At 40.2% G+C, this 115343-nt stretch carries 92 protein-coding genes, 7 tRNA genes and 1 pseudogene (1 of these 100 cut by a window edge); 66 read left to right on the forward strand and 34 right to left on the reverse strand.

The window, feature by feature from the left end:
- Window positions 1–73 precede the first annotated feature (73 nt).
- Together ftsH and folP are read left to right on the forward strand one after the other, a co-directional pair.
- Window positions 74–1981: an ATP-dependent zinc metalloprotease FtsH gene (gene ftsH, locus MOMA_RS04710; protein ID WP_009767466.1), complete on the forward strand. Its 1908-nt coding sequence runs from the start codon at window positions 74–76 to the stop codon at window positions 1979–1981.
- A 157-nt stretch (window positions 1982–2138) separates the two neighbouring features.
- A complete protein-coding gene (gene folP, locus MOMA_RS04715; protein WP_009767467.1) occupies window positions 2139–3005 on the forward strand; it encodes a dihydropteroate synthase in 867 nt (288 codons plus the stop codon).
- A gap of 29 nt (window positions 3006–3034) precedes the next feature.
- On the opposite strand, the gene MOMA_RS04720 is transcribed toward folP, so the two are convergent.
- Window positions 3035–4762, reverse strand: coding sequence for a potassium/proton antiporter (locus MOMA_RS04720; protein ID WP_009767468.1), 1728 nt, complete (start codon window positions 4760–4762; stop codon window positions 3035–3037).
- Window positions 4763–5074: 312 nt separating this feature from the next.
- Between MOMA_RS04720 and MOMA_RS04725 the strand changes: the two genes are divergently transcribed.
- The 13 genes from MOMA_RS04725 (at window position 5075) to MOMA_RS04785 (ending at window position 19316) form a co-directional block, all read left to right on the forward strand.
- Entirely contained in the window at window positions 5075–5383 is a 309-nt protein-coding gene (locus MOMA_RS04725) for a hypothetical protein (RefSeq protein ID WP_009767469.1), read from the forward strand.
- Window positions 5384–5410: 27 nt separating this feature from the next.
- Window positions 5411–5878, forward strand: coding sequence for a DUF441 domain-containing protein (locus MOMA_RS04730; protein ID WP_009767470.1), 468 nt, complete (start codon window positions 5411–5413; stop codon window positions 5876–5878).
- 65 nt (window positions 5879–5943) lie between these two features.
- Window positions 5944–6156, forward strand: a complete 213-nt coding sequence (locus MOMA_RS04735; protein WP_009767471.1) for a heavy-metal-associated domain-containing protein — start codon at window positions 5944–5946, stop codon at window positions 6154–6156.
- 188 nt (window positions 6157–6344) lie between these two features.
- A complete protein-coding gene (locus MOMA_RS04740) occupies window positions 6345–8621 on the forward strand; it encodes a heavy metal translocating P-type ATPase (protein ID WP_009767472.1) in 2277 nt (758 codons plus the stop codon).
- Between the two features lie 223 nt (window positions 8622–8844).
- Entirely contained in the window at window positions 8845–9666 is an 822-nt protein-coding gene (locus tag MOMA_RS04745) for an Lcl C-terminal domain-containing protein (RefSeq protein ID WP_009767473.1), read from the forward strand.
- A gap of 39 nt (window positions 9667–9705) precedes the next feature.
- Window positions 9706–10224: an Lcl C-terminal domain-containing protein gene (locus MOMA_RS04750; protein ID WP_009767474.1), complete on the forward strand. Its 519-nt coding sequence runs from the start codon at window positions 9706–9708 to the stop codon at window positions 10222–10224.
- Between the two features lie 129 nt (window positions 10225–10353).
- Complete coding sequence (locus MOMA_RS04755) at window positions 10354–11268, forward strand: ChaN family lipoprotein (RefSeq protein ID WP_009767475.1); 915 nt, start codon at window positions 10354–10356, stop codon at window positions 11266–11268.
- Window positions 11269–11284: 16 nt separating this feature from the next.
- Window positions 11285–13396, forward strand: coding sequence for a prolyl oligopeptidase family serine peptidase (locus MOMA_RS04760; protein ID WP_009767476.1), 2112 nt, complete (start codon window positions 11285–11287; stop codon window positions 13394–13396).
- An 8-nt stretch (window positions 13397–13404) separates the two neighbouring features.
- Window positions 13405–15663, forward strand: coding sequence for a TonB-dependent receptor domain-containing protein (locus MOMA_RS04765; protein ID WP_009767477.1), 2259 nt, complete (start codon window positions 13405–13407; stop codon window positions 15661–15663).
- Window positions 15664–15684: 21 nt separating this feature from the next.
- Entirely contained in the window at window positions 15685–16791 is a 1107-nt protein-coding gene (locus MOMA_RS04770) for a hemin-degrading factor (protein WP_009767478.1), read from the forward strand.
- Between the two features lie 2 nt (window positions 16792–16793).
- Window positions 16794–17591: a heme/hemin ABC transporter substrate-binding protein gene (locus MOMA_RS04775; RefSeq protein ID WP_009767479.1), complete on the forward strand. Its 798-nt coding sequence runs from the start codon at window positions 16794–16796 to the stop codon at window positions 17589–17591.
- Window positions 17588–18562 carry a FecCD family ABC transporter permease gene (locus MOMA_RS04780; RefSeq protein WP_009767480.1) on the forward strand — a complete coding sequence of 325 codons (975 nt, stop codon included), beginning with the start codon at window positions 17588–17590 and terminating at the stop codon, window positions 18560–18562. Before MOMA_RS04775 ends, MOMA_RS04780 begins: the two co-directional genes overlap by 4 nt.
- On the forward strand, window positions 18555–19316 hold the full coding sequence (locus MOMA_RS04785) for an ABC transporter ATP-binding protein (protein WP_009767481.1): 762 nt from the start codon (window positions 18555–18557) through the stop codon (window positions 19314–19316). Before MOMA_RS04780 ends, MOMA_RS04785 begins: the two co-directional genes overlap by 8 nt.
- Window positions 19317–19340: 24 nt before the next feature.
- Here MOMA_RS04785 and ubiA read toward each other — a convergent pair whose 3' ends face one another.
- Window positions 19341–20258, reverse strand: coding sequence for a 4-hydroxybenzoate octaprenyltransferase (ubiA, locus tag MOMA_RS04790; RefSeq protein ID WP_009767482.1), 918 nt, complete (start codon window positions 20256–20258; stop codon window positions 19341–19343).
- Complete coding sequence (locus tag MOMA_RS04795; protein WP_009767483.1) at window positions 20258–21070, reverse strand: oxygen-binding di-iron domain-containing protein; 813 nt, start codon at window positions 21068–21070, stop codon at window positions 20258–20260. Before MOMA_RS04795 ends, ubiA begins: the two co-directional genes overlap by 1 nt.
- A gap of 335 nt (window positions 21071–21405) precedes the next feature.
- Between MOMA_RS04795 and tsaB the strand changes: the two genes are divergently transcribed.
- From tsaB to MOMA_RS04810, 3 genes are read left to right on the forward strand one after another with little or no spacing between them, the layout of a single operon-like run.
- Window positions 21406–22065: a tRNA (adenosine(37)-N6)-threonylcarbamoyltransferase complex dimerization subunit type 1 TsaB gene (tsaB, locus tag MOMA_RS04800; protein ID WP_009767484.1), complete on the forward strand. Its 660-nt coding sequence runs from the start codon at window positions 21406–21408 to the stop codon at window positions 22063–22065.
- A 1-nt stretch (window position 22066) separates the two neighbouring features.
- Entirely contained in the window at window positions 22067–22906 is an 840-nt protein-coding gene (locus MOMA_RS04805) for an undecaprenyl-diphosphate phosphatase (protein ID WP_009767485.1), read from the forward strand.
- A 2-nt stretch (window positions 22907–22908) separates the two neighbouring features.
- Window positions 22909–23700, forward strand: a complete 792-nt coding sequence (locus MOMA_RS04810; protein WP_009767486.1) for a class I SAM-dependent methyltransferase — start codon at window positions 22909–22911, stop codon at window positions 23698–23700.
- 75 nt (window positions 23701–23775) lie between these two features.
- Here MOMA_RS04810 and dtd read toward each other — a convergent pair whose 3' ends face one another.
- From dtd to ygfZ, 11 genes are all read right to left on the reverse strand, one after another.
- The gene (gene dtd, locus MOMA_RS04815) at window positions 23776–24216 is read right to left on the reverse strand and encodes a D-aminoacyl-tRNA deacylase (protein WP_009767487.1); all 441 of its coding nucleotides are present in this window, start codon (window positions 24214–24216) and stop codon (window positions 23776–23778) included.
- 41 nt (window positions 24217–24257) lie between these two features.
- Window positions 24258–24737, reverse strand: coding sequence for a hypothetical protein (locus MOMA_RS04820; protein WP_009767488.1), 480 nt, complete (start codon window positions 24735–24737; stop codon window positions 24258–24260).
- Window positions 24738–24747: 10 nt separating this feature from the next.
- The gene (locus tag MOMA_RS04825; protein WP_009767489.1) at window positions 24748–25002 is read right to left on the reverse strand and encodes an FAD assembly factor SdhE; all 255 of its coding nucleotides are present in this window, start codon (window positions 25000–25002) and stop codon (window positions 24748–24750) included.
- A gap of 103 nt (window positions 25003–25105) precedes the next feature.
- On the reverse strand, window positions 25106–25810 hold the full coding sequence (gene nth, locus MOMA_RS04830) for an endonuclease III (RefSeq protein WP_040624824.1): 705 nt from the start codon (window positions 25808–25810) through the stop codon (window positions 25106–25108).
- A 3-nt stretch (window positions 25811–25813) separates the two neighbouring features.
- A complete protein-coding gene (locus MOMA_RS04835) occupies window positions 25814–26620 on the reverse strand; it encodes an RnfABCDGE type electron transport complex subunit B (RefSeq protein WP_009767491.1) in 807 nt (268 codons plus the stop codon).
- Window positions 26621–26723: 103 nt separating this feature from the next.
- The gene (locus MOMA_RS04840; RefSeq protein ID WP_227498085.1) at window positions 26724–27356 is read right to left on the reverse strand and encodes a hypothetical protein; all 633 of its coding nucleotides are present in this window, start codon (window positions 27354–27356) and stop codon (window positions 26724–26726) included.
- 137 nt (window positions 27357–27493) lie between these two features.
- Window positions 27494–27805 (reverse strand): hypothetical protein, encoded by a 312-nt coding sequence (locus MOMA_RS04845; RefSeq protein ID WP_009767493.1) that lies wholly within the window; start codon window positions 27803–27805, stop codon window positions 27494–27496.
- A 1-nt stretch (window position 27806) separates the two neighbouring features.
- Entirely contained in the window at window positions 27807–28145 is a 339-nt protein-coding gene (locus MOMA_RS04850; protein ID WP_009767494.1) for a hypothetical protein, read from the reverse strand.
- Window positions 28138–28869 (reverse strand): ribulose-phosphate 3-epimerase, encoded by a 732-nt coding sequence (gene rpe / locus MOMA_RS04855; protein WP_009767495.1) that lies wholly within the window; start codon window positions 28867–28869, stop codon window positions 28138–28140. The genes MOMA_RS04850 and rpe overlap by 8 nt, the downstream gene beginning before the upstream one ends.
- 162 nt (window positions 28870–29031) lie before the next feature.
- On the reverse strand, window positions 29032–30675 hold the full coding sequence (locus MOMA_RS04860) for a CTP synthase (RefSeq protein ID WP_009767496.1): 1644 nt from the start codon (window positions 30673–30675) through the stop codon (window positions 29032–29034).
- A 68-nt stretch (window positions 30676–30743) separates the two neighbouring features.
- Window positions 30744–31484 carry a CAF17-like 4Fe-4S cluster assembly/insertion protein YgfZ gene (ygfZ, locus tag MOMA_RS04865; protein ID WP_009767497.1) on the reverse strand — a complete coding sequence of 247 codons (741 nt, stop codon included), beginning with the start codon at window positions 31482–31484 and terminating at the stop codon, window positions 30744–30746.
- A 160-nt stretch (window positions 31485–31644) separates the two neighbouring features.
- Here ygfZ and MOMA_RS04870 point away from each other — a divergent pair, with 160 nt between their 5' ends.
- From MOMA_RS04870 to MOMA_RS04935, 13 genes are all read left to right on the forward strand, one after another.
- Window positions 31645–31980, forward strand: a complete 336-nt coding sequence (locus tag MOMA_RS04870; RefSeq protein WP_009767498.1) for a zinc ribbon domain-containing protein YjdM — start codon at window positions 31645–31647, stop codon at window positions 31978–31980.
- Between the two features lie 68 nt (window positions 31981–32048).
- Window positions 32049–32846, forward strand: coding sequence for a rhomboid family intramembrane serine protease (locus MOMA_RS04875; RefSeq protein ID WP_009767499.1), 798 nt, complete (start codon window positions 32049–32051; stop codon window positions 32844–32846).
- 195 nt (window positions 32847–33041) lie between these two features.
- The gene (locus MOMA_RS04880) at window positions 33042–34571 is read left to right on the forward strand and encodes a fumarate hydratase (protein ID WP_009767500.1); all 1530 of its coding nucleotides are present in this window, start codon (window positions 33042–33044) and stop codon (window positions 34569–34571) included.
- A gap of 219 nt (window positions 34572–34790) precedes the next feature.
- On the forward strand, window positions 34791–35648 hold the full coding sequence (gene queF, locus MOMA_RS04885; RefSeq protein WP_009767501.1) for an NADPH-dependent 7-cyano-7-deazaguanine reductase QueF: 858 nt from the start codon (window positions 34791–34793) through the stop codon (window positions 35646–35648).
- A 176-nt stretch (window positions 35649–35824) separates the two neighbouring features.
- Entirely contained in the window at window positions 35825–36877 is a 1053-nt protein-coding gene (gene nagZ, locus MOMA_RS04890; RefSeq protein WP_009767502.1) for a beta-N-acetylhexosaminidase, read from the forward strand.
- A gap of 73 nt (window positions 36878–36950) precedes the next feature.
- Window positions 36951–37027: transfer RNA gene (locus tag MOMA_RS04895), tRNA-Met, on the forward strand.
- Between the two features lie 271 nt (window positions 37028–37298).
- Window positions 37299–37799 (forward strand): ribosome maturation factor, encoded by a 501-nt coding sequence (locus tag MOMA_RS04900; RefSeq protein ID WP_009767503.1) that lies wholly within the window; start codon window positions 37299–37301, stop codon window positions 37797–37799.
- A gap of 143 nt (window positions 37800–37942) precedes the next feature.
- Window positions 37943–39427, forward strand: coding sequence for a transcription termination factor NusA (gene nusA, locus MOMA_RS04905; protein ID WP_009767504.1), 1485 nt, complete (start codon window positions 37943–37945; stop codon window positions 39425–39427).
- A gap of 12 nt (window positions 39428–39439) precedes the next feature.
- Window positions 39440–42256, forward strand: a complete 2817-nt coding sequence (gene infB, locus MOMA_RS04910; protein WP_009767505.1) for a translation initiation factor IF-2 — start codon at window positions 39440–39442, stop codon at window positions 42254–42256.
- Between the two features lie 200 nt (window positions 42257–42456).
- Window positions 42457–42843, forward strand: coding sequence for a ribosome-binding factor A (locus MOMA_RS04915; protein WP_009767506.1), 387 nt, complete (start codon window positions 42457–42459; stop codon window positions 42841–42843).
- Window positions 42840–43769, forward strand: a complete 930-nt coding sequence (truB, locus tag MOMA_RS04920) for a tRNA pseudouridine(55) synthase TruB (protein ID WP_009767507.1) — start codon at window positions 42840–42842, stop codon at window positions 43767–43769. The genes MOMA_RS04915 and truB overlap by 4 nt, the downstream gene beginning before the upstream one ends.
- Before the next feature lie 464 nt (window positions 43770–44233).
- On the forward strand, window positions 44234–45151 hold the full coding sequence (locus MOMA_RS04930; RefSeq protein WP_152411767.1) for a hypothetical protein: 918 nt from the start codon (window positions 44234–44236) through the stop codon (window positions 45149–45151).
- A gap of 10 nt (window positions 45152–45161) precedes the next feature.
- Complete coding sequence (locus tag MOMA_RS04935; protein ID WP_009767508.1) at window positions 45162–46487, forward strand: ATP-grasp domain-containing protein; 1326 nt, start codon at window positions 45162–45164, stop codon at window positions 46485–46487.
- 51 nt (window positions 46488–46538) lie between these two features.
- Here MOMA_RS04935 and MOMA_RS04940 read toward each other — a convergent pair whose 3' ends face one another.
- Window positions 46539–48086 (reverse strand): aminotransferase class I/II-fold pyridoxal phosphate-dependent enzyme, encoded by a 1548-nt coding sequence (locus tag MOMA_RS04940; RefSeq protein ID WP_040624831.1) that lies wholly within the window; start codon window positions 48084–48086, stop codon window positions 46539–46541.
- Window positions 48087–48337: 251 nt separating this feature from the next.
- Here MOMA_RS04940 and MOMA_RS04945 point away from each other — a divergent pair, with 251 nt between their 5' ends.
- The 3 genes from MOMA_RS04945 to MOMA_RS04955 all read left to right on the forward strand — a co-directional run bounded on the left by MOMA_RS04945 (window position 48338) and on the right by MOMA_RS04955 (window position 49136).
- Entirely contained in the window at window positions 48338–48820 is a 483-nt protein-coding gene (locus MOMA_RS04945; protein WP_009767510.1) for a glutathione peroxidase, read from the forward strand.
- A 126-nt stretch (window positions 48821–48946) separates the two neighbouring features.
- Window positions 48947–49022, forward strand: a tRNA-Val gene (locus MOMA_RS04950).
- 37 nt (window positions 49023–49059) lie between these two features.
- Window positions 49060–49136 (forward strand) — tRNA-Asp (locus MOMA_RS04955).
- A gap of 202 nt (window positions 49137–49338) precedes the next feature.
- On the opposite strand, the gene fic is transcribed toward MOMA_RS04955, so the two are convergent.
- From fic to MOMA_RS04970, 3 genes are all read right to left on the reverse strand, one after another.
- The gene (fic, locus tag MOMA_RS04960; RefSeq protein ID WP_009767511.1) at window positions 49339–50427 is read right to left on the reverse strand and encodes a protein adenylyltransferase Fic; all 1089 of its coding nucleotides are present in this window, start codon (window positions 50425–50427) and stop codon (window positions 49339–49341) included.
- A 212-nt stretch (window positions 50428–50639) separates the two neighbouring features.
- Window positions 50640–50716, reverse strand: a tRNA-Pro gene (locus MOMA_RS04965).
- Window positions 50717–50839: 123 nt separating this feature from the next.
- Window positions 50840–51964 carry an extracellular solute-binding protein gene (locus MOMA_RS04970; protein ID WP_009767512.1) on the reverse strand — a complete coding sequence of 375 codons (1125 nt, stop codon included), beginning with the start codon at window positions 51962–51964 and terminating at the stop codon, window positions 50840–50842.
- 216 nt (window positions 51965–52180) lie between these two features.
- Here MOMA_RS04970 and MOMA_RS04975 point away from each other — a divergent pair, with 216 nt between their 5' ends.
- From MOMA_RS04975 to MOMA_RS05015, 9 genes and pseudogenes are all read left to right on the forward strand, one after another.
- Window positions 52181–53470, forward strand: a complete 1290-nt coding sequence (locus MOMA_RS04975) for a molybdopterin molybdotransferase MoeA (RefSeq protein WP_040625102.1) — start codon at window positions 52181–52183, stop codon at window positions 53468–53470.
- A gap of 48 nt (window positions 53471–53518) precedes the next feature.
- Window positions 53519–55807: a capsular polysaccharide biosynthesis protein gene (locus MOMA_RS04980; RefSeq protein WP_040625103.1), complete on the forward strand. Its 2289-nt coding sequence runs from the start codon at window positions 53519–53521 to the stop codon at window positions 55805–55807.
- Window positions 55808–55891: 84 nt separating this feature from the next.
- Complete coding sequence (locus MOMA_RS04985; protein WP_009767515.1) at window positions 55892–57112, forward strand: capsule biosynthesis protein; 1221 nt, start codon at window positions 55892–55894, stop codon at window positions 57110–57112.
- Between the two features lie 271 nt (window positions 57113–57383).
- Window positions 57384–58355, forward strand: a complete 972-nt coding sequence (locus MOMA_RS09870; protein WP_009767516.1) for an energy transducer TonB — start codon at window positions 57384–57386, stop codon at window positions 58353–58355.
- A gap of 72 nt (window positions 58356–58427) precedes the next feature.
- Window positions 58428–58997, forward strand: a complete 570-nt coding sequence (locus MOMA_RS04995) for a MotA/TolQ/ExbB proton channel family protein (protein WP_009767517.1) — start codon at window positions 58428–58430, stop codon at window positions 58995–58997.
- 13 nt (window positions 58998–59010) lie between these two features.
- A complete protein-coding gene (locus MOMA_RS05000; protein WP_009767518.1) occupies window positions 59011–59421 on the forward strand; it encodes an ExbD/TolR family protein in 411 nt (136 codons plus the stop codon).
- A 237-nt stretch (window positions 59422–59658) separates the two neighbouring features.
- A pseudogene (locus MOMA_RS05005) lies at window positions 59659–61163 on the forward strand (surface lipoprotein assembly modifier).
- A 153-nt stretch (window positions 61164–61316) separates the two neighbouring features.
- Window positions 61317–63407 (forward strand): transferrin-binding protein-like solute binding protein, encoded by a 2091-nt coding sequence (locus tag MOMA_RS05010; RefSeq protein WP_009767519.1) that lies wholly within the window; start codon window positions 61317–61319, stop codon window positions 63405–63407.
- A gap of 122 nt (window positions 63408–63529) precedes the next feature.
- Window positions 63530–66625, forward strand: a complete 3096-nt coding sequence (locus tag MOMA_RS05015; RefSeq protein WP_009767520.1) for a lactoferrin/transferrin family TonB-dependent receptor — start codon at window positions 63530–63532, stop codon at window positions 66623–66625.
- A 100-nt stretch (window positions 66626–66725) separates the two neighbouring features.
- On the opposite strand, the gene MOMA_RS05020 is transcribed toward MOMA_RS05015, so the two are convergent.
- A complete protein-coding gene (locus tag MOMA_RS05020) occupies window positions 66726–69590 on the reverse strand; it encodes a TonB-dependent receptor domain-containing protein (RefSeq protein ID WP_009767521.1) in 2865 nt (954 codons plus the stop codon).
- Between the two features lie 606 nt (window positions 69591–70196).
- Here MOMA_RS05020 and lepA point away from each other — a divergent pair.
- The 13 genes from lepA (at window position 70197) to MOMA_RS05085 (ending at window position 85995) form a co-directional block, all read left to right on the forward strand.
- Complete coding sequence (lepA, locus tag MOMA_RS05025) at window positions 70197–72002, forward strand: translation elongation factor 4 (RefSeq protein WP_009767522.1); 1806 nt, start codon at window positions 70197–70199, stop codon at window positions 72000–72002.
- Window positions 72003–72044: 42 nt separating this feature from the next.
- Window positions 72045–72929 carry a signal peptidase I gene (gene lepB / locus MOMA_RS05030; protein WP_009767523.1) on the forward strand — a complete coding sequence of 295 codons (885 nt, stop codon included), beginning with the start codon at window positions 72045–72047 and terminating at the stop codon, window positions 72927–72929.
- A gap of 77 nt (window positions 72930–73006) precedes the next feature.
- Window positions 73007–73399, forward strand: a complete 393-nt coding sequence (locus MOMA_RS05035; protein WP_009767524.1) for a DUF4845 domain-containing protein — start codon at window positions 73007–73009, stop codon at window positions 73397–73399.
- A 104-nt stretch (window positions 73400–73503) separates the two neighbouring features.
- The gene (gene rnc / locus MOMA_RS05040) at window positions 73504–74271 is read left to right on the forward strand and encodes a ribonuclease III (protein WP_009767525.1); all 768 of its coding nucleotides are present in this window, start codon (window positions 73504–73506) and stop codon (window positions 74269–74271) included.
- Window positions 74272–74491: 220 nt separating this feature from the next.
- Complete coding sequence (gene ptsP, locus MOMA_RS05045) at window positions 74492–77389, forward strand: phosphoenolpyruvate--protein phosphotransferase (protein WP_009767526.1); 2898 nt, start codon at window positions 74492–74494, stop codon at window positions 77387–77389.
- Window positions 77379–78329 (forward strand): 1-phosphofructokinase, encoded by a 951-nt coding sequence (gene pfkB / locus MOMA_RS05050; protein WP_009767527.1) that lies wholly within the window; start codon window positions 77379–77381, stop codon window positions 78327–78329. The genes ptsP and pfkB overlap by 11 nt, the downstream gene beginning before the upstream one ends.
- 10 nt (window positions 78330–78339) lie before the next feature.
- A complete protein-coding gene (locus MOMA_RS05055; RefSeq protein ID WP_040625104.1) occupies window positions 78340–80079 on the forward strand; it encodes a fructose-specific PTS transporter subunit EIIC in 1740 nt (579 codons plus the stop codon).
- A gap of 57 nt (window positions 80080–80136) precedes the next feature.
- Window positions 80137–80640 (forward strand): 2-C-methyl-D-erythritol 2,4-cyclodiphosphate synthase, encoded by a 504-nt coding sequence (gene ispF / locus MOMA_RS05060; RefSeq protein WP_009767529.1) that lies wholly within the window; start codon window positions 80137–80139, stop codon window positions 80638–80640.
- 34 nt (window positions 80641–80674) lie between these two features.
- Window positions 80675–81004, forward strand: coding sequence for a Grx4 family monothiol glutaredoxin (gene grxD / locus MOMA_RS05065; RefSeq protein ID WP_009767530.1), 330 nt, complete (start codon window positions 80675–80677; stop codon window positions 81002–81004).
- A 131-nt stretch (window positions 81005–81135) separates the two neighbouring features.
- Window positions 81136–83121 carry a DNA polymerase III subunit gamma/tau gene (gene dnaX / locus MOMA_RS05070; protein ID WP_009767531.1) on the forward strand — a complete coding sequence of 662 codons (1986 nt, stop codon included), beginning with the start codon at window positions 81136–81138 and terminating at the stop codon, window positions 83119–83121.
- Window positions 83122–83339: 218 nt separating this feature from the next.
- A complete protein-coding gene (locus MOMA_RS05075; RefSeq protein WP_009767532.1) occupies window positions 83340–84239 on the forward strand; it encodes a LysR family transcriptional regulator in 900 nt (299 codons plus the stop codon).
- A gap of 242 nt (window positions 84240–84481) precedes the next feature.
- Entirely contained in the window at window positions 84482–85363 is an 882-nt protein-coding gene (proC, locus tag MOMA_RS05080) for a pyrroline-5-carboxylate reductase (RefSeq protein WP_009767533.1), read from the forward strand.
- Window positions 85363–85995 (forward strand): YggT family protein, encoded by a 633-nt coding sequence (locus tag MOMA_RS05085; protein ID WP_009767534.1) that lies wholly within the window; start codon window positions 85363–85365, stop codon window positions 85993–85995. Before proC ends, MOMA_RS05085 begins: the two co-directional genes overlap by 1 nt.
- Window positions 85996–86088: 93 nt before the next feature.
- Here MOMA_RS05085 and MOMA_RS05090 read toward each other — a convergent pair whose 3' ends face one another.
- Window positions 86089–86895, reverse strand: coding sequence for a hydroxymethylpyrimidine/phosphomethylpyrimidine kinase (locus tag MOMA_RS05090; RefSeq protein WP_009767535.1), 807 nt, complete (start codon window positions 86893–86895; stop codon window positions 86089–86091).
- Between the two features lie 202 nt (window positions 86896–87097).
- Here MOMA_RS05090 and MOMA_RS05095 point away from each other — a divergent pair.
- The 3 genes from MOMA_RS05095 (at window position 87098) to MOMA_RS05105 (ending at window position 88226) form a co-directional block, all read left to right on the forward strand.
- Window positions 87098–87187: transfer RNA gene (locus MOMA_RS05095), tRNA-Ser, on the forward strand.
- 152 nt (window positions 87188–87339) lie between these two features.
- Window positions 87340–87416, forward strand: a tRNA-Arg gene (locus MOMA_RS05100).
- Window positions 87417–87602: 186 nt separating this feature from the next.
- Window positions 87603–88226 (forward strand): RDD family protein, encoded by a 624-nt coding sequence (locus tag MOMA_RS05105; protein WP_009767536.1) that lies wholly within the window; start codon window positions 87603–87605, stop codon window positions 88224–88226.
- A gap of 50 nt (window positions 88227–88276) precedes the next feature.
- Here MOMA_RS05105 and ruvA read toward each other — a convergent pair whose 3' ends face one another.
- The 4 genes from ruvA to MOMA_RS05125 form a co-directional block, all read right to left on the reverse strand.
- A complete protein-coding gene (ruvA, locus tag MOMA_RS05110; RefSeq protein WP_040624835.1) occupies window positions 88277–88891 on the reverse strand; it encodes a Holliday junction branch migration protein RuvA in 615 nt (204 codons plus the stop codon).
- A 233-nt stretch (window positions 88892–89124) separates the two neighbouring features.
- Window positions 89125–90162: a class II fructose-bisphosphate aldolase gene (gene fba, locus MOMA_RS05115; protein ID WP_009767538.1), complete on the reverse strand. Its 1038-nt coding sequence runs from the start codon at window positions 90160–90162 to the stop codon at window positions 89125–89127.
- Window positions 90163–90561: 399 nt separating this feature from the next.
- Entirely contained in the window at window positions 90562–90921 is a 360-nt protein-coding gene (locus tag MOMA_RS05120) for a hypothetical protein (RefSeq protein WP_009767539.1), read from the reverse strand.
- A 250-nt stretch (window positions 90922–91171) separates the two neighbouring features.
- Window positions 91172–92371, reverse strand: coding sequence for a phosphoglycerate kinase (locus tag MOMA_RS05125; protein ID WP_009767540.1), 1200 nt, complete (start codon window positions 92369–92371; stop codon window positions 91172–91174).
- A gap of 344 nt (window positions 92372–92715) precedes the next feature.
- Between MOMA_RS05125 and MOMA_RS05130 the strand changes: the two genes are divergently transcribed.
- From MOMA_RS05130 to MOMA_RS05140, 3 genes are all read left to right on the forward strand, one after another.
- Window positions 92716–93042 carry a TraR/DksA family transcriptional regulator gene (locus MOMA_RS05130; protein ID WP_009767541.1) on the forward strand — a complete coding sequence of 109 codons (327 nt, stop codon included), beginning with the start codon at window positions 92716–92718 and terminating at the stop codon, window positions 93040–93042.
- 134 nt (window positions 93043–93176) lie between these two features.
- Window positions 93177–93365, forward strand: a complete 189-nt coding sequence (locus tag MOMA_RS05135; RefSeq protein WP_009767542.1) for a hypothetical protein — start codon at window positions 93177–93179, stop codon at window positions 93363–93365.
- A gap of 256 nt (window positions 93366–93621) precedes the next feature.
- A complete protein-coding gene (locus MOMA_RS05140) occupies window positions 93622–95655 on the forward strand; it encodes a UvrD-helicase domain-containing protein (protein ID WP_009767544.1) in 2034 nt (677 codons plus the stop codon).
- A gap of 229 nt (window positions 95656–95884) precedes the next feature.
- On the opposite strand, the gene MOMA_RS05145 is transcribed toward MOMA_RS05140, so the two are convergent.
- Window positions 95885–95969, reverse strand: a tRNA-Leu gene (locus tag MOMA_RS05145).
- Between the two features lie 378 nt (window positions 95970–96347).
- Between MOMA_RS05145 and MOMA_RS05150 the strand changes: the two genes are divergently transcribed.
- Complete coding sequence (locus MOMA_RS05150) at window positions 96348–98051, forward strand: alpha/beta hydrolase family protein (protein ID WP_009767545.1); 1704 nt, start codon at window positions 96348–96350, stop codon at window positions 98049–98051.
- 171 nt (window positions 98052–98222) lie between these two features.
- Here MOMA_RS05150 and clpB read toward each other — a convergent pair whose 3' ends face one another.
- Window positions 98223–100805: an ATP-dependent chaperone ClpB gene (gene clpB / locus MOMA_RS05155; RefSeq protein WP_009767546.1), complete on the reverse strand. Its 2583-nt coding sequence runs from the start codon at window positions 100803–100805 to the stop codon at window positions 98223–98225.
- Between the two features lie 386 nt (window positions 100806–101191).
- Here clpB and dapD point away from each other — a divergent pair, with 386 nt between their 5' ends.
- Complete coding sequence (dapD, locus tag MOMA_RS05165) at window positions 101192–102031, forward strand: 2,3,4,5-tetrahydropyridine-2,6-dicarboxylate N-succinyltransferase (RefSeq protein WP_009767548.1); 840 nt, start codon at window positions 101192–101194, stop codon at window positions 102029–102031.
- A gap of 51 nt (window positions 102032–102082) precedes the next feature.
- Here the strand turns inward: dapD and dcm are convergent, their stop codons facing one another.
- The gene (gene dcm, locus MOMA_RS05170; protein WP_009767549.1) at window positions 102083–103039 is read right to left on the reverse strand and encodes a DNA cytosine methyltransferase; all 957 of its coding nucleotides are present in this window, start codon (window positions 103037–103039) and stop codon (window positions 102083–102085) included.
- A 256-nt stretch (window positions 103040–103295) separates the two neighbouring features.
- Here dcm and pheT point away from each other — a divergent pair, with 256 nt between their 5' ends.
- On the forward strand, window positions 103296–105707 hold the full coding sequence (pheT, locus tag MOMA_RS05175) for a phenylalanine--tRNA ligase subunit beta (RefSeq protein ID WP_009767550.1): 2412 nt from the start codon (window positions 103296–103298) through the stop codon (window positions 105705–105707).
- Between the two features lie 206 nt (window positions 105708–105913).
- Window positions 105914–106216 (forward strand): integration host factor subunit alpha, encoded by a 303-nt coding sequence (locus MOMA_RS05180; RefSeq protein ID WP_009767551.1) that lies wholly within the window; start codon window positions 105914–105916, stop codon window positions 106214–106216.
- A 94-nt stretch (window positions 106217–106310) separates the two neighbouring features.
- On the opposite strand, the gene MOMA_RS05185 is transcribed toward MOMA_RS05180, so the two are convergent.
- The 7 genes from MOMA_RS05185 to MOMA_RS05215 all read right to left on the reverse strand — a co-directional run.
- A complete protein-coding gene (locus MOMA_RS05185) occupies window positions 106311–107312 on the reverse strand; it encodes a MetQ/NlpA family ABC transporter substrate-binding protein (protein ID WP_009767552.1) in 1002 nt (333 codons plus the stop codon).
- Window positions 107313–107535: 223 nt separating this feature from the next.
- Window positions 107536–108225, reverse strand: coding sequence for a methionine ABC transporter permease (locus MOMA_RS05190; protein WP_009767553.1), 690 nt, complete (start codon window positions 108223–108225; stop codon window positions 107536–107538).
- A 9-nt stretch (window positions 108226–108234) separates the two neighbouring features.
- Complete coding sequence (locus MOMA_RS05195; RefSeq protein WP_009767554.1) at window positions 108235–108972, reverse strand: methionine ABC transporter ATP-binding protein; 738 nt, start codon at window positions 108970–108972, stop codon at window positions 108235–108237.
- A gap of 113 nt (window positions 108973–109085) precedes the next feature.
- Window positions 109086–110768, reverse strand: coding sequence for a HAMP domain-containing sensor histidine kinase (locus MOMA_RS05200; RefSeq protein WP_009767555.1), 1683 nt, complete (start codon window positions 110766–110768; stop codon window positions 109086–109088).
- A 63-nt stretch (window positions 110769–110831) separates the two neighbouring features.
- Window positions 110832–111566, reverse strand: a complete 735-nt coding sequence (locus MOMA_RS05205; protein WP_009767556.1) for a response regulator transcription factor — start codon at window positions 111564–111566, stop codon at window positions 110832–110834.
- A gap of 309 nt (window positions 111567–111875) precedes the next feature.
- A complete protein-coding gene (locus MOMA_RS05210; RefSeq protein ID WP_161600315.1) occupies window positions 111876–112469 on the reverse strand; it encodes a Spy/CpxP family protein refolding chaperone in 594 nt (197 codons plus the stop codon).
- A gap of 226 nt (window positions 112470–112695) precedes the next feature.
- Window positions 112696–115343: the 3' portion of an efflux RND transporter permease subunit gene (locus tag MOMA_RS05215; protein ID WP_009767558.1), read on the reverse strand. Its footprint extends 502 nt past the window's final position; only the last 2648 of its 3150 coding nucleotides appear in the window; its start codon lies beyond the right edge, outside the window; the stop codon is at window positions 112696–112698.

Below are 115343 nucleotides of genomic sequence, written 5' to 3' on the forward strand. Positions count from 1 at the left end.
AAACCAAATTTACAAACAAGCATTTATAATTTTAAAGTATTTATAATTTTACAAAATCAATAGGACAAACAACGTGAGCGACATGGTAAAAAATACCTTATTATGGTTGGTGGTGATTTTTGTGTTGGTTGCTGTTTTTAGCAATTTTGACACTAAAAACGAACCTGATAAGCTCCATTATTCCCAATTTGTTACCCAAGTGAGTGGTGATAACATAAAAAGTGTCAAAATTGACGGCGAATACATCACGGGTAAAACCAAAAGCGGAGCAGATTTTGAAACGGTACGCCCTGCGGTTACGGATACCGAGCTTATGCCAAATTTGATTAAGCATAAAGTAGAAGTACAAGGAACCAGTCCTGAACGTCAAGGCGTGATAATGCAATTATTGATTGCCAGTTTTCCTGTGTTGTTAATTATTGGACTGTTTTTGTTTATCATGCGCAACATGGGCGGTAGTGGTTCTGGTGGCGGAGGGCGTGGTTTTGGTCCAATGGGTTTTGGTAAATCTAAAGCCAAAATGTTAACCGAAGATCAAGTGAAAGTTACTTTTGCTGATGTGGCGGGGGTTGAAGAGTCCAAGCAAGAAGTTGCCGAAATTGTAGATTTTTTGCGCGATCCAGAAAAATTTACCAAACTCGGTGCCAGTATTCCTCGCGGTGTGTTGATGGTAGGGCCACCTGGTACAGGTAAAACTTTGCTTGCCAAAGCGATCGCAGGCGAGGCAAAAGTACCGTTTTTTAGCATTTCTGGTTCGGATTTTGTTGAGATGTTTGTTGGTGTTGGTGCAAGCCGTGTGCGTGATATGTTTGAACAAGCCAAAAAAAATTCTCCTTGTATTATTTTTATTGATGAGATTGATGCTGTTGGGCGTCATCGTGGTAGCGGTATGGGCGGTGGCCATGATGAACGTGAACAAACTTTAAACCAGTTGTTGGTCGAGATGGACGGTTTTGAAGGCAACGAAGGGGTGATTGTGATTGCTGCAACCAACCGTGCTGATGTGTTGGATAAGGCGTTATTAAGACCTGGGCGTTTTGATCGTCAAGTATCGGTAGGTTTGCCTGATATTAAAGGGCGTGAGCAAATTTTGCGTGTGCATTTGAAAAAATTGCCATCGACCACCAGTGTGGACATTCGTACTTTGGCAAGAGGTACGCCGGGTTTTAGTGGGGCACAACTTGCCAATTTGGTGAATGAAGCGGCGTTGTTTGCTGCTCGTCATAATAAAGCCAGTGTGGATATGAATGATTTTGAAGAGGCTAAAGACAAACTTTACATGGGGCCTGAACGTAAATCTATGGTGCTTAGAGAAGAGGAACGTCGTGCCACTGCTTATCATGAAGCAGGCCATGCTTTGGTTGCTGAAATGTTGCCAAATACCGATCCTGTGCATAAAGTTACGATTATGCCTCGTGGGTGGGCATTGGGCGTAACTTGGCAGTTGCCTGAACAAGATGCAATTAGCAAATATAAAGATGGCATGTTGAATGAAATTTCGATTTTATTTGGTGGGCGTATTGCCGAAGAAGTGTTTATTAATCAACAGTCAACAGGGGCATCGAACGATTTTGAACGTGCTACCAAAATGGCTCGTGCTATGGTAACAAAATACGGTATGTCGGATAAAATGGGGGTCATGGTTTATGAAGATGACGATCAATCAGGCTATATGCCAATGCGTACCATTTCCGAGGCAACCCAACAAAAAGTAGACGAAGAAGTTCGCAACATTTTGGAGACACAGTATAAAATTGCTCGTGAATTGATTGAGGCTAATCACGATAAAATGCACGCTATGGTAGATGCACTTATGAAATGGGAAACCATTGATCGCGATCAACTCCAAGACATTATGGCGGGTTTACCACCACGAGAACCAAAAAATTACCAAGATGTCGTTACTGTTGATTTTAGCAAACCACAAGAGCAAGCCGATCAAAAAAATCCAAACTTGCCACCGCCAATACCAACGGCGTAACTTTTGGTATAACTTTGACACAATTTTTGACACAATTGTCAAACATAAAAAATTGTCAAACATAAAAACTACAATCCCTTAATGCAAAAAGTTAAGGGATTTTTTTGGTAAAATTGTTATAATGAAATTTTGCTGTACAATAATTTTTGGAACAATCATGCAACTTGTTAAAATTCCTAATTTTTTAATTACTTATCACAATCAAACTTTGGATCTGTCAAAACCGCATATTATGGGAATTTTAAACGTAACGCCCGATTCATTTTCTGACGGCGGTAAGCATAATACTTTGGACGCTGCTTTATATCATGCTGAACGCATGATAGCTGAGGGTGCAAGGATTATTGATGTGGGAGGTGAGAGTACGCGTCCCAATGCAAGTGTGGTGAGTGAAAATGAAGAGCTGGATAGAGTGGTTGCTGTAGTAGAAAAAATCCGCCAAAATAGTGATGACGATGTTTGGATTTCGGTGGATACCAGTTCGCCTAAGGTTATCAAGGCTTGTTGTGATGTTGGAGCTGGGATTTGGAATGATGTGCGCGCCTTGGTGCGTCCACAGGCTCTTAAAATGGCAAGTGAGTTACAAATTCCGGTTATACTTATGCACAATCGCGGTGAACCTACTACCATGAATGATTTGGCAAATTATGAAGATGTACTTAACGATGTTTGTCAAGAATTACAAAAACGCATTGATAGCGTGGTAGCAGGTGGGGTAAAGCGTGAAAATCTTATCCTTGATGTTGGTTTTGGTTTTGCTAAAAATTATCAGCAAAATATTGCTTGGCTTCATAAGTTTTATCGGTTGCATAAATTTGGCTTGCCTGTTATGGTGGCATTATCGCGCAAGCGTTTTATCGGTGAAATGCTCAAAAATGCAAACCTTGAACATGATATCAATCATCGTGATATGGCAAGTGCTGTTGCAGGGTTGGTTGCGGTGCAACAAGGCGCGTGTATTGTGCGTACGCATGATGTAAAAATGATGAAACAGGCATTGGCGGTATGGCAAACGGTTAATTAACTGTTTTAAGCTTATTTTTTAGCCTATTTTTAAGTTTTTTTCACGCCAACGGCGGTGATCTGCCCCCAATTATCCACATGACGCACCACCAATTTGATGTTTTTTGTCAAATCAATGCTATCACCTATGACAAGGTTGCTTGTGTTTTGGTGTTCAATGTATTCCAGTACGGTTTTTTGATGATTGTCAGCTTCAATTTCATCTAATTCTAACAGTGGCAAATTGCACAAACGAATGTGAGGGGAAACAATCCAACTGCCAAAAAACTCACTGTCTTGGCGTTCTTTTATCATATTATCACCAAAAATATGCGACAAGGCATCGGCATGATCGCCACGCACAGCAAACCATACGCTATCACCGATTTGTAGGCGAATGTTGGCGTTAAGTGTTGTCAGTTTGCCACGTCGCACAAAAGCAAACAAACGCACTTCATTGGCATCAATTGCATGGGCAATGGTTTCAGGGTGTTGGTTAATGGCAAAGGAGTGTTTTACCACTTCAAACTCAAAAATCCGAATACTGGCATGATCGTTTAACCAAATCCGATATTCTCCTTTAGGCTTGGCTTCATCGGGCAATAGTACTTTTAAGCGTTTGGCAAAAAAGGGCAAACTGGATCCTTGCACCAATAGCGACAATACCACCACCGCAAAAGTAATATCAAACAACAAAATAGACTGTTCAACGCCCATCATGACAGGAATAATTGCAAGGGTAACAGGCACAGCCCCACGCAGACCGACCCACGAAATAAACATCAATTCATTTTTCTTAAATCCAAACGGCAAAAGCCCAGTTACCACCGCAATTGGACGCGCCACCAACACCAAAAATACCGTTACCGCAAGACCATAATGCCACACTTTTAGCACATCTGTTGGCGTAACGAGCATGCCAAGCATGACAAATAAAGTGGCTTGGCTAAGCCATGCAATGCCGTCCATGACATTTAGCACATGATTTGTTGCACGGCTTTGATAATTGCCAACCAACACTCCTGCCAAATACACAGTCAAAAATCCGCTACCGCCCATGATATTGGTAAACGCAAACAACCCCAAACCGCCAGACATGATTAATAATGCATACATAGCATCAGCAAGCTGAACCTTACTAAGCATTTTTGTCAATAAAAAACCGCCCAAATAACCCAAAATTAACCCCAAGCCGAGTTGTTTTACCAATAACCAAACAAATGAAACCAAAGTTTGGTTGTTAGGATCGAGATTTAGTGCAATAAACGCGGTTACCAATAAAATTGCCATCGGGTCATTTGCCCCGGACTCAATTTCTAAAGTGGATTGCACTCGTTCATTTAGGCTGACACCGCCGTTGCGTAACAGCGAAAACACCGCCCCTGCATCGGTTGATCCGACGATAGCGGCCATTAACATAGCTAAACGCCAATCAAGGTTTAACAACCAACTAACAAACAAACCTAAGCAAAATACAGTTACCAACACGCCCCATGTTGCCATAACGCTTGCAGGTTTTAATGCCACGCGAAACGTAGCAATGGAGGTGCGTAATCCGCCATCAAGCAAAATCAAGGCCAATGCCAATTGAGCGATAATATTTGCAAGGCCAAACGATGAAAATTCTAAGCCCAAAATACCATCTTCACCGACCAAAATACCAATTGCCAAAAACCCCAACAACAAAGGCATGCCAATCCGAGCGGAAATGGAACTTGCCAAAACGCTAAAAAACAACAACAAAGCACAAAATAAGAAAAAAACGTTAATCAATTCCATAAAATTTATCTTAAAAAATCTTCTTAAAAAAACTAATCATAATATCAAATATAATATCAATAAAGAAACATAAGTAATAAAAAACATAGGTAATAAACATAAGTGTAAAGCACATTGATGAAAAAGGCAAAGATAAATTAAAAAGATAAATTAAGAATTTGATTAAAATTTAAGTGGCCTTGGTATTTGAAAAACGATACAATAAAACTACACAATATCAGCAAAATTTTGTTATGATTTATTTTACTATTTTATATTGTTGTTTATTTTGCAATACAATAAACTTGTAATACAATAAAAAAGGAGATGAATATGACAAATCAAGCCAAAACCAATCAACCGACCAAAGCCGTTGTGGTAGAAGATAGTGTTACGCACCAAGCAGGCGACGGCGTTACTGCTCACCGTCCAAGTGCACTAGAAACGCCTGATATTTTTGATAACGAAGCCCAAGCGGTGGTGAAAGAACAAACCGTTAATGATGAAGAGCTGATTGATGAAACCGCTGTTCGGATCAGTGATAATACCGCAGAACGCTTGACCGAGGACGTGCGTGGCGATGTCAAAGTTGTGCAAGATGTGGAAACGTTAAGCGATGGTTCGGTGGATATTGCACGTTAATTGCACAGGTTAAATTGACAGTATGCTATGTTAACTGGTTTAAATATTAATCCCAGCTTAATGATGTTATTAATTTTGTTAAGTTGTGGGATAATTAGCCAAAATAACACAATTATCATTGCTACGGCGGTGCTGATTATTTTAAGCGTATTGCCAATGAGTAAGCCACTCTTGCTCAATTTGGAAAAATACGGCTTAAATTTTGGGATTTTGATCTTAACCATTGGTGTACTTGCTCCAATTGCAACAGGAAAAATCAGTTCAGATGGTTTGTTAAAATCTTTTGCCAATTGGCGGTTGTTGTTGGCGGTGTTGGTTGGTGTGTTTGTTGCATGGCTTGGTGGGCGTGGCGTTAAACTGATGAGTGCCGATCCTGGCGTGGTGGCAGGTTTATTGATTGGTACGGTGCTTGGTGTAACGTTTTTGCGTGGCGTGCCTGTTGGGCCATTGATAGCGGCGGGGATTTTATCCTTGTTGTATAGTGGCTATAAATAGTGGCTATAAGTAAGTTATAAAAAATTAACATAAGTTATAAAAAATTAACAAAAGTAGAGACAATTATGAGCGTGAAGACTTTGGTTTTTGGTATTGATGGTATGACTTGTAACGCTTGTGTAAATGGTGTTACCAAGGCAATTATGGCGGTTGATGGCGTGGTAAGCTGTGAGGTAAGCCTTGATGATGCTTTGGCAACGGTTGGATTTGATGATGAATTAACCAATGAACTTGCGTTAAAACAAGCAGTGGCAGATGCAGGTTATGAGGTTGATTAATTTGTCGTTTTGTTTGATATTTTGAATGCTTTGGCTAAATACTCACCAAATTTTGGTGGGTATTTTTTTGCGTTTTTTGTTATAATTTACAAGATTTGCTTAATAAAAACCAATTGATAAACACGAATTGACAAATACAAGTCGATAAAAACCAGTTGATAAAAACAAATTGATAAAAACCAATCATCATGAACCAAACCACCATAACACCAAATATGCAGCCAAATATTCAGTCGGTAACCCTAAACATCGATGGTATGAGTTGTCAAGCCTGTGCTGTTCGTATTGAAAAAGTATTGGGCAAAAAACCCGCCATTATTCAAGCACAGGTGAATTTTGCCAATGAAACCGCCCTGATAAAATACGACGAAAATCAGACCAATCCGCAACAAATCAGCGATTGGGTAGAAAAAACTGGCTATCATGCAACGTTTGGGGCAACCAAAGAAGTTTATCATGAAAACCCACTAAAACAGTGGCAACTGCTTGGAGTGTGGCTGTGTTTTATACCGTTTTTGGTGGGTATGGGTGGCATGCTTGTTGGACGGCATGATTTGATGCCACCGGTGCTGGTTCAATTTGTGCTGGCGACCTTGGTGCAGTTTGGGTTTGCATTGCCATTTTATAAAAGTGCGTGGGCGAGTATCCGTGGCGGTTTGGCAAATATGGACGTGCTTGTGGTGCTTGGTACATTTACTGTTTGGCTTTATTCAACTTATGTTTGGTATTATTTGGGTTTTGTGCAAAATGTGTATTTTGAGGCGGGCGTGTCGGTGATTGCACTGGTAAAACTTGGCAAATATTTGGAGCATCGCACCAAAAAACACAGTTTAAACAGTTTAAATTTGTTGTTAACATTAACTCCAAACACGGTAAAGGCCAAAAACAACAAGGGTGTTTGGCAAGATAAAACCTTAACCGATGTGCAGATTAACGATGTGTTACTGGCAACTTCAGGGGTGCGAATTGCAACCGACGGCGTGGTGGTAAGTGGTTCAGGTTGGTGCGATGAAAGTCATTTAACCGGTGAAAGCATACCAATTACCAAGCGTAACCATAGCCGAGTGTTGGCAGGGGCGATGGTGCAAGATGGCAGTTTTGAATACCGCGTTACAGCAACAGGTGAGCAAACACGGCTTGGTGATATGATTCAAGCGTTAAATGACGCTCAAGGCAGTAAGGCGGATATTGCACGGATAGCGGATAAAGTGGCGGGCGTGTTTGTGCCTGTGGTGATAGGGCTTGCTATTGCAACTTTTGTTGGCAATTTTTGGTATTTTGGCGGTTTTGAGTTGGTGCAGCAATTTGGACTTTATTCAACTTATGTTTATGGTGAAACGTTTCACACAGCGCTTATGCGTGCAGTTTCGGTATTGGTCATTGCTTGCCCTTGTGCACTAGGGCTTGCTACGCCCTCGGCGATTATGGCGGGTATGGGTGTGGCGGCACGACATGGCGTTTGGTTTAAAGATGCCAAAGCTCTTGAAAATGCAGGCATTATTGATACTGTGGTGCTTGATAAAACAGGCACGCTCACCGAGGGCAGGCCTAAAATCGTTGCACATTATATGGTGGATAATGGTTTAAAATTTGAAGATGTGCTGACTTTAGTGGCAAGTGTGGAACGCCACGCCAATCACCCATTGGCAACAACTTTGGTTGACGTTGCTGAAAAATTGGCTCAAACCAAAGGCAAGGCTTTGCAGTTTTTGCCAGTAAAATCGGTAAAAAGCATTGCAGGGCAGGGCATTCAAGCGGTTGTGAGTTTCGATGGTGAAACTGACAGCGTGGTAAAAATTGGTTCATTTGAATTTACCGACATGTGTTTGCCAAAAGAACTGTTGGTAGATACGCACAGTGTTTGGCATATTGCCAGTCAAGTAGGCGTAAGTATTGATGGGGTGTCATTGTCTGCATTTGCCTTGGCTGATAGTCTAAAAATTGACAGTGGTGAAACCTTGTATAAATTGCAACAAGACGGTTTAAAAGTCATCATTATGAGTGGTGATAAGCAATCGGTGGTGGATTATGTTGCACATGCTATCCACGCCGATGAAGCTTATGGGGAACTTTCACCGCGTGATAAAGCCAGTAATATCATGGATTTACAAAAAAAAGGAGCAAATGTGGCCATGGTGGGTGATGGGATAAATGACGCTCCTGCGATGGCAACAGCAATTGCAAGTTTTGCAGTGGAGCAAGGATCGGACATTGCCAAGCACAATGCTTCCGCAAGGCTTGTTGGTTCATCGTTAATTCATGTAAATTATGCAATAAAAATTGCCAAAGCCACGTTACGCAATATCAAACAAAACCTGTTTTTTGCGTTTGTTTATAATTGTTTGGGTATTCCGCTTGCGATGCTTGGGGTGTTAAATCCGATGATTGCAGCTGCGATGATGGCATTGAGTTCTATTTCGGTGTTGCTGAATGCGTTGCGTTTGACACGGTTTAATTTAATGTAAAACACAATGTAAAACACAAATCATAGCCATACAAACCTTAATATCATACAAACCACAATGACAAGGATCAACTAAAATTTTTGACTGGTAAGTTCTTAAATATTAATGAGAATAATTATTATTAACATTGACTTTATGATTTATATTCAGATATAATTTTGCTAAGTTATTTTAATATGTGATTTTAAATTTAATTTTAGTCTACAAAATAGGAAACTTCACCATGCGTAAATTGACCTTTGTGAGCAAAATTTCTGCGATAACGGTTGGGGTTTTGCTCCTCTCAGCCTGTGGTGGCTCATCTGATTCAACCAGTTCTGGCGACTCTCATAATCCAGGCACTGTACAACCAAAACCGCAACCACAACCAACACCTCCAAAACCTACGCCACCAGCAATTGTACAGCCTGCCAAAGCCACAACATTGGCGGCAACAGGCATAACAACTTGTGGCAATGATTTATTAAATGGCTTACCTTGCGATAAGTTGTCAGCAGATTTTAAAGGATTGCAGCAAGACGGCGAAGTCAAAGCAGGGACAGCCATGAGTTACAAAGTGTTAAATCAAAACGGCCATGAGTGCGTGCAGGATTTGGCAACGGGATTGATTTGGGAACAAAAAACTCACGACAACGGCATGCATGATTTTAAACACACTTATACTTGGTATAGCGATGACAAAAAAATCAACGGTGGCGTTGTGGGAACAAAAAACGGTGGCACCTGTAGTGATAAAGGCAAATGCGATACCAAGGCGTTTATTGATACGCTAAACGAACAAAAATACTGTGGTTACAGCGATTGGCGATTGCCTGATATTGGCGAGTTACAAAGCCTTGCTGATTATAGCAAAACTCCTGGATTAAACAGCGTATTTACCCACAGCACTGATAAAATTGACGCAGCATATTGGAGCTCAACGTTACAAAGCGATGAAGAAGATACAGAAAATAAATATGTATACGCCTTTGATTTTGCAAAATTAAGTTATTCAGATCGGAGCAAACAATCAAAGCAAGCTGTCCGTGCGGTTCGCTCTAATTAATTTTATCTAACTAATTTTAAAGGGTAAGCAGTTATGAACATGAAAAAATTATTACTATTAAGCATCGCAGGCCTTATGTCGTTTAGCAGTTTTGCTGATGAACAAGTCTGTCATCCAACCGTACAAGCCACAACGCCTGACAGCCGATTTGAGATTTTGGGTGATGGCAGCGAAGTTAAAGACACAAAAACCAACTTAATCTGGCAACGCTGTAGCATTGGGCAAACATGGGATAAAACCGCCAAAACTTGCCAAGGCTCGCCAAAAACGTTTGCTTCTTGGAAAGAGGCCTTGACCGAGACGCACAAGCTTGGCAATGGGTATCGTTTGCCGAATGTCAAAGAGCTACAAAGCATTGTGGAATATAAATGCCGGCCGTTTATCAACAAAAAAATCTTTGTTGGCTATGACGGCGATGTTACCGATTGGTATTTTAGCTCAACCCCTGATGTGCGTGATAACAACGTATTTAGTGTTAATTTTGACAAATCAACCACGCGTTCGGTTGGTAAGCTTGACATAACCAACACAGCACGAGCGGTGCGTTCTGCCAAATAAACAGTGAATTTAGTAGATTTAAATAAATAAACAAAATGCAAGTGCCAGGATTTATCCTGGCCTTGAGATTTTGGTTTTGTCAAAAATTTAGCCAATTTTGACAAGACAACAGCCTGATTGAGAAAAAATATGTCGTTGTTTCGCCCAAAAGCCCTAATTGTTGCCTTATTGTTAAGCCTAACCCCCGCCTTTGCTGCCGATTTGGCAAGCATTGCACCGATAAACCAAACCGCTAGCCAAATTAACTCCCAAAACCAAATCATCAATTTAAACACCAAGCAGCCGCTTAGCTTTAGCGAGTTTGCCAAGCAACTTTCAAAATTTGACGCGGTGATTTTGGGCGAATATCACGACAAGCCTAATCAGCATAGTTTGGCAGCTGGGTTGCTAGATGCCTTGCAACAACAGCGACCGCAGGGCAGTTTACTGTTAGAAATGCTTACTGTAGAGCAGCAAGATTTGGTGGACAAAGCTCGGCAAAAGCCTAATCTTAATGATTTGCAGGCGGCATTAAACTGGCAAAAATCATGGGATTGGCAGCTTTATGGCGAGATTGTCAAACGCCCATTTGTGTACAATTATTCACTCATTGCCACCAATTTAACCAAACCTGAAGTTAATATTTTATTGCAGGGAGCTGAAGAGTTAAAGGGCTATCAATCCACAACCACCGCAATCAAACAAGATATTTTGCAAACCATTATTAAAAATCACGACTTAAATCCTGATGAATTGCATGCCGATGATAAGCGGTTTTTGCACAATATGGTGGCGGTGCAGCAGTTTCGTGATAGACGCATGGCGGAAAAACTGTTATCCGCCCCAAAACCTGCCCTGCTTTTGGCGGGCAATTATCACGCCCAAAAGGATATTGGCGTGCCGATTCATTTGCAAGATTTAAAACAAGATTTAATTGCTAGAAAACAACTAAATAAAACACAATTTAGCACCGCGGTGGTAATGATGGTATCAAATGTTGATGAATTAAGTGAAATTGATAATACTAAAGCCGATTTTATTTGGCTAATTAATGAAAATTTTTAAATAAAAGGGAATAATTATGCAACTTTTAACTAAAAAAACAACGAAAAAAACCGCACTTGTTGCTGCTATTTTATTAATTAGTGTAATGAGTTATGCTCATTCTAATAATAATGCCGAACATTCACAAACTCACAGCGAACAACCAGAGCAAACAGAAACGCCGCCCGATTTAATCCCCTTTTTGCCTAAATATCCCAGTTTAAGAGCTGACGGCGTGTTGGATAATTATGCTTATTTAACGGATAAAGACAATGAAGAATTGTTTTTAACGGCGATTAATGATGAAAACCGTTATGCCAATTCGCAATTAGATGAAACTTTGCAAACGCAATTAACTAATGAAATGTTAGAGCGGGTGCAATATAATACCGAGCCGTATTTTTGGTATGAAAATGGTTTGTTTTTAAAAAAAGAATACGATAAAACCAGCCACGGTTATCAATATTTTTATAAAGTTAATAACAATTGGCAACAATTAAATACCCCGCCCAATGCCACAAAGCCGCAATTTAATACAACCAACACTTTATTTGCTACCGCTTTTGATAATAACGGCGATGAAAATTTTACCATTACAATAAAAGAATTATCCACCCAAACAACAACGGATAAAATTGCAAACAGCAATGGCAATTTTGTGTGGTTAAATAACAGCGATTTATTGTATGTAAATGACAATAAAGTTTATTTGTATGATGAAAAAAATAAACAAAGCACGCTGTTTTTTAATCAAGTGCCAAATGGGTTTTATGTTAGTTTGGATAATAGTACATCAAACAAATATGCGATTATCACGGTGAATAATTTGGACAGCAGTGCGGTGTATTTGGTGGATAAAGCTGCTCACAATTTGCAGCCAATTTTGGTTAAACCACTCATTGCCAAAAAAGAGTATTATTTAGACCATCATAATAATGAATTTATTATTAGAAGCAATCATGAAAATAAAAACTTTGCTTTATATTCTGCCAATAGTTTAAATACGTTGCAAAAAAATAGTTGGCAAAAAGTATTTACGCCAAACAAAAATGAAACTTTGGAGAGTTTTTTCTTACAAGGCGATTGGCAAATTTTTAAAGTGCGTAAAGACGGTTTAAGCCAAATTTATTATCAAAAACCAAACGGTAAATTACAAAAGATGGCATTTTTTGATGATGCGTATATGACATGGCTTGAACCCAGTGGTTTTTCTGATGATTTAAAAGCCAATAACAATATTTTAAATATTGGTTATACATCGCCAACCACGCCCAAAACTACATTAAGTTATGATTTGGCTAATAACAATTGGCTTAAAAAACCGAATAAAAATAGTGATTATACTGTTAAACGCTTAACAATTAGTGCAAAAGACGGCACAAAAATTCCCGTTAGCCTTATTTATAAACAAAGTCTTTATCAAAAAAATAACAATCCGCTACTTGTTTATGGTTATGGTGCTTATGGACAAAGTATGGATATGACTTATGGCAGCAGTTATTTTAGTTTATTGGATAGAGGGTTTATTTATGCGATTGCTCATGTGCGTGGCGGCGGTGAATTGGGCGAAGCGTGGCATAATGGCGGTAAAAAGTTAAATAAACTTAATAGTATTAATGATTTTATTAGCGTAACCAAGGGTTTACAAAAGGCAGGATTTGGCGATAAACAGCAAACTTTTGCCATGGGTGAAAGTGCAGGCGGCTGGCTAATTGCCAATGCGTGTATTCGTGAGCCAAATTTATACCAAAAATGCGTGTTGCAAGTGCCATTTGTAGATGTGGTTGCTGAATTATTTGATAATAAACAAACGGCGGAATTTAATGAATGGGGCAATCCTAATAATGCCAAAGAATTGGCGAATTTACAACAAATTAGCCCGTATGAAATTATTACGCCAAAAAATTATCCCAAATTTTTAATGATAGCCAATATCAATGATGTGCGAACCACGCCACAACAAGCATTAAAATTTACCGCCAAATTGCGTGATAATCAATTAAATAATGCTAATGAAATTATTTTATTTACGCATTTAGACGGCGGACACGGCGGGGCATTTGGGCGATTAAGCCGCGTCAAAAATAATGCCTTAGCGTATAGTTTTTTATTAAACAATAACAATTTATTAAACAATAATAACAACTAGGATAATTTATGAAACCACAATCAAAAAAATTGCAAAAAACATTATTAGCATTAATGGTTTTAGCCAGTATGCATGCTTTTGCCGACGATGTTAAAAGCAATAAAAAACCCACCAAATTGCCCGAAGTGCAATTGGCGGAATTAAAATTCGTTGCCGATAAAACTTTCACCACCGCAGGGGCGGTTTCTGAAGCCGACGAGGACAAAATTGCCCGCACCGCAGGCGGCCTTGACAGCGTGGTGCGCGCGTTGCCCGGCTCGTTCACTTTTATGGACGACCGCCAAGGCACGCTCAAAGTCAACGTGCGTGGCATGACGGGCTTTGGACGGGTGAACACCATGATTGACGGCGTGCCACAAACCAATTTTGGCGTAACCGCGACCAGTGAAGAAGGGGGCAATTTTCACCAAAATCAAGCCAACGAGCCGACAACGAGCAGTTTTGGAGCGAGCATAGACAGCAATTTTTTAGTCGGCGTGGACGTTAATCGTGGCGGACAGGGCGGAAGTAGCGGCGTAAATGCCCTAATGGGCAGCGCCAATTTTCGCACCATTGGCGTGAATGATGTGTTGCTTGATGGCAAAAACGTTGGCGTACGCGGCAAATACACTTACGGCAACAACAAATTAGGGCATAACGGCATGTTGGCGGTGGCAGGGCGTGAAACGGTGGGCGGCAATAAATTGGGGGCGATGCTGGCAATTAGCGGCGCAAATAAAAACAGCGATTATAAACGCGGCGATGGCAAATTAGCCAGTAGCAATGCGTATAACCCTGCACGCATTCAAAAACCGCGTTCGTATTTGGCAAAAATGGAATATGATGGCGATGACCAACAAGTATTAATTTCAAACCGTGCGTATAATACCAATGTTGGCGGACGTGAATTAACCAGCAATTCTTATGGCGTGGAATATTATTATCAGCCCAATTCTAATTTAATCAATGCCAAAGTATTAGCCAATACCACTAAAAATGTGCAAAAGTTAAATAAAAACGCCAAATATTTTTTATTGGAAAATGCCCGTACGCAAAACCGCTCTAATTATATTGACGTAAGTAATACCAGTTTGTTTAACTTTAATCAAGCCCAATTAAAAACGCAATATGGTATTTCTGTGCAAAGCAATGATTATAAACGCCAAGCGACTGCCGTGGATAAAGACAATTATGAATATACCACTTTTGCACCCAGTGGCAAACAAAAAATTAGCAGCGTGTATATTAATAATACGCTAAGCAAAAATATTTTTGATGTGGATTTAAGTTTGTCTAGAGTGAAAACTAATTTTTCAGGCTATAAACCAGCATGCGATACTGGCGTGCCGTGTTTTCCTAAAGGCGAGGCCATTGTACAAAAAACCGATTATACCACCAATGGCAAAGTACAATTGTCCGCCAAAATTAACGATGGTTTTATGCCGTTTGTCAGTTATGCCAAAACCAGTCGCATGCCCAATATTCAAGAAGTGTTTTTTAATAACGAAGGCGGCGGTTCTATGAATCCATTTTTACGCCCAGAAGCAGCCAAAACTTATGAATTGGGCTTTAATAGTTTTAAACAAGGCGTGTTCAATCACAATGATACGCTAGGCTTTAAAGCCTTGTATTTTAACAGTAAAATAAAGGATTATATTCATGTGCAATCGTTTTATTTAAAAGAAGATGGCAGTGGTTTAACCGATGACATTAATGACGACGTTAAAGGCGGATTTAACGCCCAAATTGCTGTTAATGCAAAACAGCCTGTAACATCAAAAGGCATTGAATTACAAGCGAATTACGATGCAGGCAACTATTTTGCCAATTTATCTTATACCAAACAAACTTCTGACCAACCTGTGAACATTAATTCTGGACATCACGATTTTGGTTTTACGGGCGGGGCAATGGATAAATTACCCGAAAAATATTGGACGTTGGAATTAGGTTCACGCTTTTTGGATAATAAATTACAAGCAGGGGCGATATTACGCTCGTATGGTAAAAATATTCGCATTCGCCCTGATTATTTGGATTTTGAAAAGCAAGAGCGTTTGCAACAAATGCCAAATAATCCAACCATTACCGATTTATTTGCTCGTTATGAAATAAATAAAAACGCAACGTTGCGTTTTGGGGTGGAAAATGCCTTTGATAAATTGTATATTCACCCATCTAATTCCAAAAATAACAATTACGCCCAATATGACGACGACGGTAATACCATTTTTACCAATTATGCCCGTGGGCGTACCTTTACCGTTGGGGCAGATTTTAAATTTTAATTAATCAATTAAGAGGTTTTTATGCAAACAACTGCAAAAATTGTACTAAACACAGTGCAAAAAAATAGCCAACTTTGGCAAACTTATCAAGCCAAAAAAGCGGAAACACCGATGTTATTTCCCACTGAAGGGGCGATGGTTTTGGGCGTGAGCGAATTGGAATTACTGCTCGCTTCACCAAATAGCCGTTATTTGGGCGACAATTGCCGCGATATGCTGCTTGAATTGCACACGCTTGGCGTGGTGGAAAGCATTGTGCGTAATGAATTTTGCGTACATGAGCAGCAGGGCGTGTATCGCAATTTGGAGCTGGGCAAAATGATGGGGCTAGCGTTGGGCGATGGCAGCGACGGCTTGGATTTGCGTTTATTTTTGCACAAGTTTAAACATATGTTAGCAATTGTTAACAATGACAAGGCCAAGCCGAGTTACAGCATTGCGTTTTTTGATGAGCGTGGCAATGCAATCAATAAGGCGTTTTTAACCCAATTTGACGATGACAGTGTGCAAACTTGGCAACAGTTAACCGATAAATTTGCCGAAAATGCAGCGAGTGAAATTGAATTGTTGCCAATTGCACCGCAAAATCAGTGGCAATTGCATACATTAAACGTCGACGACAAGCAGCAATTTGGCGACGATTGGCAAGCGATGACCGACATTCACCAATTTCACAGCATTTTGAAAAAATACGAACTTGACCGAGCCAGCGGTTATCACAATGCCCCAGACGGTATGGCGGTGGCTGTCAAGCCAGAAATTGTTGAAGTTTTGTTAAACAAATTGGCGAGCGAACAAGTGAACACGATGATTTTTGTGGGCAATATGGGCATGGTGCAGATTTTTGCAGGCGGCTTGCACCACATTAAACGCATGGGCAATTGGCTCAATGTCATGGATAAAAAGGCGACGGGTTTTACGCTGCATTTAAATGATAAAGCCCTAACGCAAGTGTGGTTTATCAAACGCCCCAATAGCGACGGCTTTACTTCGGCATTTGAGGGCTTTGATGCCAAGGGCAACAGCATTGTAACTTGGTTTGGTGTGCGTACCGAAGGGCAGCAGCAAGACCCCAAGTGGCAAGAATTGGCGCAAAATTTGGCTGATGAGTTTAAGTTGGAGCAATGATTATGAATGGATTAACAAAACTGGCGGTTTTGGCAACAGCGTGTTTATTTTCGGCATCCGCTTTGGCATACGACCGCATCGTGGTGCTAAGCGGCGATATTGGCGACATCGTGGTGGCACTGGGCGACAGCAACAAAGTCATCGGCAAAGAAACCGCCTACAAGCACCCCAAATTGGCAAAAGTGAGCAACATTGGCATTCACCGCAATTTGACCGCCGAGCCAATTGTGGCGTTAAAGCCCGATTTGGTGCTGGGCAGTTACATGGTGCAGCCCGCCAGTTTGTATCAGCGACTTAACAGTTTAAACGTCAAAACCGTGAACGTCATGCCTGATGAAAAAGTCGCCAGTTATGCCAGTGCGATTCAAACTGTGGGTAAATTGTTAGATAAAGAAACCCAAGCGAACAAATTAGCAACAAATTGGCAACAAGGCATGAACGCCAAACCTGCGACCAAAAAACGCTATTTGTTAAGCTACGATGGGCGGTTTGTGGCAGGGCGTGGCACGGTGGGCGATGAGCTGATTCGGCGGGCGGGCGGTATTAATGCGGCGACGGTTGACGGCTTAAAACCGTTATCACGCGAAGGCTGGCTTGCCAGTAAGCCCGATGTGATTATTGTGGCAGCTCACAATCAAGCGATTCTTGGCACAATTGAGCAATTTAAAAAACGCCCCGAAGTGGCTACCAGTCCTGCTGCCAAAACGGGCAAAGTGTACTATTGGCAAGCGAATGATTTTTTACGCTTTGGGCTAGACAGTCCGCAAATTGTCAATAAATTGCATGCTTTAGCAAAATGAGTGCAACATTAAGTAACAAAATAAGCACAAAAACCCTGCTATATGTAATCATTGCGGTGCTTGTAACCGCGTTTAGCATTTACGCAGGCTTAAGCGTGGGCTTTGGCGAGTGGCAAAATCCGTTTGCCCTTGATGACATCACGTGGCAAATCCGCTACCCTAGGGTGCTAACGGCTCTTTTGGTGGGGCTTGCGTTGTCGGTGAGCGGTTCGGCATTGCAGGCGTTGTTTGAAAATCCGCTTGCCGACCCAAGTTTGATTGGCACATCGGGCGGGGCGTCGCTTGGCGTGGTGGCGGTTTTGGCGTTTGGCATTACGGGGCTTGGCGTGCCACTGGCGGCGTTTTTGGGTGCTTTGGGGGTGTGTTTGCTGATTTTGGCGTGTCATCGCTTTTTGGGTGGCGGGCAAATGGGGCTTTTGATTTTAGGCTTTATCATCAGTGCGTTTTGTGGGGCATTGGTGGGCTTAATTTTGTTTATGTCTGATGACATGATTTTGAGGAGTGCCACCAATTGGCTGTCTGGCAGCATGGCGGAGGCGGGGTTTGTGCCGTATCGTTATGTGCTGTTTTGCATTGGGTTGGGGCTTTTGATTTTGCTACCACTTGGGCGGCGGCTTGATATTTTAATGCTTGGCGAAACCACGGCGGTGTCTATGGGCGTATCAGTGGGCAAAACGCGTACTTGGGTGGTGATAGCTTCGGCGCTTTTGACTGGGGCGGCGGTGAGTTTGGCAGGCGTGATTGGTTTTATTGGCATGATGGTGCCTAATATTTTGGCGGTAACTTTGGGCGGCGGCCGCGGACGGCTGATGTTTTTGTCAGGTTGGCTTGGGGCGGTGGCGATGCTTGGCATTGACACGGCGGCGCGCTTCTTGGCGTATCCTGTGGATTTGCCTGTGGGCCTGGTGTTGGCGCTTCTTGGCGGGCCGTTTTTTATGTGGCTGTTTATCAAGGCGGGCAATCGTGGCTAGTTTGTTTGATGTGAAGCATTTAAATGTAAGCGTTGGTAAAAAAACCTTGCTGGATATTGACAATTTAAGCCTGCCAAGCGGACAATTTGTGGCGTTAATCGGGGCAAATGGGGCGGGCAAAAGCACGCTGTTGCACAGTTTTTTGGGTAATGTGCAAAATTGTCAAGTCAATGGCACAATTTTTTGCCAAAATCAAGCGGTTGGCGATGTCATCAAACAAGGCAAAATTGCGTGGGTGGGGCAACATGAACAGTTTAATTTGCCGCTGACGGTGCTAGATTATGCCTTGCTTGGCACAACGCCAAAGCTGCTTTGGTATCAAACTGCCAATTCAAAAGACAAACAAAAAGCCCTTGATTATTTGGCACAATTTGAGCTGCAAGATTTGGCACAAAAACGCATTCAAAGCCTATCAGGTGGCGAAAAACAACGCCTTGCCATTGTGCGTGCGCTTATGCAAAACACCGAGATTTTGCTGTTTGATGAGCCGAGCAATCATTTGGACATTAAGCACGAGCGGCTATTGTTTGCTTATTTGCAAAATTTGGTGCAAAACGAGCAAAAAAGCGTGGTGGTGGTGCTGCACAGTTTAAGCCACGCCTATCAATACGCAAGCCATGTTGTGGCGTTGCATAAGGGCAAGGTTTTGGCGGCCGGCCACCCCAGTGCGGTGATGAATGATGAGATTTTAAGCCAGATGTATCAAACCAAAATTCACCGCGTGGCAACTGAAAGTGGGTTTTTGTTTTATTGAGTGAAAGTTCTAACAGTATAAGTTTTAACAACATTGTGTTTTTAGTAGGGCTAATATAACAATGATGACAAACACATATCGCCCAACCCAAACATTATGTAAAAATGCTTCAAAACAACGCACAGGTTGATAGGTTAGGCATTTTTTATTTTGATAAACAAACATTGCAATGACTGGCAATAAGGTCAATAACGCCATTGCCCCAAAATAATGCCAAAAAACCCCTGCCAAACACAGCAAAAAAAACCCTTGCAACAGGCTGATGATAAACACATCATATTTGCCAAATAAAATTGCGGTAGACTTTATCCCAATTTTGACATCATCATGACGATCGGCCATTGCATACTGTGTGTCATACGCCACCGTCCACGCCATATAACCTGCAAACAACAGCCAACACCAAACATTGGTTGATCCAGTAAAAAGTTCCGCGGACACCGCCACATATGCCATCGGAATCGCCCAACCAAACGCCATTGCCAATACAAATTGTGGTAAATGGGTGATGCGTTTCATAAATGGATAAACAAACGCCAATGCCACAGCTCCAAAAGACCAATAAAACACATCAATTGGCAAAAAAATCAGCAACGCAGCACTGATCCATGACAAAACCAAAAACGCCCAAACCGCTTCTTTTGCACGCAAACGCCCATCTGCCAACGGCCGGTTTTTGGTGCGCCAAACTTGCCCATCTACTTTACGATCGGCAAAGTCATTAATCGCACAGCCCGCCCCACGCATAAGGGTTGCTCCAAGCGAAAAAATAACCACAACATGCCAAGGTGGCAATTGATTAAAATCCAGTGCTGCCAAAAACACCGCCCACAGCGTTGACCACAGCACAAGTTCAATGCCAACAGGGCGATCAAATCGGGTTAAATGCACGTAGGCTAGGCATTTTTCTTTGTTAAAAGGGGCAAATAACGTGGTTGACATTATTTCACACTGTCAATTAAGCCTTTATAATTGTAATTGGCTTGAGTAAACAAATCCACGCCACATGGTAACGCTTCGATCCAGTCTAAAAACTTGTTTACCATTTCTTTGCCAACAAAAGCCTTGCCATGTTGTGGCACAATCATATGAACGTCCAATTCACGCACCGCTTTTGCCCAAAATGCGGTTACTTTATTAGACACCATATAGCGTTGGTGAAAGCCTTTCATTGTTGGAATGTGTGCATCAAAATCGGTAACTTGTTGATCAGGATCGCCAACAATAGATGCACCCATATCCCCTGAAAACAAAATTTTGCTGATCGGATCGTAAAACTGAAAATTGCCCTCTGAATGTAAAAAATGTGCAGGCAAAGCGTACAAATAACTGCTGCCCAATTGCAATACTGCTCCTTCATCAGGTACAGATATCATGCGTTGCATATAGTTAGATTGTAAACGCCCTGTGGTAAATGCTGAATTTAAATGCGGTAAAAAACGCTCCCATAATTTAGAGATCACCATGGTCGCTTCGGTGTGCAATAACCAACGTGGCAACGATGCAATAATATCCGGATCTTGATGCGATCCGATGACATAACGAATATGTCGTATGTCGGTATGTTTTAGCAGGGCAAGCGTTAAGGGTGTATAGGTTAAATCACCGCCCGGATCAATCACCGCCCCATTGGTTTCGCCGTTATCGGTATTTAACAGCAAAAATTGATTGGACTGAATGCCATCACCTTGCACCAAATCACTAAACACGATAACTTTATGCACGCCATCGTCAAAAATTGTTTTACCAGCCATAAAATCCTCCTCTAAAAAACCATCTAAAAAATCATCGGCAATATTGCCAAACTGACTGTGTCATTATATCACACAAAAAAGCGATAAAAATGTAAAAATAGCCAATGTTACATAAATCCTTAGTTTTTTTATGGGATTGATTGGTTAAAACCAATAAAGTAAAATAAAACAACACTTTAATTCATATTTTACTTAACAATCAGCATGTTTTGCCATACAAAGTTTTGCCAGAAAAATTTTTCAAAAGCACTAACCTTGCATTAAAATTGGTGGTATGATATGCGTTTTGATTTGTCAGTTATAATGACTTGTTTTCGCTTTTTTGAGAAATTTGCATGATTTTAGCCCTTGATACTGTTTTTGACCAATGTTCCATTGCACTTATGAACCAAGGTTTGCTCTTAGACGAAATGACCGCAACAGGCAGCCGTCTACAAACCCAACAAATTTTACCTATGCTAAATAGTATGTTAACCAAACATAATAAAATAGTCAGTGATATCACCGCAATTGCTTTTAATCGTGGCCCCGGGGCATTTAGTGGCATACGTATCAATACGGCGGTGGCTCAAGCCTTGGCTTTTGCTCATGATTTGCCGTGTTTGCCAGTTTCTAGTTTACAAGCTGTCGCTCAATGTGCTTATTTGCAGCATGACTTAGAGCATGTTTATGCAGTGCTTGATGCGCGCATGAATCAGGTTTATTTTGCTGAATTTATACTAAACAACCATGTCATGAGTTTGGTTGGTGATGAGATTTTGCTGGATTATGCCAAAATCACCGCCAAAAATTTACCTCTGGTGGGTAATGGTGCGATGCTATTAACCCCTTTAGATGGTCAAATTTGCCAAAATGTGCAGCCGACGGCCAAAATTATTGCCATGCTTGGTAGATCTGTACAACAACAAGGCCGGGCGGTAACTGCTGAACATGCTTTGCCTGTGTATTTGCGTCATAATGCGTGGAAAACCTTGGCTGAACAAGGAAAGCTGTAAGATGGATTTATTATTAATTCTTAAAAGTGTTATTATGGGAATTGTTGAGGGCATTAGTGAATTTTTGCCAATTTCCAGTACGGGGTATCTGATTTTATCCGCCGATGTTATGAACTTTTGGACGGCTGCAAAACGCGAATTGTTTGTGGTTTTTATTCAACTTGGGGCAATTTTGGCGGTGATTTATGATTATTTTGGACGGCTGTGGCAGGCTTTTTTGGGGTTGGTAACCGGTAAAGCTGTGGGCTTGAAAAATCCGCGCAGGCTTGGTATTTCACTAATGATCGCAACTTTACCCGTGATGGTGTTGGGTTTTACACTGGCAGATGTAATTAAGCAGGCGTTTCACCCATTGATTGTTGCGTTTATGCTGATTGTTGGAGCTTTGTTGATTTTTTATGTGGAAAAACGCCCACAACCCATTATCGCAGATGAAGCAGAAAATATAGATTTTAAAACCGCGTTAAAAATCGGCCTATGCCAATGCTTGGCTTTAATTCCCGGTACATCGCGTTCTGGGGCAACCATTGTTGGAGCGTTATGGCTGGGTGTGTCGCGTCGTGCTTCTACTGAGTTTTCTTTTTTTCTTGGGATTCCTGTTATCGTTGGAGCAGGATTGCTTGATCTTAGCAAACATTATACCATTTTACAGACGGCTGAAGATTGGACGGTTTTGGGCGTAGGAACACTGGTGTCTTTTATCGTGGCACTTTTGTGCATTCGCATGATGGTAGCGTGGGTGTCAAAAAAAGACTTTACTGTTTTTGCGTGGTTACGCATTGTTACAGGTGTGGTGGTGTTGCTTGCTTATTTTGGTTTTGGTTATCACATTGAAAGTTAATTATGCTAACGATTTATGTTGTCAGTTGTGATGTCGATAATATTGGCTCACAGAATATGGTTTTGGCGGAGATTGGTGAATTTTTTATCGATCAGGGCATCGATTTTCAAACGCTTCAAATGTCTGATAAAATTTCCCAAAAATGGCTAAAATCGGTAAATTCAGGCAGTTTATTGCTTGATAAACACAATATGTATCTGATCGCAAACGCTATGAAAGTCAGTCCAAATTGGCAAGCACTTGGCTCTAGAATTGTCAAAGCAGGCAAAAAGTCTGAACTGTTGTTAAAATCCGCCAAATTATCCGCCGATAAAACGGTGATTGACTGCACGGCAGGTTTTGGACACGATGCACTGATTTTGGCAAGCACAGGGGCACAGGTTACCATGATTGAACAAAATCCGCTGCTGTATACATTGCTAAAATATGAAATGAAAAAAATGAGTGGCAATCCAAATTGGCAAAAACTATTGGGGCGAATTTGCCTAAAATTTGGCAATGCGATGACGGTTTTGCCAAATTTAACCGCAGATTTGATTTATCTTGATCCCATGTTTCCATCAGACAGCTACAAATCACAAGTGGGTAAAACCATGCAAATTTTACATAATTTGGTAACTAAGCCTACCTTTGATGATGAAATAGCCCTACTCAATTTGGCAAAAAACCAAGTAAATCGTAGCGGTTGTGTGCTTGTCAAACGTCCAAAATCCGCTCCGTTTTTGGCAAATGTGAAGCCTACACAAAACTTTAGCAATGAAGTGGTGCGTTTTGATGTTTATGCTGATTCATAAGTAAAAATTAATTAATAAGCAACATTGATTAACAAGTAAGTGTAATTAATAAGCAATGTTAATTAATAAGCAATGTTAATTAAGTTCAAAGATAAAATTAATCGGCCCATCGTTACAGCTGGTTACTTGCATATTTGCCCCAAATTCACCTGTTGCAACAGTGTGGTATTGTTGTTTTGCATAATTAACCATTTCACCAAACAAAGGTTTGGCAAAATCAGGGTGCATAGCAGCACCAAAATCTGGACGCCGACCATTGTTGGTATTGGCAAGCAAGGTAAACTGTGGCACGAGCAACAAGCCACCGCCAACATCCGCGATATTTTTATCCATTTTGTGGTGTGCGTTTTCAAAAATGCGATAGGCCAAAATCTTATCAATCATCTTTTTGCCAATTGTCAAATCATCGTTATGACCCAAGCCTAAATACACCAAAATTCCTTGGAAAATTTCGCCGATGATGGTATGATTTACCATCACATTGGCAGAGGTTACTCTTTGTATCACCGCTTTCATACTTTATCCTTAATGGGTTTTGGTTTATTTTTTGGTTTAATTTATAGTTCGTGGTTTGCCAATATTTTAAGTTGTCGCCATGTGTTGGCATCTACTTGATCTTGCCAAATTTGTACCGATAATGATTTCACAAATGGTTCAAACACCCCAAATTTTAACCATAAAACCCGATCCATGTCATAAATTTTTTGTAATTTGGCTTGGTAAATATCACTTTTATGTCCGTATGGCGTAAAAAAATAGCCTTGAAACAATTGCAAATGCCACACCAAAAAGTCATATTTTTCAATGTATTGTGAATTTTTGCGTAAACTGCTGATATTAACCAAATGATGTTGGCGAATTTGATACAACCACAAACAACCAAACAGCAACACCGACAACGCACCACGATACATAACCGCCAAAGGCAACAGCCAAATCAGCATTAACAGAGCAACCAAGCAACTTGTTAATAAGATTTTTCGGTAAAAACTTGGCAAAAGTTCATTGTCAATCTGAATAAAACTTTGATTTTTCATAAAAATTTGGCTAAGTGGCGTTTTTGAGTTGTTTTAATTTGGCGATAAGTTTGGCGTACTCGGTTTTTGGTGGTTTGTCAAACAAAAACCAATCCAACAAATCAGGATCTTCTTCGTCCATTAAACTGGCAAAAACCGCTTGTTCTTGTTCGCTTGCACTTAGATAATGTTCGCGTATATAAAAATCAAAATAATAATCCAGCTCTTTTAGACCGCGTCTGGCACGGTAGATGGTTTTGCGTTGCTGTAATGTAGGTTCTGGCATATGCTTCTCGTTTTTAAGGATAGTAAACATTGATTGGCATAATGTATTATACCAAATTTATGCGCTGTTTTTCAAAAAGCGTGTTTTTCAAAAAGCGTGTTTTTCAAAAAGCGTGTTTTTGTAAGAAACTTGCTTTGTCTTTAAACATACACTCATCAAATACAGGGCATTTGCCACAGATGGGCGATCTGGCCTTACAAGTATAACGCCCATGCAAAATTAAATAATGATGGGCATCTAATAAATACGCTTTTGGAATGCGTTGTAGCAAGGCTTGTTCCACTGCAAGCACGGTTTTGCCTGTGGCAAGTCCTGTGCGGTTACTAATCCGAAAAATATGCGTATCCACAGCCATGGTTGGTTGACCAAAAGCGGTATTGAGTACAACATTAGCAGTTTTGCGACCAACTCCTGCTAGGCTTTCTAAATCAGCACGGTTGTTTGGTACTTCACCGTTAAATTTTTCTAATAAGTCTTGGCAAGTTTTTATGACATTTTTGGCTTTGGTGTTAAACAATCCGATGGTTTTGATGTAATGTTTTAGGCCGTCTTCACCGAGATCTAAAATTGTTTTGGGTGTGTTGGCAACAGGAAAAAGTTTGCGTGTGGCAAGATTAACACTGATGTCAGTGGCTTGGGCGGAGAGTATGACGGCGATGAGCAGTTCAAAGTTGCTATTGTATTCCAATTCGGTGGTTGGACGATCCATACTGTTGGCAAGTTTTTCAAAAAAAAGCTGAACGTTTTGCTTGGACATGCGTCGCGATGCTGGGGTTTTAGCGGTTTTGGTTTTGACGGTTAAGGCCATGTTTTATCCTAATTTTGCCAATTTTTGCAACAATTCATCGTATTGTTGTTGCTTGGTTGTATCAAATTTTACGCTTAATTGTTTTTCTAGTTTTTTAAGTTGCGTGCGTAATTTTGCACTTTCAATTGTGTTTTTTGCTTGATTTTCATCAATATTAACTGAAATATCATTTAATTTTGCCTGAACCATGCTAATGACAGGTTTGGCATTGGTTTTGTCATTAACTTGTTGTTCGATCCGCTCAAGATGCTTATAATAGCGTTTTTGTAGATCGGCTTGTTCTGCATAGCGTTCGGTGTCGCTTATTGCTCTTGGGTGTGGTATCAGTTCAATGCAATCCATCGGACACGGCGGTAAACACAGTTCGCAGCCTGTACATAAGTCGGTAAAAATCGTGTGCATTTGTTTGCCACTACCGACAATTGCATCTACAGGGCAAGCCGGAATGCATTTGGTGCAACCGATGCAGTCATCTTCTCGGATAACAGCGCGCACCTCCATAGGGCGTGATGTATTGGGATCGGTTTGCCATCTTGATGGTACAGCGGCCAGTATTTCACGATCAAGCAAGGTGGCGATTTTATTAGCAACGATTTGTCCACTGGGCACACATTTGTTGTGAGGCTCATTGTCTTTGATAATGGCGGTGGCATAAGGAAGACAGCCGTCAGCATGACCGCACAATCCGCATTGGGTTTGAGGCAATAATTGGTTAATCTGATAAATCAGTGATTGATCGTGATCGCTTAAGTCTTTGATATTTAAATAATTAAATAAACTGGGCAAATCAGAAAATTGGCGAGTTGACATAAATTTTCAATGACTAAAAAGCATTATTTTAGCATAATTTACAATTTTAGCATAATTTACATGCTGTTGCTAAAAATTGCTGTTGCTAAAAATTTAGGCTTGGTTATTTGGTTCTGGATTTTACATAATGATAAGTGGTGGCTAATTGATCGCTAACTTGTTGGTTTAATTCATTTAATAATTCATCGGCTTGTTTATCCACGCTAAGCAACACTTCAAGTAACATATCGTTTGCTGTCATATTGGCATGGATTTTTTTTGACAGTTGATGTGGGTTAAAGCGGGCAAGTTGATCGTATTGGTTGAGTGTTTCAGGAATGGTTTGGTTGATTAACTTATCCAGCACAAAACGGTTTTCTGTTAACGGTAGGGTATTGGGCGGGCTTGATTGCAGCCTGTCTTGTAGCAGTGTCTGTTGCCAGTTTAGATACCGCTGTAATTTATGGTGAATGCGATCAAGTACCACCACAGCTTCAGTTGGCATGCGATCGATTTGTTCAATGCTTAAGCCTTGAAATAATGGCATGGGCGACATTTTACCGTGCTTGGTTTTTAGCAGATTGTCGCGGTTGTTTTGGGTAGGGTTGGTTAAAATTGCTTGCTGATTGGCACAATCTTGCTGATTAGAACGCTTGCTGATTTTAAAGAGCTTGCCGATTGAGTTTGGTGTATGATCGATTTGCACAGGCAAACTGTGGCGAGATTTGCCAACTTCGATACCCACAATATCGTGCATTTTTTGCCAACAAAAGCCGATAATTTTTTTGACAAACCACAGGCTTAATAAACAAACCACCAAAAAAATTAACAATAACTTAACCAATGTTTCTCCTTTTGAAAATGACAAATCAATGACAAGTTTTACAAGGTTTATTAACGCAAATAACGCAATTTATTGATAATAAAGATAAAAGCGACAAACATGCCTAAATAATAAGCCAGTTTTAGCTCAAAACTGTCATCACGCAGTTTAAACGGTATTGCACAAATCGTTATTGCAGTTGGTATCCATAACAGCATAAACGCCCAATATTCCAATACCGCAACAACGCCTTGCCAGTTGCGTCCTGTGCGAAGCCCTGCCAAACCAAGTACCAAACAAGCAATAATTAAAGCATTGATCAAACCTTTTGGCAAGTCTTTTGGATAAATATTTAAATCATCTTTAGTGAATTTTAACCGCATCTTATGAATTTCCTGCCATCAGCCAAAGCATTGCCACACAGCTAAATAATAACCCCAATGTCAAGGCATTGCGTGGTTGAATGGGTTGTTTTTGTTCTTGCATTGGCAAAAATCGGTTAATTATTTTTGCACCAAGTATAAAACCGCAAGGGATTAATAACCAAAAAATTGCAACCACCCGCATAAAACTTGGCAAAATTTGGTTAAAGCTCTCACCAAACAACAGTATTTTTACCACAAAACCTGCGATGCCAAGCAAAAACGCAAACGCACCAAGCCCAATGGTAAAACTTTTTGGAACAAGCGAAATGGCAGGTGTTGAGCGAGATAAATCAGGCATTGGCATTCTCATTTAACATACCGACTTTGGCAAGTTCAGCACGCATTTCATCAATTGCAGTTTTGTAATCTGGTTGGTTAAAAATTGCCGATCCTGCCACAAACATATCCGCTCCTGCTTCGGCAACGGCTCGGATATTGCCAGCTTTGATACCGCCATCTACTTCTAGGCGAATGTGGCGCCCTGATGCAACGATGCGTTGGCGTACTTCTTGAATTTTGCCAAGTGTATTGTCAATAAAGGCTTGTCCACCAAACCCCGGATTGACACTCATAAGCAGAATTTGATCCACTTTATCCATGACATAATCTAAATAATAAAACGGCGTGGCAGGGTTAAACACAAGCCCACATTGTGCGCCACCGTCTTTAATCAGTTGCAAGGATCGATCGATATGCTGACTGGCTTCTGGGTGAAACGTAATCACATTTGCCCCTGCTTGCAAAAACTGTTCAATCATGCTATCTACAGGAGACACCATCAAATGCACATCAATTTTGGCCTTGATGCCATAGTCGCGCAGTGCTTGACAAATCATACTACCAAACGTTAAATTTGGCACATAGTGATTGTCCATAACATCAAAATGAATAACATCTGCTCCGGCTTGTAAAACTTTTTCTACATCTTCACCAAGGCGAGCAAAATCGGCTGACAAAATCGAAGGGGCGATCAAATAAGGCGTTTGGTTATCGGGGTGGGTAAAATCGGCGTTGTGATTCATAAGCGTACTTTTTGCCAAAATGGGTTGGTTAAAATTTGTTTGCCAAAAAAATTTGGTTTGCTAAAAATTTGAAGATGACAGGGCGATCAAACTCACCCTACATAATCACCCTACATAAAAATTAAAAACGGTATTAAACAATGATTAACATTGGTTTTTTGATTATCGTTTTTGTTTTTTGTCTTTATAGGCTTTACTTGCTTGAATAAAGCTGTTAAACAGTGGGTGTCCGCCTCTTGGTGAACTGGTAAATTCTGGGTGATATTGTACTGCAATGAACCAATCCAAACTTGGAATTTCTACTGATTCTACCAAATGTTGTTTGGTGGAATATCCTGAAATTTTCATGCCTGCTTGTTCTAAGTCTTGGATATAACGCCCATTCATTTCATAGCGATGCCGATGCCGTTCGGTAATCATAGGCGATCCGTATATTTCACGCAGTTTGCTGTCTTCTACCAATTCGGCTTTTTGAGCACCAAGACGCATGGTTCCACCCAAATCTGAATTGTCATGACGCACTTGCAATTCACCTTTTTCATCAAACCATTCGGTAATCAGACCAATTAATGGGGCTTTGGTTTTTTTGTCAAATTCGGTAGAATTGGCATTTAGACCAAGCACATTGCAAGCAAATTCAATCACCGCCAATTGCATGCCTAAACAAATGCCTAAAAATGGTATGTTGTTTTCACGGACATAAGTAATGGCTTTTATTTTGCCAGATGTACCACGCTCACCAAATCCGCCGGGGACAAGCACTGCATCGGCATTTTTTACACGTTCTAATAACTGCTCATCACTTTCTAGTTTTTCGGCATCTACATAGTCGATTTTGACTTTGACATCGTTTTGAATGCCTGATGCCAACAAGGCTTCGTTGATCGATTTATAGGCATCGGGCAATTCTACATATTTGCCTACCACAGCCACGGTAACATTGTCTTGATTGCTTAATAATGACTGGGTAACTTTATCCCAATCTGCCAAATCCGCCTCAGGAGCATTAATGCCAAAACGCTCGCAGATCAAATCATCAAGATCTTGTTCGTGTAAAATCCGTGGAATTTGGTAAATACTTTGAGCGTCAGGGCATAAAATAACCGCACGTTCTGCGACATTGGTAAATAAGGCAATTTTTCGGCGGTTGTCTGCTGAAATTGCTTGTTCACTGCGACAAATTAACACATCAGGTTGTAAACCAATCGAGCGCAATTCTTTTACTGAGTGTTGAGTAGGTTTGGTTTTACTTTCGCCTGCACTTGAAATATAAGGCACAAGGGTTAAATGCATAAGCAGGGCATGATTAGAGCCAAGTTCTGCTTGTAATTGGCGTACCGCTTCCATAAAGGGCAAGCTTTCAATATCCCCCACGGTGCCACCAATTTCAATCATAGCGACATCATAACCTTCGCCACTTTGTAAAATGCGATGTTTAATTTCGTCAGTAATGTGTGGAATGACTTGCACTGTACCGCCAAGATAATCACCACGGCGTTCTTTTTCAAGCACGGTTTGATAAATTCTACCACTGGTAAAATTGTTGCGTTGGCTCATTTTGCTGTGGCGTAAAAACCGTTCATAATAGCCCAAATCAAGATCGGTTTCTGCACCATCTTCGGTAACGAACACCTCGCCATGTTGAAAAGGACTCATCGTGCCTGGATCTACATTGATATATGGATCTAATTTGGTCATGGTTACTTTTAAACCACGCGACTCTAAAATGGTAGCAACCGATGCAGCGGTAATGCCCTTGCCAAGCGATGAAACCACACCGCCGGTAATAAAGATAAATTTTGTCATGATGAAATTCGCCTACAGGTAAAAAGGAATTTTACTAAAAAAACGCTTTAAAAGCAATAAAAGCTGCGTTAACTTTTTCTGGCAACCGATTGTTGTAATGCTTCAGGCAGGGTTAAAATTTTCACTTCTGGGATATTTTGTGTGATATTGTGTAATTCATCAGGACGAGCCACCACCAAGGCTTCAAACCCATGATTAATTTGTATGTGATTTACCACGCCGATTTTTTCGGACAATTGGTTTAAATCTTGACAGAAAATACGGTGCAACCACGCTTTTGGACTGGCTTTAAACCACAAGCGTGCGATAATTTCTTGACCCAAATAACAACCCTTGTCAAAATCCACGCCACCGCGTTGATGTAAGCGTAATTCTTGTGGTTGATACAGTTCAGATGTGGCTTTTGTAATCCAGTAATTGCCTGTTGCGATGCTTAAGTTTTGCCAATCAGATACATTTTGTAGGTTTTTATCGTTAGAAAATGTTGGTAAATTGTCAATAATTGTTGGAAAAATTTCGGTTTTTTCGCTCAATTCAATTTTAGAAAAAGCCCCATATTTTTTGACATGCTTGATAAAATCATCTGCCAAATCCTCACTTAACACAATGTAAAAACCATTGTTAGCACGTTTTAACCAAATGCCAAACAAAATCCGACCTTTTAAATTACAAATGGCAGTTGGCAAAAAATCCTTGTCAATTTTATGGATATTGGCGGTAATTTGTCCTTGCAAAAACTTATTGCTATCAGCAAGCGGATCGGCGGATTTGGCATTGCCTGTGAGTAAAAACTGAACAAAAGTTGGCATGGTTGTTCCTATTTTTTGAAAAAAGTTTAAAAAAATTTTATCAACATTGAAATATTTTGGGGTTTTTGCGAAAAAATTACAAGTTTTTGCTAAAATCGGTTACAATATTACTTTTAGTCAAACCAACCAATCATCAAAACCAACCAATTTAGGAAAATCTATGTGTTTATCTGCTTGTCCAAAATGCAGCGAAGAATATACTTATCGAGACGGCGAATTATTGATTTGTCCGATGTGTGGCCACGAATGGATAGACGGCGAAACCGTACAGACTGAAGTGATTAAAGATGCCGTTGGCAATGTATTGGCAGACGGCGACAGTGTTACTGTGATTAAAGATTTAAAGGTGAAAGGCTCAAGCACACCGATAAAAGTTGGCACAAAAGTTAAATCCATTCGCTTGATTTATGATGCAACAGATGGGCATGACATTGATTGTAAAATTGATGGTTTTGGGGCAATGAAATTAAAATCTGGCGTGGTAAAAAAAGCCTAACAGTTAAGTTTTGGTATTCAGTATCTGGTATTAAGTATGCCTGCACTCTATGTTTAATAATTATTTCTATGTTTAATAATTCTTTGTTTAATAATTTTTTGTCAAAAGACTCGCCGCTTGTCCTTGGATTGCGTCATTATCCTTATACTTTGGGATTGTTGGGCATCTGCGTTGTTTTGTTTGTGTTACAAGTTTTGACTGGGGTAGATGCCAGTTCGCCGACTGTGCAGGACTTACTAAAGTGGGGTGCGAATTTTTTGCCATTAACCATGGGTAATGAACCGTTTCGTCTTATCACCAGCCTTGTGTTGCACATTGGTTTGTTGCATTTGATGTTTAATATGTATGCGTTGTATTATTTTGGACAAGTGGCAGAGCAGATGATAGGATCTATTAACCTATTGATTTTATTTGTATTATCTGGTATTGGCGGTAATTTACTCAACAATTTTTTAGCATTGCAAACACTATTAAACAATGAATCAATCAACCGTGGACAAATTGGCGTAAGTGCAGGGGCGTCAGGTGGTATTATGGGTATTGGTGCGGCATTATTAATGACTGCTTTATTGCGTACGCCGATTAATCAGATTGGCTTAAATTTTCGTTCTTTATTATTGGTTATGGCAATAAACTTAAGCTATGGTTTTTTGGTGTCAGGGATTGATAATGCAGGGCATATTGGCGGAGCATTGACAGGTGCAATGCTTGGTTTTGTGTATGTGTTCAATGTAAAATTGAATAAAAATTCGCTAATTTTTGTCAAATTTTCACCTTTTATGCTGGTTGCATTCATGCTGATTGTCATGCTATTTGGCATGATGTATTGGCAATTGCATCAAAATACAATGACATTGATTGAATAATGACACTGGTTCATGAATAAAACTTAACAAAATAAGGCAACAAAAACAAGGTAACAAAAAAATGTAACAAAAACAATCAAAGTTTTGATTTTATAAAATCAATAGCGAAACATTGATTTTTGCGGTAAAATTAAACCATGATTTTAACCACTTTTTTATTTTAAACCACTTTTTATTTTTAAAAGGACTAGCCAAATGACGGTCATCAAAAAAGAAGACTTTATCAGTTCAATCGCCAATGCCTTTCAATTTATCAGCTATTACCACCCTAAAGATTTTGTGGACTCGGTATACGAAGCATGGCAAAAAGAAACCAACGCATCCGCCAAAAACGCCATGGGACAAATTCTTGTCAATAGCCGTATGTCAGCATTGGGACACCGCCCTGTTTGTCAGGATACAGGCAGTGCGGTGATTTTTTTGGATATCGGTATGAATGTACAATGGGAAAGTGATATGTCGGTTGAGGATATGGTGAATGAAGGCGTGCGCCGTGCGTATACCAATCCTGACAATCCATTGCGTGCATCAATTTTGCTTGATCCAATTGGCAAACGCCAAAATACCAAAGACAACACGCCTGCGGTTGTGCATATGAATGTGGTGGCAGGTGATAAAGTCGATGTGATTTGTGCGGCCAAAGGCGGTGGTTCGGAAAATAAAGCCAAATTTGCCATGTTAAACCCATCTGATTCGATAGAAGAGTGGATTTTAAAAACCGTGCCACAAATGGGGGCGGGTTGGTGTCCACCTGGGATTTTGGGTATTGGCGTGGGTGGTACACCTGAAAAAGCCATGTTGCTTGCCAAACGATCGCTTATGGAGCATATTGACATTCATAAATTACAAGCCAAAGCCGATAGCGGTGCAGAATTAACGAGCGTTGAACGTTTGCGTTTAAATATGTATGAAAAAGTGAACGAGCTTGGTGTTGGTGCTCAAGGTTTGGGTGGTTTGACCACGGTGCTTGATGTAAAAGTGCTTGATTTTCCAACCCACGCTGCCAGTAAAGCGGTGGCTATGATACCTAACTGTGCTGCTACACGTCATGTGCATTTTGTGCTCGATGGTTCGGGTGAAGCTCAAATGCCTGTACCAGCGTTGTCAGATTGGCCGGAGGTGTCGTTTGGTTCGGACGATGTTATCCGTGTCAATGTCAATGAGTTGACTAAAGAAAAATTAAGCCAATTTAAAATTGGTGATACCTTGCTGTTAAGCGGTAAAATCCTAACAGGTCGTGATGCTGCTCACAAACGCATGGTGGATATGCTGGCAAAAGGCGAACAATTGCCCGTTGATTTAAAAAACCGTTTTATTTATTATGTAGGCCCTGTAGATGCAGTTGGTGATGAGGTTGTAGGGCCTGCCGGTCCAACTACCGCCACGCGTATGGATAAATTTACCGATACCATTCTTGATCAAGGGCTAATTGGTATGATTGGCAAATCCGAGCGCAGTGCTGCAACTTGCGAGGTGATTGCCAAACATGGCGCAATTTATCTGATCGCAGTTGGTGGGGCGGCTTATTTGGTGTCAAAAGCGATTAAAGCGTCTAAAACCTTGGCATTTCCAGAACTTGGCATGGAGGCGATTTATGAATTTGATGTGGAGGATATGCCTGTTACCGTCGCGGTTGACAATCAAGGAAACAGCATTCATCGTTTTGATTTGGTTGCCGAAAAAGCCAAAGCGGTGATTGAAAAACCTGTGCGTTTTGTGCCTTAATTTTTGATATCTTTTTGATGGAGCAAAAACTGTCAATTTTGTTGGCAGTTTTTTCTTGCATTTTTCTTGTTTGTATTTTTCTTGTAAAAATGACTTTAGCAAAACAATCTTATAAAATTAAAATAGCTGTACTTTAATAGCAACGCGTTTTAATTAGCAACGCTTTTCAATTTTAATACAATGGTTTTAATACAATAGTTTTAATACAATGGTAAAAAAATGACAACAAACCAACACCACAGTATAAAGCAAAAACACGGTATTTTGGGGCAAATAATTGAGTATCCAAAAACTTACAGTCCGCAGATTTTACACCCAATTCCGAGGCGTTTTGGGCGTGAAAATTTGGCATTGCCAGACGAAAAATTATCACAAGGTTTTGATTATTGGCATATTTTTGAATTGTCTTGGCTAAAACCTAACGGCGTGTCAAGTGTTGCAACCGCTCGCATGACCATACCTGCAACTTCTGAATTTATTGTTGAATCAAAATCATTAAAACTGTATTTAAACAGTCTAAATTTTATCCAATTTGACAATGTAGCACAAGTTAAGCAAACTTTACAGCACGATTTATCTGAATGTTTAAAAACCGAGGTTGGATTTGAGATTTTTGCCCTGCATGATGAAGCATTGACAATCGACCAAGTTCAAGGTGATTGTTTGGATAATTTGGCAATTGATAAAGTTGTCTTAACAGATAATGTAGATAACAGTTTATTAAGTTTTGCTAAAACGGTGGATAACAAGCCAAAACAGCAGCGTTTTTATTCGCATTTATTGCGATCCAATTGTCCAGTTACCAATCAGCCTGATTGGGGAACGGTAGAGATTTTGCTTGAATCGTTGCCGATTGATAAATTAGCTTTGTTAAAATATCTGTTAAGTTACCGTCAACATAACGGTTTTCATGAACAATGCGTAGAGCAGATTTTTAGCGATTTAATGCAAAAATTTTATCCAGTAAGCCTTATGGTAAGGGCATGGTATACACGCCGTGGCGGAATTGATATCAATCCTGTGCGAGCAAGCGATGTGTCGTTATTGCCAAACAAAAGTCGGTTAATTCGTCAATAGCTTTAATACAGTCATTTAAAAATACAGTCATTTAAAATACAATCACTTTAACAATAAACCTAAATTAAACAGCAAATTTAAGCTAAACAGTAAAATTAAGCTAAACAGTAAAATTAAGCTAAACAGTAAAATTAAGATAAATAGTAACTTAAGTTAATTTAAATTATGAGACGATTATGACAAGCAATAATTTAAAACCCATTGGCAGTCTTATGCTGGACGTGGCAGGCACTGAATTGACTTATGAAGATGAGCAATTGTTGGCACAACCTGAAGTTGGCGGTGTGATTTTGTTTGCACGTAACGTGGCAACCCCAGAGCAAGTGCGTAAGCTTACCGACAGCATGCGTGCACTCAATCCAAATTTACTGATTGCTGTTGACCAAGAAGGCGGCCGCGTGGCACGGTTGCGTCAAGGTTTTTCGCCCATTCCTGCTATGGGAAAATTGGGTGAATTGTTTGAGCAAAATCCAGTTTTGGCATTGGCATTGGCTTACGATTGTGGTGTGTTGATGGCAACTGAAGTGTTGGCGGTGGGCGTGGATTTTAGTTTTGCTCCAGTATTAGATGTGCATGGTGTCAGTCAGGTGATAGGTGATCGTGCGTTTCACCAAAATCCGTTGGCAATTACTGCGTTATCCGCCCAATTTATGCGCGGTATGAAATCGGTTGGCATGGCAACCACAGGCAAGCATTTTCCGGGGCATGGTTCGGTTGCCCCTGATTCACACATTGCCAGTGCGATAGATGAACGTGATTTTGCTACTATTTTGGCATGCGACATGCAACCGTTTATCAACAATTTTTCGTTGTTGAACGCTCTGATGCCAGCTCATGTAATTTTTAGCAAGGTTGATAACAAACCTGCAGGTTTTTCTAAAATTTGGTTGCAACATATTATTCGACAAAAATTTGCTTTTGATGGGGTATTGTTTTCTGACGATTTATCCATGAAAGCCGCTCACATTGTAGGAGATGCAGGCGAGCGCATAAAATCTGCATTGACGGCAGGTTGTGATATGGGGCTTGTGTGTAATGATAGGAAAGCGGCACTCATAGCGTTAAATTGTTTGCAAAAAAATCCAAAACTTATCCAAGCAAAAAGCACCGAGCGTTTGGCAAAAATGCAAGCCGATGTCAAAACTTGGCAAGGTTCATTGGAAAAAACTGCTAAGTTGTGGCAAGGTTGGGAGATGAGTGCCAAGCGAGTTCAAGCCCAATTTTTTTAAGTTTTTATAAATTTTTTGCAAATAATGGTTGACAATGTTGCCTGTCTTTTATACAATAGCAAGCCTAAGTTGATGCGGGGTGGAGCAGTCTGGTAGCTCGTCGGGCTCATAACCCGAAGGTCGTTGGTTCAAATCCAGCCCCCGCTACCATTATTTTACTAATTTTGTATTGCTAATTTTGTTGATATGACTTTTTAGGAAGTTGGCAAAATTATTTAAATCATCATTATTTTGATTTAAACCCACCAATTTAGTTCGTGGGTTTTTTTGTATCTGTTGGTTTTTGATTGGTGGTTAATTTTGCAAGCGTTTAAACGGTCAAGGTTTTGAATTTACCGATAAATTTTAAATTTTTTGCACAATTAATAAATCTTATTAAAAACTGTTGTTAAAATTATTAGCAAAACTTATCAAGGAAACTATGAAACTATCAACCAAAGTTGCTGAGCTGACACAGATTATTGAACCTGCTGTGATAGCGTGTGATGTGAGTTTGTGGGGGATTGAGTTTGTACCACAAGGGCGTAAGTCGTTGCTTCGCATTTATATCGAAACTTTGCCAGAAGATCGTCATACAGGCAGACAAGTTACCATTGAGGACTGTGCCAGTGTAACCCATCAAGTCAGTGGGGTTTTAGATGTGCATGATCCGATTGCAGGTGAATATATGCTTGAGGTGTCATCACCGGGGCTTGATCGTTCCTTGTTTAGCCCAGAACAGCTTGCGATGTATGTGGGTGAAGTGGTAAATTTGCGTTTAATTCACCCAATTGGCGAGGGTAATGCCAAACGTCGCAAAGTAGAAGGTGTGCTTGTGTCGTTGATTGACCATGGTATTCATATCAAAACCGCGGATAACCTTGAGTTTGATGTATTGTTTGACAACATTGACAAAGCAAATTTGGTTTATCAATTTAACTAAGTTTTTGTTAATTTAACTAAGTTTTTATTAACCAATTTTTAACTTATTAACCAATTTTTAACTTATTAACCAATTTAACCAGTTTGTTTTAAATTTTAAATTTATGCTTGCCTATTAGGTGATAATTTAGGTGTTTAAGTGTTATGAATAAAGAAATTTTAACCGTTGTAGAAACTGTAAGCAATGAAAAAGGTTTGAACGCTGAAGATATTTTTCAAGCGATTGAACAAGCCTTGGTGGTTTCTACCAAGAAAAAAGTGTACTCTGAACAACCAGAAGTTGCCATTCGTGTGCATATTGATCGCAAAACAGGCGATTATGATACTTATCGTTATTGGACTGTGGTGGCTGATGAAGATCATGAAATGCCAGCTTGTCAACTTGCGATCAGTGATTTAGATGAAACGGTTTGGCAAATTGGTGATGTAAAAGAAGAGCAAATTGAGTCTATTGAGTTTGGGCGTATTGCAGCAACACAGGCCAAACAAGTGATTATCCAAAAAATCCGTGAAGCGGAGCGTTCCTTGGTGGCCGATGCGTTTGAACATCGTATTGGTGAGATGATCACAGGCGAGGTAAAAAAATCCACGCGTGATGGCTATATCATTGATTTGGGTGATAATGTAGAAGCCCATTTGCCTCGTGATAAAATGTTGCCAAGAGAGCAGTTGCGTGCAAAAGGCCGTGTGAATGCGATTTTGGAACAAGTTAATCGTGATAATCGCAATGCCCAGTTGGTATTGTCTCGCACATCACCACAGATGTTGACGGCTTTAATGCAAAAAGAAATTCCAGAAATAGCGGAGCAAATTATTGAAATTCGTGATGTTGCCCGTCAACCGGGCGTGCGTGCCAAAATTTCGGTAAAAACCAACGATCATCGCATTGATCCTGTTGGTGCGTGTATTGGCATGCGTGGTACGCGAATTCAAGCGGTACAACAGGAGCTTGAGGGTGAACGCATTGACGTGGTGGTATGGTCAGATGATCCTGTGCAGTATATCATCAGTGCGTTAGAGCCTGCCGATGTTGACAGAATTATCCTTGATGAAGATACCAAAACCGCTGATATTATCTTTATTGCCAATGATCAGTTAGCAAGAGCAATTGGATCGGCAGGGCAAAACGTGCGTTTGGCATCGGATTTAACGGGTTATCGCTTAAATATGATGTTAGAAGATGAATACAATGCTCGTCAAGAATCTGAAACCAAAGTGTATAAAGATTTGTTTTACAACCGTTTGGAAGTGGACGAAGATTTGGCACAAGCCTTGGTTGATGTTGGTTTTACCAGTTTAGAAGAAGTGGCGTATGTGCCCGCTGAAACTTTCTATGACATTGATGGGCTAGACGACGATGCGATCGATGCAATACAAGAACGTGCCAAAGAAGCGGTGATCGCTGATGAATTGCTGAAACAACAAAACATTAAAGAACCAAGCCCTGAATTATTGGCACTTGAGGGTATGACTCAAGTGTGGGCGTATAAGCTGGCTGAACGTGATATTATCACGCTTGATGACTTGGCTGAACAAGCCATTTTTGACATTAAAGACATCGAAGGCTTGAATGAACAAACCGCAGGTCAACTCATTATGAAGGCCCGTGAATCATGGTTTAACGAATAAAAAGGTGAACGAATGGCAGATAAAACCGTCAAACAACTTGCACAGATGACCCAAACAACCGTTGATACGATTAAAAAACAACTGGTTGATGCAGGGCTAAATGCACGTGGCGACAATGACATCGTCACCGAGATTGAACAGCAACAACTGGTTGGTTTTTTAAAACAAAGCCACGGAGAGGTGCAAAAATCTCGTATTAGCCTAAAAAGCAAAACCACTCAAACCGCAAAAGTAACTGGTACATCGGGTAAAGCCAAAAATATTAACGTGGAAGTGCGTAAAAAAAAGGTATTTGAAAAACCAAATGCCAATAAAATTGCCGAAGAACTTGCTCAACGCGAACAAGCATTAAAACAAGAGCAAGAAAAGGCAGAGCTTGCCAAACAACAAGCTGATAAACAGCAAGATGAAAAACAAAAGGCAAGACAAGAAGCCGAAGCTCGCCAACAAGCAACTTTAGCGGCAATGTATGCCAACCTTAATAGTGGCAAAAAACACAGCGATGGCAATACCACAAGTGTTGTGGTAAAAAAAATAACCAAGCCTGATGCCAAAACCACAAATACTGAAATTGCACCAACAAAAACTGCAAAAACCCAAACGGTAAAAGCGGATAACAAAACGGCTAAAGCCGACAAAAAAGCCCCAACAAAGGCGGTTAAACCTGTTAAAAAAGAAAACAGCGAACAACGTAAAATTCGCGAAGCCGAAGAAGAGCGTTTGCGTCAAATTGAAGCCCAAAACCGCCGTAAATCTGCTGAAGAAGCCCAGCAGCGTACTTTGGAAAAAATGCGTCAAATGGCAAGTAAATACTCAGATGACAAAGACGGTGAGTCAACCACCGTTGTGCGTCGCGATGCGGGCGAACCATTGGCAGAGGGCTTGGTAGGTCAAGCGTTAGAAGATTCGTTTGAAAAAGAACGCCGCGAAATAAAACGCGGATCAACCAGCAATGCCAATAAAAACCGCCGTCGCCGTCGCGATGATGACAACGAACAAGAGGTTAAAAATCGTGCTCGCGGTTTAAAATCTTCACATGCCAACAAACACAAGTTTGAAAAGCCTGTGGAAAAAATCGTGCATAATGTTGAAATTGGTGAAACCATTGTCATTGCCGATTTGGCTCAAAAAATGGCAGTCAAAGCACGTGAAGTGGTTAAAATGCTGATGAAAATGGGCGAGTTGGTACGCGAAACTGAAAGCATTGATCAAGAAACTGCCGCGTTATTGGTAGAAGAAATGGGGCATCACCCTGTATTGGTTAGCTCTACTCAAGTGGAGGATTCATTGCGTGAATCGGTTGGTGAAAAAAGCAGCAATGTACAAGCACGTCCGCCTGTGGTTACCATTATGGGGCATGTTGACCATGGTAAAACATCATTATTAGATAAAATCCGTTCAACCAAAGTGGCATCAGGTGAAGCAGGGGGTATTACGCAACATATTGGTGCTTATCATGTAGAAACCGAGCAAGGCGTCATCACCTTTCTTGACACACCGGGGCATGCAGCTTTTACGGCCATGCGTTCGCGTGGGGCAAAAGCGACCGATATTGTGGTTTTGGTTGTTGCAGCCGATGATGGTATGATGCCACAAACCGCCGAAGCGATCGATCATGCTCGTGCAGCAGGCACGCCGATCATCGTTGCAATTAATAAGATTGACAAAGATACCGCCGATCCTGATCGCGTGTTAAATGATTTGACAACCAAAGAAGTGGTTCCTGAAGAGTGGGGCGGTGATACGCCAATTGTGAAAGTGTCAGCGTTAACAGGCCAAGGCATTGATGATTTGTTGGACGTGATTCATTTGCAAGCCCAAGTTATGGAGCTTGAGGTTGCAACAGATGGTGCCGCCCAAGGCGTTGTGATCGAATCGCGTTTGGAAAAAGGGCGTGGGGCGGTTACCAGTCTTTTGGTGAAACAAGGTACGCTAAAACAAGGCGACTTGGTATTGGCAGGTGAATATTATGGCCGTGTGCGTGCTATGATGAATGAAAATGGCAAAAAAATCACAGCAGCTGGTCCATCAATTCCTGTTGAAATTTTAGGGTTGCCTGATACGCCAATGGCAGGCAGTGAGTTTATGGTGGTTGATGATGAAAAACGTGCCCGTGAAGTTGCAGAATATCGCATGGTGCGTGAACGTGAGCGTGTGCTTGAACGTCAAGCCAAATCTCGCCTTGAAAATCTGTTTGACCAAATGAACGATGCCAAATTGCCAACGGTGAATTTGATTTTAAAAACCGATGTTCGTGGCTCTTTGGAGGCCTTGTTATCCGCTTTAGATGAATTGTCAACCGATGAGGTTAAAGTCAAAGTCATTTCATCAGGGGTTGGACCAATTTCAGAATCGGACGTGGTATTAGCCGAATCAAGTGAAGCGGTATTGCTTGGTTTTAACGTGCGTGCGGACGGTGCTGCTCGCCGTAAAGCGGACGAAGCAGGCTTGGATATCCGTTATTACAGTGTGATTTATGGCTTGATTGATGATGTCAAAGCAGCAATGAGTGGCCTATTATCACCAGAACACCGCGAAAAAATCTTAGGCATTGCCGAGGTGCGCGAGGTATTCCACTCAAGTCGTTTTGGTTATGCTGCAGGTTGTATGGTATTGGAGGGTACGATTATCCGTAACAAGCCAATCCGTGTTTTGCGTGATGACAAAGTGATTTTCACCGGCCAATTGCAATCTTTGCGCCGTTTTAAAGATGACGTTACCGAAGTGCGTGCAGGCATGGAGTGCGGTCTTGCAGTTAAAGGTTACGAAGTTCAAGCAGGCGATAAGATCGAAGTGTTTGAAATTCACGAAGTCAAACGCACGTTATAACCATGTTATAACCATGTTGTAATTAAGCTATGAGCTATGAGCTATTAATAGTAAACAATTATAATAGCAACAGTGATTAATGGTAAATAGCTAAAATTGACACGAAAAAAAGTCTAATTGTTTGATAATTAGGCTTTTTTTATCAAAACTATTTTTATCAAAACTATGATAGTTTTATCAAAATACGATAGGAAAAAATCATGAATCAACGTTTACAACGCTTAGCCGATCAAATTCAACGAGAACTGGCGGTGCTTATCCGTGATGAAATTAACGATCCGCGTTTAACTGGGCTTGTAACAATTTCAAGCGTAAAAATTAGCCCAGATTTGGGTTATGCGGATATTTATGTTACCATTTTGGAGATGCACAAAGATGACAGCATGGACAAAGAGTTGCACAGCGAAAGTCTACAGATATTGAATAAAGCAGCTGGCTTTTTACGCACTGAACTTAGCCATATTTTACGCACACGCACCACGCCACGCTTGCGTTTTCATTATGATGAAATCACCGCCAACAGCAATTATATGATGAATTTAATCTCAAAAGCCGTACAAAAAAGCGAACAAGACAACCAATTATGACCAAAACCATCGTTTCAGGGGTGATTTTGATTGACAAACCACAAGGTTTAACCTCGCAACAAGTGGTATCAAAAGTTAAGTTTTTGCTAAAATCACCCATTTTTAACAGCAAAAAAGCAGGGCATACAGGCACGCTTGATCCTATGGCAACAGGGCTTTTGCCAATTTGTTTGGGCGAGGCGACCAAATTTAGTCATTATCAACTGGATGCCAACAAAACCTATGAAGCGATTGTCAAACTTGGAGCAAAAACCGACACAGGCGATGCTGATGGCCAAATTATTGCAACCAAAGAGGTTTTGCCAATCCACCCTGATACGTTGCAAAAAGTTACCAACCAATTTTTAGGCATAATACCGCAAATTCCACCCATGTATTCTGCCCTCAAAAAAGATGGCAAAAAACTTTACGAATTGGCACGTCAAGGCATACAAATAGAACGCAAAGCTCGTGAAATTGAGATTTTTAGCTTAAAATTGGCATTGATTGATAAAGATTTACTAAAATTAGTGGTTACTTGTTCTAAAGGGACTTATGTGCGTGTACTGGGTGAGGATATTGCTAGATCGCTTGGCACGCTTGGGCATTTGGTTGCTTTACGGCGTATCAAAACAGGCAATTTTGATATTGTAAATGCAATCACGCTCGATGCACTGGAGCGGCTGGATTTTGCACAGCGATTTGAGTGGTTAAAGCCCATTGATGCATGTGTCAAATTTTTGCCAAAACTTGTGTTAAACGATGAACAAAGCGTAAGAACTTTACAAGGACAGCGTTTAAATGTAAAAAATCACGCCCTTGCACAAAATGTTTTGGCTGATACCACTCAAGAAATTCGTCTGTTTACTGCCAATGGTAAATTTTTGGGTGTGGCAAGTTTGGAGCCTAATGGGCGTTTGCAGCCGTTAAAGTTGGTAAATGTTTAATTTTGCTAAGCAGATTATATACAAAAATTAACCATTATATAAAATAATTTTACAAAAGACTTGTACTTGTTACAATATTTGATATAATGCTAAAATATTTTTGGCAATTTTTGTATTTAGAATGCTTTATGCAAGGTTAATTTGTTCAGGTTAATTTGTACAAGGTTAAAAAGTTACTATGCTACCTATCCTATCACAAAAAATAAATAAGGACTAAAGACTATGGATTTAAAAAAATTCTACGGTGCCTTGATTGTCTTTTATTTTAGTGATATGGCATTACTTATTATGGTGATTTGGCTGTCTTATCAGATAACCAAAAATCCATTAATCCTAGGTTTGATATTATGTGTGAGTACCATCATTCCATTCATACTAAAAAAAATTTCCAAAATCAATTTATTATCTCTTTCTACTCATAATTTAATGCTTTCACGCATTTTTTTTACGCCATTGTTTTTGTTTTGTCGGCACTGAATCCGTCTATTTATAGTTTTATCGGTCTTGCATTAATCTCTGGAATATTGGGCGTTAGTATATTAAGCAATTATGAGACTTATAACAATCATCTTGTGGTAAACAAGGTTATTTTGGCAAATAAAGCCTCAAGATATATGCAAACTGTGATACAAATCGGTGCATTTGGCGGAGCGATGATAGGAGGGGTGCTGTTAAACCATCTGTCCTTTTTTTACGCTATGACAAGCATTGTTGTTATAGACATTTTCTTTGCAGGTATTTTTATCACTTGGATAAAAAATTCAGATTTTCTGCAAATCAACAATAAAATTGCCAATAAAAACCCAATACTCACAAATCAAATTCAGATGTTAAATAAAAAATACCTTTATTTATTGTGCTTTATCTTAGGTTTTATTGGCATTCACATCACCAGTTTTAATTTAACCACGCCTATTATATTTCAAGAGATTAAACACTGGAGCGCTCAAGATTTTGGTCTGTCCAGTGCTTTTGCTGGAGCAGGGGCATTTTGTGCAGTTTTTTTAAAAAGCAACACCAAACATTGTTTGTTTATGGCAATTTGTTTAATTTTTGCTGATCTGATATTTGTGATGTCTGGCGTTAAAATTGTATCGTTGGCCGTGTGTTTTTGTATTGGCATTTTTATCAATAGCATTAGAATTTTGGTGCGAGAAAAACTGTCATTGTTGGCAAAAACCACCGAACAAGCCGCCTTTATCGGTCAAAGCAGTGCTGTTTTTTATACGATGTTTCAAGCAGTTGCAAGTTTGATATTTGGTTACATATTAGCCAGTACGTCTAACGTAACTGTTGCACAACTATTCTTACCATTGACGGCATTTATCGTTGCTGTATTTTATGTTGCCATGCTTTTTATAAGCAAAAAATCCCCAAATTAGGAGTGCATTTATGGTTAAAGACAAAATTTTGATTGTGGATCCTTTTTCTACTGGTGCTTTGTATGCAAAAAAATTCTATGAACTGGGCTACCAATGCTATGCAGTGCTTGCCAATGCTGATATCGATGCGGGTTATTTTGGTTTTGACAACACGTATTTTGTCAATAAAAGCATGTATTTGCCACAAGAATGCCAAGAAAAATTTCATAAAGATGAAATTTTGGCAGTGGTGATTGGTGCAGAAACAGGGGTTATCGTTGGTGAGCAACTGGCTAAGTATTTTGGTGTAGCCGGAAATTCTGTACACAGCAGCCAAAAACGCCGCGATAAATTTGTGATGCAAAATGCTTTAAAACAGCAAGGCTTAAAACACATTAAAAGTCAGCTTATTAATCATGACACAGATTGTGTGTTTGAAAGTCAAAGTGGCTATATTCTAAAACCGGTAAATTCAGCAGGCAGTGATGGCGTTATGTTTTTTGCCAATAAAAACACGCTTTTTGATCATATCAAAACCCTTGATTGGGAAATGAAAAACGCACTTGGGATTAAAAATGACCATTATATTTTACAGTCATTTGAAATCGGCGATGAATTTGTTGTAGATATGGTTGTACAAAATGATAGCATTTTTGTGTGTAGCTTGTGTGTTTATAAAAAAGGTTATCACAATGGCAGTCGTTTTGTTTATGAAAATATGCAAATGTTGGATATCACAGATAAACAATATCAAGCTATTATTCAATATGCACAACAATGTACTCAAGCACTGGAGGTGAAATTTGGAGCGGTGCATATGGAATTGTTGGCACAGCCCAGTGCTGATGGCTATATTGATCCGGTGATGATTGAAATGGGAGCAAGGCTTCACGGCGGAGTTGCACCGATTATTTTTGAGCAATGTTACCAACCAAATTTGCTTGAATTAAGCGTTGCAAATTATTTAATGCAAGATTTGACGAAAGTTTATCACAGCACACAAGTTTATCACAATGCACAAGTTTATTACAACACGCAAGTTTGCAACAATGCACAAGTTTGCAACAATGCACAAAATGACTCTTATGCCAAACTTTTCAATAAAGCCAAAGTGGTGTTTTTGGTGAATTATCAACAACAAAACAAACTGGACAAGTCATTATTTTTATCAAAAATTCAACAGTTACCCAGTTTTTATACAGTCAAAATTCTTGCTGATGAACCCATGCCTGTAACGGTAGATCTGTTAACTTGCCCTGTTTTGGTATGTTTGGTGGGAGAAACCTCTGATACTGATGAAAATAAATTAAGAACAATGTTTAACGAAAGTATCAAAAGCATCAAAAGTATCAATTGACTGTATGTTGTCAATAAGTTTTGTTGATGTTTAGGTTTTTTAATTTGTGATTTAATCGGTGTTAAATTCTCGCCGTTTTTTGGCAAAAAAGCGCTCAAGCCTATCCATGGCTTCGTTTAAATCCACTTCGTTGGGTAAAAATACCACGCGAAAATGATCAGGTTTATGCCAGTTAAAGCCTGTGCCTTGTACCATGAGTACTTTTTCTTCTTCTAGCAATTGCATTAAAAACTGCATGTCATCTTCAATTGGGTATACGGTGCGGTCTATTTTTGGAAAACAGTAAAACGCTCCTTGGGGCATGGTGCAACTGATGCCTTTAATGGCGTTGAGACGGTTAACTGCAATTTCGCGTTGCTTGTATAGTCGTCCTGTTGGTGCGGTTAGAGCTTGCATGCTTTGATAGCCGCCCACGGCTGTTTGAATCGCGTGTTGTGCAGGTACGTTGGCACACAGGCGCATAGATGATAGCATGGTTAAACCCTCAATAAAGTCTGTAGCGTGGTCTTTTTTGCCAGAAATCATCAGCCAACCTGATCGAAAGCCAGCAATTCGGTGTGATTTTGACAAACCATTGTAGCTTAATACCAAACAGTTTTTGGCTAAAGTACAAAGAGGCGTATGTACCACATCGTCATACAACACGCGGTCATAAATTTCATCGGCCATCAGCACAAGGTTGTATTTTTCAGCCAAAGTTGCGATTTTTTGCAAATTTTCAGTAGAATATAACGCCCCTGTTGGGTTGTTTGGATTGATTACCACGATGCCTTTGGTGCGTTCACTGATTTTACTTTCAATGTCATCAATGTCAGGTTGCCAATTGTTCTCTTCATCGCACAAATAATGCACTGCCCGTCCGCCTGCCAAATTTGCCGATGCCGTCCATAGCGGATAGTCAGGCATCGGAATGAGTACCTCATCGCCGTCATTGAGTAACGCCTGCATGGTCATCATAATCAGTTCTGAAACGCCGTTGCCCACATACACATCATTGATATCTACCGCCTCATACAAGCCTTTGCCTTGATAATACTGCAAAATTGCTTTGCGAGCGGAAAAAATCCCCTTAGAATCCGAATAGCCTGTTGCACTGGTTAAATTAATGGCAACATCTGACAGAATTTCTTGCGGAGCGTCAAGGTTAAATGGTGCAGGATTGCCAATATTTAGTTTGATGATTTTATGCCCTTGCACTTCCATTGCTTGTGCTTTTTGTAATAAAGGCCCACGAATGTCGTAACAAACGTTTTGTAATTTTGATGATTTTTTTAAGGGCTGCATAAGATCACCTTTAGGGTTTTGGTTAAAATTGGTTAAATTGTGTTTAAAGTTTGGTTTCATCATGGATTTATCAAGGTCGGTTGGGGTGTTTGTGCCTGATAATAAATAGCTTTCACTGCAACCAAGGATCTTTGCCAACACAGGAAGTTTGCTTGATACGATGCCGTTTTTGCCATTTTCCCAGTTAGAAATTCCTGCACGGCTGATTTTTGCCCCTGCTTGGGTCATAAGTTTTGCAAGCTCGGCGGTGGTTAGTCCTTTGGCTTTGCGTAATTTGCTTAAGCGTTCGGCTTGAGAAAGTATTGTCGTTGCCATAATTTTGTATTACAATAAACAGATGGTTACAATAAACAGATAAATGGGTAATTGTCAGAAAAACTTTCTTTTATAAAAATTTTCTGTAATTATTCTATCTTATTTTTGGCTAAAAGCAAGAAAAATTAATTTTGGTTACAATTTTTGGTTACAACATTGGTTGGCTGTATGCCAATTGTCAGAATTTCTAGCGGTTCTATTTTCTAGTTGTTCTGTGTTGTTGAATGCTTTTTAATCACCAAGGAAGCGAAATGTCAGATTTTTATCAATTGTCGGCGATCGATATAACAGGGCAAAATTTTGAATTTTCTCAATTAATGGATCGCGTGGTTTTGATTGTCAATACCGCCAGCAAATGCGGATTTACCTCACAATATCAAGGCTTACAGGCCTTGTTTGAACAATACCAACAGCAAGGTTTGGTGGTTATTGGTTTTCCGTGCAATCAATTTGGACAACAAGAACCTGATACAAATGTCAAAATTGGTGAGTTTTGTAAACTTAATTATGGCGTAAGTTTTCCGATGATGGCAAAAATCAATGTAAAGGGCGATCAAACGCACCCTGTGTATCGGTTTTTAAAATCACAAAAACGTGGTAAGGGGATTTTGACAGATGAGATTAAGTGGAATTTTACCAAGTTTTTAATCAATCGTGATGGTGAAGTGGTGAATCGTTATGCTCCAACGACAAAACCTGAAGAAATTGGTGCTGATATTGTAAAAATTTTATAACTGTTTTTTTGTAACCAATTGATTTATATGGTTTTTTAAATTATTTTGAAAATAAATGAAAATTTTTAAATATAATGCTTGATCTTTTTATAAAAACCTTTATAATACGCACCACACAAAGACATTGGGTCGTTAGCTCAGTTGGTAGAGCGTCTGCCTTACACGCAGAATGTCGGCGGTTCGAATCCGTCACGACCCACCATTTAGATGTTAAATGAATTGGATTTTAAAAACTACTTGCAGTGGTAGTTCAGTTGGTTAGAATACCGGCCTGTCACGCCGGGGGTCGCGGGTTCGAGTCCCGTCCGCTGCGCCATTTTACCGTTTTAAAATTTTATGCCTCAAATCTCCCCTGATTTGAGGTTTTTTTCGTGGGTGATTTTTTCGTGGGTTTGAGTATTAAAACGTTTTTATGGTTTTACAAATACCATCACACAACAAAAAAGCTATCAGATGATAGCCTTTAATTCTTGTGTATTGGTTAAGGTTTTTAAAAAAATTTTGTGAATAACAATACCTTACCAAACATTATCAGCACTGTGCAATAATGCCATTAATTTTGGGTTAATAAACAATTTTTCTTTGCCTGCCTGTAATTCTTTCAATACGTCAATCTCTACCAACTTACTTAGATAGTTACTGGCGGTTTGACGTTTGGCAATGCCTTTATCTACTAAGTTATTGATACGACAATAAGGCATTTCAAAAATTACATCTACCAATTCACGGCTATAAATTTTACTCGTTTTGCTTTTGATAATATCAGCGGTGTTTTGGTGCAGTTGTTTAATTGCCAAAATTTTAGCAGTTGTCCAATCGCTTGTTTCTTTGATGGCGTTTAGCATGTACTCAAGCCATGTTTGCCAGTCATTGTCTTTGGTAACGCCCAAAAGCCCATTGTAATAACCTGCCTTGTTATTGATGATATAACGACTTAAATACAAAATAGGTAAATCCAGCAAGCCTTTATCAATCAAATATAAAATATTAATAATTCGCCCTGTTCTGCCGTTGCCATCAAAATAAGGGTGTATGGCTTCAAATTGATAATGAGCGATTGCCATTTTTACCAATGGATCTAAATCATCATCTGCGTGCAAAAACTGCTCCCAATTAGCCAATAATGCTTTGATAGCGTTTGGATCATCAGGTGGGGTGTAAATGGTTTGCTTTAAATTGTTTTGTAAGATTGTGCCTTTGTTGTGGCGTATGTCAAGGGTTGCACCTTTGATGGTTTGGCATATATGTAAAGCCGTTTGAGCACTCAAAGGGCGTTGTTTAATGGCGGTAATGCCGTTATAAAGGGCGGTGCGATAGCGTAAGGCTTCTTTGGTGGCATGGTCTGCTACATTGTCATTGTAGGCATATCGAAAAAGTTTATCGGTGGTGGTAACAATGTTTTCAATTTCGCTACTGCCTTGTGCTTCTAAAAGGGGAATGATATTAATTAGCATGGCTTGATTGGGAATTAGATCGCCTGCCTGCTTTAGCCCTGCCAAACTTGCCCTGGCTGCCACACATAACTTTAAAATTGCTTTGGTTTCTACATCAGTCAACGGCGGTAATGGGGGTAATGTATTGTACGGTGTGTTTGGGTTAAAACTCATGGGGCTTCTCATGTTTATAAAATCAAAAAATATAAACATGATAGCATGAATATGTTGATGGCGTAAACATATACCACTCATCATGTTTAAAAAACCCAAAAACATAAACATAAGGCTTCAGTTTTGGTATAAAAAAACTCTGTTGTAGCCCCTAACATAAAAAACATAAATAAAAGGGTGTTCGTAAACAATAACGAACACCCTTAGTAGTTTGGTCGGAACGGCGGGATTTGAACTCGCGACCCCTTGCACCCCATGCAAGTGCGCTACCAGACTGCGCTACGCCCCGAAAGAGTTGCTTTTTTAACAACATTATTTTAACAACATTTATAAAATTTGCAAGTTTTTTATCAAATTAATTTGGGTTTGGTTTTAAAGCAGGTTAATTGACAACAGATTAAGGATAAACAGCTTAGGGATAATTTGCCAACTTCATTAACAAAAAGGCTTGTTCTTGCTTATTGGCATACTCACTAACAGCAATGTCGCTGGGTTTAAATTCACCCCAAGAAGTTAGCAATGCTGGTATTTCTGCTTGCGGATTTATGGGAAAAGTGTGGCTGATGTCGGCAAACAAGCCTTGCTGTTTTTTATCTGTCAGCCAATTGGCAAGTTGTAATGCCAGTTTTGGATTGGGAGCGGTTTTTGGTAGGGCAATTGCCATAATGTTGGTGTGTACGCCCTCATGATCAGAATTTATCCATGCCAATTGTAGTGATGTGGTTGGGTGAGATTTTTGGTAGTCGGCGTAATGATGACTGCTAACCAACCCTGCTTGGCATTTGCCACTTTCAATTGCTCTTAATACCGCGTTGTCATTGAGCCACACAGATGCAGTCAAGTTTTTTTGATAGCCTGATAGCGTTTTTTTGGCGTTGTTATCACCCAATTGAGTGATTAAATCCACAACAAAACTGCTGTTTGATGGATAAGAAGCTTGCGTGAGGCATAGTTTTTGATACCATTTTGCTTCTGCCAAATCCGCGTAACTGCTAAAATCTTGTTTTGTCAATAATTTGTTGTTAAAAACAACCACTTTGGCAAAATACGACAACGCAAGCCAATGGTTGCTTGGATCTTGAAAACGATCTGGCATGACTGTGTTGGTATTTTTGATCTTAAACGGCTGTAGCAGATCGTGCTTAATCCCATTTTGTAACACGCCGACATCTTCGGTTAATACCATATCTGCAGAGCTGTGATCGCCTTCTGCTTGTAACCTTGCCATGATAGACATGGGTTGATCGTGGATAATTTTGGTTTGAATGCCTGTTTGTTGTGAAAATTCTTTTAACAATATTGTAAGATTTTTTTTATTCACCGATGTGTATAATGTGATGGTGTTTGCTGTTTTTTGGTTGGTAGTTGTGTTTGTAGTGGCGGAATGATTTGGTTTATTGCTGGGTTGACAAGCGGTTAAGTCAAACAGTAAAACCCATGCACCAAGCACAACAGCGTTTTGGTACAATAAACGCCAAAACATTTGCAAGGTTACAAAAAAATCAGTTACAAAACGATCTATAAAAAAACGCAACATACCAGACACACCTTGTTTAACAAATTTTAATCCATGCTTTTAATAAAACTAAAAATTGATTAAAAACCACCCTAAAGAAGTATGGATTTTTTAGCAAACATCGATTATTTTAGCAATGATTTTACAATACACGAGTTTACAATACACGAGTTTACAATACACGAGTTTACAACAAGCGATTTTACAACAACTAAGTTTACAACAAAAGGTCAAAAGATGATAACTGTATCTGAACTAAAAGCGGCTATTTTTCACCGCTGTGAGATTTATAACCAAAATTTTCCCATTGCCAAGCGTGAGTGGATTAAATTGCCAACCTTGCAAGCTGTCAATCATATTGTGGCAAATGATGTTGCATCAAGTTTGGATTTGCCTCGCCAAAACCTATCGGCAATGGACGGTTTTGCTTTATGCAAAGGTGCGGATTTGGCTGAAAATAGCGTGTTTGATGTGATCGGTGAATCTTGTGCAGGATCGCCGTTTTTGGGGGAGTGTGTTGCCAATCAAGCGGTTCGTATTTTTACAGGGGCGGTTGTGCCAACTGACTGTGATACAGTGGTTATGCAAGAAGATACCGATTTTGCACCGATGAATCATAAGATTGACAAAACAAAACCCTATACAATCACCTTAACCAAACCTGCCAATTTGGGTGCAAACATTCGCAAACAAGGCGAGGAAATTGTGCAAAATGAGACTGTATTGGAGGCTGGCAAACGTCTAAATCCCAGTGATATTTCATTGCTTGCCAACTTAGGTATTTCAAGCGTAACGGTTGTTAAGCCGTTGACAGTTGGGATTTTGGCAACCGGTGATGAGCTTGTGAATATTGGCGAACCCTTAAAACATTTGGCCCAGATTTATAATTCTAACACACCCACGTTAAAAACACTGCTTAGTTATTTGCCAATAAAAATCCATGATTATGACATTATTCCTGATGATTTAGAAAAAACCACTCAAGCGGTTAAACTTGCCATTCATGAATGCGATGTGATTATCAGTAGTGCTGGCGTGTCAGTTGGTGATTATGATTTTTTGACGACGGTTGTGGATAATTTAGGCAAAATTAACCATTATAAGGTATTGATGAAACCTGGAAAACCGTTTGTGTTTGGTGAGTTTAACACAGATAGTAAACAAGTGTTGTATTTTGGGTTGCCTGGCAATCCTTTGTCTACGGTTGTTGGTTGTTTACAATTTGTTCGTCCTGCACTTTGGCAATTGACAGGCTGTAAAGATGACGATTTGCCAAAAACGCTACAATTGAGTGCCGTTTGTCAAAAACAAATTATCAAAAAAGGGCGTCGCCAAGAATTTCAGCGAGCATATTTTAGCCAAAATGCTCATGCAGAATTTGTTGTTACGCCGTTTGATCCTCAAGACTCTCACCGCGTGAAACAATTAACCAAAGCCAATTGCTTGTTGATATTGCCTGCTGAGTGTACTGGTGTTAATGTGGGTGATAAGGTTATGATTGAGGTGTTTGATTGGAATTTTGGCTAAAAAGTTGGTATAATGCCAATCTTTACAATCAAAAAATATGGGTCAAAAATGGCAATCAAATATGCCGTGTTGGGTCAAGGTATTGTCAAAAACAACCATTTGCTTGCTCAATATCTGACAAGTTTTCAACAAACAGATGCAAAAAAAACAGATACAAAAAAAACAGATGTAAAAATTCAGCAGGTAAGTGCAAAAACGTTGTTAAAACAGGCGTTAAATTTAACGGATAAGCCTGATTATTTGCTTGGTTGGGGGCGTAAAAAAAGCCACCGAAAAGCAAGCGTGCTTGCCAAAGTGCTAAACATACCCGTCCTGACTTTAGAAGATGGTTTTTTGCGTTCGCTTGACACAGGGCAGGGCAGTCGTTATGCGTGTAGCCTTGTGATTGATCCGCTTGGTATTTATTTTGACAGTCAAAAGCCGTCTTTATTAGAAACGTTAATTATTAATAATAACTTAACACAAAATAAAGAAAAATATGCACATTTTTTAATCAATAAAATCGTTAAAGAGCGGTTATCTAAATACAATACCGCACCAAAATCAGGCACATTAAGTGCATTAAACCTTAATAAAACCCAAGCAAATATCTTACTAATTGACCAAGTAGCAGGCGATCAATCTATCCGTGGTGCAGGTGCAAATGCTGCTGCCTTTTTGAAAATGCTACAAACAGCACAAAACCAACACCCGAAGGCTGTGATTTGGATCAAAGCCCACCCTGCAGGTATTGGCTATTTGACCAAACTTATTGCCGATAGTGAAAAAAACAACAACAGTGAAACAAACAACAATTTAGCAACCAATGTTAAATTTATTCACAGCAATGTCAATCCGATTGAATTGCTTGAGCATATAGATGAGGTTTATACCGTCAGTTCGCACATGGGTTTTGAGGCCTTGATGCTTGGCAAAACGGTGCATTGTTTTGGTTTGGCGTGGTATAGTGGCTGGGGGCTTACCGATGACAGTAACCTTGACAAGATCAGTTACCAGGCAGTTTGGCAACGGCGTGGGGCAAAAAAACAGCCGACACTTGCTGAATTGTTTGATGCCTGTTATTGTCAATACAGTCATTATGCCAACCCTGCGACAGGACAGGCATGCCAAATTGAACAAGTGTTGGATTGGCTAATCACCAATCGCAATTGGCAACAAAAATTACCCAAGCAAATGACAGCGTATCACATTAGTTTTTGGAAAAAAAACTTTGTAAGCCAGTTTGTACAATTGTCTGATGTGAATTTGTTTTATAAACCGCGCCTAGAACCACGCACGATTTTTGACAAAAATCATTTAAAATTTCCAAAAACCTATCCTTTTTTGGTTTGGGGTTTTGGCAAAAAACGCCAGTTGATGCACAAACTAAGCACACAAAAACCAAGCACACAAAAACCAAACGCATTGACACAAATTTGGTGCATGGAAGATGGTTTTATTCGCTCTAATGGTTTGGGGGCGGATTTGATTGAACCTTTGTCAGTGGTGCTTGATAAAACAGGCATTTATTATAACGCCACCAAGCCCAGTGATTTGGAGATTTTGTTAAAAAATATTGCTCGGTTAACCGATGAACAAAACTTGCGCATTGAGCGGTTGAAACATACGCTGTTAACTTATCAGGTAAGCAAATACAATGTTGGCAAAACCGAAAAATTATCCTTGCATACCGCTAAAACTAAAATTTTAGTCGTCGGTCAAGTAGAAGATGACATGTCGGTTAAGCTGTGTGCAGGGGATATTAAAACCAATTTGGCTTTGTTAAAAGCGGTGCGAGAGAGCAATCCTTGTGCTTATATCGTGTATAAACCGCACCCAGATGTGCAGGCGGGCTTGCGTTTTGGCAAAATTAGCGATGATGATATGTATCAATTTGCCGATAAAGTAGTAACAGATGCCAAAATTGCCGATTGTTTGGACGTGATAGATGAGGTGCATACCATCAGTTCATTGACGGGGTTTGAGGCGTTGTTGCGCGGTATTTTGGTAACTTGTTATGGGTTTCCGTTTTATGCCGGTTGGGGCTTAACCGTTGATAAAGCCCAAAATTCAGTTACAAATATGACAAAAAACCGTCGCCACCGATCCAAACCGTTAACTTTAAATCAATTAATTTATGCCACATTGATTGATTATCCGCTGTATCGTATTCCAAATGGTTATGGGTTGGCACAAGTAGAAGATGTGATCGCATTTTTATACACCAAAGCTGGCAATAACCGCCAAAAATCCAAACGCAGCCGCTTGTCTCAATATCGCCAAGCCCTAAAAAACACCACCTTGCATAAATTTATGCAATCCAGACAGTTAATTTTACAAAAATTACAAACAAAATAGACGGTTGATAACGTATAATGACGCAAAACCGCCACCACCTATTTTTTTTAACTACCTATTTTTTAACTGTAGACCGATCGGGCAATGGCAAAATCTTTACAAAACTTGCTTAAACATCAACACGTTTTGCTTATTCAGGGCAAAATGGGTAATTTTTTTAGCCGATTTGCCAGTTTTTTGCAAAAAAAAGGCATTAAGGTAAGCAAAATCAACCTAAATGCTGGCGATGCGTTTTTTTATCGCAATATTGGTGATATTTATAATTACAAAGACAGTTTAGAATATTTTGATATATTTTTAAGTCAATTAATCCAAAGCAAGCAAATTGATGCGATCGTGTGTTTTGGTGATTGCCGTCCGCATCATGCCATTGCATCTATGATTTGTAAACAATTGGAGGTGGGTTTTTTTGTGTTTGAAGAGGGCTATTTGCGCCCAGATTACATTACTTTGCAACAAGATGGCATTAATGGCAATTCGCAGTTAAACGTAGATGAAATTTGTCATTTGCAAAAAGCCAATGACAAACCGTTGTTTACGGACAATCGTTTTTACCGCTTGTGTTTTGCAGCCATTGCTTATTATATCATGGTATGGTGGCGACAAAAAGAATTTCCCAATTATCACCATTATCGTGGCATGGATAATTGGCAAGAGGCAATGACCTGGTTAAGAGCGCCTTTTATTAAAGCCAAAGGTTATCTTAAGGACAAAGATTTAGAAAAAAAATGCAAAACCGCGTTGTCAAATCGGTATTTTTTGGTAAGTTTGCAAGTGTATAACGATTCGCAAATCACCTTTCACAGTGATTATCGTGATATTATTGATTTTATTGATGAAGTGTTAACAAGTTTTGCCAAATTTGCCAACAAAGACCATCATTTGGTGTTAAAGCACCATCCGCTTGATAGAGCCCATCGTCAGTATGGTGCGTTGATTGAGCAGTTGGCAAGCAACCTAGGCATTGCAAATCGGGTGCATTATGGTTGTGATATGCACTTGCCAAGTTTGATTAGGCATAGTTTGGGTATGATAACGGTTAATAGTACCACAGGGCTACAATCCGTTTATCACGATAAACCGACCAAAGTCATGGGGCGGGCAATTTATGATTTACCAAAACTTACCCATCAGCCATCACTTGCGACTTTTTGGCAATTTCCGCAAAAACCCAAAAACGAGTTTTATTGCCAATTTCGCGAATATTTGATTGAACAAACTCAATTAAACGGCTCATTTTATGGCAAATCACCGTGGAGAGATGAACCAAGGTTTATAAAACGGGGGGGGGTAGCCGTTGTTTAAAATTTGTCTAAATGTATTTTTTTAATAAAATCAATCGGTTATTAATTAATAAAAAATACTTACGATAAGCATTGAAACAAACGTAAAGTTATATTATACTATGATAATAATTATCATTCTTATTAGCAAAATCAATTTAAAACAACAGTCTAGAAAAAATAATCTAGAAAACAATTTATAAAAACAATTTTATAAAAACAGTTAGACAGCTTAACTTAAAATAGCACAAAAATAAACCTGATAACTTGGCTGTAATGCCTTTTGATTACTTATGACTGATATTGATAACACCATTCCGAAACTCAAAAACCAAACCAAAACCGCCATTATTGTTGGTGTTATCGCATTGCACATTGGCGTGGCGATAGGGCTTTGGCAAGTGCCATCTGTACCTTTGAAAAAAATAGGATCGCCTGAGCCAATAGAAGTGCAATTTATTCAAGAAGTGGTAGAGTTGCCTGCTGAACCTGAACCTGTTGTTGAGCCAGAGCCTGAACCTGAACCTGAGCCACCAAAACCTACGCCCAAACCAAAACCGAAACCTGAGCCTCCAAAGCCAAAACCAAAACCTGAACCAAAACCTGAACCACCAAAACCCAAGCCCGAGCCTAAGCCAGAACCAAAACCTGAGCCTAAGCCTGAAGTGATTGTCAATAAAGACAACAGCCCCAGTGCGTGGGAAATTGCCCAAGAGCAACAGCGTATTGAACAACAGCGACTTGAAAAAGAGCGCGAAAAAGCACGCCTTGAACAAGAACGCCTTGAACGTGAACGTGTGGAGCGTGAAAGACTTGAGAACGAACGCATCGAGCAAGCACGCCAACAACGCGAAGCCGACGAACGTGTGCACGCCCAGCGTGAAGCCGCTGAAAAAGCCGCCCGCGATGCCGCAGCTCGTGCCGCTGCAGAAGCAAAAGCCAAAGCTGCTGCTGAACGTGCATCACAAGAGCCTGTTACATTCTCACAAAACGATGCCAGTTGGCGTAGAAAACCCAAACTCACTGTGGCGGCCAACATTACGCGTGGTCTAAACGCAGGCGAGCAACTGACGGTTATGCTTAAACTTACCGTTGACAAACAAGGTGCAATCACCCAAGTGAGTATTGCTCAAAGTTCTGGCAACAGTGCGTTTGATGCCGCCGCTCAAAAACAAATTCGCACCGGCCGCTTCCGCCCCTTTACCCAAAATGGCACACCTGTGGTTGGTATTGTCATTATTCCGATGACTTATGAACACCGCTAACATGAACACCACTAACATGAACAAAAGTAACCTTATCGCCACGCGACCAAACTATTTATTTTAGGAGTTTTTATGGATTTTATGCAATATTGGCAATACACCGACATCATCACCAAACTGCTGTTTTTTGCGTTGTTTGGCTTGTCGCTTGTGTCGTGGATTGTTGGCATTACGCGCATTATGCAAAGCAAAAAACTAGCCAGCGTGGTCAAAGACGGCTTATCGGCGCAGCTTGCCGCCATGCAGCCAAAACTTGCCAATTTGCCCTCGGGCGACAAAAAAGCGGTGATTGAACAAACACTGCTGCAACAAATCAGCCGCTACCGTTTTGCCAGTGAAAAGGGCTTGGCGGTTTTGGGAACAACCGCGTCCATCGCGCCGTTTATTGGCTTGTTTGGTACGGTGTGGGGGATTTTTCACGCGTTGCACAGTATTGGTGAGTCAGGGCAAGCAGGGCTTGGGCAAGTGGCAGGTCCTGTGGGTGAAGCCTTGATTATGACGGGTTTGGGTTTGGCAGTCGCCATTCCTGCGGTGATTTTTTACAACATCGTCATTCGCATTAATCGCAAAGCGCTGCACGAAGCCAACGACATTTCGCACGAACTGCTCGCTAAAAGTTTGATGCACTCTCCACAACAATAATAAGGAGCTAATTATGGCCTTTCAAATGGATGGCGATGATTCGCAAGGCATGAGTGAGATGAATCTCATTCCTTTAATTGACATTATGCTGGTGCTGATGATTATTTTTTTGGTAACCGCGACGGTGCTAAACCCCACCGTGCCGCTGGATTTGCCCAAAACCAGCGCCAGTGTAAACGAGCAGCCGCCACAAGTGATTCAAATTAGCATTGACAAAGACGCGGGCATTTTTTGGGACAGCGAGGCGATTTCGCTTGAAACCTTGCAAAAACGCCTAAGCGACGAAGCCAAAGCAGGCAAAGACCCACAAATTCAGCTGCGCGCCGACAAAGAAAGCCAATACGACACCATTGCGCAAGTGATGGCAAGTGCCAGCGCCGCAGGCATTGGCAAAATTGCGTTTGTCAGTCAGGCGAACCAGTAGACTGATTAATGGGCTGATTATGACGTTAAACAACTATCACCGCCTAGGCATTAACATGACCAGTCCCGGCAACGAAATGTTGTTTAAAGGCTGTAATGTAGTGGGCGTAAAGAAGTTTTAATTTTTAACCACAGCGGTTAATTGTTAAAACTTGCTAAACAATGCTAACATCTTGGTGCGACTTTTTAGCTTGCATCAAGGTGTTGTTTTTATTTTTAACCAACCGCGTATAGAACAATGAACCCAAAAACCAACCGCCCCACTTGTAGTAAAGTTAACAGCAAACTTTTTGTTATCAGTCTTGCCGGTATTATAACAAGCGTTATAACCAGTAACGTTTACGCCGCTAGCCCAACCAACCCACAAGCCGCGCCGCCCACAGTGCAACCAGTGCCAGAGCCAGAACTGATTATTAATTCCGCCAAACCGCCCTCGCCGCTTTTAGAAGAACAGCAAAACGACAAGCCGCAGCCAGAAACCCAAAATGACACCATCATCGCCGATGAACAATTATTATTAAACAATCCCAAATTGCTCAATCACGCGCTCAATTCCGCCACCGCCACCAACAACCTTGCAGGCATTCGCGCGCTGTTGCCAATTTATCGGCAATTGCCTAAAAGCGAGCAAGACCAAACGCTCGTTAACTACTCGCAAGCGCTCATTGCCCTAGACGACGGCGACAACAAAACCGCCATTAAACACTTGCGCGCGTTAATTGCTGAATTTCCAGAATTTACCGTGGTGCGTTTTCATTTGGCGCGCGCGTTGTTTTTTGACAAACAAAACGAGGCCGCCAAAGACCAATTTGACAAATTGCAAAGCGAAAATTTGCCTAATAATATTGCCGATATTGTCAAACAATATCAAACGGCGTTATTAAAACGCGACACTTGGCAATGGCAAGCGGGCTTTAATGTCAATAAAGAACGCAACATTAACAACGCCCCCAAACAGCAAAAAATTGGCAATTGGGAATTTGAACCACCGATTGACGCCACCGCGCTCACGTATCAACTTGGCGGCGATAAAAAATGGTCGTTGCCGCGCGGCTTTTATATTGGTGCTGGCGGTGCAATCAATGGCAAAAATTATTTAAACCACAAAAATTATAACGACCACTGGGGACGCGCCAATGTAACACTGGGCTTTGCCGATGCCAAAACCGATGTGAATATCGCCCCCTTTGCCGAGCGGCGTTTTTTTGGCAATGATTTGTACAGTACCAGCCGCGGCGTGCGTTTAAGCGCTGATTATTGGCTTTCACCCAAAACACAAACCCTAAACGCCATTGAAACCACCGCGCTAAAAATCACCAGCGGCCGCGCTCCGACAGCAACAGCGTGCTTTATAGCACCGCGCTTTTGCACCAACCCAACGCCACGCGCTATTTTGTACTGGGGCTTGATGTGTATAACAACAAAGTGCCAGAGGACAACAGCGATAATTTTCGGCGTACCAGCGTGCGCGCCACGTGGGGGCAAGAATGGGGCAATGGGCTGTCTACGCGTGCTAATTTAAGCGTTGCGCGCAAAAGTTACCAAACGCCAAGTTTTTTTAGCCAAGGGCAAATTCGCCGCGATAGAGAATACACAGGTTCTGTGTCATTTTGGCATCGAGGTTTGCATATCAAAGGCATTACGCCACGCTTAACTGTGGCAAAAACGATCAACAAGAGCAATGATTTGCGTTCTGGTTATGACAAAATGCGTGCTTTTGTTGAATTTGATTACAGATTTTAATATTTTCTTATTTTTCTTACTATTTTGTAAAAAAATGCTTTAATAACCTTGCTTATTTATAAAAGTAGGGTTATACTATTATATAACGATAATAGTTATCATTTTTACTAGCGTTTTATTAACCATAATCATTTTGTTGCTTAGGAGTAAGTTATGTCCAAAGGTTTATCCGCACCTACCAAACGTCTTGGCTACAGTGCGTTGTTTGTCGCTGTTTCATCTATTTTATTGACCGCTTGTGGCGGAGGCGGTGGTAGTGGCGTAGCAAGTACAACACCACCATCTACTGCAATTCCAAAACCTCCAGCGACACCAAACCCAATTCCAAATCCAACCCCTCCAGCACCATCAAAACCTACCGAACCTACCTATCAAGACGTAACCACCGAAAAACGCACAGAAGAGAATTTGTCAGATTTACAAAAGCCAGCTTTGGGCATGGGAATGGATTTAAAAGTACGTAATTGGCATCCAAGCAATAAAGAAGAAAAAGTTGACTTAAAAGAAACCGATTTGGCAAAATTAGATGGTAATTTAACCACTCAGCCTTATGACAAACAAATTTTGGACAACCTAAAAAACAGCAAAAGCATTCAAGATCAAGCCAATAGAGAACGCACCGCTATTACTGATAACACCAAACGTGATAATAAAAACAAAACTGAAGCAGAGATCAAAGCACTGGTAGATAAAATCATTGATGATAAAGCCTTAGAACTTGCCAAAGCTGAATACAATAAAGTAAAAATTGTTAACAATACTAAAACAGGCACGGGCAGCGATTTTGAACACGTGCGTTTTGGACATCATTATCTACCCACTTACCGTGTGCTTGATATACAGAATAAAATTGCCAAAAATGGTTATGATGGTGGACTGTATTATGAGGGTAAAGATCCATCTAAAGAGTTGCCTGAAAGCGGTTCTGTAACCTATAAAGGCAGTTGGGATTTTATGACCAATGCCAAAAATGGTGGCAAATATTCTGATTTTGACACATTGGATAGAGGTGGCGACAGACGTAGCTTAATCTCACCTGATGAAAATTCTGTCAAAAAACACAGCAGTGAGTTTAATGTTGACTTTGGTAACAAAAAACTAACAGGTACGTTAAAAAGTGAAAAAGCCAATAGTACAGATACTAAAACCCGCTATAACATCACCGCTCAATTATACGGCAACCGCTTCCGTGGCAGTGCTACCGTTCCTGAAAGTGAAAAATCCAAAACTACAGAACACCCATTTACTACTGATGCTAAAGACAGACTAGAGGGTGGTTTTTATGGGCCAAAAGCCGAGGAATTGGCAGGTAAATTCTTAACCGATGACAGTTCAGTGTTTGGCGTGTTTGGTGCAAAACAAGAACAAAAAAATAACAATACCAAATACAAAACCATTTTGGACGCACGCATAATTGGTGCTTACCAAACAGGCAACGGCGGTGCCAATAAAGATTTGGTTGCTTCATTTGAGTCCAAAGAGCTAAATAACTTTGGCGATGCACGCAAATTGGTGCTTGGTAGCACGGTGATTGATTTGGTAGCGACTGGCGACAAAGTAACCAGCAAAGACGGCAAAAAAACCATCACGGTTGAAAAACCCGTTGCTACCAACAAAGCAGGCGAAAGCACGGTGCTAAAAGACAAACTTACCGTACATGTGTGTTGTGATAATTTGCAATACATGAAATTTGGTTGGTTGACGTTTGGCAGCGAAACACAAAACGAAAACAATGCGGTATTCTTGCAAGGCGAACGCACTGACAAAAACATGCCAACCACTGGTACAGCCAAATATAAAGGATCATGGACAGGTTACCTACTTGGTGCAAAAGGCACAGGTGGCACGGCAACAGGTCAAGCCTCTTCTGCAGCTTTTGATGTAGATCCGGCCAATCGTTTTGCTGATTTTGATGTAGATTTTGGCAAAAAATCCTTGACAGGTAAATTGTCATACAAAGATGACAAACAAACCACCAAAGATGTCTTTAGCATTACCGATGGTAAAATTGACGGCACTGGCTTTACCGCCAAAGCCAATACGCCTGATTTAAATAAAGGTGGCTTTAAACCTGATTCGGCCAATACTTTTGGCAATCCTATCCATATTAAAGATGCGGAAGTTAAAGGCGGATTTTATGGACCAGATGCCAATGAAATGGGCGGATCTTTTGCCTACAAAAACAATAATGGCAACAACGCCGCTGTTGTCTTTGGCACAAAAAAACAAGAAGTTAAAAAATAATCGTTAACAAAAATACCGTTAAGTAAGAACACCCCAAAACTCCAACCATCTAGCAATAAAAGGGGGTTGGGGTGTTTTTTTATGCTATAATAAAGATATCATTTAAAACGAGCAATGAATATATGAATACCAAACAGCCTTTGTTTAAATTAAACGCCTTATGTTTTGCCTTAATGACCGTTATGCCAGTGCTTGCTATTGCTGCTCCTAATGCTGACAATACGCAAACTGGTGCTACAGATACCAAAACAACCGACAAACAAAGTAAAAAACTGCCAAAATCCAAGCAAACCAATCTACCAACAGTACAACTAGAAGCACTCAAACTCACTCAAACTCAAGAACTCACGCGCACCAGCAAAGACGTAACAGGGCTTGGTAAAATCGTTAAAAATGCCGAAACCTTAAGCAAAGAGCAAGTATTAAACATTCGCGATTTAACCCGCTATGACCCCGGCATCGCCGTTGTTGAACAAGGGCAAGGGGCAAGTTCGGGCTATTCTATCCGTGGCATGGATAAAAACCGCGTGGCGGTATTGGTGGACGGCCTGGCACAAGCACAAAGTTACCACATTCAGCGCCCTGTAGCAGGTGGTAATTATGCCAACGGCGGTGCGATTAATGAAATTGAATACGAAAACGTCAAGGCGATAGAAATCAGCAAAGGGGCAAACTCGGCAGAATACGGCAGCGGTGCGTTGTCGGGTTCGGTGGCATTTGTGAGTAAAAACGCCGATGACTTGATTAAAGACGGCAAAGATTGGGGCGTGCAAACCAAAACCGCCTATGCCAGTAAAAACAACGCTTGGGTGAATTCGGTGGCGGCCGCGGGCAAAGCAGGCGGTTTTGAAACGGCGATTATTTACACCGACCGCCGCGGCACAGAATACAAGGCTCATGATGATGCCTATAAAACCACGCAACAAATCACGCGTGCCAATGCCATTGTGGACGAAAGCAAAAGAAAAGAATGGTTTAAAATAGAGGGCGAAGATAAGCCAAAATTACAATCGTATATTACCGACATCACCGAAACCGTCAGCGCCAAAGACTATACAGGCAAAGACCGCTTATTGCCCAATCCATTGAAATACAGCAGCAAATCGCTGTTTATTCGCCCAGGTTATCGCATTAATAACGAACATTATATCGGTGCAGTGTATGAAAAAACCAAACAAATGTTTGATATGCAGGATATGACCACGCCGAAATATTTTACTAAAGACGATATTACAGGCAAAAGTGCTAACAATGCTGATGGCGGAGTAATCAGTAGAGGTATTTATCGCGGTGATAATTTGGGCGAAACTTGGCATAAAGGGCGCGGACAAAATACAGCACAACAGTTCACAGGCTACGGCATTAATTTTGCCCGCGGTGAATTTCACGACGAACACCACACCAAAAACCGCCTTGGATTAGAATACGTTTATCAAAATGATGGCAACAACAAATGGCTGGATAAAGCGCGCCTTTCTTACGACAAACAAGACATTCATTTAGACAGTCATCGCCTTAGTACCCACTGCTCCACTTATCCAAATGTTGACCGCAATTGTCAGCCTGATAAGCCGTTTACCGCCCGTGAATCCGACAAACACCGCTATAACGAACAGCGCAATTTGTTTAAAATCTCATTGGATAAACAGCTTGAAATTGCCAATACCACGCACAATGTTAATGTACAGGCAGGTTATGAGCGCTTTAATTCGGATTTAAAGCATGATTTGTTACATCAATATGGCAAACAAGAATATGCAGCGGTTGAAACAAGAAAAATTCCAGATGAACTAAAACCAATTTTAATTGGCAATAGCGACCAAGCCATTTGTCTTGCCAATGTGCCTTTTGGCAGCCAAGGTTGTAATTCAAGCAATCCTAATTGGAATAAATACCAAGAGTTTGTTAAAAACAACGGTGGCGGACAAGTGGGCGAGAAAAAGTATAAAGAATTATACGACAAGTTCTACCAATTTAACATTAACAATAAAAAACCAGACGGCCGAACCCCGCAAACTGCCAAAACCTACAAACCCACAAACTTTAGCGTTCAAACCGAAAATCTATGTCAATCCAAAACCAACGGCTATGCTGATTGTGATGGACGCTACATCAAAGGGCAAAATTATCACCTCGTGCTGCGCGACAACATGGCACTCGGCAAATATGTAGATTTGGGGCTTGGCTTGCGTTATGACAACACCAAACACCAATCCAACGTGGCACATGTAGACAAAGTGGTTGCCAAAAATTTAAGCTATCAAGCAGGCATTGTGGTCAAACCCACCGAGTGGCTAGACATTGCGTATCGCTATTCGCAAGGCTTTCGTATGCCCAGTTTTTCGGAAATGTACGGTTGGCGTAATGGCGCACAAAAAGGTTTGGATTGTGATGGCAATGTTTTACCGGGTGGTTCAGGTTGGTATATCGGTCAAAAAACCATTCATTGCAGCAATTTAAAACCTGAAAAATCCATCAACCAAGAAATTGGTGCAACCTTTAAACACAACAGCGGCCGCCTAGAAGTGAGCTATTTTAAAAACCGCTATAACAATTTAATCAGTCATACCAGTGGCGAGATTAAAAACTACAAAGGGCAAAAACCTTATACCGTGCTAAGTGGTTATTATAACGCCCAAAACGCCGAATTATCAGGCGTTAACGTACTGGGTAAACTGGATTTAAATGCCGTGAATTCACGCCTGCCAGAAGGTTTGCATTCTACGCTTGCGTACAACCACGTCAAAGTAAAAAGCAAATCCATTAATCCCAATTTGGTGGCGACGGATATCTTTTTTGACTCAATTCAGCCATCGCGCTATGTACTTGGCCTGGGTTATGATCACCCCAGCCAGCAATGGGGCGTAAACGCGATGTTTACCCATTCTGCTGCCAAAAATAACGATGAATTGCTTGCCAATGAACACAAAATAGACGGTACAACCAAAGAAAAATCCACCACCAAAGCACGCACCGAGCCGTGGCAAACGCTGGATTTATCCGCTTATGTTACGCTAAAAGACAATTTTACCTTGCGTGCAGGGGTAAACAATGTCTTTAATAAATATTACCAAACGTGGGAAGCGGTGCGTCAAACCGCCGAAAACAATGCCCTTGCTCCAAATGGCACAAACGCCTTGCACAAAACCAGTGGCAGTTATAGCCGCTATGCAGCACCTGGGCGTAATTATGCGTTGGCACTTGAGATGAAGTTTTAAGCCAAAAGCTTAAACCTAAAAAAGCTTAAACCTAAAAAAGCTTAAGCTCAAAAAAAAGCACCATTTTGTTGGTGCTTTTTTTACATCAGATTAAGCTAAGTTACCATTTATAACTCATTGACACAAGCAACGAACGCCCTTTGGCAAAGTTGGTTAACACGGATTGAGTGGTGTTTTTGTCTTTGTCAGCTTCTGGTTTACCGCACGATGCACTTGGTGCACCCGGTGGACAGGGCTTGCCTTCTTTGATGTCGTTAAAGTAAGAGTTATAATAACGCTGCGTGGCGGCATCATTGCCTGCATCTAATGGGTCAATGTAGCGTCTATCAAAGGCATTTTGTACATCAAAGCGGATAACAAAATCTTTTTTCGGCTCATAAGCAATATAAAAATCATGCACCAGTGGCTGTTTTGGTAAGGTTTCAGTTTGCTTGATGGTGCGTGTACCTTTAGTGCGCGGATCTGAAGTATTGTCATTATTTGTACCATCAATATAGCGTGGATCAATGGTGGCGCGAATGCTTTCACCATAATAACGCACTGCACTGCCTAAAGTGAGTTTTTTGTCAAAACCGCGCACGCCAAATTCCAAACGCCCATAATCTTTTGGCAACACAGACACTTTGCTTAAGCCGTAGCCTTGTTTTAATTGATCTTCTTTAGAACTGTTAAGCGGTGATTCACTGGCATCGCTATAATTGGTCGGTTGATCGGTTGTTTGTTTGGCATATGACAGATTGGCAAAAAAGTAATCGGTGTCATAATTTAACTCAAGTTCCAGGCCTTTTTTATGTACAGGGGCTTGCCAATTGCGATGTTGAATGGTGTAGCCTTTTAATGCACCGGCTTCCACCCAACTTGGCGGATTTTTGGTGTCATACCATTTGCCATAGACATTGTGAATATAATTGTCAATGCGACTTCTGTAACCTACCAATTTTAGCCCAAGCGTGTCATTATCGTCCAACAAACTTTGCTTAAAGATGTTAAAGCCCAATTGATAAGTGCGCGCACGCTCGGGTTTTAGTTCGGTATTGACCCCCACATCACCAATTTGCGAAAAATACATTTCTTGAATATTAGGCATTCTGTGCGTACGGGCAAAACTTACAAACGGCATAAAACCATTGTCATATTCGGCACTGAATGTTACCGAGTGATTGACCGCACGTTTTTTGCCTGATTTGGTAAGCAGTGGTTCGTATTGATCGCAACCATTTTCTTTGCAATATTTTTTATAAGTGGCTGAATCTTTACCAAACTTATCGGCAAACTCTTTTTTGCTGCCAAAATAACCTGCATACTCACCGCTAAACCGATAATTGGTATTGTTTACACTATAATCTAAGCGGTATTTGTCTTTTTTAAGCGAGGCATCTAAATATACCGAGTCAAAACGCTGTTTGCCCGACGGCTGCACAATCACCGATTTTTTTGGCAATACGCCACTTGAACCTTGATAACGTCCACCACAAGCATCATAGCCACCACCACACAATAGCTCATTGGTATAAAACAAACTTAACTCTTCTGGAAAGCGGCTGTTGGCGTATTCATTGCGCAACGTGTTAAAGCCTACGGTTGTGGTTAAATCGGTTTCTTTGGGCAAATAAAAAGTGTGCGTATTGTTAATGTCAAAAATCTTAGCCCTGTTGGTGGCGGAAAAATCTTTATCCAAGCGCCAACCGGTAAACGTTGAACCTTTGGGGTATTTTTGCACGCCTGTGGTTTGGGCGGCCAGTACTTTGACATCAAGCAAGTCATTGGGTTTAAAGCCTGCGTTTAGTTGATAATTGTTGTTGGTAATGTTGCGCGTACCGATTTTGGTGTCCATTTTACGCACTTGTAGTCCAAGATCGCTGGTATCATTGTTATAATTGATTTTTACCATATGACTGTCTTGTTTTTGTTGCAATGAAGTCGGATCGATGGGGGTGATGTCAAATTTTTTGGCATCGTTTTTCTCCCATTGTTCTTCGGCATCTTTAACATATTTTGCAAACTTTTCTGGGGTGTCATGACAACCAAGACCGTAACATTTGCCTCCAAATTTACGTTTTCTTTTCCATAAAACATCGCCTTCGTCTTCATCTATTTGAGAAAAATCCTTTTCCCAGGCTTTGGTGGTTTCGTTGTATTTTAAGACATGTCCTTTTAAAAACTCTTCTTTTTTTCTGGCAAACAGCAGATCTTTACCCACATCGCTGATCTTTTCTTTACCGCCGCCCACTTTATAATTTTGGCTGACATCTTTATGACTGTAGCCATAGAGCACACTGATACTGCCATTGTCAAGCCATTTGCGTGCTGCGGTAGAAAGCATATAGTTTTTATCGGTGGCGTTTTTACCAGTTATGCCTTTGCTGATAAAGCCAAAATCTTTATCGTCGCTAATCACATCATCGGCATTCAGCGTGCGAAAATTAGCCGCCCCTGAAAGTGAATTTAGCCCACTTTTGCCACTAAAACTGCCCTTGTTTAATTCAATGCCCGCGATAAAATTTTGGTCAATGGCTGCACCAAATTGCGACGTGCCGCCGCCGCGCCCTGCATCGGTTGAGGTGCTGTAAAAGGTTTGGGTTACGCCGTCAACCAACACGTTGGCACGTCCAAGGCCGCTGTCGCCGCGCACGTTTAATGACACAAGCCCTGATGATTTATCCTGCTGGGTAAATGCCCCTGGCATGCTGCGCACAATGGCATCTACGTTTTCGGTGGCTTTAAAGACGTCTTCTTTCACGCTGGTGGCAGCGGCTTTGGTAAACGGTTTAAAGGTTTCAGGTTCAGATTCTGTGGTTAAAAACAATTCATCTAGCACCACAGATGGTGTGGTGGGTGATTTGGCGGTTTTGTTTTTATCGTCTTCTGCAGCCATCGCGTAAGTGATGTTGAGTAAGCATAATGACAATAGGCTAAGTTTAAAGATGTGTTTAGATGGGTGGTTGGATTGGTGTGTTTGCGGCATTGGTTTTCCCCTTGTATTGCATTCACGGTTTTGTTGGGTTGAATGGATATTGTGTTAATAAATTCTGTATTAATAAATACTGTGTTATAACTACTGTATTATAAATACTGTGTTTGACTGATTTTGGTAGGTTATTTAGGCATCGTCTTTTGTATACAAAAAATATACAAATGATAATATAAATCATTATCATTTAGATTTCAAGCGATTTATCCAATCTCACCGAAAAACCGCTTAATTTTAAAAAAGACTTTAAGGGAAAGTGTCAGATAATCCAAGCAAAGAGCTTGGTTGCGTTTAACTAAAGGTGTGCTTAAATTGTTTGATCCAGTATCAGACCAACTGTAAAATACAGACATACTAAAAAACATATTAACAACATATTAAAAACATAACGATACAAATGCAATTATACTTAAAATCGTAAAAACTCTCAAGCTGTAGCGAAAAAACAAATGCCTGTTTGAATTTATCATGAAACGGTTTTGGCGTTTTTGTTGGATTTGATTGCCAATTTTTATCAAAAAAAGTTAGGTGATTTGTTAAAAATACGGTACAATAATTGCCATTTTTCAGTACTAATTTAAACAAACAGCATAGGTAGCCATGACCGCTTTAGCACAAATTCGTAATTTTTCCATTATTGCTCACATTGATCACGGAAAATCCACGCTTGCAGATCGCTTAATTCAGATGTGTGGTGGGCTTGATGAACGTGAAATGCAAGCCCAAGTTCTTGATTCTATGGATATTGAGCGAGAACGTGGCATTACGATTAAAGCCCAGTCGGTAACGCTTTACTACACACACCCAAATGGCAAAAAATATCAATTTAACTTTATTGATACGCCGGGGCATGTGGATTTTTCTTATGAAGTTTCACGTTCTTTGGCTGCGTGCGAGGGGGCGTTGTTGGTTGTGGACGCCGCCCAAGGTGTTGAAGCCCAGTCGGTTGCCAATTGTTATACGGCGATCGAGCAAGGTCTTGAGGTATTGCCTGTACTAAATAAAATTGATTTGCCACAAGTTGAACCTGAACGCGTCATTCAAGAAATTGAAGATATTATTGGCATCGAGGCAACCGAAGCACCACGCGTATCAGCAAAAACTGGTGTGGGTGTAGAAGAGTTGCTACAAGCGATTGTAGAAAAAATTCCAGCACCAGACGGCGATCGTGATGCCCCATTACAAGCCTTGATTATTGATTCTTGGTTTGACAATTATTTGGGCGTGGTGTCGCTTGTGCGTGTGCGTCAAGGCACGCTAAAAAAAGATGACAAAATTTTTATCAAATCTACAAAATCAAGTCATATCGTAACCTCGATCGGCGTATTTACTCCAAAAACGTTAGAAACCAATGTGCTACAAGCAGGCGAGGTAGGTTTTGTCATTGCAGGGATTAAGGACATCGGTGGTGCTCCTGTTGGTGATACCATAACACTTGCAAAAACGCCTGAAACAGACAGCATTCCGGGTTTTCAAAAGGTAAAACCGCAAGTGTATGCAGGCTTGTTTCCTGTGGATTCTGGTGATTTTGAAGCGTTTCGAGAAGCCTTGCAAAAATTGCAAATCAACGATGCTGCGTTATTTTTTGAACCCGATACCTCCGATGCGTTAGGATTTGGTTTTCGTTGTGGTTTTTTGGGCATGCTCCATATGGAAATTATCCAAGAACGCTTAGAGCGTGAGTACGATCTGGATTTGATTACCACAGCTCCAACGGTGATTTATGAAATTAAAAAGAAAAACGGCGAGGTTATCCAAATTGACAACCCATCAAAATTGCCTGATGTGGGTGTGATAGATGAATTTCGTGAGCCAATTGCTCGTTGTAATATCTTAGTTCCGCAGGATTATTTGGGCAATGTGATCACCTTGTGCATTGAGCGTCGCGGTGTGCAAGTAGACATGAAATTTATGGCAAATCAAGTGCAACTCACTTTTGACATACCGATGGGTGAGGTGGTGATGGATTTTTTTGATCGTTTAAAATCGGTTTCGCGCGGTTTTGCATCGCTTGATTATGGGTTTGAGCGTTTTTTGGCGGATAAATTGGTGCGTGTTGATGTATTGATTAACGGCGAAAAAGTCGATGCCTTGGCTATGATTTGTCATGCCAATCAAGCTCGTTATCGTGGCAATCAACTGGTAGAAAAAATGAAAGAACTCATTCCGCGCCAAATGTTTGATGTTGCCATTCAAGCGGCGATAGGCAGTCAAATTATTGCACGCAGCACGGTAAAAGCCTTGCGTAAAGACGTATTGGCAAAATGTTACGGCGGTGATGTGTCGCGCAAGAAAAAATTATTGTCAAAACAAAAAGAAGGCAAAAAACGCATGAAACAAGTTGGACGTGTGGAAATTCCACAAGAGGCGTTTTTGGCAGTGTTAAAAGTGGACAATCAATCATAAGCAACCCAATTATAAGGTAATTAATTATAAGGTAATTATTGCATGGATTTTGATTTTAATTTAATTCTTGTGCCTGCGACGTTGATTTTAGGGGCAATTTGGCTGTTGGATACCTTGGTTTTAAAGCAAAAAAAAACCAAAGGCTTAGAAAAATCATATGCTCCTGTGCGTTGGGCGTATGATTTTTTTCCGATTTTGGCCGTGGTGTTGGCGGTGCGATCGTTTTTGATTGAACCGTTTAATATACCATCGTCATCTATGGTGCCAACCCTTTATACAGGCGATTTTATTGCAGTTAATAAATATACTTATGGTATCCGCTTGCCTTTGCTTAACAAAAAAATCATGGATATCAATAACCCACAACACGGTGATGTGGTGGTATTTCGTTATCCACAAAATCCAAAAATTTATTATATTAAACGCGTTATCGGTGTTGGTGGTGATACTGTAAGTTTTGATAACGGTGTGTTAAGTGTCAATGGACAAGCGATCGCAACTCAAGCGGTTGAATTTAACGCCAATCCAACACTCACAGAACAATTATACCCTGTAGAGCAAAATGCCGAACAAGCCAAACTACAAGGTGTCAGTGAAGAACAAGTTGCCAGCTACACTCAAGAAACCCCCAGTGCAGGAGGGCAACATTTGGTGCGTCATTTGGGTGATAATGTATGGTATCAATATGCCAGCTTTTTACAACAAGTCAGTCCAACCTTACTCACAAGCGAGGGCAAAAAATGGCAAGTAACCGTACCACAAGGACAGTATTTTGTGATGGGAGATAACCGCGATCGCAGTGCAGACAGTCGTTTTTGGGGTTTTGTTCCTGATGAAAACATTGCAGGCAAAGCGGTGTATATATGGATGCACAAACCAAGCGGTTTTAATTTGCCAAGTTTTAGTCGAAATGGTGCAATTCATTAATTTTACTTGACGTTTTTGTTAGGTTCGGTTAAATTAGCGGTTATTTTTGGACTGATTTTAAATTTTTAGAGGTCGTTATGAATTTACCAAATAATCAACGCGGTATGAGTATATCAGGCATTGTTATTTTGATTTGCATGTTGGTCGTCTGTTTTAAAGTTGGTTTGGGTATCTTACCTGCACATATTGGCAATTATCAATTAAAAAAATCAGTGGCGTGGGAGCTAAAAAAAGCCAATGAAAACAGAATTTCTACAAAAGAGTTGATGAGTAATTTGGCATCACAGTGGTCGATTAATGGTTTTTCGAAGAAACCTGATGAGGTTGTCAAAATTGTTAAAGGTACACCGGGTGATATCTCTTTAAAGCTCGTTTATGCAGAAGAAAACAACTTTTTTGGTAATGTGTTTATTGTCAATCGTTTTGAAGATAGCATCACAGCAGAAGATGCCAAATCTGCCACCCAATAACTTACGATAATTTTTAACTTACGATAATTTTTGATCTTAATTCAAACAATTTGAATAAAAACCATTTTGCTTTTATTATTTGCTTAGCTTAGTTCTACTTATCCATGATTGCGACAATTCCAACCTTTGATGTTAAAAAATTACCGTCTCAAGTACGCAAGCTAAGTGCTTTGTCCTATGAGATGGGATATCATTTTAGTAATCCAAATTTGCCCATATTGGCATTAATGCACCGCTCTTTTGATCCTTTGGTTAACTACGAACGCCTTGAGTTTTTGGGTGATGCCTTGTTGGGCGTGGTCATTGCTGAAGCCTTATATGAGCGTTATCCTAACCACAACGAAGGGCGGCTAACTCGCATGCGTGCCACTTTGGTAAGAGAATCCAGTCTTGCTATGATTGCCAATGAGTTAAAACTGTTTGATTATTTGATTTTGGGCGTGGGCGAGCGTAAAGGCGGCGGCCGTCATCGCATTTCTATTTTGGCTGATGCAGTGGAGGCCTTGATTGGGGCAATTTATTTGGACAGTGGTGATTTTATCACGGTAAAACAATGTATTTTAACGTGGTATGAAAAATATGCGTTATTTGGACTGATTCAAGAGCAACAAATCCTAAAAGATGCCAAATCTCGCTTGCAAGAATTGCTACAAGCCCACCAATTGCCCTTGCCAAAATATGAATTGTTAGAAACCATTGGCAATGCTCCCAATCAAATTTTTCGTGTTCAATGTTCGGTTGTGGGTTTTATCCATGCCAATCAAACCGAGCAAATCACTACTGCCACAGGCGAGAGCCGACGCATTGCGGAGCAACGCTGTGCTGAGACGATGATACAGATCATAACGGATAAGTTGGCAGTGTTAAAATAACCAAGATTTTGTAAAATTAATCTTAATAAAACCTAACCATTGCCAACAAAAACTCATTAATTCACACCCATCAATTGTCGATTGTGGCAATTGCCAACCAACAAATTGTTGTGAAAAAATCTCGAAATTGGCTTAAATTGTGCTAAAATGAATCCATTTTACAACCAGAGATTTGACACTACAAATTTGACACTACAGATTTGAAACTACAAGGAATGCCATGCTTGCTTTAACTTTAGATCATATTTTTTTGCAACAACACGCTGAAAATAAAGCCGATGCCTTGGCTTTATTGGCGGATATTTTAGTTAAGGAAAACTTAACAACTGATGACTATCTACAAGGCTTGCTTGATCGTGAAAATCAAAGCACAACCTACCTTGGACAAGGCATTGCTATTCCACATGGCACACAAAATTCTCAAGATGCGATTTTAAACACAGGGGTGAGAATTGCCCATTTTCCAAAGGGTGTAGACTGGGGAAATGACAATACTGTCTACTTGGCTGTAGCAATTGCTACCAAATCAGATGAACATTTACAAGTGCTACAGTTGTTAACATCAGCATTAAACAAAGAAGTGAAAGATGATATTCGACAAGCAAAAACCGCCGATGATATTTTAGCAATTCTTAACGCAATGCCTGAAAGTTTGGTGTTGCATGAAAATTTGATACAAACTGGTGTTAAGGCTTCTGATTTAGATGAGTTGGCGTATCATGGTTATCAGTTGTTAAAAGCACAAAATTTGGTAAGTGCTGGATTTTTAACTAATTTATCGACCAAAAAAGCGATTTTTTTACAGCCAAATGTGTGGGCGGTATTGGGTGATACAGCGGTAAATCAGCCTGCTGTTGCCATTGTGAAAAATAGTCAAGTTATTGATTTTAATCAACAAAAATTACAAACACTGGTGTTAATTGCCAACCATTCAAGTCTGGATCAACAAAAATTACAACAGTTGCTTGATGTGTTGTTTCAAAGTGATTTAACCACAGACGATCGCCGTAAAATTGCAGGGCAAATTCAGGCTAAAACCATTCCAGATTGGCAAAAACAGACGGTTGTTGTGCCAAATCAGCACGGTTTACATGCTCGCCCTGCCACCCAGTTGGTGAATATGGTTAAGGGGCTTTCGGGTGAAATTAAGGTAGCGGTTGATGGTGTGAATTTTGTTTCGGCAAAAAGTTTGACCAATTTATTGGCTTTGGGGGCAAATTATGGACAAACGTTGACTTTTATTGCAGAACCAAATAGCGAAAGTGAACAAGCATTGCCAAAGGTGATTAGAGCGGTAAAACAAGGCTTGGGTGAAACGGTTGAACCGATTGTACAAAGTAACGCCATCGATGCAACAAGCCAATCAGAAATTGGTGAAAATTTGACATGGGTTGATCCATTTGTCATGCCAAACGCTAAGCCAAAAGGCATTGGAGCATCGCAAGGTGTGGCGGTTGGACAAGCGGTGGTAATAACTCCAAAAACATATGCGTATCAGCAAACAAGCAACGACAACCAAGCAGAAAAAACTAAATTGCAACAAGCGATCGAACAAGTCAAACAAAGTTTAGAAAAATTGATAAAAACCGCCCAGAAAAAAGAAATTGCCGAGATTTTTACCGCTCATTTGGCATTGTTGGACGATCCTAAATTGTTAAGTGATGTTAATCAGAAAATTGAGAATAACTTTACAGCACCGTATGCGTGGCATCATTGTATTGAACAAACCGCCAAAGTGCAAGAAAGTCTAAACAATCCATTGCTTGCTGAAAGGGCGATGGATTTGCGTGATGTGGGTGATAAAGTATTGGCATTATTGTGTGGTGAAAATTTAGCAGAATTGCCAACAGATTCTTACATATTGGTGAAGCATGACTTAATGCCTAGTGATGTTGCGCGTCTCGATAGTCGCTATGTGGCGGGAATTTTGACGGCGGTTGGCGGAGCAAGTTCGCACAGTGCAATTGTGGCTCGTGCCTTAGGCATTCCTGCGGTTGTGGGAGCAGGGGCACAAGTGTTGCAGGTTGATCGTGGTACACAGATTTTGCTTAATGGCTTGACGGGTGAATTTGTCATCAATCCTAAACAACCGCAAATTGAGCATGCAATTGCTTTGCAACAATCACAACAACAATTTGCCAAATTAGCCCTCGATACCGCTCAACAGCCTGCGATCACTCTTGACAAGCATCATATTGAAGTGGCGGTGAATATTGGTGATCTGAAACATGCAAAAGATGCGGTAACAAAAGGAGCAGAGGGCGTAGGTTTGTTGCGTACTGAATTTGTTTTTATGAAACACAACACCATGCCTGATGTACAAACGCAGATTCTTGATTATAAAAAAGTTTTTGAGGCAATGGCTGATCGCCCAGTGGTGGTGCGTACGCTTGATGTTGGCGGAGATAAACCGTTGCCTTATCTTGTGATAAATCACGAGGAGAATCCGTTTTTGGGCGTGCGTGGCGTGCGTTTAACCTTGCGCCGTCCTGATATTTTTAAAGAGCAACTCACCGCGTTGGTGCAAGCCTCGCAAGGCAAAGATTTACGCATTATGTTTCCGATGATCGCCCGTCTTGAAGAATGGCAGAAGGCTTGTACAATTTTAGATGATGTGTTGGCAAACAACCCACACGATAAATTGCAAGTAGGCATGATGATTGAAGTGCCAAGTGCAGCGATTATGGCAGAAAAATTTGCCCCATATGTGGACTTTTTTAGCATTGGCACGAACGATTTGACTCAATACACGCTTGCAATTGACCGCGGCCACCCTGTATTATCGGCTGAGGCAGATGGTTTGCACCCGAGTGTGCTGCGATTGATTGACAATACGGTAAAATACGCCCACAAACATGGCAAATGGGTGGGTGTGTGCGGTGAATTGGGAGCGGATACTGAAGCTATCCCTGTACTGCTTGGGCTTGGTGTTGATGAATTGTCGGTATCGTTAAACCAAATTCCGCTTGTCAAAATGCAAATTCGCAATTTATCTTATCAATCATGCCAATCCCTTGCCACACAAGCCTTAGCGTGTGATACCGCCACTTCTGTGCGTGCATTAAGTCAAGATTTTTTAAGCCATCACCAACAACAAGGCAGTTTGTATGAACAATAAAAAAAGTGCGTTGTGTATCACGCTAAATCCTGCACTTGATGTAACGTTAAGCCTTGACAAGCTACATATCGGAGCGGTAAATCGCACAACTCAAAACCAAACTGATCCTGCTGGTAAGGGCATTAATGTGGCGTGCGTGTTATCACAGCTTGGACATGATGTGGTGGTAACGGGGTTTTTGGGGCAGGGCAATCGGCAAATTTTTGATGATAAGTTTAACAAATTGAAACTGGATAATCAATTTATTTATGTAAACGGAGACACACGCCAAAACATCAAACTTGCTGAAAAAAATGGACAAATGACCGATATTAATAGCAAAGGTTTTTTGGTGGACAAAACCGCCAAAAGCGAGTTGTTTGATCGCATTGCAAGCCTTGCTACAACCTGTGAATTTGTTGTTTTGTCAGGCAGTTTACCACAAGGGTTTGATTTGTTGGATTTTGATCGATTGATTAAACTGATTTTAAGCCTTAATCCAAAACTTGTGATAGACACCAGTGGCGATGCGTTAAAAGTTGCAACAAACAACTCTCCTTTTATGATTAAGCCAAACCTTGCAGAATTGCACGATGCGTTTGGCATTGACGTAGAGGATTTAAAGGCAGAGGTGGCATTGTTTGATCGCTTACACAGTGATATTACACACATTGTGATATCCAAGGGCGAAGATGGTGTAAATTGGCTACAAAAATCCAAGCACAAAATCCTGATTGCCAACGCACCAAAGGTTGCGATAAAAAGCACGGTGGGCGCAGGTGATACTATGGTAGCAGGCATGGTGCATGGTTTTTTGCAAGGCTATGATGACAAAACCATACTGCAAAATAGCGTGGCATTGGCAAGTCATGCAGTAACCATGATTGGTTTTGATGTGGCAAATAAAAAGGATCAAGAGCGTTTGGTAAGCCAAACCACGGTGAATGAAATTAATTTTTAGGCAAAACAACATGAAAAATTTAGTGATTATCCATGCCAAAGACGACATTGAGGGTTTGATTTTGGCAAAAAAATTGGCGTTTGATGCCAAAACTTACGGTGTTTATAGTGATGTTTTAAATGATGAATTCGGTGATGGCATTGACAATGCTATGCTTGAGGCTGCTGATAAAATTGTGGTGATAGGTCGGGCAAAATTTGAAGCCTTTGGCGAGTATTTACAAAAATTGACGTTGATTGAACCAATTGATATTGCAGGTGTGCATGCTTTTGATGTGGTAAAAAACGCCCCTGTTGGTGCAATTGAAAGTGCTAAGGTCGATTTTGGCAAAACCGATTTAAAACCGCTGTCATTTGTAGCAATTACCGCTTGTCCAACAGGGGTTGCTCATACGTTTATGGCAGCAGAAGCATTGGAAAATGTAGGCAAAGAGCTTGGTTATGCGGTTAAAGTAGAAACCCAAGGATCGGTTGGTGCAAAAAATATTTTAACCGCTGATGAAATTGCCAATGCTGATTTTGTGATTTTGGCTGCTGATATTGAAGTGAATGCGGATAGATTTGTTGGTAAAAAAGTGTATCGCACCTCAACAGGGCAAGCGTTAAAACACAGCAAGCAAACCTTTGCCAACACCATTCAAAATGCCAAAGTTTATGACAATGGGCAAAAAAACGTAACTGCAGTAAAATCCGGTACAAAATCATCTGAAAAAATAGGTATTTATAAGCACTTAATGACCGGTGTTTCTTTTATGTTACCGATTGTGGTGGCAGGGGGCTTGCTAATTGCGATGTCGTTTGTGTTTGGTATCAATGCTTTTGAAGCTAAGGGCAGTCTTGCTGATGTGCTGATGCAGACGGGCAAGGCGGCGTTTTCCTTGATGATACCGATTTTGGCAGGTTATATTGCCTATTCAATTGCCGATCGGGCGGGATTGACAGCAGGACTTGTGGGTGGCTGGTTGTCATCTCAGTTGGGGGCAGGGTTTTTAGGGGCGATTGTGGCAGGTTTTTTGGCAGGTTATATTGCCAATTTTTTAGTCAAAAAAGTACATTTGCCACAGACAATGGAGGCTTTAAAGCCGATTTTAATCATTCCGCTGTTAAGTTCGCTTGTCATTGGGTTGTTGATGTTTTATGTTGTTGGCACACCTGTGGCATATGTATTAAAAAGTATGGAGGTTTTTTTAACAGGGCTTGGCACAGGCAATTTGGTATTGCTTGGGGCAATTTTGGGCGGTATGATGTGTGTGGATATGGGCGGGCCGATTAATAAAGCGGCGTATACTTTTTCGGTAGGGCTGTTAACACTTGACAATCCCAATCAGTTTCCAATTGCTGCTGCGATGGCAGGCGGTATGGTTCCAGCTATCGGTATGGGAATTGCAACGTTGTTGGCAAAAAATAAATTTAGCACCGATGAACAAAACGCAGGTAAGGCATCGCTTGTATTGGGGCTATGTTTTATCAGTGAGGGGGCAATTCCATTTGCAGCCAAAGATCCAAGCCGTGTTTTACCAAGCTGTATTATTGGCGGGGCATTGACAGGCGGACTTGTTGGTTTAATGAATATGACTCTTGCTGCACCACACGGTGGGGTGTTTGTGCTGTTAATTCCAAATGCAATTAATCAGCCGCTTATGTATCTTGTGGCGATCGCAGTGGGTTCTGTGGTAACAGGCGGGCTGTATGCACTGTTAAAACCAAAACTTATAAGCCCTATTGATTCAAAAAATATGGCAATCGTTTAATTTTTTTAATGTTTATTTAACAAAGATTAACAAAGGGCTAAAAAAGAGGCTAAAAAAATGATACGCATTGGACAAGGCATTGACGTACATGCCTTTATAAACACAGGCGAAACTGAACAGTTTGTTATGCTTGGCGGTGTAAAAATTCCCCATACGCACAGTTTGCTTGCTCATTCTGATGGTGATGTGGTATTGCACGCTTTGTGTGATGCCTTGCTTGGGGCGTTGGCATTGGGTGATATTGGACAGTTTTTTCCTGATACTGATGAACAATTTTCTGGAATTGACTCAAAAATTTTGTTAACTCAAGTGTATGCTCTTATTCAGTCGCACGGCTATCAGCTTGTAAACACTGATATTACCGTCATGGCAGAACGTCCAAAACTGTTGCCATATCAACACAAAATCAAGCAAAGCATTTCCAATGTGCTGGGTTGTCAAAACGATCAAATCAGCATTAAGGCGACGACTACTGAAAAACTGGGGTTTACAGGGCGTCAAGAGGGAATTACGGCCAGTTGTGTGGTATTAATTGCCAAAAAGCCATCAAATAACGTATAATAACCACGCTTTAAAAACTTAACAGGTAAATTTTATGACTGATACCAATATTGAACAAATTATCAAAGATCAAATTGCAAGCCACAGCGTACTGCTTTATATGAAAGGCACGCCTCAATTCCCACAATGTGGCTTTTCTGCACGGGCGGTAGAAATACTCACTCAAATTGGCCGGCCTTTTGCGTTTGTGAATATTTTGGAAAATCCAGAGATACGTGCAACTTTACCAAAAATTGCCAACTGGCCAACCTTTCCACAACTGTGGGTGGCAGGCGAGTTGATTGGCGGTAGTGATATCATTGCACAAATGTTTCAAGATGGCGAGTTGCAACCGTTAATTGAAGCCAATAGCGAAGCGATTTAATCGGTTATTTTGTAAATTTTACCATTTTAGCTGATTTAACGCACGCATCGTCAATAGCAGGGCGTATTTAGCGATGAATATGCCCTTTTTTGTTATTTTTCTTTTTTGTTATTCTATGCCAATGGTTTATCATGTATCAAGTTTTAGCACGCAAATATCGCCCAAAAAATTTTTATGAATTGTTAGGGCAAGACCATGTTGCCACCGCTTTAATCAACGCAATTGATCATAAACGGTTGCATCATGCTTATTTATTTACTGGAACGCGCGGTGTTGGCAAAACCACGATTGCACGGATTTTGGCAAAATGCCTTAACTGTGAAACGGGTGTTACCAGTAAGCCTTGTGGCGTGTGTGATACTTGCAAGGCGATTGATACGGGGCATTTTATTGACCTAATTGAGATTGATGCAGCATCGCGCACCAAAGTAGAAGACACGCGCGAACTGCTTGACAATGTGCCCTATGCTCCAACTCAAGGGCGTTACAAGGTTTATCTGATTGACGAAGTGCATATGTTGTCAACGCATAGTTTTAACGCCTTGTTAAAAACTTTAGAAGAACCGCCAGAGCATGTCAAATTTTTATTGGCAACCACCGATCCGCAAAAATTGCCAATTACCATTATTTCACGCTGTTTGCAGTTTGTGTTACGCCCCATTTTACAGTTGCAACTTTCACAATATTTGGCAAAAATTTTAGACCAAGAAAATATCCAATACCAAACCGATGCACTATGGCAATTGGCAAGCAGTGCCAAAGGATCGGTGCGCGATGCGTTATCACTTACCGATCAAGCAATTGCGTTTGGTAACGGTAAAATTGATGACAATACTATCCGCCAAATGTTGGGTTTAATTGACCAAGCTGATGTGATTTGCTTGCTTGAACAGATTTATCAGCACCGACCGCTTGATTTATCGATGTCTATCACCAAACTGCGCCAACAAGTGGTAGACGCCAAAGCCGTGTATGATCGTTTGGCTGAAACCTTACATCATGTGGCAATGCTACAGCTTTTGCCTGATATGGATCTAGGGTTAAATCAGCAACAGACCGAGCAATTACAACGCCTTGCTAAACAATTACCGAGCGAAATTTTGCAATTGTATTATGATATTGTCATCAAAAGCCGAGAAAATATTGCACTTGCCAACACGCCATTACAAAGTTTAGAAATGTGTTTGTTGCGATTATTGGCATTTAAACCCTTAAAAATTAACCAATTTTTGCCAACAACCGAGCCAGTAACCGAACCAACAATTGAATCAACAACCGAGCAAAATGTCGCCCAAAATTTGCCAGAAAATGACAATCAACCAAACAGCGATCAAAAAAATGATAAGCCCGACATCGCACCAGCTTCTTTGCCAACCATCGTGCCAAATACTCACCAGCCAACTGATAGTATTGAATTAAATAATGTTGAAAATGTTGAAAATGTTGAAAATGTTGAAAATGTTGAAAATGTTGAAAATGTTGAAAATGTTGAAAATGTTGAAAATGTTGAAAATGTTGAAAATGTTGAAAATGTTGAAAATGTTGAAAATGTTGAAAATGTTGAAAATGTTGAAAATGTTGAAAATGTTGAAAATGTTGAAAATGTTGAAAATGTTGAAAATGTTGAAAATGTTGAAAATGTTGAAAATGTTGAAAATGTTGAAAATGTTGAAAATGTTGCGCCAAAAAGTTTGCTTAAACCAAAACCGCAACATTTTGACGGCAACTGGACGCCTGAAAAATGGGATTTTTGGCTAAGTGAGGCACGCAGCCATGCGTGGTTGGACAATGATGAATTGGTTTTGGCTCGTGAGGGTCTGATGACAGGTGAGATACATGGACAATCGGTGTTTATTACCAGTAAAAATATTTTGAGTACAGGACAGAGTTTTCATCGTATGTGTGCTGTGTTGCAACAACAATTTCAAGGCATTTGCATTGAAATTAATAGCGATGCAAATCAAGTGGCAAGCATTGCGACACAATCTCCACAAATGCGCCAAAAACAGCGTGATGAACTGGCAATCCAAGTGGCTGGCGAACAAATGAGTCAACAACCAATTGTGCAGATCCTCTTACAACAAAACGCCAAGATAAATTCAATAAAACTTATTTAATTGTGTAGCAATTGTATCAGTGTAGCAACAATTTAGCAAATATTGGTTAAAAAATCTGTTAAACAACCGATATTTAGCTTAGAATTAGTTTTCTTAAATTATCAGTTGAGTAAAATTCATAAGGAAAGTGGCAAATAAAGCTGTTTAGATTATTTAAAATATGAAAAAAATGTTATATAATAACAATTCCTTTTAACAAGATAGAGTTAGGTGATTATATGTTAGATAATTTAAGAGGCATGGCTGTGTTTGCAAGTGTTGTTCGTCATGCATCATTTAGCGGTGCCGCCAAAGAATTGGGTATTACAACCAGTGCAGTTAGCCAACAAATTCGTTCACTAGAGCAGGATATGGGTGTGGTGTTGTTGCACCGTTCGACACGCAAATTGAGCTTGACTGAAGCAGGTGCAAGTTTTTACGAAAGTGCCAAAGATGTGGTGGAGGCTGCAGAACAAGGACGTATTCGTGTCCATCAGTTGCGTGATGAATTGGCGGGTAACCTACGCATTGCAACCACACCAGAATTGGGCGTAAACCATATTTTGCCTGCGTTGTCAACTTGGATGTCAGCCCACGATGATTTAAATATCCATTTTGAAGCGGATAACCAGTATGTAGATATGATCGAAGAGCGCATTGATATTGCGGTGCGTATGTCGCCAAATACCAATGACACAAGCGTATCGGTTTATCCGTTGACCGAAGTGCGTCCGATGTTGGTTGCATCGCCCCATTATCTACGCCAACATGAAAAAATCACCGATCCAAAAGATTTGGTAGCCTTACAAATGATCGGCCTTACTTTGGTAAAAGATCCTGCAGTATTGGATATGATTAGCGTTGAAAATGGCAAAAAAGTGCGCGTAAAAGTACCAACTCGCATCGAAACCAACAATGTACAATTAGCCATTGCTTTGGCAAAAGAAGGTCAGGGCATTGCTCGTATTATGTCGCTGGATGCACAAAAAGAACTGGCAAATGGTGATTTGGTAGAAGTATTGCCAACTTATCAATTGGCAAGCTATATGCTATATGCCGTTACACCGCGTCGCGAACAACAACCTGCAAAAGTCGTACGTTGTCTAGAAGTATTAACCAAATATTTTGAAAAAAATTAATCAAAATCGGTTGTTAAAAAATCAGTTGTTAAAAACTGTTTAATATGTTAAAAACTGTTTAATAAAAAAACGGATAAATAATTTGTCCGTTTTTTTTGCTTTTTTGTTCAATACAATTTTATTAATACAATTTTTTGTAGCAATGGGGTTTAGGGTTTATTAAAAACACACATAATAACGCTTTTGTGAATTGGTTGGTTTTGTGCTAAACTAGCGTTTTTAACCATAATTAGAAGACAGCCATGCTTGATAATGTTATGCTTGATGATGTTGCCAAACTTTCACACCCTTTACAACCTTCTCAATTTTACCAAAAAATTACCTTTATCGGTGGCGGAAATATGGCTCAAGCCTTGATTACAGGCTTGTTGGCAAAGGGTTTTCATGCTGATTTGTTGACGGTGATTGAACCTTGTGCAAAAAAGCGTGAATATTTTGCCAATCAAGGCGTTGCCTCTATTGATATCAATGATCTTTCGGCGGTTAATACGCAGATTAGCCAAAGCGATGTGGTGATTTTGGCAATTAAACCGCAAGTTGTTGTTGATGCATTAACGCCAATTCGCCAAGCGTTTTCACAACAACTGGTAATTTCTATTTTGGCAGGCGTGTCATTACAGCGTTTGCAGGAGCTATTGGGCGATAATATCCGTTTAGCAAGAGCAATGCCAAACACTCCTGCGATGATACAACAAGGGGCAACAGGCGTGTTTGCCAATGTTGTAGAAGCGGATAAGGTGATTATCACCGCGATTTTATCTGCATCAGGGCAAGTGTTGTGGGTGAAAAATGAGGATTTGTTGCACGCGGTTACTGCTGTATCAGGATCAGCTCCTGCTTACTTTTTTTATGTATTTGAACACATGATACGCACAGGTGAAAAGTTGGGTTTAAGTTATGAACAGGCCAAACAACTTACCATACAAACCGCCCTTGGTTCAGCGGTGATGGCCTTACAAGGTGATGACGAACCAAACGTATTGCGCCAAAAAGTAACCTCGCCTAACGGCACAACCCATGCAGCGATTTGTGTGTTTGACAAACAACAGTTGGGTGAAACTCTTGATAAAGCAATGCAGGCTTGTGTTGTGCGATCCGTTGAACTTGGCAAAGGGTTGGTGTAATGACATATTTGATTGCAACAATTTTTGATATTGTCGTAGGATCGGTGATGTTGTTGTTATTTTTTCGCTTTATGATCCAATTTGCAAATGTGGAGCGTAAAGATCCGTATGCCAAAAGCATCTATCGAATCACCCAAGTGGTAGATGTGTTTGCACGGATTTTTCCAACTTTAGGTGGTGGACGGATAAGTTTGTCTGCGGTGGCATTGTTATTTTTGTTGCGTCTGATTTTTATATGGGGTGTGTTAGATGTAATGCAACTTGACAGCCAAAACATCGGATTGTTTCACAGTACCGATTATAATATGGCTCTGATTGATCATTTGCATCGTTATTATTCACCTTTTATGCTGTTTTTTGTTGCAAGTGTTACGTTGGTTGTGGATTTTTTGCGTTTATGTAAAAATCTCATCATTGCTTCATTTGTGATTGGTTGGATTGTGATGTTTAGAAATAAAGCTCACCCAGCTTTGCTGTTATTGGCCAGCCTAAGTGAGCCGTTAATCACCTCATTTCGCAAGTTATTACCAAAAACAGGCATGTTGGATTTGGCGCCTATGATTGGGTTTTTCTTAATTATCTTGTTAGAACTGATGGTAAAAACTTTTGGTGTTTATTTAATTAACCTTTAAACTGAATTAAACCAATGATTGGCAATAAAAACTAATGTTAATAAAAATATTGTTAATAAAAATATTGTTAATAAAAATTGTTGTTAATAAAGGTTACCGATAGTAAAAACGCTTGGGAATTAACTGGGCGTTTTTGTCATTGGGGTGTGGTTTGTCGGCTGCTTTTAATACTTGATTGATCCAAATATCTGCCAATTGCACAGCCGTTACCAAATGATTGCCAACTGCCAACCGCCCTGCAATAAAACTTGCCAAACTACAGCCAGAACCGTGAAATTCTCCTGCCAGGCGCGGTAAAACCGCTTGATAAATCAGGCTAACATCATCATTGCACTGTTGATACAAAAACTGCTTAATTCCTTGGCTGTCGCTGTCGTGTGCTGTTTTTACCAATACCGCTTTTGCTCCGCGTTCGCACAAGTCTTTTGCTGCTTTATGCAAATTGTCAATTCCTGTCAAATCGCGCAATTCATGACTGTTTGGTGTTACCACGCTGGCAAATGGCAATAACGCACTAAATGCACCGACCAATGTTGCTTTATCACCAAGCGATCCACCGCTATTTGCTACCAATACAGGATCTAGCACATACGGCGTGGCTTTGGCAATTTGGTTTGATGCGAACAATTCTGCCAACATTGCAATGTTATCCGTTGTACCAAGCATGCCAGATTTAACCGCTTTGACGGACAAATCCTGCAAAACCGCCAAGGCTTGTGCTTTTACCAAATCAGCCGAACAGCTTTCAAAACTAAAAACTTGTTGAGAATTTTGCACGGTTACTGCACTACAAGCCACGCTTGCATGGGCGCCTGCTTGTCCAATTGATTCGATGTCTGCTTGTAAACCTGCACCGCCTGATGGGTCAAGTCCTGAAAAACACAATACCGTCGCACGCATAATTACCCCTTATTGTTTTGATTAGCCGAAATTAATAAGATTTTAGCAAAAAAATTCGCATTTTGCCAAAAAAAATTGCAAAAATAACTTGCATTCTTAGCAAACTTTGCTATAATGCTTTCCCACAACATAGAGCGTTATGCATTATGCCAAGCATTGTTAAATGCTAAGTGTTGTAAATAATTAAGTGTTGTTAAAATTTGGTGACGTGGGTGAGTGGCTGAAACCACAGCCCTGCTAAGGCTGCATACGGGAAACTGTATCGAGGGTTCGAATCCCTCCGTCACCGCCATTTTCTTTAATAAGAAAAAAGAAAATAGCAAAAAAATAAGTTGAAATAACTAAAAAAATGCTTGACAACCTTATAAATTAAATTTATAATACGCACCACTTTAAACAAGTTAATTAACAGCTGTTAATCTTTGCTTAAAGATTTTAGTTTAAGCGCCCGTAGCTCAGTTGGATAGAGCATCAGGCTACGAACTTGAGGGTCGGGAGTTCGAATCTCTCCGGGCGCGCCACTAAACTAAAGCCAATTAAACCAAAAACAATGAATATCAAAACCCCAAAAAATTAAGAAACAGTCGCTCAAGAGCGATTTTTTTATGCCAAAAATTCTAGCCCAGTTGGTTTTGGTAAAAAAACAGTTGGTTTTTTTATTTTTTAAGGTAAAATTATGCCTTTAATCATAAATTTACCAAATTGCTATGAATTCACCAAAATCAACCCAATCGACAAAACCCATCTATTCCCCAAAAATCTCTGATGAACAACCTGTGATTGCCAAGCCTGCGTTGCGATTGCTCGCTATGTTGTACGATGGCATGTTGATTTTGGCTTTGTTGTTTTTTGTATCGATGTTGCTTGTGGTGCTCGGTACGCATCTGTTTTTGCCTGTTGGCACAACATCGCAACAAGCCACCGAATTGCCCTCTTGGTATCAAAATTTTGTGTTAACACCGTCTTTTGTGTTGACTTTGATTGGTTTTTATGGGGTGTTTTTACGCAAATCTGGACAAACATTGGGAATGCAAACATGGCGACTAAAAACCTTGAATCGTGATGGATCGTTATTGCGTTGGAAGCAAACGGTAAAACGGATTTTGGCGGCGTGTTTGTTGCCTGCTTTGTGTGCTATTTTGGGTTCGTGGTTGCATGGCAGTCGTCAAGCGGTGTTGTTTAGTGCGTTTATGGGTTTTTTGTTTAATTATTGGTTCGCATGGGTAAATAAGCAGGGGGTTGCGGTGCATGATATGTTGTCAGACACGGTAACCATGAAAATGCCTAAAATTGAACACGAGGGATTGTTTGCATCGTTTCGTAAACAATAATTTCGTTTCGTAAACAATAATTGCACTCATTATTGCAAATTTTGTTAGGTTTAAGCCAAACTTTTTAATGCCAATTTTAACAAATTTTGCGTGGTCAGTTCGTCGTTTAGCTTGGCTTTGGCAATTTTAATTGCTTGTTGAGATTCGTTTTCTTTATAGCCTAATGCCATCAAGCCTGCTTTTACTTCAGCGATGATGGATATTTCTAAGTTCGGTGATGTGTCTGCAAGGTTTGTGTTGAATGTTGGTGGTTCTGTGCTTAAATGCTTGATTTTATCACCCAATTCTACCAACAAACGTTGAGCGGTTTTTTTACCAACGCCAGGAATGCGAGTTAAAGCGGTTTCGTCGCCTTGTGTTACGTAGTGCTTAAGTTCGCTAAGGCTTAATGTTGATAAAATTGCCAATGCCATTTTTGCTCCAATGCCGTTGATTTTTAGCAATTGGCGGAATAATTCTCGTTCTTGATAGGTCAAAAATCCAAACAATAAATGGGCGTCTTCTCGCACGATAAGCTGTGTCCAAAGACTGATTGGTTGGTTAATTTGTAATTGGCAAAAAACATTCAATGGTATTTCAACCTCATAACCAATACCATTTTTAGTCATGATGATGACTGTGGGGGCGTGTAAGTGTTCAACATTGCCGTGAATTTTTGCAATCATGTTTTTGCCTTTTAAAATGCTTGCTTTTTTAAAATGTCTGTCGCTTAACAAAAGTTTAAAACAAAAGTTTAAAACAAAAGTTTAAAACAAAAGTTTAAAACAAAAGTTTAAAACAAAAGTTTAAAACAAAAGTTTAAAACAAAAGTTTAAAACAAAAGTTGGCTGAATTATTCACTCAACCAACTTTTATTTTGTTAACTTAAATTTTGTTAACTTAGCTTATCGTATAAAAATTATTTATAATATTCTACCATTTTTTCTAGGCTGATGGGGCGGATTTTGCTTGCATTGCCTGCTGTGCCAAAAGCAATGTAACGCTGCACGCAGACATCTTTCATAGCCTTGATGGTTTCGTTTAAATATTTGCGCGGATCAAATTCAGCTGGGTGCTGGGCCATAAAACGGCGTACCGCTCCTGTGCTTGCCAAACGTAAATCGGTGTCAATGTTTATCTTGCGCACGCCATGTTTAATTGCCTCAACAAGCTGTTCTACAGGCACGCCGTATGTTTCACCGATTTGACCACCGTGTTCATTGATGATTTTTAGCCATTCTTGTGGCACAGAGCTTGAACCATGCATGACCAAGTGGGTATTCGGTAAGGCTTCATGAATTTCGCGGATACGCTCCACTGCCAAAATATCGCCTGTTGGTGGGCGGGTGAATTTGTATGCACCGTGGCTTGTACCAACTGCAATTGCCAGTGCATCGACATTGGTATCGACCACAAACTGACGTGCTTCTGCCACCGAGGTTAATAATTGTGAATGATCAAGCACGCCCTCTGCACCCACGCCGTCTTCTTCACCTGCCATGCCTGTTTCTAGACTGCCAAGCACCCCAATTTCGCCCTCTACTGACACACCACAAGCATGTGAAAATTTCACAACTTCACGCGTAACTGCTACGTTATAGTCATAATCAGCAGGTGTTTTGCCATCGGCTTTTAACGATCCGTCCATCATTACAGAACTAAATCCAAGTTGAATGGAGCGTTGGCATACATCAGGGCTTGTGCCATGATCTTGGTGCATGACAACAGGAATGTGTGGAAATTCTTCTACGGCTGCTAAAATTAAATGACGTAAAAATGGTGCACCTGCATACTTGCGAGCACCTGCTGATGCTTGAACGATAACAGGTGAGTTGGTTTCTTCGGCTGCCATCATAATGGCACGCATTTGTTCTAGGTTATTGACGTTAAAAGCAGGCACGCCGTAGCTGTTTTCGGCGGCGTGATCTAATAATTGACGTAAAGAAATGAGAGCCATGTTGATCTCGCTTGTTGGTTAAATTGACTTTTTTGTTAAATTTTGGCAATGATTTGACTGTAACTTAACTGTTTTTGTAAGAAATTTTTGTAAGATATTGAATTGGTGAGTATAGCAAAACTCATTGTATTTAACAACATTGTATTTAACAAGTTTTTGCATCAAATCACCTAGGGTTGTCGCTATTTGCTAAAAATTACCCAAATAAAAACCCAAAAATTTTTGGGTTTTTGTGTTACGCTAATATGATTAACATTATTTTTAACCATACAAATTCTTAACAAACATTGCTTTTTAACAAACATTGTTTTTTAACAGTGCTTGTTAAGATGCATTACTTGTTAAGACATATGGTTAACGTGCTAAAAGTTAACGTGTTAAAAATTGGTATTTTTGAAATTAGTATTTTTGTGATTCAGGCACATCGTTAGCAATCGCCTCGGCACCGCTTGCCACTGCGTTTGCACCATCTGCGACTGCATTTGCTGTGGCGGCGGTTGCTTTTTCTGCACCATCAACCATAGTTTGAGCTCCTGCATCAACGGCACTGGCGGTTGCATCGGCTGCTGATGCGACCACATCACCCATTGCTTCGGCAGTGTGTTCTACGTTTTCAGGAGCATTTTCAACGGCTGATGCCACATCTTGACTTGCATTTTGTGCGGTTTCTTTGGCGGCCTCTTGGGTTTGTTGGCTACAAGCGGTAATTGATAAAGTCGCAACCAAAGCAGAAGTCAATAATAAATTACGTTTTAACATAGTTATTCCTATATTTAAAAATAAGTCTTTAGAAAATGAGTGTATTTAAAAAACAAATCACTAAAAATAATAAAACACAGCGTACAAAATAACTGCGACAACTTTTTATATTTTACTCAAAAAAAAATGCTTTGACAATTCAAGTTAAACTTGCTACAACAAATATTAACTCAAATTTACAATTTGTTTAATACGCTTTTTTGAGATAAGCATGGTTATTTTTGCGAAAAATTTTAATGAAATCAATCAATTAAGAATTAACAAACTTTTGTTTTAGTGCAACAACGGCAGGCAAGGGCTTGCCTTCCACAAATTCCAAAAACGCTCCGCCTCCTGTTGAGGTGTAGCTTATTTTGTTGTTTACGCCGTATTTGTCAATGGCTGCTAGGGTATCGCCGCCACCTGCAATGCTAAAGCCGTCGCTATTGGCAACCGCTTGGCTAAGAATTTGTGTGCCCATACCAAATTTATCCACTTCAAACACACCAACAGGCCCATTCCAAATAATGGTTTTGGCGTTTAAAATTGCGTGTGCGATCTGATTGGCACTGTCTTGGCTAATATCCAAAATCATTTCGTCGCAATTGATGTCATTGACGGATTTAACCACCGCATCCGCGGTTTCAAGCGAACCTAAAAAGTCATCAAAATCAATTTGTGATTTTTTAGCCACAACCACTTCAGTTGGCAACAACACATCGGTATCTTGCATGATTTTTTTGGCGGTTTCTACCAAATCGGCTTCATACAGTGATGCACCAACATTGACACCGTTTGCCACCAAAAATGTATTGGCAATGCCACCACCAACGACAATCTGATCGCACAATTTGGCAAGATTGGTTAAAACATCTAATTTAGTAGAAACTTTTGATCCGCCAACAATTGCAAGCATTGGTTTTTTGGGGTTGTTTAACGCTTTACCTAAGGCGTCCAATTCATTTGCTAACAATAACCCTGCACATGCTATTTTGGCTTTATCAATAACGCCTGCTGTTGAGCTTTCGGCTCTATGTGCTGTGCCAAATGCGTCCATCACAAACACATCGCACAAATCGGCGTAGGCTTGGCTTAAGGCCTCGTCATTTTGTTTTTCGCCTTTATTAAAACGCACATTTTCCAATAAAACCACGTTGCTATCACCAAAATCCACGCCATTTTGCAAATAATCATTGACAAATTTGACAGTTTGATTGAGTTTTTCGCTTAAATAAGCAGCAATTGGAGCAAGTGAGTATTTTTCTTCAGGATTGTTTGGATTTGGACGACCCAAATGCGAACAAATGATGACTTTTGCACCTTTTTGCAAGGCAAGCTCAATGGTAGGCAGGCTTGCTTTTAGGCGAGCATCGCTGTTAATGTTACCGTTGTTGATTGGCACGTTTAGATCTTCGCGGATTAAAACGGTTTTGTTTGTTAAATCAAGATCTTGTAGACGTAAAAATTGCATAGCCTTGCTCCTTTTTTGTTTGGTGGCATAAAGTAACATGAAAGTAAAGCAACATGAAAGTAAATACCCAGTATTGTAGCATAATATGACAAGCGGATATAAATTTTAGCAAGATAATTTTTTTATGGTTGATTTATCAACAAAAATGACAAAATTTTAGCAATTGGTTTGGTAAATTTGGTTTTGTAAATAATGGTTGCATTTTGTGAATTTTTGCTGAATAATAGCCGTAACAATTGTAAAGTTTTTGTCAGATTTAAAACTCATTGTTTTTAAACTCATTGTTTTTTAAACGTATCGTTTGTTGTAAATTTTGTTTGTTGTGAGTTAATGGAGATAAAGTCATGAGTGATTTAGCCAAACACAAAGCCGATTTGTTGGATTTAAAAACTGAATACGAAACTCGCATTCAAAAAATCACCGACCATATTCATCACCCACCAGATGAGTTAAACCAACACTGGGACGATCAAGCTGTGTCAGCAACTGAAAATGACATGCGAAAAAATCTTTTGTTGGAAGCTGAATATAATTTAGATTTGGTAAACAGTGCATTAATGCGATTGGAAAATGACAGCTATGGCATTTGTAGTGATTGTGGTGAGGATATTGAAGAAAAACGCCTTGATATCGTGCCATATGCAACCAAATGTATGACTCATGCTAAATAAGCGATATTTAAATGGTTTTTAACGGTTATTAATTAAGCTGATTTATTAATTAAGGTAACTTGTTAATTAAGTTAATTTATTAATTAAGCTAACTGTTAATCAGGCCAACTTTTGCAAGCCAAAGGAGCATTGCCATGACAACGGATACAAGCACACAAAAAAATAAAAACCGTCAAATCCAATTAAAAAACGGCTTGTTGGCAGTGGGGCTTATGCTGTTTTTGGCAATTTGTTTTAAACTTGCTGGGGATTGGTCTGAACCAACAGGTGCGTTAAGCCAGTCAGATAGTGTGTTGAGCGAAATTCAAAATAGTCCAAAATAACATGAATTTTTTTAATGATTCAAAACAGCAAAAACAAAAACAAAAACAAAACAGCAAAAATAGAAGTAAACGCCATAACGGCGTTTATTTTTTTGCAATGCGTTTTTACTAAAAGTTTTACCAAAAGTTTTACTAAGAAGCCAATATTTTGCATTGTTATTTTTATTTTTGCACTTATAATAGTTGTCCAAAAAATGTATTTTTGTGTTGAATAATTCAATAGATTAATTAGAAAAACAATACAATAGGAGCAGGTATGGGGCAATTAAACCCGCAACAACTTGAAGCCATGAAAGATGTATCAGGGCCGTTATTGGTTTTGGCAGGGGCAGGTTCTGGCAAAACGTCGGTGATTACCCAAAAAATTGCGTATTTGATCGAGCAATGCAATATGCCTGCTGAACGCATCACGGCGGTAACTTTTACCAATAAAGCTGCCCGTGAAATGAAAGCTCGTGTACAAAAATTGTTGCCAAGTGAAAAAACCAAAGGCTTGACGGTTTCTACTTTTCATCAGTTTGGATTACAATTTTTACGCTATGAATTGTTGCACGCACCTTTAAAGGGCAATTTTTCTATCATGGATAGCGAAGATAGCAAACGTTTGTTGATGGATTTGATGGTGCGAGATAACATGAGTGGAGGGCAGAGCAAAGAGTTGATTGGCAAGGCAATAAAAATGATTTCTGATTGGAAAAATGACTTAATTTCACCAGAACAAGCCCCAGAAACCCTTGAAGATCCTGAAGATATGCTATTTGCCACACTGTATCAATTGTATGAACGCAATTTGCGAGCGTATAATGCGGTGGATTTTGATGATTTGATTGTACTGCCTACCAAAATTTTGCAACAAAACAGTCAGGTGCGTGATAAATGGCAAAATCGGATTCGCTATCTGCTTGTAGATGAATACCAAGATACAAATACCGCTCAATACGAACTGATTAAGTTGTTGGTGGGGGTGCAACCGCGTTTTACGGTTGTGGGCGATGATGATCAATCAATCTATGCGTGGCGTGGGGCAAAACCTGAAAATATGGCATTGTTGCAACAAGATTTTTCGCGGTTAAAAGTGATAAAATTGGAGCAAAATTACCGTTCTACCAATCGGATTTTACACGCGGCCAATGCAGTCATTACCAATAACGAACATTTGTTTGAAAAAAAACTGTGGTCGGATAAAGGTCATGGTGAAATGATACGCGTTATCAAATGTGCAAGTGATGATGGTGAAGCAGAACGCGTTGCCAAAGAAATTGTTACGCACAAACTACGGCATGGCAATGAATGGCAAGATTATGCAGTGTTATATCGCAGTAATTTTCAGGCTCGTATGTTAGAAGCCCAGTTGCGTCAGTTGCAAGTACCGTATAAGTTATCTGGTGGCACATCGTTTTTTGCACGCACTGAAATCAAGGATATTATGAGTTATTTGCGCTTGATTTTAAACCCTGAAGATGACAGTGCTTTTTTGCGTGTTATCAATACGCCAAAACGTGGACTGGGGCCAGCAAGTTTGGAAAAATTAGGTTTGTTCGCTCAAGAGCACCAAATTTCGCTATTGAGTGCAAGCAGTCATGGTGGCTTGGCTTGTGCATTGCCAAAAAAAGCAGCGACGGAATTAAGTGAGTTTGCCAGTTTTATTGAACATTATACCCAAGAATTATACCAAAATGACGATCCTGTGCCACAGGTTAAGCAGATGATTTTGGAAACAGGTTACATTGATTTGGTAAAACAAGAAGCCAAAACCCCTCAACAAGAAAAAATCCGCCTTGACAACATAGAAACTTTATATAACAGCATTCAAAATCTGATAAATCGTGCCGAAGATGAGGATAATAAGACGATAGATGCGGTTATTCGTAAGCTTGTCTTATTGGATATGTTAGAGCAACAACAAGAAGAAGAAAATACCAATAAGGTTAATCTGATGACATTGCATGCTGCTAAGGGTTTGGAATTTAACTATGTGTATATTATGGGGTTGGAAGAGGATTTGTTGCCGAATAAAAATTCGATATTGGCAGACAGCATTGAAGAAGAGCGTCGCTTAATGTATGTTGGCATTACGCGTGCAAAAAAAGAATTGACCTTGCTGCATGCTCATGAACGCCGTATGGGGGGCGAAATACGAACCAGTTTGCCAAGCCGTTTTTTGGCTGAATTGCCAAAAGAGCATTTAGATGCCCCACATTTGCAAGCAATAGGCACACAACCCAATCAACCAAAAAAAACGCCTGATGATTATTTAGCGGGTATTCGAGCCCTGTTGCAAGGGAGCTGATAGTTTATGCTTGATAAAGTGCGTTGTTTTGGCAATGCATTTTATATCTAAATCAAAAAATTATCATGGGTAAAAATGCACATGGGTAAAAATGCAAAAACCAAGACGACTGTTTAACAATGCGACTGTTTAGCCATTCTAAACAAAACCCAACAAAAAAACCACCTAAATAGATGGTTTTTTATCGTTACCCAAAAGTAACAAAAACACAGCCTAAAGCCAATAAATATGGTGGGGACGGAGAGACTCGAACTCTCACACCTTGCGGCGCTGGAACCTAAATCCAGTGCGTCTACCAATTTCGCCACGTCCCCAAATGTTAAGTTTTAGCTGTTAACTACTAAGCTGTTAAACTTAAGCGGTTAAACTAAGCTGTTAAAGGCATAATTTAAGCCATTGCGTCTTTGTGGTTGCCTATTATATAGATTTTTATTTGTTTGGCAAGTATTTTTTGTATAATTTGCTAAAAATTTTAAAAAATTTATGACAATCAATTACTTACTGCTTTAACAAAAACCAAATGGTTGAAAAATTTAGATTAATTGGTTGACATTTTTTGGTAAAAAGTGCATTATATTGTTTAAGTTTACAATTGTTTTTGTATGTTTTTGTAAACGAGTATTTCAATGTTTTTCATTGGTATTTAGGTTGATTTTTATTTTAACTTTTTCATTTTTCAAGGATGGATTGTCATGCAAACATTTCGTTTACATACCCTAAGTTTAACGGTTTTTAGCACACTTTTGTTGACTGCTTGTGGTGGTGGCAACAGTAGTAACGCAACGACTGAAAAACAAGTGCAAAAACCTGAAGTAAAACAGGGGGTAAAATCCTTAAAAACAGGCACATTGCTTGAACCTGCAACCGCTTTTAAAACGCTAACCGCCGAACAAATTAAACAAGCAAGCGAAGAAATTGAGAAAAACGCAGCTGGTGCAATTGGTGCACCAAAATGTGGTGTGAGTGTACAATATATGCACTATGACACATTGGATGCCAAAGGACAACCGACCGATGCAACAGGGGCAGTGTTTGTACCGACAGGCAATGATCCAAGTTGTCAAGGCGATCGTCCCGTTGTATTACACGCACATGGCACGGCTGTACAGCAAAACTTTAATTTTGCTGAAGTGGGCAATAAAACCAACGAAGCTGGGCTTAGAGCCACATCAATGGCAAATATTTTTGCAGGCCAAGGTTTTATTGTTATTGCTCCAAACTATGCAGGTTATGATAAATCCAAACTCAATTATCACCCTTATCTGAATGCTGATCAACAATCACGCGAAATGGGCGATGCCTTAAAAGCAGGGCGTGAAGTATTGGCAAAATTAAGCAATACCAAAGTAAAAGACAATGGCAAGTTGTTTTTGACGGGTTATTCGCAAGGTGGTCATGTGGCACTTGCAACCGCACGTTATTTTGAAAAAATCAAAGAGCCTGTAACCGCTATTATGCCAATGTCAGGGCCTTATGCAATGGAGGCTTTTGGTGATGTTGTGTTTGGTGGCAATGTGATGTTGGGCGGAACGATTTTTGCACCTTTGATGGCACGCAGTTATCAAGAACAATTTGGCAATATTTACCAAAAACCAAGTGATATTTTTGCCTCCTCAAACGCTGATGATGTTGTGGGTATGTTGCCAACCCGCTTGGATCTGCAAAAAGATTTAATACAAAAGGGCAAGTTGCCACTTTTGGCATTATTTCAAAATCACACAGGCAATGCTGAATTGGATGCGGTTTCACCTGCCAATCCAAAATTTGGTTTTGGTTTTGACAAAGCAAATTATTTAATCAGCACACCATTTCGCGTAAAATATTTGGCAGATATGAAAGCCAATCCTGATTGGGCGATTCAATATTTTACTGATATACAAAATGGGCGTGCATCAAGCATTGTTCCTTTGGTTGCAAGTAAACCTGAACATGGTTTGCGTAAGGCATTAAAAGAAAACGATTTGCGTTCATTTTTGCCACAAGCTCCAACAGTATTGTGTGGTGGTAATCAAGATCCGACGGTATTTTTTGATGTAAATACCACGCTAACTCATGGCATATGGAAAGGACTGCGTGGCAAAACGCCCGGCTATCAATTTGGCATGATTGATATGGATATCAGTAACCAAGCGACACGCCAACGCGATGTGTATGCCACTCATGGGTTGGTAACCGTATCCGACAATGCACTAAAAACCCAAGCGGCAGCTATGCAACTGGCCTTTAGTCAAGACATTGGTGCATTGGCTAAAAACACAGTGGCTTTTGCAATGAAAAATGGCAAAACTGAAGAGCAGGCAAAACAGCTTGCAGCCCAAGCGGTAGCAGCAAAATACCACAGCACACTTGCTCCGTATTGCATGGCAACTGCCAGAACGTTTTTTCAACAGTTTTAACTAAAACTTTAATTTAGCTAAAATTATACAGCCATAAAAATTAAAACCGCCACGCCAAATTAAGACAACTTGATTTGGCGTGGCGGTTTATATTTTGGTGAGAAATCTTTGGTTAAAAACCTTTAGTGAGAAATTTGGCAATTATTACCAAAATATTTACCAAAACATTTACTAGGAATGTTTACCAAAGTTTAAACGCCCATCTGATCCGACGTCAACTTTAATCGTGTCATGTGGTGCAAAATCACCGCTTAAGAGTTTGATTGATAATGGGTTTTCAATTTGTTGCTGAATTGCACGTTTTAGCGGTCTTGCTCCAAAAATCGGATCGTAACCTACGGCTATAAGGGTATTCATTGCATTATCGGTTAGTTCAAGCCCCATTTCACGCTCTTTTAAACGCTGTTTTAGGCGGGCTAACTGAATTTTGGCAATGCCTGTCATATCCGCTTGTCCAAGTGGGTGAAATACCACAATTTCATCAATCCGATTGATAAATTCAGGTCTAAAATGAGTATTTACCGATTCCATCACGGTTGATTTAATGTTGTCATAGTTTTCACCATCGTTTGTCATCTCTTGGATTTTATGACTGCCTAAATTGCTGGTCATAATAATCACCGTGTTTTTAAAATCCACCACGCGTCCTTGACTGTCGGTCATTCGCCCATCGTCTAAGACTTGTAGTAAAATGTTAAACACATCAGGGTGTGCTTTTTCTACTTCGTCAAACAGTACAACACTGTATGGTTTACGGCGAACGGCCTCGGTCAAAACGCCGCCTTCTTCATAACCGATATAACCGGGAGGTGCGCCGACAAGACGACTAACACTGTGTTTTTCCATAAATTCTGACATATCAATGCGTATCATCGCGTTTTCATCGTCAAATAAGAAATTGGCAAGCGACTTGGTAAGTTCGGTTTTGCCAACGCCTGTTGGGCCTAGAAATAAAAACGAACCGCTTGGACGATTGGGATCAGAAAGCCCAGCGCGACTACGACGAACAGCATTGGCAACAGCGGTTACCGCCTCAGTTTGTCCAACCACGCGTTCATGCAATTTATCCTCCATAGCAAGCATTTTTTCGCGTTCACCCTGCATCATTTTGGCGACAGGAATGCCTGTACTGGCAGAAACCACTTCGGCAATTTCGTTATCGGTTACTTTATTGCGAAGCAGTTTGGTATCCGATCCACTTCTTTGAGCCAGATCCGATTTAGCAAGGCGTTTTTCAAGATCAGGAATGGTTTCGTATTGTAGTTTGCTCATGGTTTCATAGTCATTTTCACGGCTTGCTTTTTCATAAGCGATCCGAGCTTTATCAAGTTCATCTTTTAGCACCTGCGAACCTTTGACAAGGGCTTTTTCAGCTTGCCAAATGTCATTTAAATCGGCGTATTGTTTTTCAAGATCGGCAATTTGATCGTGAAGTAAATTACGCTGGGCAATTGCCCCGTCATCGGTTTCGTTTTTTAAGGCTTCGCGTTGCATTTTTAGCCCAATTAGGCGACTGTCCAGTTTGCCTAAGGCTTCAGGCTTACTGTCAAGCTCCATTTTTAGCCGGCTTGCAGCCTCGTCAATCAAATCAATTGCTTTGTCAGGCAATTTGCGATCTGTGATATAACGGTGGCTCATGCGAGCGGCTGCGATAATGGCACTGTCTTGAATGTCTACACCGTGATGCAGTTCATAGCGCTCTTTTAATCCACGCAAAATTGCAATGCTATCTTCTACCGTTGGCTCATCGACCAAGACTTTTTGAAATCTACGTTCAAGTGCGGCATCTTTTTCAATAAATTGGCGGTATTCATCAAGCGTTGTTGCTCCGACACAGTGCAATTCACCGCGTGCTAAGGCAGGTTTTAGCATATTGCCTGCATCCATTGCACCATCGGATTTACCGGCTCCGACCATGGTGTGAATTTCGTCGATAAATAAAACAATTTGCCCCTCTGATTTTGCCAAATCATTTAATACCGCTTTTAGGCGTTCTTCAAATTCACCGCGGTATTTTGCCCCAGCAATTAACGCCCCCAAATCCAATGCCAAAACACGTTTGTTGCGTAAACCCTCTGGCACATCACCGTTGACGATTTTTTGTGCCAATCCCTCTACAATCGCGGTTTTGCCCACGCCAGGTTCACCGATAAGCACGGGGTTGTTTTTGGTGCGTCTTGACAATACTTGAATGGTGCGACGAATTTCTTCATCGCGGCCAATGACAGGATCGAGTTTGCCACTTTCTGCACGTTCGGTTAAATCTACTGTGTATTTGTTTAATGCATCGCGTTGATCTTCGCTGTTTTGATGTTGCACTTTTTCGCCTCCACGGATAAAGTTAATGACTTGGCGTAGTTTTGCTTCGCTTACGCCTGCTTTGTTTAATAATTTGGCGGTATCACCTGTTTCTGCTAACGCCACCAATACCCAATCGGTTGCAAGGTAATTGTCGCCTGCTTTTTGGGCATGGCGGTCAGCAAGGTTTAAGATTTTGACTGTGGTTTGGCTTAAATTCACATCGCCTGTTGGTGTGGCAATAATTGCTTGATTGTCCAGTGATTTTTTCACATAGGCTTTTAAAGTGGCAATATTTGCCCCTGCTTGTTCATAAATATTAAGGTTGCTTGCATCGTTTAATAATACTGATAACAAATGCACAGGTTCAATGGCGGTGTTGTCTTTTCCAATCGCCAAACTTTGGGCTTGTTGAATGGCGGATTGCAAAGTGGTGGTCATTTTATCAAATTGCATGATTTTTCCTAAATTGGTTGTTTATGATTATTTATAAATAAGGGTAAAATTTATGCTTTCAATGGGAATTTTTGAAAAAATTATTAAAATTTTAATTTTGTCAATGGTTTATAATGACTGATAGGTCATTTTGCTGTTGGTTGAGTGATATTTTGGTTGAGTGATATTTGGTGAAGTTGTATTTAATTTATGTATGCTGTTAATGTTAATGTTAATGTTAATGCTAATGCTGTTAATGTTAATATAGTAACGCCACTGCCAAAAAACAAGCCAAGCCATGCACAAATTTTGTGGTTAACTTTGACAAAATATGTTGGTAAAATATTTGCCAAACTTGCAAAAATCCGTGATAATAGACGTTTTAGTCAAAAAGTTTAGGAAGAGTTATGTCAAAGTTACAATCTGTTAATGTACAATCTGTCATCGAAACCGCCTTTGAAAACCGTGCAGATTTTAGTCCAAATAACGCCCCAGAAGAGGTAAAACAGGCGGTTAATACCGTGCTTGAGCGGTTAGATACAGGCGATCTGCGTGTTGCTGAAAAAATTGACGGTGTGTGGGTTGTGCATGAATGGCTAAAAAAAGCGGTGTTGCTGTCATTTCGCTTAAATGACAATTATCAAATGCCCTCTTGTGAGCATTTGCAGTTTTTTGACAAAGTGCCAACAAAATTTGCCAACTGGACAAAACAGGCGTTTCAAGAGTCAGGCGTGCGTGTTGTTCCTCCTGCGGTTGCTCGTAAGGGTTCGTTTATTGGCAAGGGTGTGGTTTTGATGCCGTCGTATGTCAATATCGGTGCGTATGTTGATGCAGGAACGATGGTGGATACGTGGGCAACGGTTGGCAGTTGTGCTCAAATTGGCAAAAACGTGCATTTATCAGGCGGGGTTGGCATTGGTGGGGTGTTAGAGCCACTACAAGCCTCGCCTACGATCATTGAGGATAGCTGTTTTATCGGTGCTCGTTCTGAAATTGTTGAGGGGGTAATTGTTGAAGAAGGGTCGGTGATTTCAATGGGCGTGTATATCGGTCAATCTACTAAAATATACGATCGCACAACGGGTAAAATCACTTATGGGCGTATTCCGGCAGGCTCGGTGGTGGTGGCTGGTAGTTTGCCAAGTCATGATGGATCGCACTCACTGTATTGTGCGGTGATTGTGAAAAAAGTCGATGCACAGACTCGTGCCAAAACCTCGATTAATGAATTATTGCGTGCAGAGTAGTTGGGTAAAAATTTTAATGCTAAAATCTTAATACCGAATTTGTATCTTGATTTAATTTTGTAACGCAAGTTTGATTTGCTCGGCTATGCGTGCAATAACAGGCACAACCACGCTATTGCCCGCTTGTTTGTACAAGTTGGCATTGCTTGTGGTGCTTGGCAAGTTAAAATATTTTGGAAATCCTTGAAAATTAAAGCACTCTTGTGGCGTTAATTTGCGAATGGTGCTTGGCAATCCTTGTACATTTAACAGTGGCACGTTATGTCCGCCAGTCCCCATATTGGCGGTTAAAGTTGGACAAACTTGATTTTTATTGGCTCTTACATATTGGCGGCGCCATTGGTACAGTGTATTGGCATCTTTAATTTCTTCAACCAATTGCCTAAAAAACGGCGTTTTATCGGTATAATAAAATTTTGGGTCGATATTTTCTTCAGCTTCAAGCATATCGGCAATGTTGGTTTGGCGTTTTATGGGTTTTGGAAATTTAAATTTGGCAAAGGCATTTTTATCCAAAAAACCCACAATATAAATCCGTTCACGGTTTTGTGGAATGTTACCGTATTCACTGGCATTTAGTACTTGATGTTTGATGTGATAACCATGACTGTTTAGCGTTTCTACAATAACTTTAAAGGTATTACCGTGATCGTGTCCAACCAAATTTTTGACATTTTCTAAAAAAATCACAGACGGTTTTTTGCTAGAAAAAATCCGCTCCAGTTCAAAAAATAAATTGCCACGTCCTTTTTTATCATCAAAACCTTGACGATAGCCTGCCACTGAAAACGCTTGACAAGGAAAACCTGCCAGTAAAATGTCAAAATCTGGAATTTCGTCGGTTTTGACGTCGTGAATGTCGCGATGATCAATTGGAAAATTAAAATTTTGTTCTAAGGTTTTCACCGCAAATTTATCCAATTCGTTGGCATAAATGGTAGCAAATCCTGCTTGTGCAAAGCCCAGATCAATACCGCCAACACCTGCAAAAAATGATGCACAATTCATAGTTTCTCAATCAGTTTTTTCAATAAAACCCATGTATACGAACTCATGTATACGAACTCATGTATATTGTAGCCAATTTTAACGCACAAAGCAGCTGGTGATTTAAGTGCTGTTATCGGCTTGGTTTGTTGGTTTGTTTTATGTCAGATTTTTTATAAAGAATTTGCCAAAAATTGCCATAAAAATGTGGAAAAATTCGGTAATTTGGGGGTGTTTATGGTAAAATTGCAAAAATTTTTTGTCAAAAGAGATGGTTATGAAATTAAATGAAAACTGGCTTCGTGCATGGGTAAACCCTAAATTAACGGCTGAACAAATCGGTGAACAACTCACCATGGCAGGGTTGGAATTGGATAATTTAACCAAAGTTGCTCGTGATTTTTGTGGTGTGGTTGTAGGCGAGGTGCTTAGTGTGGAACAGCACCCTGATGCGGATAAATTAAAAGTTACCATGGTAAATATCGGTCAGGGCGAACCTTTGCAAATCGTTTGTGGTGCATCTAATGTTGCGGTAGGGATAAAAATACCTGTGGCAACGATTGGGGCACAATTACCGCCGATTGAGGGCAAGGCATTTCATATCAAAAAAAATAAACTGCGTGGTGTTTTGTCGCATGGTATGTTGTGCGGTGGCAGTGAAATTGATTGTGATGACGGCGTAGATGGGCTGTTAATTTTGCCAGTTGATGCACCGATTGGCATGGACATACGCGAGTATTTAAACCTTGACAATCATATTTTGGATATTTCCATCACTCCAAACCGCGGTGATTGTTTTAGCGTGCGTGGCATGGCAAGAGAGCTTGCGGTACTCAATAATTTACCGTTTCGCATACCGTTTGACACCAAACCTGTTGCAAAAAATGGCAATGAAAAACAAGCAGTTGGCGTGTTAAGTGATGCTTGTGCGCGTTATTTTGTCCAAGTTTTAACCGATGTGGTTAATGTAGAGTCGCCAAAATTTATTGTGGACGCGTTAAACGGTTCTGGCATAAAACCAAAAAATCTGTTGGTAGATGTAACCAATTTTGTGTTAATGGAGTTGGGTCAACCCTTGCATGCGTTTGATAAAGACAAAATTGTTGGAAAAATAAATGTGCGTATTGCCAATGCTGGTGAAAAATTGTTGCTTCTTAACGAAAGTGAAATTACGCTAAGCGGTGATGAATTGGTGATTTGTGATGATGATGGCGTGATTGCTTTAGCCGGTATTATGGGAGGGCTTCGGACGGCGGTGAGTGATACAACAAAAAACGTCGTGATTGAAAGTGCGTTTTTTAAACCTGTGGCAATTGCTGGCAAGGCGCGCCGTTTTGGCTTGCACACAGATGCATCGCAACGATTTGAGCGTGGCGTGGATTTTGAGTTGCCAGAGGTTGCTTTAAACCGTGCAGTGTCTTTATTAAAAGAGTTTGGCAAAGCCAATGTGCATGATATTACAAAGCATGACGATGTAGCACAATTGCCAAAACGCGATGCAATTTTAGTGTCATTGGCAAAAATTCATTCGTTATTGGGTGTCAATATTGATAAGAAAATTTGTATTGATATTTTACAAAAACTTGAAATCAAAACCGAGGAAAGTGGCGATATTTTAATTTGCACACCGCCAAGCCACCGCTATGACATCAACATTGCTGAAGATTTGGTAGAAGAAATTGCACGCATTTATGGTTATAACAATATTGCCAATTGTTTGCCAAGTTTTCATGCAAATTTGTATGACAACAGCAAGCAACGACACCGTGATACCATCAAGCAAGCCCTTGTAAATGCAGGGTATTTTGAAGCGGTGAGTTTTAGCTTTAGCGATGAAAAAATTGAACAACACTTTGATAATCAAGTTTTTGCAAAACCGCTTATGCTTGCCAATCCAATCTCGTCTGATTTGGCGGTCATGCGTCGCACCTTGTTGTCAAGCCTATTGCCGTGTATAAAATACAACTTAAATCGTCAGCAAAATCGCATTCGTTTGTTTGAAATGGGGCTTAGATTTGACGGCGAAACGGTTGAGAGTTTGTCTCAAATTGACACCCTTGCCCTTATCGCTGTTGGCACACAAAACCCAGAGCAGCCGTTTGTTTTTGACAGTACGGTAAAAGCTGGTATGGATTTTTACGATTTAAAGCATGATGTGGAGCGTGTGTTGCCTGCGTGTTTGGTGAGTGGAGGGCGGGTGCGTTATGTGCGCAGTGAGCTTGATTTTTTGCATCCGGGGCAGGGAGCAGATGTGTTGATAGACACCAAAAAAATCGGCTATTTGGGGCAATTACACCCACGCATTGCTCAAGCACTTGATTTGCCAACTGTGTGGGTGGCTGAACTGGATATCAATGCTTTAATTGAATTGCACGATCAGCAAAACGCCGTTGTTGCCCCCAGTAAATTTCCAAGTGTGCGCCGTGATATGGCAGTGCTTGTTGACAGATCGGTGCATGTGCAGGATTTAATGGGCGATATTTACACGCATGCAGGGCTGCATCTTAAAGATGTGTGGTTGTTTGATGTGTACGAGGGCGAACGTTTGCCAACCGATAAAAAATCCTTGGCATTTGCAATGATTTGGCAAGATCATGACGGCACGCTGTCTGATGAACTGATTAATGCCAATTTTACTGCGATTGTAACGTCTTTGGCAAACAAGTATCAAGCGGTATTAAGAGATTAATTTTTTGTAACTGTATGTTAATCGGTTGATTTGTAAGGTGTTTTTACAAAACAAGGATCAATCTGCTTGCTTCTTTGATAGAATAGGCTTTTTATCGTATTTTTTGGCTAATTTATCCAAAAATTTGCAAAATTGTTTTGTAACTTTGGCAAAATATGCTAAAGTATGTCGTATCTTTTTGTATAAATTTTGTAAAAAGGAACGACATGAACACATCAGACACCTTAACCAAATCCGAAATGGTGCAATATTTAATTAATCAGTTGCCAATGACGCGTCAAGAAGGGCGGTTGTTTGTGGAGAGTTTTTTTGGTGTGTTGTCAGAGAGTTTAACGGCGGGGTATCAGGTTAAATTATCAGGTTTTGGTAATTTTGAATTAAAACAAAAAAACCAACGCCCAGGGCGTAACCCAAAAACAGGCGAAATGGTGGCAATATCAGCACGCCGTGTTGTAACGTTTAAAGCAGGGCAAAAAATGCGTCAACGTGTGGCAAGAACTTTATTTTAATGACGATTTATTAAGTGTTGTTCATTAAATAGCCCTAAAAACAAAAACCATCTAATTTTCTTTAGATGGTTTTTTTTTGATGAATGATTATCAGCTATTTAGTAGTACTTGCGACACTTGCAATCTGATCTTGGTTGCTTGCTGTAGCAGTATTGTCGTTTTCATTCCAAATTGCAGGGTATTTATAACCTGGGAAGGTTTCGTGGGCGTATTTTTTAAAGTCATCTGAATTATACGCATTGGTTACATCTTTTACCCATTTGGTGTCTTTATCCGAGGTGCGCACGGCCGACCAGTTGACATAGGCAAAACTTGGTTCTTGGAATAAAGCATCGGTTAATTTCATGCCTGAACTGGTTGCATAGTTGCCATTGACCACCGCAAAATCTACATCTGAACGCGAGCGTGGCAGTTGGGCGGCTTCTAATTCAACGATTTTAATGTTTTTGGTGTTTTCTGCGATATCGGATTTTGAGGCATTTAAGGGGTTGATGCCATCTTTTAATTTAATCCAACCAAGTTCATTTAACATGACTAAAGCACGAGCAAAGTTACTTGGATCATTGGGTGCAGCCAAACTTGATCCGTCTTTAACTTGATCAAGGGCGGTTAATTTACCTGCGTAAATGCCAAGCGGTGCTGTTGGCACTTGGAAGACTTCTACAAGATCAAGTTTATGCTCGGTTTTAAAAGTATCTAAGTAAGGCTTGTGCTGAAAAATATTAATATCAATATCTCCGTCTGCCAAGGCTTTATTCGGGCGAACATAGTCAGAAAACTCAACAAGTTTTACTTTATAACCTTGTTTTTCAAGTTGTGGTTTAATGCTATTTTTAACCATATCACCAAAATCACCAACCGTTGTACCAAATACAATTTCAGGTTTATTTGGATCAATGCCTGAAGTTTCGGTGTCTGTCATTGCACCGCTTGCGACATTGCTTGCAGTTTCGGAAGCAGGGGCGGATGCTTGAATGCTGGTTTCGGCAGGTTTTTGTTCTGTTTTGCTACAACCAACAAGGGCAAGGCCTGATAGACCAAGTGTGATAAAAATTTTGGCAAGTGGCTGATTTATTTTGGTGTGTTTGGTTTGCATAGGCTGCTCCATTGGGCTTAAATGGTTAAAAAAAGGGTTGAAAAAATATCGCAATACATTAGCACATTTAACAAAAATTTGTTATGTTATTTTTTATTGAATATATGAAATTTTTTCATAATCAATTAAAATTTTTTTAATAAAATAAGGTTTTATACAATAATATTAAAGCAAAGGTAATATTAAAGTAAAGACAATATTAAAGCAAAGATTAAAGCACAGTTTAACGTTTATCGAGTTTTTCAGCCAATAAATTACCCACGCTTTGAATGATAATGACCATAACCACAAGTAAAATGACCATAAAAATCATGACGTCGTTTTGGTAACGATTATAGCCATAACGGATCGCTAAATCACCCAGACCACCGCCGCCGATCATGCCTGCAGCTGCACTATAAGACAATAGGCTAATGGTGAGCGTGGTAATGCTTAATACAAGGCTTGAACGAGCCTCAAGCAACAAAATTTTGCTAATAATCGTCCAAGTGCTTGCTCCCATTGCTTGTCCGGCTTCAATGATGCCTTTTGGTACATCGCGCAGATTTTGTTCAACCAAGCGTGCAAAATAAAACAGCCCAGCAAGGCCTAAGGCAACCGAGGCAGCAACAGGGCCAATGGTTGTGCCAACCAACAAGCGAGTGGCAGGAATAATCACGATCATTAAAATCACAAATGGAAAGGCACGCATTAAGTTTGTGATATTGCCTAAAAATCGATAAAGAAATTTGTTTTCGGCAAGTTGGTTTTTGTTGGTCATAAACAAGGCTACGCCAAGCAAAGTGCCAAAAACCACCGATGTGGTTACCGAAATGCCAACCATCACCAACGTTTCCCAAAAGGCCTGCCAAATCTCATTGCGCATTGCCCATAGATTGTCGGTAGCGGATTGCCAAGTTAGTTCATTTGCCATAATATACCTTTAATCTTCTTCAATTAACAACTTGCCGATATCGGTTTTGGCATGGATTTTACCATGTTGCACATCAGCCACCTCCAACAATTTGCCTGTATCAAGCAAAGCTACGCGGTTGCACAAACGGCGAATAACGGACATTTCGTGGGTAACAATCACAATGGTTACGTTAAATTTTTCGTTAATCTCTTTTAAGCAGGCCAATACTGATTTTGTGGTTGCAGGATCAAGAGCCGATGTTGGTTCATCGGCAAGCATAACGTGTGGTTTTGAGGCTAAGGCTCTGGCAATACCTGCGCGTTGTTTTTGTCCGCCAGACAGTTGGGCAGGATAGTGGCCAGCACGATTGGTTAAATCCACAATCTCAAGACATTCCATAACGCGTGGGGTGATTTTGGCTTGTTCCCATTCTGCCACTTCTAAGGCAAAGGCGACGTTTTGGGCGACAGTGCGATTTGCCATTAGGTTAAATTGTTGAAAAATCATGCCAATATTTTGGCGAGCATGACGTAAATCATGGTTGGATAAAGTGGTTAATTCTTTGCCATCAATGGTAACTTTGCCTGTATCAGGGCGTTCCAATAGGTTAATTAGGCGCAGCAAGGTAGATTTGCCTGCTCCTGAATAGCCCATTAAACCAAAAATTTCACCTTGCTTGATGTGTAGCGAGGTTGGTTCAACGGCGGTAAACCAGTTGCCATCTTGGGTTTGGAAGCGTTTGCTAACGTTGTCAAGGATTATCATAACAAATTTGTGTAAAAATTGATAAAAGATTGTAATTTTAACACAAATTAATGATAAATGTGATATTTTAATTTACAAAACAGCAAATTTAACTTAGAAGATGATTTTGGTTGTTAAGACTGATTGGCAGGTAAGGTGATTAAAAACCGCGTTTGTCCGTTTAAGGTATCGGTAATAATCGTTCCGTGATGTGCGTTAACGATTTGAGCAACCAATGACAATCCAAGTCCAGAGCCCTTTTTTTCTTGTTGCAGGCGTACAAACGGTGAAAAAATTGCTTGGCGCTTGTCAATTGCAATGCCTGTACCGTGATCAATGACGGCGATGCGCACGCGTTTATAATGAAGAGTTGTGCTTTGATTGTCGCTTTTGTTTGGTTTTTTACGTCCAAAAATCGTGGTTTTTGGGGCGTTTTTATTTGAGTGAGTTGATGTAGGCTGTTCGGCTTGATTGTTGTCTATGTTGCCAATGGTGTCAAGTTGCCAAGATTCATTTTGATTGGCATCGGTATTGACAATGTTGGTGTTATCGATATCTTTGGTGTTGTTGATGTCCAAATTGTCGCTATTGGTGTTATTATTTAGGCTGTCGGTGTCGCTTGGTGTTGGTTTAAAATCCATGATGGGTAAATCAACTTCATTGCCTAAATCATCAATGGCGTATAACTGTACAGTAACAGGCGGTATGCCGTGCAAATGAGCATTGTCTAATAAATTTCTAATCAAATGAGTCAGTAGTTTTTCTTGTCCTTCTATGTGTAATTGTGCCCCATAAAAATTAGCCTGCGGATAATGTTGCACCTCGCTTTTTATCAAATCGTACAGATTGACTGTTGTCATTTTTTCAACTGCATGGCCTGCGTCCATTCGACTAACCAACAAAATACTTTCCACCAAATCGTTAAGCCCTGTCAAATCGCGGTTAATTGCTTCGGCTCTTTTGGCAAATTTTTCTTGGGTTTGTTGATCAAAGTTATTTGTGAGCATACCCATCATTTCTATTTGTAAACGAATGCGCGTAATTGGAGTGCGTATTTCGTGCGATGCGTGGGCAAGCAATAGTTTATTGGCATTCATCAAAGTTTCAATGCGTTCGGCGGTTTGGTTAAAGCCTTTTGCTAAAATTGCAATTTCGTCATTGCCAACAGGCGTTACGCGTACACTAAAATCCCCATTGCCAAGTTGGGTAATTTGGCGACTCATTTGGTTTATCCGCCACGTCATGGTGCGTGTGATAAACCACAACATTGCTGACATAATAAGTAATAACAACAGTGTGCCTGTCATTAGATTAATTGCAGGGGAAATGGACGGTTTGTAGTTTAGATTTGAGTGATATAAAATCACATAACCGGCCTGACTTGGAATTTGTACTTCCGTAGGACGTTTTGGATCGTCATTGGTTGGCAATAGGCTATGATACCACATAGGTTCTGGTGGTAAGACATCGGGTAGGCCTTGGGCTACCATAATGGCTTGGCGTGTTTTGGCATCATACAAGCCAAAGCGAGCGTTTAGCGACTCGCTATATACGTTAAAATTGCGTCGCACCAAAGCCAACAAATAGCGTGCTTCAAGATTTTGTTGATTTTGTTGGGTTTTTTGCAGTTGGGTTAAAATTGGCTGTAATTGTTGTCCAACTTGATTGGCGATAATTTGATGCCGTGTGTTGGTTGATGTATCGTGTACCAAATGGGTTAAAACAACCATAGCACAAGCAAACAAACTCAATGCCAACATCACACTGACAAAAAGTTTGATAAAGACACTGTCAAATTGGCGCAGGCGGTTTTGCATACAAAAACTGATAATTTGTCAAATCAATAATCAAAGCCAACTAATAAATCAAAGCAACCAAACTTAAACTTGATCGGTTGCAAATTGATAGCCAACACCTCGCACTGTAATAATGCGTTTTGGCTGGCGTGGGTTGTCCTCGATTAACGCACGCAAGCGTGAAATATGCACATCAATCGCACGATCAATATTATCACTGCTGTCATCGTTTGGCATTGCATGCCATAATTGTTCGCGACTTAACACTTTGCCAGAATGGGTAGCAAAATAATGCAGCAGTTGGAATTGATGCGTGGTTAGGCGCACAGATTGATCGTCAATGGTAACTTCATGACTTTCTGGATAGACTTTTAAACGTCCAAAAGTTAGATTGTCATTTTGTTGTGGGTGCGTGGGTAAATCATGACGGCGAAGCACCGCACGAATACGTGCCAACAATTCGCGCGGTTCAAATGGTTTTGCGATGTAGTCATCTGCTCCCATTTCTAAACCAAGCACACGATCGGTTGTATCACCTTTGGCGGTGAGCATAACAATGGGGGTTTGGGCGATACGGCTGTCTTTGTGTTGGCGCACTTTTTGGCATACTTGCATGCCGTCCATATCAGGCAACATCAAATCTAAAATAATTAAATCCACCTCTTTGCTTGGGTTGTTTAAAATCTCAAGCCCTGCATTTGCGGTTGTTGTGTGATGAATTTCATAATAATTCATACTCAAATACTCGCTTAACAACTCGCCAATACTGGGGTCATCTTCAATAATCAAAACATATTTGGTTGCGTTATTGTCGTCCATTGGTTCACCTGTTTTTTGACAAATCTATTTTTAAAAATGGTTAAAATGTTTAAGCTAAAATGCTTAAGCTAAAATGCTTAAATACTAATACTAACTTAAATACTAATACTAACTTAAATACTAAAATACTTAAATATTGTTGATTATTTTAACAAATTTTGCCAAAAAATCCCAAAACAATTTCAGTTAATTTTGGTAATTTTTTGGCAAATTTAACAGAATTTAACTTAACATGATGTAATTAACATCATTATGTAATTAACATCATGTATGATAAATGCGATTTAAGAACCAAATGTGGTTAAATCACTATGATTTGCTTTTTGGTTGCATTGGCATTTTGTCTTGTTGTGCTTGCTGTTCTTTTAAGTTATCGTAAGTTTGATAGACTTGTAATTGTTGTTCTGGGGTCAAAATTGCCATGAATTGTTTTTCGCCCTCACGGTTTAATGTTATCATTTCATCTATGATTGCTTGTTTTTGTTGGTATGATGCCAAAAGGGCAGTGCTATCGGCTTTGGTTTCGCGTTGTTTGCTGATATTGGCATCTTGTTGTTGCATTTTGGCATGCAGATTTTGCATTTTGCTTTGGTTTTGGTTTTTTAGTGCTTGCAATTGTTGTTGTTGGGTTTTGCTTAGGTTTAAACGATCAACATAAGGGTTTTGTGTTGTGTTTTGTGCTGTATGGTGGTTTTGCATTTTGTCTGTTTTGTGGCTGTCATGTTTGTGATGATGGCCGTCTGTTGGCATTTGTTGGCTTGACATGGTGTCAGACATAGCAGGTGATTTTTGTCCATGATTTTCATGATTGTGATGAGGGTGGGCATTGGCGGTGCTTACTGTGGCTAAGGTTAAAGCAAAAAGGCTGGCGGTTAAAGCACCGGTTTTGTTTAAAAGTTTCATGATAAATTTTTCCCAAAAAATAACTGAAAAATAAAAAATAACTGAAAAATAAAAAATAACTGAAAAATAAAAAATAACAGTTGCCTGACAATTGTCTTGCAACAACTTCATTGTAGCAATGAAGTTGTGCTTAAGTTTTGTTACGCTGTAGAAAATTGTAAAAAACCATGCCCTTATCAACAAATTTTTGGTAATTTGTGGGTTTTGTGTTAATTTGTTGTGCAATTTATACGGCTTTTTTTGCCAATGTTTTTACAACAAAGGTTCTCAGATCGTCAAGATAGGTATAAATCACAGGTACAACAATCAAGGTTAATAAGGTTGAGGTAATGACTCCACCGATAATTGCATGTGCCATCGGGGCTTGTTGTTCTGCACCATCACCAATACCAAGCGATAGCGGTATCATACCCATAACCATAGCCATTGTTGTCATCAAAATTGGCCGTAACCGCGTGATACCAGCCAGCATAATTGCATCATAGCGAGATTTGCCATTTTCAATTGCTTCTTTAATAAAATCAATGAGTAAAATTGCATTTTTACACACAAGCCCCATCAGCATAATAATGCCAATAATAGAAAAAATATTCATGGTTGAACCCCACAAAAACAACGCAAAGAACACGCCAACCAATGATAACGGTAGTGATGCCATAATTGCCACCGGATATAAAAAGCTATTAAACTGCGAACCAAGCAACATATAAATAAACACAATTGCCAACAAAAGTGCCGTGGCAGCATAGCCGACCGATTCTCCCATATCTTTATTTGAACCCTCAACGGTAAAACTGTAGCCTTGTGGCAGTTGCATTTCGTTTTGAATGGCGGTAATGTCATCACCAATATCACCTGCGGCTCGTCCATCGGTATTTGCTTGAATCATTACTTCGCGAAACAAAGCACGGCGGTTGATTTGTGGTGCTCCCAGCTCTTCTTTAAAACTGGCTACTTGTGATAAAGGAATTAAAATTGCCTGACCGTTATTGTCTACTTTATTGGAGGTTAAATAGATGGATTGTAACTGGGCAATGGTTTGGCGTTGGTTGTCTGCCAGGCGCACATTGACATCTACATTGTTGCCTTTTTCATCTTTAAAGGTGGTAATGTCATCACCTGCCAATAATGGACGCAAGACCTGACCGATTTGAGCGGTAGACAATCCTGCATCATTGGCTGCTTGGCGGTTAATTTTTACCGTTATCATGGATTTTGGTTGTTTTAAGCTGCTTTCTAAATCCACAAGTCCATCAACTTTTGCCAATTTTTGCATAAATTCATTGGATAAACGTTGCAATTCGTCCAAATTTTCACCTTTAAGGGAGATTACAATTGGTTTTAAACTACCTGACACGGCTGATTTTGAAGGGGCAACAGAGGTAATTTCAATGCCACCGACTTGTTGTAGGCGCTGTCTAATTTCGCGGCTTAATTGATCCAAATTTTTGGGGCGTTGTTGTTTTGGCACAAGGTTAACATTGACTTGCACGCGGTTTTTACCGCTATATGCCAATGAATTAATAGTGGTGTAAGTGGATTGTACCTCGCTAAATTCTTGTAAAATCGCATTGACTTGAACGGCTTTTTGTTCGCTGTATTTTAAATCAGAATTAACAGGTGTTTCAAATTTTACTTTCATTTCTCCCATATCGGCTTGTGGAACAAATTCTTTGCCAACCAATCCTGCAACAAAAAATGCCATCACCAATGAACCGATTGCAATTAACAAGGTTAAAAAACGAAAACGCAGTCCCCACGCCAAAATTTTTGCATAAATGTTGGTAATTTTATCCAATAAATGTTGAAAATTATCCAAAATCCAACGAATTGGTTGTTTAAAAAACTTAACTTTTCTGGTTAAATAGGCTTCATGATTTTGGGCTTCTGGATCATGCCAAACGCTGGATAACATCGGATCTAGGGTAAAACTGACAAACATAGAAATTAACACGGCAATAGACACCGTTACCCCAAACTGGTAAAAAAACCGTCCGATAATACCGCCCATAAAAGCCACAGGCAAAAATACTGCCACAATCACAAGCGAGGTTGCCAATACCGCAAGTCCAATTTCTTGCGTGCCATCTAAAGATGCCTTACGGTGATGTTTTCCCATTGCCACGTGTCGCACAATATTCTCACGCACCACAATTGCATCATCAATTAACAATCCAATACACAATGCCAATGCCAACAAAGTCATCATATTAATGGAAAAACCAAAGGCAAAAATCATTGCCAACGTACCAAGCAGTGAAATTGGCAAAGTCAAACCCGTAATAATGGTAGATCGCCACGATCCCAAAAACAACCAAACAATAAACACCGCCAAAACCGCCCCCTCAATCAGCGTGCGCACAACATTGCCTAAAGATCCGCGAATGTTGGTCGAACTGTCCGAAACCACAGTCATGGTAATGCCTGCAGGCAAGTTTTGTTGGATTGTATCAAGACGTTTTTTAATGTTATCCACCACGTCAATCACATTGGCATCGGAGGTTTTGATGATGTTCATGCCAATTGCAGGCTGTCCGTTTTGTAAAGAAGCGGATTTGCTTTCGGCTTCACCGTCAATCACATTGGCAATTTGTGAAAGATAAATCGGCGTGATTTGTCCGTTTTTGTTGCGATTTTGTCCAACGATAATTTGGTTAAATTCATTAGGTGATTTAACAAGTCCGTTAATTTGTACAACCATTTCTTGATTTTGGCTGTTAATCGTACCAATTGGCAATTCTACATTTTCGGTGCGCAGTGCATTGATCACTTGATTGATTGACAAACGATAAGCGTTCATTTGTTCAGGGTTTATGACAATGCGAATTTGGCGCTGTTTATCACCCAGCGTATTGACACGTCCAACACCGGTAA

Origin of the sequence: Moraxella macacae 0408225, from assembly GCF_000320365.1 — a bacterium.
Lineage (GTDB): Bacteria > Pseudomonadota > Gammaproteobacteria > Pseudomonadales > Moraxellaceae > Faucicola > Faucicola macacae.

What these genes read in the sequence shown, in the direction of transcription:
- folP (WP_009767467.1), top strand. Translation starts at nt 2,139, where the DNA reads ATGCAACTTGTTAAAATTCCTAATTTTTTAATTACTTATCACAATCAA.
- MOMA_RS04720 (WP_009767468.1), bottom strand. Translation starts at nt 4,762, where the DNA reads ATGGAATTGATTAACGTTTTTTTCTTATTTTGTGCTTTGTTGTTGTTT.
- MOMA_RS04725 (WP_009767469.1), top strand. Translation starts at nt 5,075, where the DNA reads ATGACAAATCAAGCCAAAACCAATCAACCGACCAAAGCCGTTGTGGTA.
- MOMA_RS04730 (WP_009767470.1), top strand. Translation starts at nt 5,411, where the DNA reads ATGTTAACTGGTTTAAATATTAATCCCAGCTTAATGATGTTATTAATT.
- MOMA_RS04735 (WP_009767471.1), top strand. Translation starts at nt 5,944, where the DNA reads ATGAGCGTGAAGACTTTGGTTTTTGGTATTGATGGTATGACTTGTAAC.
- MOMA_RS04740 (WP_009767472.1), top strand. Translation starts at nt 6,345, where the DNA reads ATGAACCAAACCACCATAACACCAAATATGCAGCCAAATATTCAGTCG.
- MOMA_RS04745 (WP_009767473.1), top strand. Translation starts at nt 8,845, where the DNA reads ATGCGTAAATTGACCTTTGTGAGCAAAATTTCTGCGATAACGGTTGGG.
- MOMA_RS04750 (WP_009767474.1), top strand. Translation starts at nt 9,706, where the DNA reads ATGAAAAAATTATTACTATTAAGCATCGCAGGCCTTATGTCGTTTAGC.
- MOMA_RS04755 (WP_009767475.1), top strand. Translation starts at nt 10,354, where the DNA reads ATGTCGTTGTTTCGCCCAAAAGCCCTAATTGTTGCCTTATTGTTAAGC.
- MOMA_RS04760 (WP_009767476.1), top strand. Translation starts at nt 11,285, where the DNA reads ATGCAACTTTTAACTAAAAAAACAACGAAAAAAACCGCACTTGTTGCT.
- MOMA_RS04765 (WP_009767477.1), top strand. Translation starts at nt 13,405, where the DNA reads ATGAAACCACAATCAAAAAAATTGCAAAAAACATTATTAGCATTAATG.
- MOMA_RS04770 (WP_009767478.1), top strand. Translation starts at nt 15,685, where the DNA reads ATGCAAACAACTGCAAAAATTGTACTAAACACAGTGCAAAAAAATAGC.
- MOMA_RS04775 (WP_009767479.1), top strand. Translation starts at nt 16,794, where the DNA reads ATGAATGGATTAACAAAACTGGCGGTTTTGGCAACAGCGTGTTTATTT.
- MOMA_RS04780 (WP_009767480.1), top strand. Translation starts at nt 17,588, where the DNA reads ATGAGTGCAACATTAAGTAACAAAATAAGCACAAAAACCCTGCTATAT.
- ubiA (WP_009767482.1), bottom strand. Translation starts at nt 20,258, where the DNA reads ATGTCAACCACGTTATTTGCCCCTTTTAACAAAGAAAAATGCCTAGCC.
- MOMA_RS04795 (WP_009767483.1), bottom strand. Translation starts at nt 21,070, where the DNA reads ATGGCTGGTAAAACAATTTTTGACGATGGCGTGCATAAAGTTATCGTG.
- tsaB (WP_009767484.1), top strand. Translation starts at nt 21,406, where the DNA reads ATGATTTTAGCCCTTGATACTGTTTTTGACCAATGTTCCATTGCACTT.
- MOMA_RS04805 (WP_009767485.1), top strand. Translation starts at nt 22,067, where the DNA reads ATGGATTTATTATTAATTCTTAAAAGTGTTATTATGGGAATTGTTGAG.
- MOMA_RS04810 (WP_009767486.1), top strand. Translation starts at nt 22,909, where the DNA reads ATGCTAACGATTTATGTTGTCAGTTGTGATGTCGATAATATTGGCTCA.
- dtd (WP_009767487.1), bottom strand. Translation starts at nt 24,216, where the DNA reads ATGAAAGCGGTGATACAAAGAGTAACCTCTGCCAATGTGATGGTAAAT.
- MOMA_RS04820 (WP_009767488.1), bottom strand. Translation starts at nt 24,737, where the DNA reads ATGAAAAATCAAAGTTTTATTCAGATTGACAATGAACTTTTGCCAAGT.
- MOMA_RS04825 (WP_009767489.1), bottom strand. Translation starts at nt 25,002, where the DNA reads ATGCCAGAACCTACATTACAGCAACGCAAAACCATCTACCGTGCCAGA.
- nth (WP_040624824.1), bottom strand. Translation starts at nt 25,810, where the DNA reads ATGGCCTTAACCGTCAAAACCAAAACCGCTAAAACCCCAGCATCGCGA.
- MOMA_RS04835 (WP_009767491.1), bottom strand. Translation starts at nt 26,620, where the DNA reads ATGTCAACTCGCCAATTTTCTGATTTGCCCAGTTTATTTAATTATTTA.
- MOMA_RS04840 (WP_227498085.1), bottom strand. Translation starts at nt 27,356, where the DNA reads ATGCACGATATTGTGGGTATCGAAGTTGGCAAATCTCGCCACAGTTTG.
- MOMA_RS04845 (WP_009767493.1), bottom strand. Translation starts at nt 27,805, where the DNA reads ATGCGGTTAAAATTCACTAAAGATGATTTAAATATTTATCCAAAAGAC.
- MOMA_RS04850 (WP_009767494.1), bottom strand. Translation starts at nt 28,145, where the DNA reads ATGCCTGATTTATCTCGCTCAACACCTGCCATTTCGCTTGTTCCAAAA.
- rpe (WP_009767495.1), bottom strand. Translation starts at nt 28,869, where the DNA reads ATGAATCACAACGCCGATTTTACCCACCCCGATAACCAAACGCCTTAT.
- MOMA_RS04860 (WP_009767496.1), bottom strand. Translation starts at nt 30,675, where the DNA reads ATGACAAAATTTATCTTTATTACCGGCGGTGTGGTTTCATCGCTTGGC.
- ygfZ (WP_009767497.1), bottom strand. Translation starts at nt 31,484, where the DNA reads ATGCCAACTTTTGTTCAGTTTTTACTCACAGGCAATGCCAAATCCGCC.
- MOMA_RS04870 (WP_009767498.1), top strand. Translation starts at nt 31,645, where the DNA reads ATGTGTTTATCTGCTTGTCCAAAATGCAGCGAAGAATATACTTATCGA.
- MOMA_RS04875 (WP_009767499.1), top strand. Translation starts at nt 32,049, where the DNA reads ATGTTTAATAATTCTTTGTTTAATAATTTTTTGTCAAAAGACTCGCCG.
- MOMA_RS04880 (WP_009767500.1), top strand. Translation starts at nt 33,042, where the DNA reads ATGACGGTCATCAAAAAAGAAGACTTTATCAGTTCAATCGCCAATGCC.
- queF (WP_009767501.1), top strand. Translation starts at nt 34,791, where the DNA reads ATGACAACAAACCAACACCACAGTATAAAGCAAAAACACGGTATTTTG.
- nagZ (WP_009767502.1), top strand. Translation starts at nt 35,825, where the DNA reads ATGACAAGCAATAATTTAAAACCCATTGGCAGTCTTATGCTGGACGTG.
- MOMA_RS04900 (WP_009767503.1), top strand. Translation starts at nt 37,299, where the DNA reads ATGAAACTATCAACCAAAGTTGCTGAGCTGACACAGATTATTGAACCT.
- nusA (WP_009767504.1), top strand. Translation starts at nt 37,943, where the DNA reads ATGAATAAAGAAATTTTAACCGTTGTAGAAACTGTAAGCAATGAAAAA.
- infB (WP_009767505.1), top strand. Translation starts at nt 39,440, where the DNA reads ATGGCAGATAAAACCGTCAAACAACTTGCACAGATGACCCAAACAACC.
- MOMA_RS04915 (WP_009767506.1), top strand. Translation starts at nt 42,457, where the DNA reads ATGAATCAACGTTTACAACGCTTAGCCGATCAAATTCAACGAGAACTG.
- truB (WP_009767507.1), top strand. Translation starts at nt 42,840, where the DNA reads ATGACCAAAACCATCGTTTCAGGGGTGATTTTGATTGACAAACCACAA.
- MOMA_RS04935 (WP_009767508.1), top strand. Translation starts at nt 45,162, where the DNA reads ATGGTTAAAGACAAAATTTTGATTGTGGATCCTTTTTCTACTGGTGCT.
- MOMA_RS04940 (WP_040624831.1), bottom strand. Translation starts at nt 48,086, where the DNA reads ATGGCAACGACAATACTTTCTCAAGCCGAACGCTTAAGCAAATTACGC.
- MOMA_RS04945 (WP_009767510.1), top strand. Translation starts at nt 48,338, where the DNA reads ATGTCAGATTTTTATCAATTGTCGGCGATCGATATAACAGGGCAAAAT.
- fic (WP_009767511.1), bottom strand. Translation starts at nt 50,427, where the DNA reads ATGAGTTTTAACCCAAACACACCGTACAATACATTACCCCCATTACCG.
- MOMA_RS04970 (WP_009767512.1), bottom strand. Translation starts at nt 51,964, where the DNA reads ATGTTGCGTTTTTTTATAGATCGTTTTGTAACTGATTTTTTTGTAACC.
- MOMA_RS04975 (WP_040625102.1), top strand. Translation starts at nt 52,181, where the DNA reads ATGATAACTGTATCTGAACTAAAAGCGGCTATTTTTCACCGCTGTGAG.
- MOMA_RS04980 (WP_040625103.1), top strand. Translation starts at nt 53,519, where the DNA reads ATGGCAATCAAATATGCCGTGTTGGGTCAAGGTATTGTCAAAAACAAC.
- MOMA_RS04985 (WP_009767515.1), top strand. Translation starts at nt 55,892, where the DNA reads ATGGCAAAATCTTTACAAAACTTGCTTAAACATCAACACGTTTTGCTT.
- MOMA_RS09870 (WP_009767516.1), top strand. Translation starts at nt 57,384, where the DNA reads ATGACTGATATTGATAACACCATTCCGAAACTCAAAAACCAAACCAAA.
- MOMA_RS04995 (WP_009767517.1), top strand. Translation starts at nt 58,428, where the DNA reads ATGGATTTTATGCAATATTGGCAATACACCGACATCATCACCAAACTG.
- MOMA_RS05000 (WP_009767518.1), top strand. Translation starts at nt 59,011, where the DNA reads ATGGCCTTTCAAATGGATGGCGATGATTCGCAAGGCATGAGTGAGATG.
- MOMA_RS05010 (WP_009767519.1), top strand. Translation starts at nt 61,317, where the DNA reads ATGTCCAAAGGTTTATCCGCACCTACCAAACGTCTTGGCTACAGTGCG.
- MOMA_RS05015 (WP_009767520.1), top strand. Translation starts at nt 63,530, where the DNA reads ATGAATACCAAACAGCCTTTGTTTAAATTAAACGCCTTATGTTTTGCC.
- MOMA_RS05020 (WP_009767521.1), bottom strand. Translation starts at nt 69,590, where the DNA reads ATGCCGCAAACACACCAATCCAACCACCCATCTAAACACATCTTTAAA.
- lepA (WP_009767522.1), top strand. Translation starts at nt 70,197, where the DNA reads ATGACCGCTTTAGCACAAATTCGTAATTTTTCCATTATTGCTCACATT.
- lepB (WP_009767523.1), top strand. Translation starts at nt 72,045, where the DNA reads ATGGATTTTGATTTTAATTTAATTCTTGTGCCTGCGACGTTGATTTTA.
- MOMA_RS05035 (WP_009767524.1), top strand. Translation starts at nt 73,007, where the DNA reads ATGAATTTACCAAATAATCAACGCGGTATGAGTATATCAGGCATTGTT.
- rnc (WP_009767525.1), top strand. Translation starts at nt 73,504, where the DNA reads ATGATTGCGACAATTCCAACCTTTGATGTTAAAAAATTACCGTCTCAA.
- ptsP (WP_009767526.1), top strand. Translation starts at nt 74,492, where the DNA reads ATGCTTGCTTTAACTTTAGATCATATTTTTTTGCAACAACACGCTGAA.
- pfkB (WP_009767527.1), top strand. Translation starts at nt 77,379, where the DNA reads ATGAACAATAAAAAAAGTGCGTTGTGTATCACGCTAAATCCTGCACTT.
- MOMA_RS05055 (WP_040625104.1), top strand. Translation starts at nt 78,340, where the DNA reads ATGAAAAATTTAGTGATTATCCATGCCAAAGACGACATTGAGGGTTTG.
- ispF (WP_009767529.1), top strand. Translation starts at nt 80,137, where the DNA reads ATGATACGCATTGGACAAGGCATTGACGTACATGCCTTTATAAACACA.
- grxD (WP_009767530.1), top strand. Translation starts at nt 80,675, where the DNA reads ATGACTGATACCAATATTGAACAAATTATCAAAGATCAAATTGCAAGC.
- dnaX (WP_009767531.1), top strand. Translation starts at nt 81,136, where the DNA reads ATGTATCAAGTTTTAGCACGCAAATATCGCCCAAAAAATTTTTATGAA.
- MOMA_RS05075 (WP_009767532.1), top strand. Translation starts at nt 83,340, where the DNA reads ATGTTAGATAATTTAAGAGGCATGGCTGTGTTTGCAAGTGTTGTTCGT.
- proC (WP_009767533.1), top strand. Translation starts at nt 84,482, where the DNA reads ATGCTTGATAATGTTATGCTTGATGATGTTGCCAAACTTTCACACCCT.
- MOMA_RS05085 (WP_009767534.1), top strand. Translation starts at nt 85,363, where the DNA reads ATGACATATTTGATTGCAACAATTTTTGATATTGTCGTAGGATCGGTG.
- MOMA_RS05090 (WP_009767535.1), bottom strand. Translation starts at nt 86,895, where the DNA reads ATGCGTGCGACGGTATTGTGTTTTTCAGGACTTGACCCATCAGGCGGT.
- MOMA_RS05105 (WP_009767536.1), top strand. Translation starts at nt 87,603, where the DNA reads ATGAATTCACCAAAATCAACCCAATCGACAAAACCCATCTATTCCCCA.
- ruvA (WP_040624835.1), bottom strand. Translation starts at nt 88,891, where the DNA reads ATGATTGCAAAAATTCACGGCAATGTTGAACACTTACACGCCCCCACA.
- fba (WP_009767538.1), bottom strand. Translation starts at nt 90,162, where the DNA reads ATGGCTCTCATTTCTTTACGTCAATTATTAGATCACGCCGCCGAAAAC.
- MOMA_RS05120 (WP_009767539.1), bottom strand. Translation starts at nt 90,921, where the DNA reads ATGTTAAAACGTAATTTATTATTGACTTCTGCTTTGGTTGCGACTTTA.
- MOMA_RS05125 (WP_009767540.1), bottom strand. Translation starts at nt 92,371, where the DNA reads ATGCAATTTTTACGTCTACAAGATCTTGATTTAACAAACAAAACCGTT.
- MOMA_RS05130 (WP_009767541.1), top strand. Translation starts at nt 92,716, where the DNA reads ATGAGTGATTTAGCCAAACACAAAGCCGATTTGTTGGATTTAAAAACT.
- MOMA_RS05135 (WP_009767542.1), top strand. Translation starts at nt 93,177, where the DNA reads ATGACAACGGATACAAGCACACAAAAAAATAAAAACCGTCAAATCCAA.
- MOMA_RS05140 (WP_009767544.1), top strand. Translation starts at nt 93,622, where the DNA reads ATGGGGCAATTAAACCCGCAACAACTTGAAGCCATGAAAGATGTATCA.
- MOMA_RS05150 (WP_009767545.1), top strand. Translation starts at nt 96,348, where the DNA reads ATGCAAACATTTCGTTTACATACCCTAAGTTTAACGGTTTTTAGCACA.
- clpB (WP_009767546.1), bottom strand. Translation starts at nt 100,805, where the DNA reads ATGCAATTTGATAAAATGACCACCACTTTGCAATCCGCCATTCAACAA.
- dapD (WP_009767548.1), top strand. Translation starts at nt 101,192, where the DNA reads ATGTCAAAGTTACAATCTGTTAATGTACAATCTGTCATCGAAACCGCC.
- dcm (WP_009767549.1), bottom strand. Translation starts at nt 103,039, where the DNA reads ATGAATTGTGCATCATTTTTTGCAGGTGTTGGCGGTATTGATCTGGGC.
- pheT (WP_009767550.1), top strand. Translation starts at nt 103,296, where the DNA reads ATGAAATTAAATGAAAACTGGCTTCGTGCATGGGTAAACCCTAAATTA.
- MOMA_RS05180 (WP_009767551.1), top strand. Translation starts at nt 105,914, where the DNA reads ATGAACACATCAGACACCTTAACCAAATCCGAAATGGTGCAATATTTA.
- MOMA_RS05185 (WP_009767552.1), bottom strand. Translation starts at nt 107,312, where the DNA reads ATGCAAACCAAACACACCAAAATAAATCAGCCACTTGCCAAAATTTTT.
- MOMA_RS05190 (WP_009767553.1), bottom strand. Translation starts at nt 108,225, where the DNA reads ATGGCAAATGAACTAACTTGGCAATCCGCTACCGACAATCTATGGGCA.
- MOMA_RS05195 (WP_009767554.1), bottom strand. Translation starts at nt 108,972, where the DNA reads ATGATAATCCTTGACAACGTTAGCAAACGCTTCCAAACCCAAGATGGC.
- MOMA_RS05200 (WP_009767555.1), bottom strand. Translation starts at nt 110,768, where the DNA reads ATGCAAAACCGCCTGCGCCAATTTGACAGTGTCTTTATCAAACTTTTT.
- MOMA_RS05205 (WP_009767556.1), bottom strand. Translation starts at nt 111,566, where the DNA reads ATGGACGACAATAACGCAACCAAATATGTTTTGATTATTGAAGATGAC.
- MOMA_RS05210 (WP_161600315.1), bottom strand. Translation starts at nt 112,469, where the DNA reads ATGAAACTTTTAAACAAAACCGGTGCTTTAACCGCCAGCCTTTTTGCT.